At 65.8% G+C, this 88,576-nt stretch carries 77 protein-coding genes and 3 pseudogenes; 42 read left to right on the top strand and 38 right to left on the bottom strand.

What is annotated here, in order from left to right; genetic code table 11:
- Positions 1–1,193 (top strand): YadA family autotransporter adhesin (locus tag C167_RS0111730; protein WP_017518472.1); only part of this gene is annotated, 1,193 nt, incomplete at its 5' end.
- Positions 1,194–1,318: 125 nt separating this feature from the next.
- Here the strand turns inward: C167_RS0111730 and C167_RS0111725 are convergent.
- The 3 genes from C167_RS0111725 to C167_RS0111715 all read right to left on the bottom strand — a co-directional run bounded on the left by C167_RS0111725 (position 1,319) and on the right by C167_RS0111715 (position 7,846).
- Positions 1,319–1,810, bottom strand: coding sequence for a LasR-specific antiactivator QslA (locus tag C167_RS0111725; protein ID WP_017518471.1), 492 nt, complete (start codon positions 1,808–1,810; stop codon positions 1,319–1,321).
- A gap of 886 nt (positions 1,811–2,696) precedes the next feature.
- On the bottom strand, positions 2,697–6,665 hold the full coding sequence (locus C167_RS32470) for a response regulator (RefSeq protein ID WP_051167961.1): 3,969 nt from the start codon (positions 6,663–6,665) through the stop codon (positions 2,697–2,699).
- A gap of 38 nt (positions 6,666–6,703) precedes the next feature.
- Positions 6,704–7,846 carry an HD-GYP domain-containing protein gene (locus C167_RS0111715; RefSeq protein ID WP_017518469.1) on the bottom strand — a complete coding sequence of 381 codons (1,143 nt, stop codon included), beginning with the start codon at positions 7,844–7,846 and terminating at the stop codon, positions 6,704–6,706.
- 449 nt (positions 7,847–8,295) lie between these two features.
- Here C167_RS0111715 and C167_RS0111705 point away from each other — a divergent pair, with 449 nt between their 5' ends.
- Together C167_RS0111705 and C167_RS0111700 are read left to right on the top strand one after the other, a co-directional pair.
- Positions 8,296–8,727, top strand: a complete 432-nt coding sequence (locus C167_RS0111705; protein ID WP_017518467.1) for a DUF1090 domain-containing protein — start codon at positions 8,296–8,298, stop codon at positions 8,725–8,727.
- A gap of 75 nt (positions 8,728–8,802) precedes the next feature.
- Complete coding sequence (locus C167_RS0111700) at positions 8,803–11,166, top strand: fimbria/pilus outer membrane usher protein (protein ID WP_100227268.1); 2,364 nt, start codon at positions 8,803–8,805, stop codon at positions 11,164–11,166.
- Positions 11,167–11,175: 9 nt separating this feature from the next.
- Here C167_RS0111700 and cobF read toward each other — a convergent pair whose 3' ends face one another.
- The 3 genes from cobF to C167_RS0111685 all read right to left on the bottom strand — a co-directional run bounded on the left by cobF (position 11,176) and on the right by C167_RS0111685 (position 15,379).
- Positions 11,176–11,940, bottom strand: coding sequence for a precorrin-6A synthase (deacetylating) (gene cobF / locus C167_RS0111695; RefSeq protein WP_017518465.1), 765 nt, complete (start codon positions 11,938–11,940; stop codon positions 11,176–11,178).
- Between the two features lie 236 nt (positions 11,941–12,176).
- Complete coding sequence (gene metE, locus C167_RS0111690; RefSeq protein WP_017518464.1) at positions 12,177–14,474, bottom strand: 5-methyltetrahydropteroyltriglutamate--homocysteine S-methyltransferase; 2,298 nt, start codon at positions 14,472–14,474, stop codon at positions 12,177–12,179.
- 95 nt (positions 14,475–14,569) lie between these two features.
- On the bottom strand, positions 14,570–15,379 hold the full coding sequence (locus C167_RS0111685) for an AraC family transcriptional regulator (RefSeq protein WP_026078971.1): 810 nt from the start codon (positions 15,377–15,379) through the stop codon (positions 14,570–14,572).
- An 85-nt stretch (positions 15,380–15,464) separates the two neighbouring features.
- On the opposite strand from C167_RS0111685, the gene panB reads away from it, so the two are divergent.
- Positions 15,465–16,292, top strand: a complete 828-nt coding sequence (gene panB, locus C167_RS0111680) for a 3-methyl-2-oxobutanoate hydroxymethyltransferase (RefSeq protein ID WP_017518462.1) — start codon at positions 15,465–15,467, stop codon at positions 16,290–16,292.
- Positions 16,293–16,415: 123 nt separating this feature from the next.
- Here panB and C167_RS0111675 read toward each other — a convergent pair whose 3' ends face one another.
- Complete coding sequence (locus tag C167_RS0111675; protein ID WP_017518461.1) at positions 16,416–17,084, bottom strand: TIGR04211 family SH3 domain-containing protein; 669 nt, start codon at positions 17,082–17,084, stop codon at positions 16,416–16,418.
- Between the two features lie 300 nt (positions 17,085–17,384).
- Between C167_RS0111675 and C167_RS0111670 the strand changes: the two genes are divergently transcribed.
- The 7 genes and pseudogenes from C167_RS0111670 to C167_RS32465 all read left to right on the top strand — a co-directional run bounded on the left by C167_RS0111670 (position 17,385) and on the right by C167_RS32465 (position 23,307).
- Complete coding sequence (locus C167_RS0111670; RefSeq protein ID WP_017518460.1) at positions 17,385–17,720, top strand: co-regulatory protein PtrA N-terminal domain-containing protein; 336 nt, start codon at positions 17,385–17,387, stop codon at positions 17,718–17,720.
- 7 nt (positions 17,721–17,727) lie between these two features.
- Positions 17,728–18,129: pseudogene (locus tag C167_RS0111665) on the top strand (efflux RND transporter permease subunit); the annotation flags it as partial.
- A 122-nt stretch (positions 18,130–18,251) separates the two neighbouring features.
- Entirely contained in the window at positions 18,252–18,761 is a 510-nt protein-coding gene (locus C167_RS0111660; RefSeq protein WP_017518458.1) for a sigma-70 family RNA polymerase sigma factor, read from the top strand.
- Positions 18,758–19,753 (top strand): FecR domain-containing protein, encoded by a 996-nt coding sequence (locus C167_RS0111655; protein ID WP_017518457.1) that lies wholly within the window; start codon positions 18,758–18,760, stop codon positions 19,751–19,753. The genes C167_RS0111660 and C167_RS0111655 overlap by 4 nt, the downstream gene beginning before the upstream one ends.
- A 132-nt stretch (positions 19,754–19,885) precedes the next feature.
- Positions 19,886–22,384: a TonB-dependent siderophore receptor gene (locus C167_RS0111650; protein WP_017518456.1), complete on the top strand. Its 2,499-nt coding sequence runs from the start codon at positions 19,886–19,888 to the stop codon at positions 22,382–22,384.
- A gap of 199 nt (positions 22,385–22,583) precedes the next feature.
- Positions 22,584–23,069 carry a DUF2165 family protein gene (locus tag C167_RS0111645; protein ID WP_017518455.1) on the top strand — a complete coding sequence of 162 codons (486 nt, stop codon included), beginning with the start codon at positions 22,584–22,586 and terminating at the stop codon, positions 23,067–23,069.
- Positions 23,070–23,115: 46 nt separating this feature from the next.
- Positions 23,116–23,307: a hypothetical protein gene (locus C167_RS32465; protein WP_017518454.1), complete on the top strand. Its 192-nt coding sequence runs from the start codon at positions 23,116–23,118 to the stop codon at positions 23,305–23,307.
- Between the two features lie 302 nt (positions 23,308–23,609).
- Here C167_RS32465 and C167_RS0111630 read toward each other — a convergent pair.
- Positions 23,610–23,807, bottom strand: a pseudogene (locus C167_RS0111630) (OprD family outer membrane porin); the annotation flags it as partial.
- Positions 23,808–24,117: 310 nt separating this feature from the next.
- Here C167_RS0111630 and C167_RS0111625 point away from each other — a divergent pair.
- Positions 24,118–24,462, top strand: coding sequence for a cupin domain-containing protein (locus C167_RS0111625; RefSeq protein WP_017518452.1), 345 nt, complete (start codon positions 24,118–24,120; stop codon positions 24,460–24,462).
- A 55-nt stretch (positions 24,463–24,517) separates the two neighbouring features.
- On the opposite strand, the gene C167_RS0111620 is transcribed toward C167_RS0111625, so the two are convergent.
- Complete coding sequence (locus C167_RS0111620; protein ID WP_017518451.1) at positions 24,518–25,210, bottom strand: MgtC/SapB family protein; 693 nt, start codon at positions 25,208–25,210, stop codon at positions 24,518–24,520.
- 300 nt (positions 25,211–25,510) lie between these two features.
- On the opposite strand from C167_RS0111620, the gene C167_RS0111615 reads away from it, so the two are divergent.
- Positions 25,511–25,819, top strand: a complete 309-nt coding sequence (locus C167_RS0111615; RefSeq protein ID WP_017518450.1) for an NIPSNAP family protein — start codon at positions 25,511–25,513, stop codon at positions 25,817–25,819.
- Positions 25,820–25,912: 93 nt separating this feature from the next.
- Here the strand turns inward: C167_RS0111615 and C167_RS0111610 are convergent, their stop codons facing one another.
- Genes C167_RS0111610 through C167_RS0111600 form a run of 3 tightly spaced genes read right to left on the bottom strand, consistent with a single transcriptional unit; the run spans position 25,913 to position 31,632 of the window.
- The gene (locus tag C167_RS0111610) at positions 25,913–27,331 is read right to left on the bottom strand and encodes an efflux transporter outer membrane subunit (RefSeq protein WP_017518449.1); all 1,419 of its coding nucleotides are present in this window, start codon (positions 27,329–27,331) and stop codon (positions 25,913–25,915) included.
- Positions 27,328–30,459: an efflux RND transporter permease subunit gene (locus tag C167_RS0111605; protein ID WP_017518448.1), complete on the bottom strand. Its 3,132-nt coding sequence runs from the start codon at positions 30,457–30,459 to the stop codon at positions 27,328–27,330. The genes C167_RS0111610 and C167_RS0111605 overlap by 4 nt, the downstream gene beginning before the upstream one ends.
- Before the next feature lie 21 nt (positions 30,460–30,480).
- Entirely contained in the window at positions 30,481–31,632 is a 1,152-nt protein-coding gene (locus C167_RS0111600) for a MexC family multidrug efflux RND transporter periplasmic adaptor subunit (RefSeq protein WP_026078967.1), read from the bottom strand.
- Positions 31,633–31,804: 172 nt separating this feature from the next.
- On the opposite strand from C167_RS0111600, the gene C167_RS0111595 reads away from it, so the two are divergent.
- Both C167_RS0111595 and C167_RS0111590 read left to right on the top strand, forming a co-directional pair.
- The gene (locus C167_RS0111595) at positions 31,805–32,365 is read left to right on the top strand and encodes a TetR/AcrR family transcriptional regulator (protein WP_017518446.1); all 561 of its coding nucleotides are present in this window, start codon (positions 31,805–31,807) and stop codon (positions 32,363–32,365) included.
- Positions 32,366–32,455: 90 nt separating this feature from the next.
- The gene (locus C167_RS0111590; RefSeq protein WP_017518445.1) at positions 32,456–33,901 is read left to right on the top strand and encodes a SulP family inorganic anion transporter; all 1,446 of its coding nucleotides are present in this window, start codon (positions 32,456–32,458) and stop codon (positions 33,899–33,901) included.
- Between the two features lie 150 nt (positions 33,902–34,051).
- Here the strand turns inward: C167_RS0111590 and C167_RS0111585 are convergent, their stop codons facing one another.
- The 7 genes from C167_RS0111585 to C167_RS0111555 all read right to left on the bottom strand — a co-directional run bounded on the left by C167_RS0111585 (position 34,052) and on the right by C167_RS0111555 (position 43,553).
- Positions 34,052–34,252 (bottom strand): hypothetical protein, encoded by a 201-nt coding sequence (locus C167_RS0111585; RefSeq protein WP_017518444.1) that lies wholly within the window; start codon positions 34,250–34,252, stop codon positions 34,052–34,054.
- Between the two features lie 72 nt (positions 34,253–34,324).
- On the bottom strand, positions 34,325–38,881 hold the full coding sequence (locus C167_RS0111580) for an autotransporter outer membrane beta-barrel domain-containing protein (RefSeq protein WP_017518443.1): 4,557 nt from the start codon (positions 38,879–38,881) through the stop codon (positions 34,325–34,327).
- Positions 38,882–38,974: 93 nt separating this feature from the next.
- Positions 38,975–40,663: a response regulator gene (locus C167_RS33280; RefSeq protein ID WP_017518442.1), complete on the bottom strand. Its 1,689-nt coding sequence runs from the start codon at positions 40,661–40,663 to the stop codon at positions 38,975–38,977.
- 45 nt (positions 40,664–40,708) lie between these two features.
- On the bottom strand, positions 40,709–41,212 hold the full coding sequence (locus tag C167_RS0111570; RefSeq protein ID WP_017518441.1) for a DUF2938 domain-containing protein: 504 nt from the start codon (positions 41,210–41,212) through the stop codon (positions 40,709–40,711).
- A gap of 58 nt (positions 41,213–41,270) precedes the next feature.
- Positions 41,271–42,467, bottom strand: a complete 1,197-nt coding sequence (locus tag C167_RS0111565) for an MFS transporter (RefSeq protein WP_017518440.1) — start codon at positions 42,465–42,467, stop codon at positions 41,271–41,273.
- A 109-nt stretch (positions 42,468–42,576) separates the two neighbouring features.
- Positions 42,577–42,789, bottom strand: a complete 213-nt coding sequence (locus C167_RS0111560; protein WP_017518439.1) for a tautomerase family protein — start codon at positions 42,787–42,789, stop codon at positions 42,577–42,579.
- Positions 42,790–42,818: 29 nt separating this feature from the next.
- Positions 42,819–43,553: an SDR family NAD(P)-dependent oxidoreductase gene (locus C167_RS0111555; protein ID WP_017518438.1), complete on the bottom strand. Its 735-nt coding sequence runs from the start codon at positions 43,551–43,553 to the stop codon at positions 42,819–42,821.
- Between the two features lie 132 nt (positions 43,554–43,685).
- On the opposite strand from C167_RS0111555, the gene C167_RS0111550 reads away from it, so the two are divergent.
- Both C167_RS0111550 and C167_RS0111545 read left to right on the top strand, forming a co-directional pair.
- On the top strand, positions 43,686–44,594 hold the full coding sequence (locus tag C167_RS0111550) for a LysR family transcriptional regulator (RefSeq protein ID WP_017518437.1): 909 nt from the start codon (positions 43,686–43,688) through the stop codon (positions 44,592–44,594).
- 216 nt (positions 44,595–44,810) lie between these two features.
- Positions 44,811–47,213 carry a TonB-dependent siderophore receptor gene (locus C167_RS0111545; protein ID WP_026078966.1) on the top strand — a complete coding sequence of 801 codons (2,403 nt, stop codon included), beginning with the start codon at positions 44,811–44,813 and terminating at the stop codon, positions 47,211–47,213.
- Positions 47,214–47,494: 281 nt separating this feature from the next.
- Here the strand turns inward: C167_RS0111545 and C167_RS0111540 are convergent, their stop codons facing one another.
- The 3 genes from C167_RS0111540 to C167_RS0111530 form a co-directional block, all read right to left on the bottom strand.
- Complete coding sequence (locus C167_RS0111540; RefSeq protein ID WP_017518435.1) at positions 47,495–48,007, bottom strand: thioredoxin family protein; 513 nt, start codon at positions 48,005–48,007, stop codon at positions 47,495–47,497.
- Positions 48,008–48,065: 58 nt separating this feature from the next.
- Positions 48,066–48,509 (bottom strand): nuclear transport factor 2 family protein, encoded by a 444-nt coding sequence (locus tag C167_RS0111535; protein WP_017518434.1) that lies wholly within the window; start codon positions 48,507–48,509, stop codon positions 48,066–48,068.
- A 109-nt stretch (positions 48,510–48,618) separates the two neighbouring features.
- Positions 48,619–49,122, bottom strand: a complete 504-nt coding sequence (locus tag C167_RS0111530; RefSeq protein ID WP_017518433.1) for a GNAT family N-acetyltransferase — start codon at positions 49,120–49,122, stop codon at positions 48,619–48,621.
- 144 nt (positions 49,123–49,266) lie between these two features.
- Between C167_RS0111530 and C167_RS0111525 the strand changes: the two genes are divergently transcribed.
- The 4 genes from C167_RS0111525 (at position 49,267) to C167_RS0111510 (ending at position 51,447) form a co-directional block, all read left to right on the top strand.
- Positions 49,267–49,698 (top strand): Rrf2 family transcriptional regulator, encoded by a 432-nt coding sequence (locus C167_RS0111525; protein WP_017518432.1) that lies wholly within the window; start codon positions 49,267–49,269, stop codon positions 49,696–49,698.
- A gap of 115 nt (positions 49,699–49,813) precedes the next feature.
- On the top strand, positions 49,814–50,200 hold the full coding sequence (locus C167_RS0111520) for a hypothetical protein (protein WP_017518431.1): 387 nt from the start codon (positions 49,814–49,816) through the stop codon (positions 50,198–50,200).
- A 17-nt stretch (positions 50,201–50,217) separates the two neighbouring features.
- The gene (locus C167_RS0111515; protein ID WP_017518430.1) at positions 50,218–50,907 is read left to right on the top strand and encodes a class I SAM-dependent methyltransferase; all 690 of its coding nucleotides are present in this window, start codon (positions 50,218–50,220) and stop codon (positions 50,905–50,907) included.
- 48 nt (positions 50,908–50,955) lie between these two features.
- Positions 50,956–51,447 (top strand): HIT family protein, encoded by a 492-nt coding sequence (locus C167_RS0111510; protein ID WP_017518429.1) that lies wholly within the window; start codon positions 50,956–50,958, stop codon positions 51,445–51,447.
- Here the strand turns inward: C167_RS0111510 and C167_RS0111505 are convergent.
- Positions 51,418–52,332 (bottom strand): LysR substrate-binding domain-containing protein, encoded by a 915-nt coding sequence (locus C167_RS0111505; protein WP_026078965.1) that lies wholly within the window; start codon positions 52,330–52,332, stop codon positions 51,418–51,420. The two genes, C167_RS0111510 and C167_RS0111505, sit on opposite strands and share 30 nt — an antisense overlap.
- 136 nt (positions 52,333–52,468) lie before the next feature.
- Here C167_RS0111505 and C167_RS0111500 point away from each other — a divergent pair, with 136 nt between their 5' ends.
- The gene (locus C167_RS0111500) at positions 52,469–53,419 is read left to right on the top strand and encodes a DMT family transporter (RefSeq protein ID WP_017518427.1); all 951 of its coding nucleotides are present in this window, start codon (positions 52,469–52,471) and stop codon (positions 53,417–53,419) included.
- Between the two features lies 1 nt (position 53,420).
- Here C167_RS0111500 and C167_RS0111495 read toward each other — a convergent pair whose 3' ends face one another.
- Positions 53,421–54,119 carry an MOSC domain-containing protein gene (locus tag C167_RS0111495; protein WP_017518426.1) on the bottom strand — a complete coding sequence of 233 codons (699 nt, stop codon included), beginning with the start codon at positions 54,117–54,119 and terminating at the stop codon, positions 53,421–53,423.
- Between the two features lie 132 nt (positions 54,120–54,251).
- On the opposite strand from C167_RS0111495, the gene C167_RS0111490 reads away from it, so the two are divergent.
- The 4 genes from C167_RS0111490 to C167_RS0111475 all read left to right on the top strand — a co-directional run bounded on the left by C167_RS0111490 (position 54,252) and on the right by C167_RS0111475 (position 57,378).
- On the top strand, positions 54,252–54,491 hold the full coding sequence (locus C167_RS0111490) for a hypothetical protein (protein ID WP_017518425.1): 240 nt from the start codon (positions 54,252–54,254) through the stop codon (positions 54,489–54,491).
- Positions 54,492–54,946: 455 nt separating this feature from the next.
- Positions 54,947–55,276: a carboxymuconolactone decarboxylase family protein gene (locus C167_RS0111485; protein WP_017518424.1), complete on the top strand. Its 330-nt coding sequence runs from the start codon at positions 54,947–54,949 to the stop codon at positions 55,274–55,276.
- A 10-nt stretch (positions 55,277–55,286) separates the two neighbouring features.
- Positions 55,287–56,291 carry an aldo/keto reductase gene (locus C167_RS0111480; RefSeq protein WP_017518423.1) on the top strand — a complete coding sequence of 335 codons (1,005 nt, stop codon included), beginning with the start codon at positions 55,287–55,289 and terminating at the stop codon, positions 56,289–56,291.
- 46 nt (positions 56,292–56,337) lie between these two features.
- Positions 56,338–57,378, top strand: coding sequence for an NAD(P)-dependent alcohol dehydrogenase (locus C167_RS0111475; RefSeq protein ID WP_017518422.1), 1,041 nt, complete (start codon positions 56,338–56,340; stop codon positions 57,376–57,378).
- A gap of 23 nt (positions 57,379–57,401) precedes the next feature.
- Here C167_RS0111475 and C167_RS0111470 read toward each other — a convergent pair whose 3' ends face one another.
- Both C167_RS0111470 and C167_RS0111465 read right to left on the bottom strand, forming a co-directional pair.
- On the bottom strand, positions 57,402–58,295 hold the full coding sequence (locus C167_RS0111470; RefSeq protein WP_017518421.1) for a LysR family transcriptional regulator: 894 nt from the start codon (positions 58,293–58,295) through the stop codon (positions 57,402–57,404).
- A 58-nt stretch (positions 58,296–58,353) separates the two neighbouring features.
- Complete coding sequence (locus tag C167_RS0111465; protein ID WP_017518420.1) at positions 58,354–59,355, bottom strand: zinc-dependent alcohol dehydrogenase family protein; 1,002 nt, start codon at positions 59,353–59,355, stop codon at positions 58,354–58,356.
- Positions 59,356–59,460: 105 nt separating this feature from the next.
- Here C167_RS0111465 and C167_RS0111460 point away from each other — a divergent pair, with 105 nt between their 5' ends.
- Complete coding sequence (locus tag C167_RS0111460; protein WP_017518419.1) at positions 59,461–60,360, top strand: LysR substrate-binding domain-containing protein; 900 nt, start codon at positions 59,461–59,463, stop codon at positions 60,358–60,360.
- Between the two features lie 22 nt (positions 60,361–60,382).
- On the opposite strand, the gene C167_RS0111455 is transcribed toward C167_RS0111460, so the two are convergent.
- Together C167_RS0111455 and C167_RS0111450 are read right to left on the bottom strand one after the other, a co-directional pair.
- The gene (locus C167_RS0111455; RefSeq protein WP_017518418.1) at positions 60,383–61,255 is read right to left on the bottom strand and encodes a hypothetical protein; all 873 of its coding nucleotides are present in this window, start codon (positions 61,253–61,255) and stop codon (positions 60,383–60,385) included.
- A 358-nt stretch (positions 61,256–61,613) separates the two neighbouring features.
- Positions 61,614–62,840 carry an EAL domain-containing protein gene (locus C167_RS0111450; RefSeq protein WP_017518417.1) on the bottom strand — a complete coding sequence of 409 codons (1,227 nt, stop codon included), beginning with the start codon at positions 62,838–62,840 and terminating at the stop codon, positions 61,614–61,616.
- Between the two features lie 303 nt (positions 62,841–63,143).
- Here C167_RS0111450 and otsB point away from each other — a divergent pair, with 303 nt between their 5' ends.
- Genes otsB through otsA form a run of 3 tightly spaced genes read left to right on the top strand, consistent with a single transcriptional unit; the run spans position 63,144 to position 67,143 of the window.
- Complete coding sequence (otsB, locus tag C167_RS0111445; RefSeq protein WP_235154315.1) at positions 63,144–63,953, top strand: trehalose-phosphatase; 810 nt, start codon at positions 63,144–63,146, stop codon at positions 63,951–63,953.
- Positions 63,953–65,752, top strand: a complete 1,800-nt coding sequence (locus tag C167_RS0111440) for a glycoside hydrolase family 15 protein (protein WP_017518415.1) — start codon at positions 63,953–63,955, stop codon at positions 65,750–65,752. Before otsB ends, C167_RS0111440 begins: the two co-directional genes overlap by 1 nt.
- Complete coding sequence (gene otsA, locus C167_RS0111435) at positions 65,734–67,143, top strand: alpha,alpha-trehalose-phosphate synthase (UDP-forming) (protein ID WP_017518414.1); 1,410 nt, start codon at positions 65,734–65,736, stop codon at positions 67,141–67,143. The genes C167_RS0111440 and otsA overlap by 19 nt, the downstream gene beginning before the upstream one ends.
- Positions 67,144–67,296: 153 nt before the next feature.
- Here the strand turns inward: otsA and C167_RS34845 are convergent, their stop codons facing one another.
- Entirely contained in the window at positions 67,297–67,464 is a 168-nt protein-coding gene (locus C167_RS34845; RefSeq protein WP_017518413.1) for a hypothetical protein, read from the bottom strand.
- A gap of 290 nt (positions 67,465–67,754) precedes the next feature.
- Here C167_RS34845 and C167_RS0111420 point away from each other — a divergent pair, with 290 nt between their 5' ends.
- Complete coding sequence (locus tag C167_RS0111420) at positions 67,755–67,964, top strand: cold-shock protein (protein ID WP_017518411.1); 210 nt, start codon at positions 67,755–67,757, stop codon at positions 67,962–67,964.
- Between the two features lie 143 nt (positions 67,965–68,107).
- Here C167_RS0111420 and C167_RS0111415 read toward each other — a convergent pair whose 3' ends face one another.
- The 3 genes from C167_RS0111415 to C167_RS0111405 form a co-directional block, all read right to left on the bottom strand.
- Positions 68,108–69,385, bottom strand: coding sequence for an MFS transporter (locus tag C167_RS0111415; protein ID WP_017518410.1), 1,278 nt, complete (start codon positions 69,383–69,385; stop codon positions 68,108–68,110).
- A 114-nt stretch (positions 69,386–69,499) separates the two neighbouring features.
- Positions 69,500–70,654: an acyl-CoA dehydrogenase family protein gene (locus tag C167_RS0111410; protein WP_017518409.1), complete on the bottom strand. Its 1,155-nt coding sequence runs from the start codon at positions 70,652–70,654 to the stop codon at positions 69,500–69,502.
- 59 nt (positions 70,655–70,713) lie between these two features.
- Positions 70,714–71,580 (bottom strand): IclR family transcriptional regulator, encoded by an 867-nt coding sequence (locus C167_RS0111405; protein ID WP_017518408.1) that lies wholly within the window; start codon positions 71,578–71,580, stop codon positions 70,714–70,716.
- 242 nt (positions 71,581–71,822) lie between these two features.
- On the opposite strand from C167_RS0111405, the gene C167_RS0111400 reads away from it, so the two are divergent.
- The 6 genes from C167_RS0111400 to C167_RS0111370 all read left to right on the top strand — a co-directional run bounded on the left by C167_RS0111400 (position 71,823) and on the right by C167_RS0111370 (position 78,918).
- Entirely contained in the window at positions 71,823–72,599 is a 777-nt protein-coding gene (locus C167_RS0111400; RefSeq protein ID WP_017518407.1) for an enoyl-CoA hydratase, read from the top strand.
- Positions 72,596–74,146 carry a 3-hydroxyacyl-CoA dehydrogenase gene (locus C167_RS0111395; protein WP_017518406.1) on the top strand — a complete coding sequence of 517 codons (1,551 nt, stop codon included), beginning with the start codon at positions 72,596–72,598 and terminating at the stop codon, positions 74,144–74,146. The genes C167_RS0111400 and C167_RS0111395 overlap by 4 nt, the downstream gene beginning before the upstream one ends.
- A gap of 32 nt (positions 74,147–74,178) precedes the next feature.
- Positions 74,179–75,381: a 3-oxoadipyl-CoA thiolase gene (locus C167_RS0111390; RefSeq protein WP_017518405.1), complete on the top strand. Its 1,203-nt coding sequence runs from the start codon at positions 74,179–74,181 to the stop codon at positions 75,379–75,381.
- A gap of 22 nt (positions 75,382–75,403) precedes the next feature.
- The gene (locus tag C167_RS0111385) at positions 75,404–76,642 is read left to right on the top strand and encodes a CaiB/BaiF CoA transferase family protein (protein WP_017518404.1); all 1,239 of its coding nucleotides are present in this window, start codon (positions 75,404–75,406) and stop codon (positions 76,640–76,642) included.
- A gap of 336 nt (positions 76,643–76,978) precedes the next feature.
- Positions 76,979–78,229: an OprD family porin gene (locus C167_RS0111375; protein WP_026078963.1), complete on the top strand. Its 1,251-nt coding sequence runs from the start codon at positions 76,979–76,981 to the stop codon at positions 78,227–78,229.
- A gap of 284 nt (positions 78,230–78,513) precedes the next feature.
- The gene (locus tag C167_RS0111370) at positions 78,514–78,918 is read left to right on the top strand and encodes a hypothetical protein (protein ID WP_017518401.1); all 405 of its coding nucleotides are present in this window, start codon (positions 78,514–78,516) and stop codon (positions 78,916–78,918) included.
- Between the two features lie 77 nt (positions 78,919–78,995).
- Here C167_RS0111370 and C167_RS0111365 read toward each other — a convergent pair whose 3' ends face one another.
- Positions 78,996–79,220 carry a DUF2798 domain-containing protein gene (locus C167_RS0111365; protein ID WP_017518400.1) on the bottom strand — a complete coding sequence of 75 codons (225 nt, stop codon included), beginning with the start codon at positions 79,218–79,220 and terminating at the stop codon, positions 78,996–78,998.
- Positions 79,217–79,807, bottom strand: a complete 591-nt coding sequence (locus C167_RS0111360; protein WP_017518399.1) for a flavodoxin family protein — start codon at positions 79,805–79,807, stop codon at positions 79,217–79,219. The genes C167_RS0111365 and C167_RS0111360 overlap by 4 nt, the downstream gene beginning before the upstream one ends.
- A 111-nt stretch (positions 79,808–79,918) precedes the next feature.
- On the opposite strand from C167_RS0111360, the gene C167_RS0111355 reads away from it, so the two are divergent.
- Entirely contained in the window at positions 79,919–80,356 is a 438-nt protein-coding gene (locus C167_RS0111355; RefSeq protein ID WP_017518398.1) for a helix-turn-helix domain-containing protein, read from the top strand.
- A 271-nt stretch (positions 80,357–80,627) separates the two neighbouring features.
- Here the strand turns inward: C167_RS0111355 and C167_RS0111350 are convergent, their stop codons facing one another.
- Entirely contained in the window at positions 80,628–81,491 is an 864-nt protein-coding gene (locus tag C167_RS0111350; protein ID WP_017518397.1) for a LysR substrate-binding domain-containing protein, read from the bottom strand.
- Between the two features lie 133 nt (positions 81,492–81,624).
- On the opposite strand from C167_RS0111350, the gene C167_RS0111345 reads away from it, so the two are divergent.
- The 4 genes and pseudogenes from C167_RS0111345 (at position 81,625) to C167_RS0111330 (ending at position 85,796) form a co-directional block, all read left to right on the top strand.
- On the top strand, positions 81,625–82,680 hold the full coding sequence (locus C167_RS0111345; protein WP_017518396.1) for an agmatine deiminase family protein: 1,056 nt from the start codon (positions 81,625–81,627) through the stop codon (positions 82,678–82,680).
- Positions 82,680–83,582, top strand: a pseudogene (gene aguB / locus C167_RS32455) (N-carbamoylputrescine amidase). Before C167_RS0111345 ends, aguB begins: the two are co-directional and overlap by 1 nt.
- A gap of 2 nt (positions 83,583–83,584) precedes the next feature.
- On the top strand, positions 83,585–84,682 hold the full coding sequence (locus C167_RS0111335) for an extracellular solute-binding protein (RefSeq protein WP_017518394.1): 1,098 nt from the start codon (positions 83,585–83,587) through the stop codon (positions 84,680–84,682).
- Between the two features lie 10 nt (positions 84,683–84,692).
- Positions 84,693–85,796, top strand: coding sequence for an agmatine deiminase family protein (locus tag C167_RS0111330; RefSeq protein WP_026078962.1), 1,104 nt, complete (start codon positions 84,693–84,695; stop codon positions 85,794–85,796).
- Between the two features lie 210 nt (positions 85,797–86,006).
- Here the strand turns inward: C167_RS0111330 and C167_RS0111325 are convergent, their stop codons facing one another.
- The 3 genes from C167_RS0111325 to C167_RS32445 all read right to left on the bottom strand — a co-directional run.
- Complete coding sequence (locus C167_RS0111325) at positions 86,007–86,765, bottom strand: SIR2 family NAD-dependent protein deacylase (protein ID WP_017518392.1); 759 nt, start codon at positions 86,763–86,765, stop codon at positions 86,007–86,009.
- On the bottom strand, positions 86,762–88,285 hold the full coding sequence (locus C167_RS32450; RefSeq protein WP_017518391.1) for a sensor domain-containing diguanylate cyclase: 1,524 nt from the start codon (positions 88,283–88,285) through the stop codon (positions 86,762–86,764). Before C167_RS32450 ends, C167_RS0111325 begins: the two co-directional genes overlap by 4 nt.
- Before the next feature lie 89 nt (positions 88,286–88,374).
- On the bottom strand, positions 88,375–88,576 hold a 202-nt coding region (locus tag C167_RS32445; RefSeq protein ID WP_037006114.1), incomplete at its 5' end, for a diguanylate cyclase domain-containing protein.

Raw genomic sequence — 88,576 nt, 5'->3', positions numbered from 1 at the left:
CCAACCAGCAGGTGGCGCAGAACACCACCGATATCACCAACCTCGATGGCCGCGTAACCAACATCGAAGGCAGCGTGACCAACATCGTCAATGGCGGTGGCATCAAGTACTTCCACACCAGCTCCAACAAGGTGGACTCGGTCGCCAGCGGCGCTGATTCCATTGCCGTGGGTGGTGGTGCGGTCGCGTCTGGTGCCGGGGCCCTGGCCATGGGTGACAACGCCCAGGCGGCCGGCAAGGGCAACGTGGTGCTGGGCCAGAATGCCAGCGACACGACCGCTGATGGTCAAGGTACCCGTGGCGCCGAAGCACCGTATGTCGGCAAGTACTCCGGGGCGAACAACGACAATGTCGTGGGCACCGTCTCCGTGGGCAATGCGGCTACCGGCGAAACCCGCACCATCAGCAACGTGGCCGATGGCGTGCAGGCCAACGATGCAGTCAACGTTCGCCAGTTGGACGGTGCGGTGGCCCAGGCCAACTCCTATACCGACAGCAAGGTCCAGGATGCGGTTGGCCAGGTCGACAATTCGGTTACCGAGATCAAGTCCCGTGTGACCAATTCCGAAACCAACATCACCAACCTGCAGAACGGCACCGACGGCATGATCCAGGTGAACAACACCTCGAACCTGCCCAAGCCCAAGGCTACCGGTACGGACTCCATGGCGGCTGGCGCCGGCGCGGAATCCTCCGGCGCCAACAGCGTGGCCATGGGCACCAATGCCAAGGCCAAGGGCAAGAACTCGGTGGCCATTGGCGCCAACTCGGCGGCCGAGCGTGACAACAGCGTGGCAGTGGGCAGCGCTGGCAACGAGCGGCAGATCACCAGCGTCGCCGCTGGTACCGAGCGCACCGATGCGGTCAACCTGGGTCAGGTGAGTGATGCACTGAGCGATTTCGCCAGCCAGTCTGATTCGCGCTACAACGCTCTGCGCAAGGACCTGCACGAACAGGACGACCGCTTGAGCGCCGGTATCGCGGGTGCCATCGCCATCGCCAGTCTGCCTCAGCCGATGGTCAACGGCGGCAGCACCACGTCGGTGGGTATCGGTAACTTCAATGGCCAGTCGGCGGTGTCGGTGGGTGTCTCGCACACCACCAACGACGGCAAGTGGACCGCCAAGATCGGGGGCAGCGTCGATACGCAGAACTCGTTCTCTATCGGTGCAGGTGTCGGCTACAACTGGTAACACCCGGGCGGGCACACCATCGCAAGGTGGTGTGCCTGAATTGTCCTGAAAAAGCCCCGCCGTCGGTTTCGACGGCGGGGCTTTTTGCTTCGGATAATGACAATCAGGCGGGACTCTGCATTGCGTCAGGGTGAACGAGACGCCTTGGCGCGTTGCGCGCTGTACAGTCGTGCGGATTCGCTCAACGGGCGTTGCGCCGTGAATTCCTGGATCAATTGGTACAGGCGCATGATGAAGCCACATTCGTAGGCCTTGCGTGGCAGACCTTCGGCAACCTGGTTGCGGCCGTAGATCAGCACGTTCCAGGGTGGGCCACTCTCGCTGTCGGTCAGGCTGCGCTCGGCGGCCAACATGCCCAGGCGCAACTCTTCGATGTTCTTGCGTTGGTGCGGTCCGAGTATCAGTTCGCGGCAGTAGGGCGTCGCGGCGATCGACGTTCGGGTGATGCGTTGTCCGAGGCGAGCCTGCCAATAGGCCTGCTGCAGATGTTCGCGCAGTTGATCGATCCGTTCCGTCAGTGCCAGAGGCATGGGATGGGGCTGCATTTCGATCAACTGGTGCAGGCTGTGTAACGCCAGTTCATATTGCTCGTGGGCCAGATCCTTAATGGGGTTCATGCTGGCTGCCTCCCCCTGTGGCTGACGGTGTCGGCATTGGCTGTTCACCGGTGGGGCAGGTGTGCACGTTGAGTGAGGGCGGGGCCGACGTCCCGCCTCTGAGGGGGAGGGCGCGATGAAGGTGCAGCGGGTGGCGCACGAGAATGAAAGGGGGGTAATGCATTTGCTTTGCTCCTTTTCCATTGAAGGAGCCGCCACCCATCGTTGCGACGCGATATAGGGCGGCGGACCGTGCGAGGGTCGCAATCCGGTGGAAAAGGAGCAGTCACCGGCAAGGCACAGGCCTTCCCCGCACGGTCCGCCATGGACACGCCGAAGCCGCCGACAGGACAGGCAAGCCGGTGATCGGTGTGGTGGCGCTACGTGCGCTCCTGAATTCCAATCGGGTTGCGACACCCGGCCAGGGATCAACCATGGCGAGCGGAATCTAGCGATGGCGCACGTAGGACTACAAGGGTAAGAGAGTGTAGGAAAAATCGCATTCTTCCTTCAAGCAGAAGGCTGCGAATGATGTGGAAAGCACGAAGATGCTCTGGAAAATGTTCTCGGAGAGGTTGTTTCGCCAGGTTCTTTCGTACGTAGTCCGACTGATATAGAGGACGAAGGACGGGATTCTTGTTGCTGTTCTGATCGCCGCCCAACGACGTCGCCTCCAAACCGCCCGGCGTAACCTTGTTGAGGCCAGGTCATTGCTCAGGCGGGGGACACGTGGGCAGGAGGGCGCTCGCAATCCCATCGTGGGTTTCACGATGCTCTACCCGGTGTACGGGCTGCGTTCGCGGGCCGTGGCAGGCCTGGCGCCGGCCCAGTGAGTAGGCTGAACGCTACCTGGCGCCGGCGGCCTGGTGCGCGCGAGCGGCTCGCAGGATGCGTTGCGGCGGTGCCTTCAGGCATGCGGCTGCCGGGACTCGGCTGTGTTGCTCATCAAGCGTTGCAGTTGCACCAGGGCCCTGTCGTAGTCGAAGCCCTCGGTGGCTTCGGTTATTTCGCGCAGCAATCCGGCTCGGGGCGAATCCGCGAAGGCGCTGCTCAGCCGGGCAATCAGTTCGCCAGCGCTGGTGTCGCTGCGTTCCAGCAAGCCGTGCAGCTGCTGCAGGAGGGCGGTGGTCTGCGCTGCCGTCATGGCGAGCGCAGGCGGCTCTGTGGGCGGCGCTACGGCGAGATTCGCCAGGCTCGCCAGCACCGTCTCCAACTGCGCCTGCACATCCCGCAACAGACGCGAGGTGAGTTGTTCCGGGGAAGATTCCAGGCAGGCGTCTTCCAGTGCCATGGCGGCCTGTGCCAGCGCCAGGGCGCCGATGTTTGCGGCAGCACCGCGCAGCGTGTGGGCGGCGCGGCGACGGGCGGTCGGGTCGGCCGCCGAGTCGAGGGTGCGGAACTCGTCGATGAAGTCCCGGTAGCGGGTGCCAAAGCGCTGCAGCAGTCGTTCGTAGAGTGCGGTCTTGCCGGCGCAGGTGGCCAGCCCGGCGCGGCAGTCGATACCCGGCAGGTCCAAAGGGCTGGCGGGCGATGCGGTCGGCGCCGGCGGGCTCGCAGTGTCCGACGATTGCCGCGGCTCGATCCAGCGCGACAACGTGAGGAACATCGCGGGCGGGTCGATGGGCTTGGCGATGTGGTCGTTCATGCCCGCGGCCAGTGCCAGTTCACGGTCGCCAGCCATGTTGTTGGCGGTCATGGCGATGATCGGCAGTTGCGCCAGTTCCGGGCGCAGGCGCAACGCCCGGGTCGCCGCGTAACCGTCGAGCACGGGCATCTGGCAGTCCATCAGTACGCAATCGAAACGCCTGTCGATGGCCAGCCGGTCCAGCGCTTCCTGGCCGTTGCGGGCCAGTGTGACCGCGATGCCGGCATCGCCCAGCAGCTCCACCGCCAGCTCCTGGTTCAGCTCGTTGTCTTCCACCAGCAACACCCGGCTGCCGGCGATGCGGGCCATGGCCTCGTCGGTGGCGCTCTGGCGTTCGCGGCTACGCGGCTCGACGGCGCTCAGCTTGCCCAGGGCAATGTTGATCGACTCCAGCAGGGTGGAGGGCGTCACCGGTTTGGTCAGCACCGTGCCCAGTTCGACGCCGCGCTGCTGGGCGGCATCCAGCGCCTCTTCGCGTCCGAAGGCGGTAACCATGATTACCGCCGGAACGTCCTTGCAGTGGCCGTCGTGGAGCCGCGCGACTACCTCGATGCCGTTCATGCCCGGCATCTGCCAATCCACCAGCACCAACTGGTACGGCAACTGCCGCTGTTCGGCCTCGCTGATCCATTCAAGGGCTTGGTCGCCATTGCGCGCAACATCGACTTCCAGCCCGTAGCTCAGCGCCATGCCCGAGAGAATCTCGCGGGCCGAGGCGTTGTCGTCGACCACCAGGGCCCGCACCCCAAGCAGTTCGTCCGCCCGTAGCATGCGTCGGGGGGCAGCGGTGAGGGGAATGCCGAACCGAGCATGGAAATGGAAGACGGAGCCCTTGCCCGGTTCGCTGTCCACCCAGATATTTCCGCCCATAAGCTCCACCAGGCTCTTGGAGATCGACAGCCCCAGCCCCGTGCCGCCATAGCGGCGAGAGGTGGAGGAGTCGGCCTGGATGAATGACTGGAACATGCGTCCGCACTGCTCGGCGGTCATGCCGATGCCGGTGTCGCGCAGCCAGAAGTGCAGCTCCGCTTCCTGAGCGCCGAGCGTCACCGGCTCGATACCGAGAACGATGTCCCCGTGCTCGGTGAACTTCACCGCGTTGTTGCCCAGGTTCAGCAGGATCTGTCCCAGGCGCAGCGGGTCGCCGACCAGCGAGGTCGGTAGTTCCTGATGGAGCTGGAACAACAGCTCCAGGGACTTCTCCTCGGCCTTGAAGCCGACCAGCGCGGAGAACTGTTCGAGCACGTCTTCGAGGCGGAATTCGACGTGCTCCACACTCATCATCCCAGCCTCAATCTTCGAGAAGTCGAGTATGTCGTTGATGATGCCGAGCAGCCCCTCGGCTGAGCGATTCACCTTCTGCACGTAGTTGTGCTGGCGGGCATCAAGGCCGCTCTTCAGGGCGAGGCTGCTCATGCCGATGATGACGTTCATCGGCGTGCGGATCTCGTGGCTCATGTTGGCGAGGAACTCGCTCTTGGCGCGGGTCGCTTCCTCGGCCAGCTCCTTGGCGCGGCGCATTTCCTGCTCGACCAGCTTGCGCTCGGTGATGTCGTACAGCCAGGCAAGCATGGCGGGCTCGCCCTGGTGGGACATCGGCAGGTAGGTGGCGAGAATGTCGCGCACGTTGCCCTGGCTGTCATACAGGCGAACCTCGCGCTCGAGCATTCGAGCGCCGGCTGCCAGCTCGTTCCAGATGGTTTCGCGCTCCGTCTCGTCGACGTACAGCCCGGCAGCCTCGTCGCCGGCGCTGAGGCCGAAGCTGGTGGCGAACGCCGGATTGACCAGGTGCAGGTGACCGTGCGTGGAGATGGCGACGCTGACCGGACTGCAGTCGAGGATGTATTGCAGTTGCCTTTCACTTTCCAGCAGGGCGGTGGCCTGGCATTCCATCTGTTCGGCCTGCGTGCGGGTTTCCTTGAGCAGTTGTTCGGTGCGGGATGTGCGTTCGAGGATTTCCAGGTTCATCGCCAGCAGCGGTACGAACTCGTCGAGCAGGGCACGCTGGCTCGGGCTGAAATCCTGCAGGCTCTCCAGCGCCAGCACGCCGACCAGGCGGTCGCCATGGATCAGCGGCTGCAGGTCGAGCACCCGCGGTGGAGAGCATTCGCCTTCCACCTGGCGTTCGGGCTGGAGCAGGTGGATGGCCGCACGCTGTTTCGCGCATTGACCGATCAGCCCCTGGCCGATGGGCAGTCGCGCCGGTGAGTCCGGGCCCGGCGCGTAGTTGCCCAGCAACACCAGCTCGGCGCTCTTCTCATCGTGGACATGCAGGGTGGCGCGTCGCAGTGCCAAGGGCGGGGCGAGCGTCTCCAGGGTGCGGTCGCCCAGCTTGCTGGATCCAGCGACGGATTGCATGGCGGTGCTGAGTACTGCCACCTGCGTTTTTACCCAGCGCTGGTCCGCCATCTGGCGTGCTTCGGATTGCAGCGCGGTGATCGCGCGGGCCATCTCGCCGATTTCATTGGGGTAATCCTGGAAAGGCACCATCACGTCCAGCTCGCCCTTGCTCAGGGTATCGACCGAGTGCCTGAGTTTCTCGGCGGGGCGGCGAATGGACAGGCTGATGAGGATTCCGAAGAGGAACCCGCCGCCTACGCACAGCGCCAGCAGCCAGAAGGTCAGCTCGACACTGCGCAGAAAGTGCTCGGCAGCGCGATTGACCTCCAGGTCCGCCCCCGCGCGCTTGATTTGTCCCACCTCGGAGAGGGCCAGGTTGGCGACCTCGCCAGGGCGTTGAAGCTCAGTGGAGGACAACAGGGCAATCGCCGCCAGGTCCGAGGAGCGGCCCGCACTGGCGGGTTGATCGTTGAGTTGCAGCACCCGGTCGATCTGCCCCTGGTACTCCTCGTAGGCGACCTCGAAACGTATCAGCTCCTGCTGCGCGCGGGTGCGGTAGATGAGCGGGCGCGCCTGTTCGATCTCCTCGCGTAGAATCGCCTGGGTTTCCTTGAGCTGCGCCAACGCCTGTTCCCTGGCACCGGGCTCCGCCGCGAGGACCGCCTGGCGAACGCTCCTGCCGAGGCTGGCCAGCGCGACCCGGGCGGCATCGATATGGGCGAGGCCGAGCATCTCCTTTTCGTAGATCTGGGTGATCCGCCGCGTCTGCTCTCGCTGGACGTACAGGCTGTACAAGCCGATGAGCAGGGCAAACAGCAGAATGCCGCCAAACCCGAGCACCAACCGGGTCCTGAGCTTCAGTCGCTGTAGAAAGCCGAGCGGGGTCACCATCAAGCGGCCTCCAAACCTGCCTTGCTGCAGTGAGAGGTTTACGCCGTTCGGCCCGGCATGACGTCGGCGTCCACTGCTGCTTCCTTGTCAGCGAACTGCTCGGCAATGCGACGGAACTCGTCCTGCAAGGTGAGGAAGGCGTCCACCACGTCCGGATCGAAATGCAGGCCGCGCTGGCCGCGAATGTGCTCGACGGCGGCCTCGTGGGGCATGGCGTTCTTGTAGATACGCCGGCTGATCAGCGCGTCGTAGACATCGGCCACCGCCATCAGCCTCGCCGACACCGGTATTGCATCGCCCGTCAGGCCCAGCGGATAGCCCGAGCCGTCCCACTTCTCGTGGTGACCGTAAGCGATCTGCTTGGCCAGGCGCAGGAAGGGCACGTCCATGCCCAGGCGCTCTTCGGCCTTCTCCAGGGCGTCGAGCCCGAGCGTGGTGTGCGTCTTCATGACTTCGAATTCATCGGTGGTGAGCCGGCCTGGCTTGAGCAGGATATGGTCCGGGATACCGACCTTGCCGATGTCGTGCAGCGGGGCGGACTTGAACAGCAGTTGCCGGGTTTCCTCGTCAAGCTCGGCGGTGAAGCGAGGGTGCTGCTGCAGGTTGTCGGCGAGCGCGCGGACATAGTGCTGGGTCCGGCGAATATGGTTGCCGGTCTCGTTGTCGCGGGTTTCGGCCAGGGACGCCATGGCGATGATGGTGACGTCCTGTATGGCAGCCAGCTCGCGGGTGCGGCGCTGCACTTCCTGTTCGAGGAAGTCGTTCTGGTCGCGCAGGAAGTCGGCGGCGGCCTTGATGCGCAATTGGTTGTCCACACGCATCAGCACGGTCGGCGGGTTGATCGGCTTGGTCAGGTAGTCCACCGCGCCCAGCTCCAGGCCGCGAATCTCGTCGTCGGCCGCGCCCTGGGCGGTGACGAAGATCACCGGAATATGGCGCGTACGGGCCTCGCCGCGCAGGCGCCGGCAGACCTCGAAACCATTCATGCCGGGCATCATCACGTCCAGCAGGATGAGGTCCGGCGGATCGTCGGACTGGGCGATCTGCAACGCCTTTTCGCCCGTGCGTGCGGCCTTGACGCGGTACAGCAGCTTGAGCAGCTCCGAGAGGAGCGTCAGGTTTTCTGGAGCGTCGTCGACGATCAGGATCGTCGGACGGGTAACGGGACCAGGCGCATTCATTGACCATCCTCCGCTGAAAGGGGCGCGCCAGGCACTTCCTTCCCGCGCGCCGGGATCAGTATAGACCGCGCCAGGCGTGGCCCTCGGGCCGGTCGGGGCTCCGCCTGGCAGGTGAATCAGCTGTTGTGTTCCACCTCGACGAAGTGCCGTGTGCCGGCCTCGCCGTCATCGATGTAGTAGTTAATTGGTTGTTCTTCTGCCGGCGGCATGGCCAATGGCCTTTTATTTTGGGGGCAATTGGATAGAGGGTTTTACGTGAAGTTGCAAGGAGGGCGGATTGTTAGGTGCGGATTTGTAACAAGATAATATGGAGATATTTCCCACGGGTGCCATGGTTATTTCCATAGGGCATTTGGCTTTCGGGCGGTACCAATAAAATTCCAGAACCCTAACATGTTCGTGGGAGTGGCCACTTCCGCTCAATTAAGGATTGATAAAAGGAATTCATGATGAACAAGATTAAATTCGCTGCATTGCCGCTTGTGCTCGCCCTGGGCGCAGGTTTTACCACGGTGGCATCGGCCGATTGTTCAGCAAAACGCGCTTCTATCGAAAACCAGATCCAGCAAGCACAGAAGTATGGTAACGCCAACCAACTTGCTGGCCTGAAAAGAGCGCTCAGTGAAGTGAATGCTCACTGCACCGATGCCAGCGTTGCCAAGGACGCCGAGAAGAAGGTCTCCAAGCTCGAGAGCAAGCTGCGCGACAAGCAGGACGACGTTCGCGAAGTACAGGCTGACCTCCGTGAGGCCCAGGCCAAGGGCGACGCCAAGAAAGTCGCCAAGTACCAGAGCAAGCTGCAAGAGAAACAGGCTGAAGTGAAGGAAATCACCGCTGAGCTGCGTCAGGCCCAGGCGGAGTTGGCCGCACTGCGCGGTTAATCAGCCCTGCAATATAGAAGAAGGCGCTTCGGCGCCTTTTTCTTGCCTTGGACTTTGATGTGAAGTTGCTGGTGAATGAATTACTTCACGCGGTTATCGTTATTCTTTGTTTCATGCTTGGCCAGTTCGTGCTGGGGCGACGTGAAATCGATCCATGTGATGGTTAATGATACTTACAAGGGGCGTCTGGATATTGAGCTCGATAATGACCTGGATATCTGTGTTTCAATGGGTTTGTTGCAGCAGCTGAAGGTCAGACAGACAACCGCCAAAAGTTCAGAGTTGACCGAGGACGGCTGCCTGACGGCGTCGGCGTTGCAGCGGCGCAACATAAGGAAGTCCTACGATGAGAGTACGCAGTTATTGAGGATAATGCTGCCAGGTTCGCAGGTGGACGATGGGAATAATGAACCTGATACGCGCCGCTGGGACAACGGGGTCACCGCGGGGTTCATTGACTACCGCCTCAACTACGCCCGTTATGGCGGCAGCCAATACGCCGACGCGGATCGGCAGGCAAGTCTGTATGCCGACTTGAACACGGGGTTCAACCTGGACGCCTGGCGCATTCGCTATGAGCCAGTCTATCAGCAGGAAACCTGGGGCAAGGCGCAGTGGTACACCGAACGGGCGTTGGCGTACCGGGACATTCCCGACTGGCGCAGCCAGCTCTCGGTCGGCGACGGTGCGACGGCATCGACGCTGTTCAACAGTATCCGCTTTCGGGGTGCCAGCCTGGCTTCGGACGAGCGCATGCTGCCGAACAGGTTGCGCGGCACGTTCCCCTGGATCAGGGGGTACGCGCACAGCAATGCCGAAGTGAAGGTTCGCCAGAACGGCGAGGTGATCTATCAGACCTTCGTTTCACCGGGATCCTTTGTGCTCAAGGATGTCTACCCCCCCGATCCCAGCGGCGACATTGAAACCACGATCAAGGAAAGCGACGGCACCGAGAGCGTGCGCAGGGTGCCTTATTCGGTCATGCCGAACCTGGTGCACGACCGCCAATGGAAGTACGACGTGACGGCGGGGAAGGTTCGTCCTTACCACGGCATCGAGCAGGTGGAGCCGACCTTCTACCGGATCGGCGTGGGGTATGGCCTGCCGAGCAATCTCACGCTCTTTGGCGGCTTCCTGGCGGCGGACATCTACCGCAGCGCTGCGCTGGGCATTGGCAGGAGTTTGGGGGAGTGGGGCACGCTATCCGTGGACTACAGCCTCTCCAGCGCCGAGGACCCGCGACGAACCGAGAATGATCGTGGCGGCATGGCACGGCTGCGCTATGCCAAGGCATTCCCGGCCCTGGAATCCTCCCTGAATGTGCTGGCGCAGTATTACCCCGACCAGCGCTATCGCACCTTCGGCCAGACGGTGTCGCAACAGCAGACCTACTGGTGGGACTGGGAGGAGGGTGTCTTCGTCGGAGAGTTCGATGCAGAGAAGAAGTACCGACTGGAGGCCAGCTACAACCAGTACTTCTCGGAATCGGACAGCCTCTACCTGACGGTAGTGCGCGAGGCGATGCGAGGAAAGGACAAGGGTGAGACGTCCCTCGAGTTCGGTTACAGCGCAACCTGGGGTGACGTGGATGTTTCGCTTTATGCCGAATACACAGACAGCCTGTTCAACCAGGCACAGAGCCAGGTCGGCGTCTCCTTCAGCATTCCCCTGGGGGCGGTGGGCGTGCCGCGGATGAAGTTCAATCTCGACGAGACACTGGCACATAACGACTCCGGCAGCCGTCGCGCAGGCGTCAGCGGGACCCTGTTTTCCGACTTCAGCCTCAGCTATGACGCCAGTGCCAGCCAGAACCAGCGCTCAGGGGAGGGCCAGGACGTGAGCCTGGATTACCAATACAACGCTGGAGAACTGCGCGTCGGTTACTCGCGGGGTGACGGGTATCGCATGCAGACCGGTGAGCTTTCCGGGAGCGTCGTGGCGCATTCGGGCGGTATCACCCTGGGCCAGAGCCTGGGGGAGACAATGGCGATCGTCAACGTGGCGGACTCCCCAGGTATCGGGGTCGACAACCAGTACGGAGTCACCACCGACCGCTGGGGCAACGCCATCGTCACCACCCTCACGCCTTATCGTCCCAATCGGCTGACGCTGGGTACCTTCAGCCTGCCGGACGCTACGCACCTGGCCGAATCAGAGGCTGAAGTGGTGCCCACCGCCGGCGCCATCGTGTTCACTCGGTTTCCGGCGGCCCGTCGCGGCGACGGCATGCTGGCGACTACTGCGCCGGAAGTTGCGCGCCCGGCGGCGCCAGCTCCGCAGGCGTTGCCGCTGCCCGCAACCGACGGCTCTGCGGATAGCTCTGCGCGCACATCGATGGCCCAGTCGGATGCGGTGAAGGGCGACCTGGTATTCACTCGCTTTCCATCCCACCCCGTCAATGCCGCGACGGCCACCCGGCGCTTCTCCAGCTCGCGCTGAACAGCGCCATCAGTGCTCGGGGGTGGGGCGACGCAGCAGGTAGGTGTCCATGATCCAGCCGTTCGCCTCGCGGGCTGCCTGTCGGGTGCGCTGGATATCGTCGCCCACCTCGGTGAGCCGCCCACTGCGCAGGACCTCGTCCGGCGTGCCGACGTAGGCGCCCCAGTAGATTTCCAGCGCCGGGTCGTCCAGCTGGCGGTAGGTGTCCTCGGCGTCGAGCATCACCACGACGCTCTCGGCGTTATCCGGAAAACCTTCAGCCAGACGCCGACCGGTGGTGATCAGTACCGACTGGCCGATGGCGTTCAGCGGCACCCGATGGCGCGCGGCGAGGGCCTGCACGCTGGTGATGCCAGGGATCACCTGATGATCGAAGCTCACCCGGCCCTCGCGCAGGATGGCGTCGAGGATGCGCAGGGTGCTGTCGTAGAGCGACGGGTCGCCCCAGACGAGGAACGCGCCGCACTGGCCGTCCTGCAGTTCGTCGGCGATCAGGCGTTCGACCACCTGCTGCTTGGCCTGGTTGAGGTCACGCACCTGCCCGGCGTAGTCGCCTTTGCGGACGCGTTCGGGGCTGTCGGCCTCAACGATGCGGTAATCGTTACGGGTAACGTAGCGCTCGAGAATGTCCCGGCGCAGCTGGAGCAGCTTGTCCTTGCTCGCGCCCTTGTCCATGAGGAAGAACACATCCGCGCGGTTCATCGCGTTGATCGCCTGCACGGTGAGGTACTCGGGGTCGCCAGCGCCGATGCCAATGATGAGCAGTTGCTTCATGTCTGGTCCTGCATCCGGTTCGTTGGGCTTCAAGACTACGCCTGTGCGGCGACATGCTCATCTGCCGGATCGATGCGCCGTTGCGGGAGATTGGTCCGCTGCGGGCTGAGACCGATCGCGGACGGCGTCCGCTCCTACGCGCGAAATCGGATTCGCAGGAGCGGCCTCCGTCCGCGATTTTTCATCGCCGCAGCGAGGTTTTCATCGCAGATCTTCGGCGCGGCGTAACCCGCCGGTCAGCCCAGCAACGCCGCATCCTTGCGCAGCTCGCGGGCGGCCGCGACCATGTTTATCAGCGCTGCTTCGGTCTCCGGCCAGGCGCGGGTTTTCAAGCCACAGTCAGGGTTGACCCACAGGCGCTCGGCGGGAATGCGTTGCGCCGCCTTGCGCAGCAGCTTGACCATCTCGTCCTTGCCCGGCACACGCGGCGAGTGGATGTCATAGACGCCCGGGCCGATCTCGTTGGGGTACTCGAACTTCTCGAAGGCCTCCAGCAACTCCATGTCCGAGCGCGAGGTCTCGATGGTGATGACGTCGGCGTCCATCGCAGCGATGGATTCGATCACGTCGTTGAACTCGCTGTAGCACATGTGGGTATGAATCTGGGTTTCGTCGCGCACGCCGGAGGCGCACAGGCGGAAGGCCTCGGTGGCCCAGTCCAGGTAGCGGCCCCAGTCGCTGCGGCGCAGCGGCAGGCCCTCGCGGAAGGCGGCTTCGTCGATCTGCACGATGCGGATGCCGGCGGCTTCCAGGTCCACCACTTCGTCGCGGATCGCCAGGGCCAGTTGGCGTGCCTGCACCTCGCGGGAGACGTCCTCGCGCGGGAAGGACCACATCAGCATGGTCACCGGGCCGGTCAGCATGCCCTTCATCACCTTCGCGGTAAGGCTCTGGGCGTACCTGATCCAGTTCACGGTCATCGGTTGCGGACGGCTCAGGTCGCCAAAGATCACCGCTGGCTTCACACAGCGCGAGCCATAGCTTTGCACCCAGCCAAATCGGGTGAAGAGGTAGCCATCGAGCTGCTCGGCGAAGTACTCCACCATGTCGTTGCGCTCGGCCTCGCCGTGCACCAGTACGTCCAGGCCCAGATGCTCCTGGATCTTCACGGCGTGGCGGATTTCGCTGTGCATGGCCTCGGTGTAATCAGCGACGTTGAGCTTGCCCTGCTTGAACGCCTGCCGTGCGAGACGGATGGCGGAGGTCTGCGGGAAGGAGCCGATGGTGGTGGTGGGGAAGTCCGGCAGGTTCAGGCCGGCGCGCTGTTTGACAATACGTGCGGCAAAGGGCGAATGTCGCTGGCTGTCCTGCGCCTTGACGGCGGCCAGGCGGGCTTTCACCTCCGGTTTGTGAATACGCGGCGAGGCGGCGCGGCTGGTCTGCACGGCGCGGCTGCGCTCCAGGGCGGCCAGGACTTCCGGGGCTTCGGGCTGGTTGACGGCGCGGGTGAGCAGGGCTACTTCGGCGCACTTCTGCACGGCGAACGCGAGCCAGCTTTTCAACTCGGCATCCAACTGGTCCTCGCGCTCCAGGTCCACCGGGCTGTGCAGCAGCGAGCAGGACGGCGCGACCCACAGACGATCCCCCACGCGGTCATGGGCGTGGCGCAGCACTTCCAGGCTCTTCTCCAGGTCGCAGCGCCAGACGTTGCGGCCGTTGACCACGCCGAGGGAGAGAATCTTGTAGGCCGGCAGGCGGTCGAGGATGGTCGGGAACTGCTCCGGCGCGCGCACCAGATCGAGGTGCAGGCCGTCCACCGGCAGGCCGGCGGCAAGGCCCAGGTTGTCATCGAGGCCGCCGAAATAGGTGGCCACCAGCTTCTTCAGCGGCTCGCTCTGCAGCAGGTTGTAGGTGCGCTCGAAGGCGTTCTTCCAGTCCTGGGGCAGGTCGAGGGCAAGGATCGGCTCGTCGATCTGCACCCACTCCACACCCTGCGCGGCGAAGCGGCGGAATATCTGGCCGTATAACGGCAGCAGGCGTTCCACGAGGTCGAGCTTGTCGAAGTCGTTGCCCTTGGTCTTGCCCAGCCAGAGGTACGTCAGCGGGCCGATCACCACCGGTTTTACCGCGTGACCCAGCGCGCGCGCCTCTTCCACTTCCTCGAACAGTTGCTCCCAGCTCAGCTCGAACTGCTGGTCAGCGCTGAACTCGGGGACGAGGTAGTGGTAGTTGGTGTCGAACCACTTGGTCATCTCCTGGGCGTGAGCGCCGCAGCAACCCGCACTGACGCCGCGCGCCATGGCGAACAGGGTCTGCAGGGTTGGCTTCGCCTCGCCATGGGTGCGGAAGCGTTCCGGAATGACGCCGAAGGTCAGCGAGTGGGTCAGCACCTGGTCGTACCAGGCAAAGTCGCCCACCGGCAGCAACTCGATGCCGGCGTTCTTCTGCACCTGCCAATGGGCGGCACGCAGTTCGCGGCCGACGGCGCGCAGGCCGGCTTCGTCCAGCTCGCCCTTCCAGAAGGCCTCCTGGGCTTTCTTCAGCTCGCGGTCGCGGCCGATGCGGGGAAAGCCGAGGTTGTGTGCCAGTGCCATGTGAATCTCTCCAGTGAATCAGTGAATGGCGAGATTCTCCTGGCGGCCCATTCATGAGACAAACTCAATGTTCTCGCGATGAACATAAGAAATTCTCAAGTTGGACCGCAATGGCTCCCTGCCCGCATCTGCCGCGCCAGTGCGCCGGGCGAGGTGTGCAGCTGGCGCTGGAACAACTCGATGAACGCCGAGGTGGATTCATAACCCAGCTCGCCGGCGATCAGTGTCACCGACTCGCCGCGCTCCAGCCTTGGCAGTGCGGCCAGCAGGCGTACGCGTTCACGCCATTCGCGGAACGACAGCCCGGTTTCGTCGCGGAACAACCGCGCCAGGGTCCGCCGCGAGGCGCCGACGCGCTGCGCCCAATCCTCGATCCCCAGGCGCTCGCCGGGGTGCTCCTGCAGGTGATCGGTGACGCGCCGCAGACGGGCATCGCGGGGTAGCGGCAGGGCCAGGCCGGAGTCCGGCGCGCTATGCAGCTCGTCCACCAGCACCTGCATGAGCCGGGCTTCCGGCCCCTCGTCGGGGTAGTCGCGGGAAAACTCGCTGGCGCGCTGGATGAGGTTGTCCAGCAGCGGCGAGATTTCCAGCACGCGGCACGGGCCCAGGCCGACGGCCAGCTCCGGCGCCAGGTAGAAGCTGCGGTGTACCACCAGCGTGCGCGCCCGCGCGCTATGCCGCACGCCAGCCGGCAACCACATCGCACGGCGGGGCGGAATCACGCAGGCGTACTCCTCGGTCGTCGCCTCGAGCACGCCGCTGGCGGCATACATCAGTTGGCCCCAGGGATGGGAATGGGGCTCCACCCGGTGGCCGGCGGGCATGTCAAAGGCGCGCAGCCACACGGGACGGGGCAGCGAGGTGAAGCCGGGAAGCGCCAGAGAATCCTGTCCCGCTGACGGCATAGCGTGTCTCACTGTCGGAAGTGGGTCATGGAGGGCCGATGGTAGCGTCTTCCCCGGCCAATATCAGCCATCCGTGGAGAACGCCATGAGCAGCCATCGCCCGCAACAACGCCTGTCCATCCTGGACATCCGCCAACGTCGCGAACCCGGCAGTCTGGTCGTACTGACTGCCTATTCGACGCCCATGGCGCGCCTGCTCGACCCGCACGTCGATGTGCTGCTGGTCGGGGATTCGCTGGGCATGGTGCTCTACGGCATGCCGCACACCCTGGCTGTCAGCCTGGACACCATGATCGCCCACGGCGCTGCAGTGGTCCGCGGCTCGCAACGGGCCTGCGTGGTGGTGGACCTGCCCTTTGCCAGCTACCAGGCCTCGCCGCAGCAGGCCTTCTTCGCCGCCGCGCGGGTGCTCGCCGAAAGCGGCGCGCAGGCAGTGAAGCTGGAGGGTGGCGCGGAGATGGCCGAGACCATCGCCTTCCTGGTGGAGCGCGGTATACCGGTGATGGCGCATATCGGCCTGATGCCGCAGAAGGTCAATGCCCTCGGTGGCTTCAAGGTACAAGGCAAGGAGGAAGCCGGCGTTGCGCGGGTACTGCGCGACGCGGATGCCATCGCTGCCGCCGGGGCGTTCAGCGTGGTGCTCGAAGGCGTGCTGGAGCCGGTGGCGCGCCAGGTCTGCGAGCGGCTGGAGATCCCGGTGATCGGCATCGGCGCTTCACCCGCCTGCGCCGGGCAGGTGCTGGTGACCGAGGACATGCTCGGGCTTTCCGGCGAGCAGATCCCGCGATTCGCCGAGCAGTACGTGCGGTTGGACGAGCTGATCGGCGCGGCGGCCGGACGCTTTGCCAGCGAAGTGCGCGAACGCCGGTTCCCGCAGGCGCGGCATTGTTTCGGGATGGAATCGCCTCGGTGAGGTTGGAATGGCGGCGGGGCCATCTCGGACGGAGTCCGCTCCTACGTAAAGCGGATTCAGGCGTAGGAGCGGACTTTGTCCGCGAGCGGGTGGGGCGTTGCGCCGAGTCTCGTGTGTGACGCGTCAGACCCACTCGGTGCTGCGCTTGCGGCGCACACGCAACATGGTCGGCAGGATCAGTCCGGCGAGCAGGCCGGCGCCAGCGATGCTGCCGCCATAGGCCATGTAGCGCATCAGCACCTGCTTGTTCTCGTCGCCCAGCTGTGCCTGGGCGTCGCGCAGCTGCGAGCGCGCCTGGCTCAGCTCCGCGTCCAGCGCGCTGCGCGCGGCCTGTAGTTCATCGATGAGCTTCTTGCGCGCATCCAGGGTCTCCTGCATGCCCTGCACGCGGTTCTTCCAGGAATCGTCGATGGTCTGCAGCTGGGTGGTCAGCTCGGTGACCTTCTGCTCCAGCGCGGGCAGGCGCTCGGCCTGGCCGGGCTTGTCCTGCAGGTCCTTGCTGGCGATCCACACGGTGTTGCCGCTGTCGCTGCGCACCTGGCTGTAGTCGCCGGAGGTGCTGACCAGCTGGACCTTCTGCCCGGAGGTGAGGGTGCCGACGATGCGGTAGCCATCGGTCGGGCCGCTGCGCACGTAGGTGCTCAGACTGTCGTTCACCCAGCGCGCGTTGCTGGCGGGCTCCTCGGCCTGGGCCGGGGCGCCGGTGGCCAGCAGGCCGACGAACAGACAGGCACCGAGGGCGCGGGTCTGCAGGGAAGAAATTCGTGCGGGGAGGCGACGCGATAGGGACATGGGCAATCTTCACATGACTTGGAACGAAACCCGCCTTGCGGGAGCGAAAACGTCGGCCGGGTGACTTATTCGGAATTGTCCGGGTGGCCAATGGCCATGAATCCCACCCGGTGGGCCGACAGCACACAGACAGTTGTCAGATGCCGAGAGTTCACCTATGGGAAATTGCACGGATGAGTGGTGGAAACCTCTTTGTGCCGCCTCCGAACTCGATAACCGAATCGTCATCCCAGCCTCAGCTTCCCGTTAGCAGCGGCCGCTTAAGGTGAAGTCACCTTCAACCGCCACGAGGTGACTGCCATGAAACTTCCCCGCATCTTCCTGACTGCCGCCCTGCTGGGGGCGTCCTCCCTGGCCATGGCCGACGGGGGCGGCGACATCACCTTCGCCCGTATGGAACAGGCCCGCCAGCAGGTCATGCAGGCCCGCCAAAGTGTGCCCACGCCGACGCAGATCGCCGAGGCAAAGCAGTACACCTACGGGATGAACCTGGACATTGCCGAGGTCGTGGCGGTGACGCCGATGAGCGCCGACTGCGGTGTGGTGCCGGTGCAACTGCGCTACAAGAGTTCCTTCGGCGACGAGCAGGCCATCGAATACCGCACCGAGCGTGTCGCCTGCCGCACCACCCGCTGATCTTGAGCTGGACGGCGGCGTGGTGGCGCTGTGGCTGCGGGACATCCCGCTGTCGATCTCCGCTGGCGTCGGCTTCATCGCCTTGTCCGGTGTGGCGGTGCTCAACGGGCTGGTGATGATCTCCTTCATCCGCGGCCTGCGGGAGGAGGGACGCAGCCTCGACTCGGCGATCCGCGAGGGCGCGCTGACCCGCCTGCGCCCGGTGCTGATGACCGCGCTGGTGGCGTCCCTGGGCTTCGTGCCGATGGCCCTGGCCACCGGCACCGAGGTGCAGCGGCCACTGGCGACCGTGGTGATCGGCGGGATTCTGTCGTCCACCACGCTTACGCTGCTGGTGCTGCCGGCCTTGTATCGGTGGATGCATCGCAAGGATGAAGATGCCCAAGCAGCGGCCAAAGATCGCGCCTGACCGGAGCCCCAGGGCGCCGCAGTTCGCGGCGCCCTGGGCCGGTCGTTCGCCTCGATTGCGCAGAACCGGGGTAATCCAGTATTGTTGAGAACGATTATCATGTTTAACAAAACTGGAAGTCCATGGACAGCGAACGGGCATTCGAAAGGGATGTTGAGCGGCTTTACATTGCCCATCACGGCTGGCTGAAGGGCTGGCTGCGCCGCCGCCTGGGCGAGCACGGGGACGCCGAGGACCTGGCCCAGGACACCTTCGTGCGGGTGATGCACTCCCGCAGTTCCCTGGCCGACCTGCGCCAGCCGCTGGCCTACCTCGCGACCATCGCCAACAGCCTGCTGATCAACCGCTGGCGGCGCCAGGCGGTGGAACGCGCCTACCTGGAAGCACTGGCCGCGCGCCCCGAAGCCGTGGCGCCCTCCGAGGAAGAGCGCCTGCTGCTGATCGAGACGCTGGTGGAGATCGACCAACTGCTGCACGGCCTTGCCCCGCAGGTGCGGGAGATATTCCTGCTGTCGCAGCTGGACGGCCTGACCTACCCGCAGATAGCCCTGCACCTGGGACTGAGCGTCAACCAGGTGCAGAAGGCGATGGGCAAGGCCTTCGCCGCCTGCTACGCGAGCCGCTTCGAATGAGCGCCCTGTCCCGCGACGGTGATGGCCGCCCGATCCCGACGGACATCCGCGACCAGGCGATCGCCTGGTTCACCCTGGCCCAGTCGGGCTGCATGAGCGACGCCGAGCAGCGCCAGTTGCGGACCTGGCGCGAGGCCGACAGCGAGCATGAGCGCGCCTGGCAGCGACTGAGCCGTATCCCGCTCGACCTGCAGCGCCACGCCGGCCGGCTGGCCGACCCGTTGGCGCGGCAGCTGGCCGGGCGCCGCCATTACAGCGAGATGGACCGGCGCAAGGCGCTCAAGGTGCTGGTCAGCTTCGGTCTGCTCGGCGGCCTGGCCTGGCAGGGCCGTGACACTCCGTGGGTGCAGGGTGCCCTGGCGGACTACCGCACGAGCACCGGCGAGCGCTCGCAGCAGGTGCTTCCCGACGGCACCCGGCTGTGGCTCAACACCGCCACGGCGGTGGACCTGCGTTACACCGACAGCGCCCGGGAACTGCGCCTGCGCTACGGCGAAATCGAGATTCTCACGGCGCGCGATGCGGCGGGACGACCATTGCGGGTCATCAGCGAGGACGCCATCCTGCAGCCGATGGGTACGCGCTTCCGTGTGCGCCGCGAGAACGACAGGCGTGGCACCTTGCTCGCGGTCAGCCAGGGGCTCGTCGCCGCCCGCGCGATGACGGGCGGCGAGGGGCGGGTGGTCGAGGCGGGGTGGCAGGCGCATATCGGTGCGACGGGCGTCGCCGCGCCGCAGGTGCTCGAGGCCAGCGACGGCGCCTGGGTCGACGGCTACCTGGTGGCCGAGCGCATGCGCCTTGCGGATTTCCTCGCCGAACTGGACCGCTATCGTCCCGGCCTGCTGCGCTGCGATCCGGCGGTCGCGGAGATTCGCCTGAGCGGTTCCTACCCGCTGGGCGACACCGACCAGGTGCTGGCGATGTTGCAGGACAGCCTGCCGGTGACGGTCCAGCGCCGCACGCGCTACTGGGTGACGGTGGTTCCGCGTTGAGGCATCGAGCGCCACAAACGGGCCAATGAAAATAATTCTCGAAAAGTCGGCAGGTTTTCGTTTCTCGCTTGGCCTAGGGAGAAATCCCTGCTCGTCACCGCGAGCCCGCCACGAGAAACGGACCCTCTGCCCATGACGCTTCACCCCATCGCCCGCGCCCTGCGCCAGTCGCTCGGCTTCGCCCTGCTGTCCTGTTCCGCCCTCACCCTGCTGCCCGCTGCGGCGGTGCAGGCCGAAACCACCGCTACCCGCAGCCAGCACTACGCAATTCCCGCCGGCCCGCTGGACCAGGTGCTCGGCGAGTTCGGCCGGCGTGCCGGCATCCCGATCTCGGTGAACGCGGGACTGACCCAAGGCAAGCGCAGCGCTGGTCTGGATGGCGAGTACGGCATCGAGGATGGCTTTGCCCGCATCCTGTCCGGTACCCGCCTGACGGTGCGTCGCCTGGAGAACGGCGGTTACGGCCTCGTGCCCGCGCCCGCGGAGGCGGTGCTGGAAATGGACTCCACCACCGTTTCCAGCCAGCGGCTGGACCCCACCACCGAAGGCAGCAACTCCTATGGCGCACGGGCGGTGACCATCGGCAAGGGCGCACACTCCCTGCGCGAGACGCCGCAGTCGGTGACCGTGCTGACCCGCCGCTACCTGGATGACCAGAACATCACCACCATCGACCAGGCAATGGAGAAGACGCCGGGCATCACCGTCTACGAGTCGCCCATGGGCGGCAAGTACTTCTACTCCCGTGGCTTCATGATGCAGGGCCAGTACCAGTACGACGGCGTGCCGCTGGACGTCGGCGGCGAGTACGTCCAGGCCAACAGCTTTTCCGGCGACATGGCCTTCTATGACCGGGTCGAGGTGCTCAAGGGCGCGGCGGGCATGCTCAAGGGCTCGGGCAGCTCCACCGGTGGCGTCAACTTCGTGCGCAAGCGGGGCCAGAGCGTACCGGAGACCAAGCTGTCGCTTTCGGCGGGTTCCTGGGATAACTACCGCGGGCAGGTGGACGTGGGCGGGCCGCTGAACGAATCGGGCACGCTGCGCGGCCGCACGGTGGTGGCGCTGCAGGATCGCCAGTACTTCTACGACGTAGGCAAGCGCAACGACCAGATTCTCTATGGCGCGCTGGACTATGACCTGACTCCGGATACCACCCTCGGCCTCGGCGTCGCCTACGAGAAGCTCGATGCCACACCTTGCTGGCACGGCCTGCCGCGCTACAGCAACGGCAAGGACCTGAAGCTCAGCCGCTCGACCTGCCTGGGCGCGTCGTGGAACAGCTGGGAGAGCGAGCGCACTACGCTGTTCGCCGATCTCTCGCAGCAGTTGAACGAAGACTGGGCCTTCAAGTTCGCCGGTGTCTGGACCCACAACGACCAGGACATCAAGTACGCGCTGTCCGAGACGCCTGGTGGCGTGACGCCCGGCGCGACCTCGGCGCCTTCCTCGGTGTACTCCGGGCTGTTCGACTACGACCAGACCGACTACGGTTTCGATGCCTACCTGGATGGCAGGTTCGAGGCCTTCGGCCTGCAGCACGAACTGACCGTCGGCGCCAACGCCAGCCGTGCCAGGACCCACGACCACTATGCGCTGATCAACATGACCAGCCTGCTGGGTACCTCCCAGGACCCGTTCCATCCCGACTCGCACATTCCCGAGCCGGCGGATGATTTCTACGCGCGCAACTCCTACCGTGGCGGACCGGTGCCTACCGACTCGGATACCCGCCAGTTCGGCACCTATGCCACCTTGCGCCTGAAGCTGGCCGAGCCCTTGACCGCCGTCCTCGGTTCGCGCGTCAGCTGGTACCGCAACACCCGCGACTCCTACACCCAGTCCTGGGACTACTGGCAGCACGACCGCAGCCAGGAGAACGGCCAGGTCACGCCGTTCGCCGCGCTGATCTACGACCTCAACGACGAGTGGTCCGTCTACACCAGCTACGCGGATATCTTCCAGCCGCAGAGCACCTACACCGACGAGTCCGGCAGCCCGTTGCAGCCCAAGACCGGCGCCAGCTACGAGCTGGGCATCAAGGGCGAGCTGATGGATGGCCGCCTGAACACCGCCTTCAACCTGTTCCGTACGGTGGAAGAACACCGCGCGGAAGCGAACTACGACACCGTCTGTGCCGGCTCATCCGACGGCTACTGCTACACCGACGTGGGCAAGGTGCGCGCCCAGGGCTTCGAGGCGGAAGTCAGCGGCGAGGTCATCGACCGCCTGCAGCTGCTGGCCGGCTACACCTACACCCAGACCAAATACCTCAAGAGTGCCGAGGACAATCCCCAGGAGCCGAGCTTCACCACCACCTACTTCCCGCGCCACCTGTTCCGCGCCTGGGCCGACTATCAGTTGGCCGGCGACCTGGACCGCTGGAGCCTGGGAACGGGCGTGACGGCGCAGAGCGACGTCTCGGTGCGCAGCGGCAACGTCACCTCGGTGCAGTCGGACTACGCCATCTACAGTGGCCGCGTGGGCTATCGCATCGACGAGCACTGGACGGTGGCGCTCAACGGCAACAACCTGTTCGACAAGAAGTACTACCAGAGCGTCGGCACCGTCTCCTGGGGCAACTTCTATGGCGAGCCGCGCAACTTCATGGTGACGCTGCAGGGGTCGTTCTGACACCCGGCGCCCCGCGGTGCACGGGCCCGTTCAGGCACGCCCATTTCCTTGCTTGACCTCAACTGCGGTTGAGGTCTTAGAGTCCCGGCCGAACCTTCCCGGCAGCGCCCAGCGCCGGGCAATGGATGGCGGTACGCCCGGTGCGGGGAGGGTTTCCCGCTGCCGTGGCGGGCCTGGGCATGGCGAACAAGGACCTGGCATGGATACCCACCTTTCACTGACGATCTTCCTCGCGGTTCACACCCTGGGTTTCAGCCTCTGGCTGAGCATTGCGCTGATCAACAACCTGCATGCCTTTGCAAGTTCGGTGGGCGCCATCGGGGCCACGCTGTCGATGGCGCCGCTGCGCCAGGCGCCGGCCATCGATACGCCCCTGCTGGCGCGGGCGCTGGCCGATCCCAGGCTGGCGCGCCTGGCGCTGGCATTCATCGTGCTGCTGCAGGGGGTTGCTGCGGCGACGGCCTGGACCGGGTGCTACCACCTGCTGCTCGGTGAAGGCCTGGAGCCGGCGCGGGCCTGGCTGAACCTTGCGGCGAGCGCGGCCCTGGCCTTCCTCTTTGCGATGCTGCTGGGCGGCCTGTGGTTCGGCTACTGGATTCGCCAGGAGGGCTTGCAACTGACTCACCTGCTGCTGGTGGTCTGGGTGCTGGCCGGCTTTGTCGTCCTCAATGGCCGCTGGGTCTAGGGAGCCGTCATGAACATGCTGATCCTGGGGACTGGCCCGCCCGGAAATGGCTTTCGTCGTCTCCCAGTTCGCCCTCACAGGCAGCGCCGATGCACTGCGCGAAGGCTTCCGCGAGTGGAAACTGGCGATCACCCTGCACCAGCGCGGCGACCTGAATACCAAGGACCCGCTGTCCGTGCCCTTGGCGGAAGCTGCGCAGCGTGGCGCGGAGCATCAGGTGCCGGTCGGGATGTGGTGAGGATGGTCGATGCGCTGCTGCGACTTCCCTGTGCCTGGTTCATGCGCGAGCTGGTGCTCCCGGCGATCCGCGACCCAAGCTTCTGAGTCTGCGCAGGGCAAAAAAAGGCGCCCAGGCGGGCGCCGAGGGTTCCTCTTCCTCCAAAGGGGCACGTGGAGCGCCAGGAAGTGGAGCAGTCTTGCGGGGGAAATCATCACCGGTTGCCTTGGGGGCGGTGATGCCTTCCGTTATACGCAGAGGCGCCTGACGGGAGGCTGAGGCGCAGCTGACAATTCCGTCATCCTCCCGCCCGGCGCAGGCCGTCACAGAATCGCCAGGGGGTATTCGACGATCAGCCGCACTTCGTCCAGGTCCGATTCCAAGGCGGTGGCGCGGGTCGTTGCCTGCCGCACACGCAGGGAAAGGTCCTTGAGCTGGCCTTTCTGGAACACGTACCTGGCCTCGATATCGCGTTCCCAGCGCTTCTGGTCGGTGAGTGGATCGCCGTTGTCGTCGCGGCGCCAGCAGCGACGCCGCCAGCGGGAAGTTGCGTCGGTACTTTCGATCCGTGCGATACATGGATGTGCTCCCAAGGGCAGGACGGTTGGCTAGCGCCTGCTGTTGTTGTTTTTGCCCAGGCGTGGCGAGGGCCACGGGCATCGTGTGGGAGCACGGATAACGGGCAGGTGAGCTGTGGATGACAAATTTGTCAGGAGGGGCGAAAGAAGGGCGGGCAGCGCTGGCAGGCATACCGATGTCGAATCCAGGCAACCGCCAGCGGCGCTTCGTGGCTAGGGTGGCGAACCTTCACTGCAACGACCTGGAGCTGTCATGTCCGATTTCATCACCGTGCTGCGCGATACCTGCCCGACGCCCGTGCTGGACGCCACCAAATGGAAGCGCATTGGCGGTGACCCGCACACGGTCAACCTCAACGCCTACCTGTCGGCGGACGGCAGCAAGATCATGGGCACCTGGATCTGCACCCCCGGCAAGTTCGAGGTGAGCTACGAGAAGTGGGAGTACTGCCACTTCCTCGACGGCTACTGCGTGATCACCCCCGAGGGCGAGCAGCCGATCCACCTGCGTGCCGGCGACGTGTTCGTCATCGAGCCGGGCATGAAGGGCACCTGGGAAGTGGTGGAGACGGTGCGCAAGTACTTCGTTTTCGCCTGACCCTGGCGCCATGAAAAAAGGGAGCCGATGGGCTCCCTTTTTCATGTCATGAAGATCACTGCGGCCCGTCGCTGACCGACCAGCTGGCGGCCGACACATAGGGCGCCAATGCCAGCTCGCCGACCAGGGCTTCCAGCAGGCTGTCCTTGTCGCTGGGCGCGAGGACCAGCGCGGCCACTTCCACTTCGCCGCCGGTCTTGCGCGCGTGGCTTTCCAGGCTTTGCAGAGCCAGGCCGTTGGCGCTCAGGCGACGCAGCAGGGTTGAGCGCACCAAGGCTTCCTGGTGCGCCTCGGTGACGGCCTCGACCCTGTAGTAGCGCTCGCTGCTCGGTTCGATCGGCGCGTGACGCTGGATCCAGCGGGTCACCGAAGGCAGGGTCAGGTTGCACAGCACGATCAGCAGGGTGGCGACCAGCGCTGCCGCGAGGAAGCCACTGCCTGCCAGCACGCCCACCGCGCCAGTGCACCAGACCGTGGCTGCGGTGCTCAGGCCGCGCACGCTGAGGCCGTCGCGCATGATCACACCGGCGCCGAGGAAGCCGATGCCGGTGACCACCTGGGCCGACATGCGCACCACCTGGTCCTCCGCGCCTATGAGGAAGGGCAGGGTGGCGAAGGTGGCCGCACCGAGGGACACCAGACCATGGGTGGCCACGCCCGTGAAGCGTTGGCGCCATTGGCGCTCCATGCCGATCAGCGCGCCGAAGCAGAGCGCCGCGAAAAGGTCGAGAATGATGTCGAAGTACATGCCGTTGTGCTCGGCGCTGGCCTCGCGCCAGCGCTGGTGGATAGGGGCATCGTGCCCCTGGTGAATGGGGAGGTGCGTCCAGTCTAACGGGCTGGCGGGCGATACGGGCTGAGATGTCACAGGCGGGCTGTGACCTGTAGGAGCGAGCTTGCTCGCGAACCGCTTGACACGAGGTCGCCGGGAGGACTGTTCGCGAGCAAGCTCGCTCCTACGAAGACCATATGCCGGGGAGGCCGTTTAGGCGTTCCCGCGAGGACTAGGTAGAGTGGCCGTCCCATTCAACGTAAGAGAGTTGGCAAGATGGTCACCTGTTACCTGCGCTACGTGCTGGACCCCTACAAGCTCAAGGAATTCGAACACTACGGCCGGCTGTGGATTCCCCTGGTGGAGCGCTTCGGCGGCCAGCACCATGGGTACTTCCTGCCCTCCGAGGGCGCCAGCAACATTGCCCTGGCGATGTTCACCTTCCCCAGCCTTGCCGAGTACGAAACCTATCGGCAGCGGTCGATGGACGATCCCGATTGCCAGGCGGCGTTCCGTTATGCCGAAGAAACCCGCTGCATCCTCAGCTACGAGCGCAGCTTCTTCCGGCCGGTGTTCGATGCCTGAACAGCACCGTAGGGCGCATAACGCCTGAGGCGTTGCCCGCCATGGAGGCGGATAACCCGTTCCGGGTTATGCGCCCTACGTGGAGGTGCGCGGTCAGCGTTGCGCCGTCACCTTGCCGCTCCAGCCGCCGCCGAGGGCACGGAACAGGTCCACCAGGGCGATCTGCCGCTGTGTGCTGGTCTCGATGTAGGCCGACTCGTTGACGAAGTTGCTGCGCTGCGCGTCGAGGTAGCGCAGGTGACTGTCGACGCCGCCTTCGTAGCGCGCCTTGGCCAGCTTCAGCGTTTCGTTGGTGGTGTTGGCCAGGGCCCGGCGCGCGGCTTCCTCGCGGCGCAGGGTATCGGTCGCCGCAAGCGCGTCGGCCACTTCCCGGAACGCGGTCTGGATGGTGCCTTCGTAGGCGGCGACGGCCGAATCCTTGCGCACCTTGGCCAGGTCGAGGTTGGCGCTGTTGCGCCCGGCATCGAAGATCGGCAGCGACAAGGTCGGCACGAAGCTCCACGAACGCGAGCCGCCGCCGAACAGCCCGGACATTTCCGCACTGGACGTACCGAAACTGCCCGTCAGGCTGATGCGCGGGAAGAACGCCGCGCGGGCTGCGCCAATGTCGGCATTGCGTGCCTTGAGCACATGCTCGGCGGCGAGGATGTCCGGGCGCCGCTCGATCAGCTCAGACGGGGTGCCCGGTGCGATGTCCTGGATCAGCATGGGCTTGTCCTGCGGCACCTGCGGGATGCGCCTGGCTGCATCGGCAGTGCCGAGCAGCAGCACCAGGGCATTGAGCGCCTGTTGCTTCTGCCGTGCGTTGCTTTCCAGCTCGGCACGGGACTGTTCCACCAGTCCGAGCGCTTCCTGATAGTCCAGCGCCGTGGCCGCGCCGGCAGTGCGCCGCTGGCCGATCAGGCTGAGCGAATCCTCGCGGCTGGCCAGGGTCTGCTCGGTGAGCGAATGACGGCGCTGGGCGCCGTCGTAGGTGAGATAGGCCTGGCTGACCTCGGCGATCAGCGCGATGCGTGCACTGCGCGCGGCTTCCTCGGTGGAGAGGTATTGCTCCAGCGCGGCGTCGGTCAGGCTCTTCACCCGGCCGAACAGGTCCAGTTCGTAGTCGGGCAAGGCCAGGCCGACCTGATAGCTGCTGCTCACCGCCGAACCGCCGCTGCTGGACAGGTCCGCCGGCAGCCGCTGGCGATTGCCGCTGGCGGCGCCGCTCAGGCCGGGCGCGCGGTCGGCGCGCTGGATGCGGTACTGCGCGCGGGCCTGTTCGATGTCCAGCAGGGTCTGGCGCAGCGAGCGGTTGTTGTCCAGCGCGACGCTCACCAGCTCACGCAGTTCGCTGTCGACGATGAAGGTCTGCCAGTCCAGCTGGCTCGCCGCGGCGCCGGGCCGGGCGGCGGGGCCGCTCCAGCCCTGCGCCACGGGTGCTTCCGGGCGTTCGTAGGTGGGTGCCATGGAGCAACCACCCAGGGTCAGCGCCAGCAGCAGGGTGATGGCGGGTTGGTGCAGGGCGGTCATTGCGCGACCTCCGACGGTTGATGCGCAGGTTTGGGGTGGCGACGCAGCAGCGACAGCAGCCAGACGAAGCAGATGGGCACGAAGATCACCCCGAGCAGCGTGGCGCTGAGCATCCCGCCGATCACCCCGGTGCCGATGGCACGTTGGCTGGCAGCGCCGGCGCCGCTGGCGACCACCAGCGGCACCACGCCGAGGATGAAGGCCATGGACGTCATGATGATTGGCCGGAAGCGCAGGCGCGCGGCCTGGATCGCGGCGTCGCGCAGGCTGTGGCCCTGTTCCCAGAGCTCCTTGGCGAACTCGACGATGAGGATCGCGTTCTTCGCCGCCAGGCCGATGATGGTGATCAGGCCAACCTTGAAGTACACGTCGTTGGGCAGCCCGGTGATCGTCACCGCGAGCACCGCGCCCAATGCGCCGATGGGCACGATGAGCATCACCGACAGCGGGATCGCCCAGCTCTCGTAGAGCGCCACCAGCAGCAGGAACACCACCAGGATGGCGAGTGCGAACAGTTGGCTCGCCTGGCCGCTGGCGACCTTCTCCTGGTAGGAGAGGCCGGTCCATTCGTAGCCGATGCCGGCCGGCAGTTCGCTCACCAGACGCTGCATTTCAGCCATGGCCTCGCCGGTGCTGACGCCGGGGGCGGCGTCGCCGGAGATGCGGATCGACGGGTAGCCGTTGTAGCGCGCCAGCTGCACCGGGCCTTCTTCCCAGCGGGTGCTGACGAAGGCGGACAGCGGCACCAGCTCACCGGCGCTGTTGGGCACATAGAGCTTGAGCACGGCTTCCGGGGTCATCCGGTCGCCTTGTTCGGCCTGTACCACCACGCGTTGCTGGCGGCCGGCGTTGGCGAAGTCGTTGATCACCGAGGAGCCGAAGGCGGTGGACAGCGCACTGCTGATGGACTCGAAGCTGACGCCCAGGGTGCGCGCCTTCTCGCGGTCGATCTCCAGGCGCAGCTGGGGTGCCTCGGCGAGGCCCTCCATCATGGCGTAGAGGATCTTCGGATTGCCGTTGGCCTCACCGAGCAGTTGGTCGCGGGCCGCCAGCAGCGCCTCGCGGCCGAGGCCGGCGCGGTCCTGCAGGCGCAGCGAGAAGCCGCCGGAGTTGCCCAGGCCGTCGATGGGCGGCGGGGTCACGGCCATGATCGCGCCGTCGCTGATGCCGGCGAAGCGTTCGTTGATCGCCGCGGTTTCCGCTTCGGCCGACTGCGATTTGTCGCGCACGGACCAGTCCTTCAGGGTCGGGAAGGCCAGCGCGGCGTTCTCGCCCATGCCGGAGAAGCTGAAGCCCATCACCAGGAAGGACGAGGCCACGGCCTCGCGGGACTTGAGGAACCGCTCCAGCTCCTGGCCGGTGACGTCGGCTCGCGCACGGGTGGCGCCCGGCGGTAGCTGGATGTCGACGATCATGTAGCCCTGGTCTTCCACCGGCACGAAGGATTCCGGCAAGCGCAGGTAGCTGTAGCCGAGCAGGGCGACGATGCCGGCGTAGATCAGCATGTAGCGCCCGGCACGCTTGACCAGCGCCGTGTTGAGCAGGGTGTAGCGTTCGGTCAGGCGGTTGAAGCCCCGGTTGAAGGCGCCGAAGAAACCACGCTTCTCGTGGTGGCCTTCGGGGACCGGCTTGAGCAGGGTCGCGCACAGCGCCGGGGTGAAGGTCAGGGCGAGGAAACCGGAGAACAGGATCGACACCGCCAGCGACAGGGAGAATTGCTGGTAGATCACTCCCACCGAACCCGCCATGAACGCCAGCGGCATGAACACCGCCGAGAGCACCAGAGTGATGCCGATGATCGCGCCGGACACCTGGCCCATTGCCTTGACGGTGGCGGCAGGCGGGGACAGGCCTTCCTCGGCCATGATCCGCTCGACGTTCTCCACCACCACAATCGCGTCGTCCACCAGGATGCCGATGGCCAGCACCATGCCGAACATGGTCATCATGTTCACCGAGAAGCCCAGCAGGTACATCGCCGTCAGCGTGCCCAGCAGGCACACCGGCACCACGATGGCCGGGATCAGGGTGTAGCGCACGTTCTGCAGGAACAGGAACATCACCAGGAATACCAGCACCATGGCTTCGAGCAGGGTGTGGATGACCTTTTCGATGGCCACGTCGACGAAGCGCGAGGTGTCGTAGGGCACCGAGTACTCGACGTCGTCGGGGAAGTTCACCGACAGCTCGGCCAGGCGTTCCTTCACCAACGCGGCGGTCTGCAAGGCGTTGGCGCCGGGGGAAAGCTGGATGGCGCCGGCCACGGTGGGCTTGCCGTCCAGGCGCGCGGTGAAGTTGTAGCTCTCGCTGCCGACTTCCAGGCGTGCCACGTCGGCCAGCTTCACGGTGGAACCATCCGGATTGGCGCGCAGGACGATGCGGCCGAACTCCGCCGGGTCGTCCAGGGTGCCTTTTACGGCGAGGGTGGCAGTCAGCTCCTGCTCGGTGCTGCCGGGGGAGGCGCCGAAGCTGCCGGCCGGCACCTGCACGTTCTGCCCACGAATGGCATTGCCCACGTCATCGATGGACAAGCCATAGCCGACCAGCTTCTGCGGGTCGATCCACACCCGCATGGCCGCTTCGGAGGAGAAGAACTGCAGCTTGCCGACGCCTTGTACGCGGCGCAGCTCGTTGTTGATATTGCGCGCGGCGTAATCGCCCAGGGCAGTGGTATCGGTGCGCTGGGAGCCTTCCTTGTAGTTCAGCGCGTAGATCAGCAGGAAGCCGGCGCTGGTCTGCTCGACCTCCAGCCCCTGCGTGAGCACGGCCTGGGGCATGCGTGCCTCGGCCTTCTTCAGGCGGTTCTGTACGTCCACCTGGGCCAGCTCCGGGTTGGTTCCGGGCTGGAAAGTGACCACCACTTCGGCCATGCCGTTGGAGTTGCTGGTGGACTCGAAGTAGAGCAGGCCCTTGGCGCCGTTGAGCTCCTCCTCGATCACGCTGGTGACCGAGTCCACCAGCACCTGTGCAGACGCGCCGGGGTAGGTGGCAGTGACGGTGATCTGCGGCGGCGCCACGCTGGGGTATTGCGCTACCGGCAGCAGCGGAATCGCCAGCAGGCCGGCCAGGGAAATGAACAGCGCCACCACCCACGCGAAGTTGGGGCGCTTGATGAAGAACAGTGACATGGGGAATTCCTCGGCGCTGCCTTACTGGCGCGACGCCTGCTGTTGCTCAGGGGCGTGACGGGCCTCGACCTTGGCGCCGGGCTGCAGGCCGGTCAGGCCGCCGACTATCACCTGGTCGCCGCTGGCCAGGCCCTGGCTGATCTGCCAGCGCGCGCCCTGCATGGCGCCGGTCTGCACCTGGCGGGTCTCGACGCGGCTGTCGGCACCGATCACCAGCACGTGGGCGGTGCCATCGGTGGCGCGCTGCACGGCGCGCTGCGGCACGAGAATGGCCTTGGCGTCGGTACCCTGCGGGGCGGTGACGCGCACGTACATGCCGGGCAGCAGCAGGCCGTCGGCGTTGTCGAACCTGCCGCGCAGCGAGACCTGGCCGGTGCCGCGGTCCACCGAGATATCGGTAAACAGTAGTTCGCCTTTTCGCTCGTACTCGGTGCCTTCGACGCGCAGGGTCAGGGCCTGGCTCTGGCCGGCGGGGAGGTTGCCGCTCTTGAGCGCTTCACGCAGGCGCAGGGCGTCGGCCACCGGCTGGGTGAAGTCGGCATAGATCGGGTCGAGCTGCTGGATACGCGCCATCAGCGTGGCGTCGCCCTGGCCGACCAAGGCACCCTCGGTCACCAGCGCGCGGCCGATGCGCCCGGAAATCGGCGCCTTGACCGAGGCATAGCCCAGGTTCAGGCGTGCGGTTTCCAGGTCCGCCTGGGCGGAGCGTACCGACGCCTGGGCGCTGCGCAGGTCGGCGGTGGCGGTGTCGAAGTCCTGCTGGCTGACGGCTTCGATCTTCACCAGCGGCTCGTAGCGCTTGACCCGTGCCTGGGCTTCCTGCTGCGTCGCCTGGGCACGCGCCAGTTCGCCTTCGGCGCGGGACACGGCAGCCTTGAGCGGTGCCGGGTCGATCTGGAACAGCAGGTCGCCGGCCTTGACGTCGGCGCCTTCCTCGAAGCGCTTCTGCATCACGATGCCTGCTACCCGCGCACGGACTTCGGCGACGCGCATCGGCTCGATACGCCCCGGCAATTCCGAGGTCAGGGTGAGGGGTTCGGTTGCCACCGCTACCACGTCCACCGGGCGCGCCGCCTCCGCGGCCGCCTGGGGTTCGCCGGATTCTCCGCAACCCGCCAGCGCCAGCGCTGCCACCAGCGCACTGATTGTCCCTACTGCACGCAACCTGCCCATGTTTCACCCGGGGTCTGTCTATCTGGAAAGGAGCGTATGATCCTTTTAAATCCGAAATGAGTCAATAATGTCTCATTTGCTTCTTTGATGTATAAAATGTGTCATGAACTTTCAAAAGAGAGGCCTTTTTCTGCACAATGAGACGATCAGCCACCTGACACGAGGCCCCCGAATGACTCTATCCGCCCACGACGAACGCCTGCTCAAGGCGCTGGCCGTCGCCATCGTCGACCGCCCTCGGGCGACGCTGAAGGAGCTGGCGGAAGCGGCAGGGGTGAGCAAGGCGACGCTGCACCGCTTCTGCGGCACCCGCGACAACCTGGTGGAAATGCTCATGGGGTACGGCGAGCGGGTGCTCAACCAAGTGGTCAGCAATTGCGAGCTGGAGACCGCCGAGCCGCTGACCGCGCTGCGCAAGCTGATCCAGGAGCACCTGACGCATCGCGAGGTGCTGGTGTTCCTGATGTTCCAGTACAGTCCCGACAGCCTCGATCCGTGCGTCGACGCTCGCTGGCAGTCCTACAGCAACGCGCTGGATGCCTTCTTCCTACGCGGCCAGCAGTCCGGCGCGTTGCGCATCGATGTCACCGCCGCGGTGTTCACCGAACTCTTCCTCTCGATGATCTACGGCATGGTCGATGCCGAGCGGCGCGGGCGGGCGGCCAGTTCCAGCTCGGCGACCGTGCTCGAGCAACTGTTCCTCAACGGTGCAGCGGCGCCCGCCAAGGCCTGACCTGCCTCGAAACAGGATGGGCGGGTGGCCGGGCAGGGTGGATTTCCGTACCATTGCCGGCCCTTCGTGATCCCCGCTCCGAGTAGAAACATGAAACCCGCCCGCCTGCGTGCCGATGTCCTGGCCGGACTGACCACGTCCTTCGCGTTGGTGCCCGAGTGCATCGCCTTTGCCCTGGTCGCCCACCTCAATCCGCTGATGGGCCTGTATGGCGCCTTCTTCCTCTGCACCCTGACCGCGCTGTTCGGCGGCCGTCCCGGCATGGTGTCCGGCGCTGCTGGTTCGATGGCGGTGGTGATAGTCGCGCTGGTAGTGCAGCACGGCGTGCAGTACCTGCTGGCCACTGTGCTGCTGGGCGGGGTGGTGATGATCCTGTTCGGTCTATTGCGCCTGGGCAAGCTGGTGCGCATGGTGCCGCACCCGGTGATGCTGGGCTTCGTCAATGGCCTGGCCATCGTCATCGCACTGGCCCAACTCGAACACTTCAAGGATGGCGAACACTGGCTCAGCGGCAACCCGCTGTACGTGATGGTGGGCCTGGTGGCGCTGACCATGGCGGTGGTCTATGGGCTGCCGAAGCTGACCCGCGCGGTGCCGCCGGCGCTGGTGGCGATCCTCGGTGTCGGCCTGGCGGTGTACCTGCTCGGCCTGCCAACCCGCACCCTGGGCGACATGGCGCATATCGCCGGCGGCCTGCCGCCGTTCGCCCTGCCGGAAATCCCGTGGAACCTGGAAACCCTGCGGATCATCGCGCCCTACGCCTTCCTCATGGCGATGGTCGGCATCCTGGAAACCCTGTTGACGCTCAACCTCACCGACGAGATTACCGAGACCCGTGGCTTCCCGGACCGCGAGTGCGTGGCGCTGGGCGGCGCCAACATCGTTTCCGGGCTGTTCGGCGGCATGGGGGGGTGCGCAATGATCGGGCAGACGGTGATCAACCTCAGCTCCGGTGGTCGTGGCCGGCTGTCCGGCGTGGTGGCCGGGGTGATGATCCTGCTCTTCGTGCTGTTCCTCTCGCCGCTGATCGAGCGCATCCCGCTGGCGGCGCTGGTAGGGGTGATGTTCGTGGTGTCGCAGCAGACTTTCGCCTGGGCTTCGCTGCGGGTGCTGAACAAGGTGCCGCTGAGCGATGTGCTGGTGATAGTCGCGGTGACCGCCATCACGGTGGCGACGGACCTGGCCGTGGCGGTGTTCTGCGGCATCATCCTCGCGGCGCTGGACTTCGCCTGGAAGCATGCCCGCGAGCTGTACGCGGATATCCATGACGATACCGATGGCAGCAAGCTCTACCGCGTCCACGGCACGCTGTTCTTCGCGTCCACTACGCCGTTCCTCAACCAGTTCGACCCGGCAAATGACCCGCCACAGGTGACCCTGGATTGCGCGCACCTGAGCTTCGTCGATTACTCGGCCATTGCTGCCTTGATGACCCTGCGCGAGCGCTACAGCAAAGCCGGTAAGCATCTGCGCGTGGTGCATCTGTCCGAGCGCTGCAAGCAGTCGCTCAAGCGGGCCGGCGCGCAACACGCCTGAGCCTCGGCGCCCCCAGCGCAGCGTAGGGCGAATAACGCTGGTGCGTTATGCGCCCTACGGAGCTGACCCCGGCGCCTTGACCTGTCGGAGCGATGCCCGTCGTTTCATTGGCTGCGCTGACCGCATGGGAACCGCTTCGCTCCACCCCTCCTACTGAGCGTTCAGCTTTTTCCAGACGCCTTCCAGCGAATCGGCGTCCAGCAGCAGTTGCCGGGCGGCGCAGCGAATGCGTCGGGCCTGTTCGTCGGTGACGTTGCAGGAACCCAATTCGCGCAACAGTTCGGCGGCGACTTCGTTGTTGAACGAGGTGGTACGTACGGCGCGCAGGATTTGGGTGTCGTGGTGCAGCATGAGGCTCTCCAACGTGGGCATGACGAAAGCGGCGAGGCGCCTTGGGGCGCTTCGCCGGCGATAGGTTGAAGGTTAGAATTTCACCTTGATGCCAAGGATGCCTTCGTAGCTGCGGCCTTCACCATCGAACGATTTCTGATATCCCAGCGATCCGCTGACGCTGGTGCGTTCGTTGAGCTGGTAGTCCACGCCCAGGTTGAGTTCGCCCCAGGTGCCGTCCATGTCGGTGCCGAAGGGGATGTAGCCGTTGGCCGAGGAGAACTCGGTCTTGGCCTGGCCCTTGAACTCGTGCCAGACGCTGGGCCGTACCCAGGCGTTGGTGCGATGGATCTGCCCTTTGTCGTCCGTGCGGAACCAGTCCTTGTCGATCCGCACACCCAACCGGCCGGTCAGCGAATCGACGTCTTCGAAGCGGACATCGGCGGCATCGTCATGGGCGTCGTCGAGTTTCAGGCGGCTGGCGATCAGTTGGGCCTGCGGCTCCAGATGCAGGGTCTTGTCGCGGTTGAGTTTGAGCGGGTAGCCGGCCTCCAGCGAGGCGGTGATGCCGTGGCCTCGGGTTTTCAGCGAGCCGGCGTCGTTGGCGCGGGCCTGCATGTCGAAGCGGTTGTATTGCAGTACGCCATCGAGGTACCAGCCCTTGGGCCCGAAGTGCGTCCAGTAGCCGCCCAGGCCGTAGGAACGCAGGGTATCGTCGCCGGCGTCCTGGCCATCGGTGTGGTCCACGCTGCCCTTGATGCGGCCGGCCTGCAGCGAGAGGCCAGCCTGGTCGGTGCTGCCGTCGGTGTCCTCGTTGCGGTAGAGGTCGGCGCCGACCTGGAAGGCCTGGATGCGGTAGTCGTAGTCGGCGCCGCCGGGCAGGCTGTCCTTGCCCTTCTGGTGGATCAGCCGGCCCCAGCCCAGGGACGGGCCATAGGTGTCGGTTTCTTCACTGGGGAGAGGGTCGGTGGCGTTGCGCCGTTCCTCGCCCACGCGCTCGTGCAGGGTGTCGACCAGGGCGCGGCTGTAGCTCAGCGCCATGGCAGGGAGGGCGCTGTACAGCGAAGTTTCGGCCCGGTAGTTGGCCACCTGCGGTGTGGGCGCAGGCGTGTCGGGTGTGACCGGGTCAGTGGGCGGCACTGGCTCTACCGGCTCTACCGGGTCGACTGGATCGACTGGATCGATCGGGTCCACCGGATCGACTGGTTTGGCGTCCACCGTCGAGCGCAGATACCAGGCCTCGCCGTTGCTGTCGTCGAGGCTTGAGCGATGCAGCGTGTACTCATACGGGCCGGCCTTGACCCGGTTGAGCAGCCGGAAGGCCTCGGTCCCGGTGGTGCCGCCATTCACTGCATCCACGACCTTGATGCCATTACCTTCGGTCAGCGCGCCGGGGCCGCCGGCATTCTTGATGCGCAGGTTGCTCTCGCCAGTGGCCTGGCCTCCATCGATCACCAACTGGTCGGATGGTGAGTCGTCCTTGTACAGGTAGGTATTCAGGGCAAGGGTGCCGTTGGCGCCTTGGTAATCGTTGGCGGTGAGCCGCTTGTAGCCGCTATCGGAACTGAAGTCGATCAGGCTGGAGTCGTTGTGCAGGCGGCTGAGGTTGGAGTCGCCGGTGAGCTGCCAGAGGCTGGTGTCGCGCAGGGTGACGTCGGAGCGGGCGCCGCGGGCGGTTTTCGCCGTGCCGGTGACCACGGATGACGACAGATCCAGGCGCGCCTGACCGGCTGCGTCCTGGCGGGTGCCGATGCCTTGCCACTGGCCAGTGCCCATGTCCGGAATGCTGGTGCCATCGCTGGCCACCGAGCTATCCACGTTCAGCCATTGGCCACTGCCGCCAGCGAGGCTGTGGCTCAGGGCGATGTCCGCGACGCCGGCGGTGGCGATGGTGCCGCCGTCGCGGTTGCTCAGCGTGGCGTGGTCCATGCGCACCTGCCCGGGCAGCGTATCGGTGCCTTGCACGTAGAGCGCTGCCGATTGGCCGCCATGAGCGGCTACCACGACAGACTCGGCATCGACGCTACCGCCCTGGCGGGCCACCACGCCATGGCCGAAGTCGCCCCGGGTATTCACGCTCACGCTATCCAGGCGGGCGGTGGCGCTGTTGTTGGCGAACACACCCACAGCCTGTTCGCCCTGGGTGCTGACGGCGCTGTTGGTCGCACTCAGTGCGCCGCCGGACTCGGCGCGCAGGCCGTGTGAGGCGATGCCCTGGGTGGCGATACTGCTGTCGCTCAGGTCCAGTCGTGCGGTCTCGTCCTTGTGCTGGCGACTGACCAGGGCGCCGCTGGCATGGTCGCCCGTGGTCTGCACGGTGACGTGGCTGGCCGACAGGCCCACTGCACCGGGCTTGGCGGAGCCGATGCCGGCGTAGAGACCGACCGAGTATTCGCCCTCGGTCCGCACGCTCAGGTTATCGAGGAGCATGCTGCCACCGTCGTCCACGGCGGCGCCGTAGGCCTGCGAGCCTTGCGTCCGCACGCTGGTGCCGTCGGCCACCAGCAGGGCGCCGGGATTGCGCGCGGCCAGGGCGTGGGGAAAGGTCAGGTTGCCCGCGGTCGGCGAGCCGTTGCCGGTGGTGGTGACCGAGCCGCCGTGGACGACCACCCTGGCGCCCAGGTCGGCGACTATGCCCATGGCGTTGTCGTCGCCGTGGGTGGTGACGGTCAGGTTGCTGGCGGTGAGGGTCGAGCCCGGCGCGGCACTGGACGAGCTGCCGGCGGCCAGGGCGGTGGAGTAGTTGCCGTGGGTGGTGATGCTGCCGTTGGCCAGGCTGGCGTCGGCTCCTTCGCGCACCTGCACGCCGTAACTGGTCCTGGGCGAGGTGTGCACATTGCTGCCGGTCATCTGCAGGCTGGAACCTGCTCCGTCCACCAGCACCCCCGGCGACCAGGGGCCGACGGCGCCGGCCTGGGCTTCCACCGAGAAGCTGCTGGCATCCACCGTGGCGCTGGCGCCACCGCTGATATTGAGGCCGATGGAGCGGTTGCCGTCGACGCTGACCGTGGAGTGGCTGATGTCGCCGTGGGAGCCGGTGCCTTCGATAGAGACGCCGTGGCCATAGGTCAGGCCATGGACCTGCAGGGTGGCGTGGTCGAGCACCACACTGCCGCCGTCCACGGCGCGTGCGCCGGCGGCGGGATTCAGGACGCTGCCGGCACCGCTGACCGAGGCCTGGCTATGGCTCATCCGTACCTGGCTGCCGCTGCCCTCGGCGCGTGCGCCACCGACATTGGCGCCGGTCACGGCGAGGGAGGAGTTCGAAAGCTCGATCCGGCTGCCGGAGAGGGCATGCAGGGCGGCTGTCGTGGTGGTGCTGGTGGCGCCACCGCTGGCACTGATGTCGGCGGCATCCAGGCTGATCCGGGCGCCGTCCTCGCTGCGTGCAGCGCTGGCGCTGCCGGCGGCAATGTCGAGGGTCAGCCCTCGGGCATCGATGAGGGTGCCGCTGCCGCCGGCCAGCAGGCCGTGGCTCAGACTCAGGGGTTTCTCGCCATCCACCGGGCTGGCGGCGGAGACCGCTGCACCGCTGGTGTGAATAAGCGTGTCGCCGGCCAGGCTCACCTGTGCGCCATTGCGTGCCCAGACGCCGACCGAGCCCTTGCCGGAGGTGGTGATGCTGCCGCCGTGGAGGTCGACGGTCGCGCCATCGGCCAGCACGCCGTGGCCGTTTCCACCGGCGGTGCTCAGGTCGCTGTCCGCGAGTGCCGCCGTCGAGCCGCTGTCGATGCGCAGGGCGTAGGCCGAGCCACCGCTGGTATCCACGCGGATACCGTCGGCGGCCAGCGAACTGCCGCCGCCCAGCTGGATGCCGTGGGCGCCGCCGCTGGCGGTGCTGCGGGCGCCGGAGGTGCTGACGGATACGTCATCCAGTCGGGCCTGGGCGCCTTGCTCCAGGGCGATGCCGGTCGCTCCCCAGGACAGCGTGCTCACGGAGCCGCCGCTCATCTCCAACTGGCCCTGGCTGACGATGATTCCCCGGTTGTTGTTGCCCTTGGCGCCGCCGCCGATCTGCACCTGGGTATCGCTCAGGCGTGCCGTGCCATTGGCGTCCACGCGCAGGCCGGTGAGGTCGTTGGTGGTGATGGCGGCGCTGGTGGTGGTTTTCGGGTCGAGGACGATGCTGCTGCCGCTGAGGGTCAGTGTGTCGCCCGAGGAGACCCTGGCGCCGGTCTGGCCCTTGGCCGTTGCAGCGGTGATCGCGCTGGTCTCGATACGACCCTGGCTGAAGCTGACATCGCCGCTGGTCTTCACTCCTGTGGTGTCGCTGGCACCCAGCTTCACCGTGGTATCGGCGAGGACGCCGGTCGTGACGCCAACGCCGCCGGCCAGGTTGACGCTGATCGGCGGCGGGCTGCCGGGCAGGGCGCGGCTGGCGAAGCGCGCGGGAGCCTGGCGAGCGGCCTGCAGGGCGAGGTCAAGGTAGGATGAGGGGGCGGGCTGGAAAACCGTACCCGCCTCGGAGGGCAGGTTGAGGTCGTCGTGGTCGCTCTGGGTGACGCTGTCTTCGGCTTCGGCCTCGATCACCCGCAGGCTGAACAGGCTGGCCAGTACCAGGCTGATGGCCTGCGCCAGATGCGAGCGGCGCAGCCGGGTGAGGATGAAGTCCGCCGGGGTGGATGAGGTCGGGTATTTGGGGTTTTTCATGATGCAGCTCCATGGCAAAGGCTATGGAGCGAGCATCCGGCCGGCGCTCGGGGGCTCCCATCGTGGGGGCCTGATTGGGTTGTAGTGGGAGCACTAGTGGCGCGTGTTTCCTTTGGGAAGCTTGAGCTGGATCAAGGCGATGAGGTCCGGCTCGGTCTCGCTTCCGAGTTTCAGCTCGCCATGCAGCAGGCGGCACAGGCGTTGCGCCAATTGGATCCGTGCCTGGTCGGGCAGCGCCGCCAGTTGCGGTTGCACCGGCTCACCCCGCGCACTGCGAATGGTCAGTCGCCACTCGACTCCGGCCTGGGGTAACGCGCAGCCCTGGGCGCTGATCGCCAGAGCGGGCAATTGCGCCCTGTGCAGGCCGCGCAGCAGCACGACGAGCAAGCGCCGGTAGCGGCTCGGGTCGATCCAGGCCCAGCGATCCTCCGGGTCTGCTTGGAATAACGGTTGCGGATCGCAGGCGCCCAGGGCCTTGCGGGTCAGATGGTTGAGCTCGTCCGGCCGGGGCAGTGTCAGCGGGGTGCCCCTGTCCAGTTCGATCAGTTCCACCAGCACCTCGATCGTCTCGCGCATCTTCGTCAAGTGCAGGGGCAGCGCTTCCAAGCTGGCGTCGGCCGGGTACTTCGCCTGGAACCCGGCAAACAGGCGGGAGATGGCCTCCAGATCGCGCAGCAACTCATGCCCGGAGGCCAGCAGGTACGCCGCCCGGCTGGCGAACAGCGTCTCCAGGTAAACCTTGGCTTCCTGCAGGCGCTCGACGAAGTGTTCGTTATCGGTGATGTCTACGTAGTAGCAGAACACACCGACCATCGAGCCGTCGTCTTCATGGATCGGCAGCCCGATCAGGCGGTAGATTCGCGTTTCACCTTCGACCTTACCGGAGGCCACCAGGGAGAATGGCAATCCACTGGTGGCTCCTTCGAGATACTCTCGATGGCTGCGGGCGATCTGCTGCGGGTCCACCAGGCTCATCTGCGAAAACGGCAGGCCGACCAGCTCGGCCTGGCTGCGGCCATGCAGGTCGGCGTAGCGCTGATTGCAGGCCAGCAGGACGCCGTCGACGCTCCACAGGCTGGCCGCATTGGGCAGCAGCTGCAGCAGCTGTTCGATGTCCTGTGCCTTGGCGGTCGCCGGTGCGGACTGCCGTGTGAGGTATTGGACCTGCTGATCGCTGAGCAGGCCGCGCACTTGCGCGGCGGCGACAAGATCGATCAGTGAATCGGTCCGGGTCTTCTCCAGCAGGCGGGTCTTGTAGGTGCTCACCGTGCGGTCGCTGATCGCCAGTTCGTCGGCGATGTCCTTGATCCGGTAGCCCTGGGCCAGGTACTGCAGCACGGTCAGCTCGCGCGGGGTGATGGCTTCTCCGAGTGGAAGCCCCTCGCCGGCAACGCCGTTGTGTCCCGCGGGAAAGATCTTGCGGCCGCTGAGTACCAGCTTCACCGCCTCGTCCAGCTCCGTGGGCAGATCACCCTTGTGCACGTAGCCACAGGCACCGGCCTGCTGGCTCAGCTCGTGGTAGTGCGCGCCGGACAGTTGGGTGAATACCAGCGTCTTCAGCCGCGCTTTGTCGCTGCGCAGCCTGCGCAGGAGCTCCAGGCCTCCCAGGCGGGGCAGCTCCAGGTCGAGCAGCAGCAGGTCCGGATGCAGGCGTTGCACCAGGGCCAGCGCTTCGCGGCCGTCGCCGGTTTCGCCGACCACTTCGTGGCCGGCCTGCGCCAGGCGCTGGCGTAGCGCCTCGCGGATGAAGGGCTGTGGATCGGCGACGACGATGCGGCTCATCCCTGCGGTCCTATGTTCGTTTCCCGCAGAGAAGGGTAGCCCAGCTCAGGCCTCGCACAGGGCCGGGGCGAGCAGGCGGGCGGCGAGGTACAGGCCGATACCGAAGACCAGGTGGGTGAGCAGGCTTTGCAGCCTTGCCCTGGCAGGGGCGCCGGTCTTCGCGGCGGCGATGCCCAGGCCGAACGCCGGCTGCAGGATTAAGTACGGCATGGCCACGGTGGCCACGCCGAACAGCACAGCGGGTGCTGGCGAGGGTTGGCAGACCCAGTCGCGGTCAAGCGCGACCAGCGCCAGGGCGAAAGCGATGCCGGTGAGGTAATGGATGGTCCAGCCCAGCGGCCGTTCGCCGGCCACCGGCGCGGCCTTGCCGATGGCGGTATGGCGGAACCGACCGCGTGGCATGTGGCCGACCCAGCGGCCGACCAGGGCGTAATCCAGCGCGGGTAAGCCGAACAGCCGCTGGCGTAGCAGGGCCCAGCCGTCCATCAGCAGGGTGGCACCGATGCCGATGGCGGCGATGTGCAGCAGAAGCGTAAGCGAGTGGGGCATGGCTAATTCCTTCAGGTGAGTCGATGGAAGCAGCATCCCGGTTCAAGTGGACTTGAGGTCAAGCACCCCGCGCCTGCCTTTCGCTCAACGCTGAGCCGAGCACGTAGAACACCCCGCCGCCGATGATGAAGGCGCCGAGCATGACGAACACCCAGTGCGGCGCAAACAGGGCGAGGAAACCGCCCACCAGGATCGGCCCGAAGGCGCCGCCGAGGTTGGCCAGATTCTGTGTGCCGTAGTAGACGCCGCGCAGGTGGGGCGGGGCGATGCGGTCGATGAACATGTATTCGGCGGGAATCACGATGATCTCGCCCAGGGTGAACACCACCATCGCCAGGCCCCAGTGCCAGAGGCTGTGGGACAGGCCGAAACCGACGATGCCGAGCACGAACAGCCCCAGGCCGACGATCAGCCAGCGCTGCAGGTGCTCATTGCCGATACGCTTGCCGAGCAGGTACTGCAGGGCGATCACGGTCACCGCGTTGACCCCGAGCAGGGTCTGGATGACCTGGTAGGCGTATTCCGCAGTGCCGGTGGCCACCAGGTACTGCGAGAGATAGGCGGAAAACTGGCCGAACACCACGGCGGTGAGCACGCCGCCGAGGGTGAAGTACATCAGCCGGTGGTCCTTCGCCAGCACACCCATCACCGCGATGAACGAGGGCGGCGCCACGCCTTCGGCCGGGCGCATGCCGCGGTCGCCGTAGCGCGCAAAAACCAGCAGGAAGAGCGCGCCCAGGCCCGCCGAGAGCACGAAAGGCAGGTGCTGGCTCCAATGCGCCAGCGCAGCGCCGATGAAGGGGCCGATGGCATAGGCGAGGTTGATCAGCGTATAGCGGATGGAGAAGGCGCGGCCCTGTTCGCCGGCCGGCAGCAGGCGTCCGAAGATGGTCTTCACCACCACGTCGGTGACGGAATAGGCAAAGTTGAAGCCCAGCAGGAACAGGAAGAACAGCCATAGCTGCGTGCTCAGCAGCATGCCGGCGAAGGCGGCGACGAAGCAGGTGCCGAAGCCGAGGATCAGTCGGAAACCGGGCATCCGGTCGATCAGGAAACCGCCGTAGAGGCTCAGCAGCGAGCCTCCAAACAGCGCGCCGCCGAGGATCAGGCCGATGCGGCTGACGGGCAGGACGAACCGGGTCGAAAGGTAGATCACCAGGAAGGGCAGGGTGATGGCCCGGCCCAGGGTGAGCAGGAAGGTGCCGGCTAGCAGCAGGTTGACCTGTAGTGGATAACGCTTGAGCGCGGCGAGCATTCCATGCCTCGGCTGACGGTGGGAGCGGGAGGGCCCCGATCCTATCAGCACCAGCTTGGTGCATGGCAAGCGCCGGGAGCCCATGCGAACCCCCGGCGTGCCCGCTGCCTCAAGTCCTGGATTTTTCCCTGGCACGTAGCGCCTTGACTGTCTCGCCACCCACACCCCAGCTGTCGGTGGGGATTTCCTGGATCACCACGAAAGTGCTCGAGGGCGGTTTGCGCAGGACACGCTCCAGCAGTTCGGTGACACCTTCGATGAGCTGGCGGCGCTCGTCGGCGGTGACGCCTTCGTCGGTGACCTGGATGTTCACGTAGGGCATGGCGGTTCTCCGTTGGGGATTGAGCGGGGTTACCAGACGCCAGTGGTGGAACCGCCGTCGACGTTGAGGACGCTTCCGCTGACGAAGGTCGAGTCGGTCAGGTAGAGCACCGCGTCGACGATATCCTGCGGGTTGCCGATCCTGCCACTGGGGGACAGTCCGCGCAGGAAGGCGTGGGTGCCTTCGTCACTGGCGTGCAAAGGGGTTTCGATGATCCCCGGCGCCACGGCGTTGACCTGCACGTGGGAGGCTGCCAGCTCCAGGGCGAGTCCGCGCACGGCGCTGTTCAGGCCGCCCTTGATCAACACCGGCAGCAACGCCGGGACCTTCACGTTGGGTTGCATCGCGATGGATGCGGTAATGCTGATGATGTGCCCCGAGCCGTTGGCCGCCATGTGCCGGGCGGCTGCCTGCGACGGGTAGAAGAAGCCCATCAGGTTGGTAGCAACGATGGCATTGACTTCTTCCTCGGTGTAATCAGTGACGGGTTTGGGAATGAAGATGCCGGCATTGTTGATCAGGATGTCCACTCGGCCGAAGGCTTCGATGGCCTGGTCGAACAGGCGTCTGGCGGTGTCCGGTTTGGCGATGTCGCCGGCGACGGCGAGGAAGTTGGACGGATGGCCCAGCCGCGCGGCGGCTTCCTCCAGGCGGGCCTGGGTGCGTGCGTTGCCGACCACGTTGTAGCCGCGCTCCAGGTAGGCGCGGGCGATGGCGAAGCCGAGGCCACTGGAGGCGCCGGTAACGATGACGGTCTTGCTCATGGTGAGATCTCCGAGAGTGGGGCGGGGCGGTGTGCCCGCGTCTTGGAGGCCAATCTAGGTTGCAATCGGTAATTGAAAAATGAGGCTGATGGCATTTGAATTGATACTTCATGTAATTAATAGAGTCATGCCATGACGCGCCATTTCGACGATCTGCAACTGGGCAGCATCGAGTTGTTCTGCCTGGCTGCGGAGACCGGCAGCTTTACCGCCGCCGCCAACGAGGCGGGCATCACGCCGGCCGCGGTGAGTCGCTCGGTGGCGCGCCTGGAGGAGCGCCTGGGCGTGCGCCTGTTCGTCCGCACTACGCGGCAGATGCGCCTGACCGACGATGGCCGCAATTACTTCGAGCAATGCCGGCAGGCACTGACCCAACTGGTGGATGCCGAGCGCGCGGTCAGCGGCGGCCAGAGCATTGCCTCCGGGCGCCTGCGCATCAGCGTGCCGACGCCCTACGCGCATTACCGCTTGTTCCCGCGGCTGCCGGAGTTTCGCCGACGTTATCCGCAGGTGCAGGTGGAGGTGCATGTCAGCAACCGCAATATCGACTTCGCCAACGAGGGCTACGACCTCGCCATCCGTGGCCGCGACCCGGCGGATTCCAGCCTGGTGGCGCGGCGCCTCGAGGAGGCGGAGAACGTGGTCGTCGCCACGCCCGAATACCTGGCGCGTGCCGGCACGCCGCATACGCCGGACGATCTCGCCAGGCATGAATGTATCCAGTTCGAACTGCCCAGCACCGGGCGCCGCGTGCCCTGGACGTTCCAGGTCGACGGCAAGCCAGTGGAAATCGAGACGGCTGGCGGCTTCACCGTGCTGGAGGATTACCTCGCTACCGCGACCCTGGCCAAGTTCGGCGGCGGGCTGATGCAGGCCTATCGCTTCACTGTGCAGGAGGAACTGGAGCGGGGCGACTTGGTGGAAGTGCTCAAGGACTACGGCCGGACGACACGGCCATTCCTGCTGATCTACCCGCACGCGCGCCATGTGCCGTCGCGGGTGCGCGCCTTCATCGAGTTCATGCTGGAGACGCGCGCGTAGGAGCGGACCCGACTACGGTGCGACCTTTTGAGGAAAGGAGGCGGTGCGAATTCAAGGACAATAATAGGAGATAAGATACAAACACTTCGCATTTACAATTAATTTACATCTGCATACACTTTGGCTCCCCGCTGGCGTCCACCACGTCAGCATTCGCCAACCCGAGTCATTGCGCCGCCAGAGCGCAAAACCTCGCACCGAAGGATCCTTCTGCAGATGAAAGACGTAGCGTCGGGAGCGCTCCTGCTCAGTCTCTCCACTTTTGCTCTCCCCGCAGTGGCGGCCCCTGTGGCCATCGACCTGCCCAAGCAGCCCCTGGCCGCTTCCCTGGAGCAGTTGCAATCCGCAACCGGAATGCGGATTTCCTATGATCGTGCCCAGATCGCCAAGGTTGGCGCGCCGGCACTCAAGGGCAACATGGAGCCGAGCGAGGCACTCGATCGTCTGCTGGCGGACAGTGGCCTGCAGGGCACGGTCAACGGCAATAACGCGCAGGTCAGCGGTACCGCACGCGGCGCGTCGGGCAATGACAGCGTCGACCTGGGCGCCACCGACATCGTCGGCGCGGCCAGCGTGGCGCCGGGTACCACCGAAGGCACCGGTTCCTACACCACGGGCGTGATGCAGACCTCCACCAAGCTGAACATGACCGTCCGCGAGACGCCGCAGTCGGTCAGCGTGGTCACCCGCCAGCAGATGGACGACCAGAACATGCAGGACCTCGACGATGCGATCCGCGGCGTCACCGGCATGACCGTCCAGCAATATGGCCCCGCGCGGGTGAGCTACGCCGCGCGCGGTTTCGACGTCGACAACATCATGTACGACGGGCTCGCCACCAGCATTTCCACCTACACCCAGGACGTGATTTCCGCCGCGGACCTGGCGATGTTCGACCGCGTCGAAGTGGTGCGCGGCGCAACGGGGCTGATGCAGGGCGCCGGCAACCCGGCCGCCGCCGTCAACATGGTGCGCAAGCGCCCGACCCAGGACTTCCACCTGAGCCTGGAAGGCAGCGCCGGCACCTGGGACCGCTACCGCAGCCAGGTCGACGTCTCCGGCCCGCTGAACAGCGAAGGTACCCTGCGTGGTCGCGCGGTGGCCGCCTACGAGACCCGCGACAGCTTCCAGGACGTGGTCAGCGGCGAGCGCGGCGTGCTCTACGGTATCACCGAGGCCGACCTGAATCCGGATACCACCCTGACCCTGGGCGCGTCCTACCAGAACGACAACAAGAACGACAATTGGGTAGGCCTGCCGGCGCCGCTGGGCGGCCGCCACCTGGACCTCAAGCGCTCCGACTACTACGGCGCCGACTGGTCCTACTGGGATACCACCACCACCCACCTGTTTGGCGACGTGGTGCACCGCTTCGACAACGGCTGGCAGATGAAGGTCGCCGCCGACAAGCTGTGGGCGCGCATCGAGATGCTTGGCCTGTACAACAGCTGCTACTACACCGAAGGCTGTCCGACCATGATCCAGGGACCGGGCAAGTACTCCTACACCGACGACCACCAGAGCTACGACGCCTTCGCCAACGGGCCGTTCCAGGCCTTCGGCCGCGAGCACGAGCTGGTATTCGGCGGCAGCTACCGCGAAGAGCGCTTCGATGGCCACGGCGGCTGGGGCGACCTGTACTACAAGGACGGCTCGCCGGTCACCCCGTTCGACCCGACCAAATGGGACCCGTCCTCGGTGGCCAAGCCCGACATCGACATGAACCTGTGGGGCATGAAGCTCGACCAGGAGCAGAAGGGCGCCTACGTCACCACCCGCCTGAACATCGCCGACCCGCTCAAGGTGATTCTCGGCGGCCGCCTGGACTGGTACGAGGCCGACCCGCACAACGAGACCGGCACCCAGAAGGTCACCCGCAACGTCACCCGCTACGCCGGCGTGGTCTATGACCTGAACGATGTGTATTCGGTCTATGCCAGCTACACCGACATCTTCAAGCCGCAGAGCAACTTCGACTCCAGCGGCAGCCTGCTCGATCCGATCACCGGCAAGAACTACGAGATCGGCCTGAAGGGCGAGCACTTCGGCGGCACGCTGAACACCCAGGTCGCGCTGTTCCAGATCGACCAGGAAAACCGCGCCACCGACGACACCAGCGGCCCCTCGCCGTGCCCCAGTTCGCCGACCTCCATGTACTGCTCCCGTGCCTCGGGCAAGGTCCGCAGCCAGGGCGTGGACATGGAAGTGAGCGGCGCGCTGACCGAGAACTGGCAAGCCATGGCGGGATACACCTACGTCGACGCCAAATACAAGCACGACAGCAACGAAGACAACGTCGGCAAGCCCTTCGACCCGACCAAGCCGCGCCACCTGTTCAAGCTCGCCACCAGCTACAACCTGCCGGGCGAACTGCACAAATGGCGCGTTGGCGGCAACCTCGTGACCCAGAGCCAGACCGAGGACACCAGCACCGGCTTCCAGCAGGGTGGCTACACGGTGACCAACGCCATGCTCGGCTACAAGGTCAACGAGAACATCGACACCCGGGTGAACTTCAACAACATCTTCGACAAGTACTATTACAGCGGCATCAGCTTCGGCAACCTGAACTACGGCGAGCCGCGCAACCTGATGTTCACGGTGAAGTACTCGATGTGATCCGCCTGGCCTGAACGAAAAAAAGCCCCGCATCGTGGGGCTTTTTTGCTGTTTGTAGGAGCGAGCTTGCTCGCGAACAATCTGCCGGCGACTGCGGTATGGGGCAGTTCGCGAGCAAGCTCGCTCCTACAGGTTCAGCCCGTAGGGCGTATAACGCGCCAGCGTTATCCGCCGCGAAGTGCCGGCGGATAACCTGTTCCAGGTTATCCGCCCTGCGTATCTGACGTTGGGCGGTTCGCGAGCAAGCTCGCTCCTACAGGTTCAGATCACCACCTTGCTCCTCAGGCGCGGCCTTCGGCTCTCTCGAACAGATCGAGCAGATCGAGCAGTGTGCTCTCCAGATACTCGCCAGCACGGTAGGCGGGCTTGAGCGCATCACCACCCGCCACCACGTCCTGCGGTCGTTCGATGAAACGCCCCACCGGCTGGAAGTCGCCATCGAGCACCAGCGCCACCGGGATCAGGATGCGATCCAGTTCCATGCGCTCGCGCAGGTCATCCTCGGCACGGCCCTTGGTGATCACCGCCAGTTCCACGCGCGGTTGCAGGCGTTGCAGGTGGTCCATCACGGTAACGTTGATCTGGCAGTCCGGGCACCACATCTCGCCGGCGATCAGCAGGCGGTAGCGGCCCTCGACGGCCTGGATGCGGCGCAGGGTATCGGCGCTGATCGTGCCGGGCTCGGCCAGCAACTGCTGGACCGTGCGCACGCCGGCGATCTCGCCGGGCAGGCCGTGGGCGACGAAGGCGTCGAAGCCTTCGCCGATGGAGAAGAGTTCCTCATAGGAGGCCATGGGGATTTCCTTGAAACGGGTGATGGCTCATCCCAGCAGAAATCCCCGTGGCGGGCAATCAGCTCTTGGCGGTCTGCGCCTTGGCGGCCGCGAGGTAGGGCGCCAGGCGCCGGCCCATTTCCTCGCCCAGCGCCTGCAGGCCGCTGAGCGGGCGGACCATCACTTCGAACTCGACGATCTTGCCGTCTTCGTCGAAGCGGATCATGTCGATGCCCTTGAGGTCCTTGCCGTTCACCGTGGCGCTGAACTCCAGCACCACGGTCAGGCCGTCGCCGGTGGCCAGTTCGCGGTGGTAGGTGAAGTTATCGAACACTTGCAGCACGGTGTTGAGGATGGTCGAGACCACCGGGGCGCCGGGGTAGGGCGAGTGCGCCATGGGCGAGCGGAACACCGCGTTGGGTGCCAGCAGTTGCGGCAGGTTGGACAGATTCCTGGCGGCCACCATCTGGTGCCAGCTGGCCTGCGAAGCGGCGGCCTGGGGGTGCAGGTTCAATGCGGTCACGGGAATACCTCTTGAGAGTTCTTGTTGTTCACTCAGGACGATACGGCCGGTCCGGCAGCGCGCTCAATGATCGGAAATGACAGAAGACTGATCCTGGCGTACAGGGTTTTCAGTGCGTGGCCGGGCTGATCAGGTAGCTCACCAGCTGTGGATCGTCGCCTGGCTCGACACTCTGCACCGGGCGCGGCAGGTCGGCGAACACCGCTTTCCAGAAGGCCGCCGCCACCTCGTCCTGAGCGTAGAAACGCACCAGCCAGGGGCCGGGATTGCCCAGCAGCACCTGGTTGGCCAGGGCACGGCCAATCCCTCTGCGACGGTACTTCTTCAGCACGAAAAGGTCCGACAGCTCCAACGCGTCGATACCCGGCAGTTCGCTGCCCTCCACCAACAGGAAGCCGGCGATGAAACCGTCGGCGAGGATCAGGTTGGCGCTCCACTCCGGCTCGCTCCAGTAGCGCGCCAGGTGCTCCTCGTGGATGTAGAAGCGGCCGTCGACCTCCACGTCCTCGTCCTCCCAGTCCGACGACTCGTAGGCGTAGTACTGGTAGAGGTTGCGGATCAGGTCCTGGTGTTCAGGGCCGGTCTGCACCAGTTGGATGGACAGGTCGTTCATGGTCGGGAGGCTCGCGGCGAGGCGGAAGAGGGTGGATGACCGCCATTGTCGCCCATTCCCGTGGCAATGCCAGTGGCAGGCGGGTTTGAACCGCGCCTGGGCCGGGTGCGATGATGCAGGCGCCTCCACCTTCGAGACCCCGCCGTGCGAACCGACAGCCGCCTCTCGCGCATGCTCCACGTGCTGCTGCACATGGCCCGCGACGACCAGCCCGTGACCTCCGAGCGCATCGCCCAGATGCTCGGCACCAACCCGGCCGTGGTGCGGCGGACCATGGGCGGCCTGCGCGAGGCCGGCTACGTGCGCTCTGAGAAGGGCCATGGCGGCGGATGGACGCTGGACTGCGACCTGGCCCAGGTCACGCTGCTGGATGTCTACCGCGCGGTGGGCAGCGAGCGCCTGTTCGCGATGGGCTTCGACAACGTGCATCCGGACTGCCTGGTGGAAAAGGTGGTCAATGATGCGCTGCAGGACGCCATGGAACAGGCCACCGCCATCCTCCTGGAGCGACTGGGTGCCGTGTCCCTGGCCGATCTCGCCGAACGCTTCACCGCGCTCTACCCGAAAAACCACTGATGGTTGCTGGCTGAAATGCCGGTCGATGACTGGCGTTGACCCTGTGTGTTTAATCAAGTTACTTTAAAAGTAGCGAGATATTCAAAGCTTTTTCGCAATCCTCAGGAGCCCACCCATGATCGATCTCTTGAACTCGCCGCTGGCCGGCGCGCTGTGGATCTGCCTTGCGCTGGCGATTGCCGCCTCCGCCCTGTCCATGACCGTCACCCAGACCGAACTGTTCGCGCCGTTGCGCGCGCTGGCCTGGAAAGTCCACCCGCAGGTCGGCCACCTCTTCCAATGCTTCTATTGCTTCAGCCACTGGGTGGTGATCGCCGGCACCCTGGTCTACCGTCCGGTAGTGATCGCCAGTGGCTGGGCGCCGGTGGACTGGCTGGTGGCGACCTTCTTCACCATCGCCCTGACCGCGATGTTCTGCGGGCTGCTGTTCAAGGTGTTCCTCACCGCCATGGCCAAGGCCGTGAGCGAGCGGGAGCTGAAGAAGCTGTTCGCTGGCGAGTGAAACGCAAGGGAATCTGCATGAACCACTCCGAACTGATGGCCCCTTTCCACGACCCCGACGCCGCCGCGCGCTACGCGGAAAACCCGCCGCGATTCGTGCCCGGCCTGTTCGATCTGCACCGCATGGCGGCGATCCTGCTGGCCGAGCAGGCCCCGCACGACGGCCATTTGCTGGTGCTTGGCGCGGGCGGCGGTATGGAGTTGCGAGCCTTCGCCGAGGCCCAGCCAGCCTGGCGCTTCACTGGCGTCGACCCTTCCGCCGAGATGCTCGCGGTGGCGGCTCAGATGCTTGGGCCGGACACCCAGCGTGCCGACCTGCTGCAGGGCTATATTGAAGACGCGCCAGAGGGCCCGTTCGACGGCGGTGCCTGCCTGCTGACCTTGCACTTCCTGCCCGAGCCGGAGCGCCTGCGGGTGCTGCGGGAGATCCACTCCCGGCTCAGGCCAGGCTCTGCCTTCGTCATGGCACATCTTTGCGTACCGCAAGGCGCTGGCGGGCGGGCGCGCTGGCTGTCGCGCTATGCCGAGTTCGCTGTCAGCGCCGGCATGGAACCCGCCCATGCGCAGCAGGCTCGCGGTGCCGTGGATGCGCACCTGAACATCCTCACACCCGAGCAGGACGAAGCGCTGCTCTGGGAGGCCGGCTTCAGCCGCATCGAGGCCTTCTATGTCGGCTTCGCCTTCCGCGGTTGGGTCGCGCTTGCCTGAGGTTTCGGTCTGCTAGGCTGGCGTCCCGTTTGTGCTGGACGACAGTCAATGCAGATTCCTGCCACCCGCATCATCCACCAGACCGAGCACTGGCTGCTCAACCACCATCTGGCGTCCGCCTTGCCGGGCTACCTGATGCTCGGCTCGAAGCAGCCGGTGGAGTCCCTGGCCGACCTGCCGGAATCCGCACTGGCGGAAATGGGCGTGTTGATGGCGAAAGTCCAATGCATCCTCGAAGAGACACTGCAACCCAAATGGCTGTACATCGGCCGCTTCGGGCATTCGCCAGGCTTCCCCATCCACTTCCATTTCATCCCGGTATACGCCTGGGTAGAGGAATTGTTCTGGGCCGATGCGCGCTATCGCTCGCTGACTCGGTTCGCTCATGTCGAAGACGCCGCCACCCAGACCGACGGCGCCGAACTGACCCTGTTCGTCTGGCGCGAATTCGGCGAAGCGCCCGTGCCGCCCGCCGTGCAGGGGCCATCGGTCGAGCAGGTGATCGACTGGTTACGCGGTCGTTTCGCCCAGCCCCAGTGATTCCAGCAGCCAGTCATGGAACAGCTTCGCCGCCGGTGACAGCTGGCGGTGGCGCAGGGACACCAGGTATTCGCCACGCTCGGTGACCATGGCCAGATCGGTCACCCGTTGCATCTCGCCATTGGCCACGGCTTCGTCGGCCATGAAACCCCAGGCCAGGCCGATGCCCATGCCCTGCTGCACGGCGCGGTAGGCGAGGGTGAGCTGGTTGAACACCGGGTCGCTCTCCGCCGGCTGATAGTCCTTGCCGAAGTGGCCGAACCAGTCGTGCCAGTCCAGGCAGCTCCAGGCCGAGGTATCCAGCTGCACCAGCGGGGCAGCGGCGAGCTGGTCCAGGGTGGTGATGCGGGAGGCATCGAAGTCCGGCCGGGCAACGGGGTAGACCACTTCCGGCAGCACGAAGCGGCTGTCCAGCGTGGTCCAGTCGCCCGCGCCGTAGAGGATGCCCAGGTCGAAATCCACCAGGCTCGCCTCGTCCATCTCGTTGATTGCGTGAACGTGCACCGCAATGCCCGGATGCGCCTTGTTGAACTCGATCAGCTTGGGGAACAGCCAGAACTGCGCCATGGCATGGGTCGCCAGTACCGACACGGCGTTGCTCTGGTGCACGTTGCGGATGCGCCGCACGCTGTGCTGCAGGCGGTCGAGGAGCATGTCAACGGTGCCCAGCAGCTCGACACCGGCGGCGGTGAGGGTGACGCCGCGGGGTTTGCGCTCGAATAGCGGCACCTTGAGGCTGTCTTCCAGGGCGCGCATCTGCTTGCTCACCGCACTCTGGGTGAGGAACAGCTCGGTAGCGGCCTGGGTGAAGCTGCCATAGCGGCCGACGGCCTCGAAGGCGATGAGGGTTTCCAGGGGCGGCAGGGTGCGCAGGTAACGGCTGATGACGGCTCTCCGGTGAAGGTCCGAGGCATTCCTGCAGGGAATGTCCTGGTGCGGATTTATCCTTGGTCAGAACCTATCACAACGGCTACCGTGGCGGCTCTTTATGGGCATTCACCGAAGTATCGAGGTTGCTGGAATGAAACGCGGGGTGGTCTACGCAGGCATGGCAGGGGCAATCTGGGGTGGGGTGATCCTCGCGCCGTCGCTGGTGCCGGAATTCAACCCGCTGCTGATCAGTTCCGTGCGCTTTGCGCTGTATGGCGCCATCTCGCTGCTGATTGCCTTGCCGGTGGCACTGGGCCTGCTGCGCCGGGTCAGCCGTGAGGACCTGTCGATGCTTATCCGCCTGTCCCTGGCAGGCAACCTGCTGTATTTCGCGCTGCTCTCGGCCGCGGTGCAGTTCGCCGGGGTGGCGGCGGCCTCGCTGATCAATGGCATCATGCCGCTGGCGATCAGCTACCGCAGCCGTTCGGAGCACGACTCGCTGCCGCTGTCGCGGATGAAGATGCCGCTGGCGCTGGTCGCGCTGGGCATTCTCTGCATCAACCTCGATCCGTCGGCGCTGATGGCCGCCGGCAGCACGGCGGGCGAGCGCCTCCTCGGCATCGTGTGTGGCTTTTCGGCGGTGCTGTGCTGGTCCTGGTATGCCACCGCCAATGCGCGTTACCTCAAGGCCAGCCACTTCAACAGCCACGAGTGGTCGACCCTGATCGGCGTGGTGACAGGGGTGATGGCCCTGGTGCTGGCGGGCGTGGGTGTGCTGATCGCGCCGCAGGCGGTGCCGACCGGCATCTCCGCGGAGCGCTGGATGGTGTTCCTCTGGGTCTCGCTGTTCCTTGCCATCTTCGGCTCGTGGGTCGCCAATGGACTGTGGAACGCGGCGACGCGCCGCCTGCCGATGAGCCTCGGCGGCCAACTGATCGTCTTCGAAACACTGTTCGCCTGCGCCTACGCCTACCTCAACGAGCAGCGGCTGCCCGGCCCGGTGGAGGCGCTGGCCATCGCTCTGCTGACCGTCGGCGTGCTCTGGGCCATCGGTCTGCACCGTGCGCCGGCAGAGGTTCCGGCGCGCGCCGTGGAGTCCTGAGTCAGGCCTTCGGGCTGCCTTCCAGGCGCGGGCTCCAGTCTTCCACCGCGCCGTTCTCCAGGCGACGCGACAGGGTGCGGCGCCAGTTCGGCGGCAACGGCAGTTCCAGGCATTCGCGCAGGACGTCGACGTCCACGCGCTTGTCGAACAGCACGGCGGATAGCCGCTGCAGCGACCACTCGGCATGGGGGCGCTCGACCAGTTCCAGTATCGCTCCGGCGGCCACCATGCCTTCCTCCAGCACGCGGTAATACCAGCCGGTGCGCCCCGATTCCTGCACCCGCAGGGCCATTTGCGCTACGTCGAAACGGTCGTTGAGCTTCCAGCAGGGCATGCGCCCCTGGGACACCTCCAGCAAGGCCGTGCCGGCGCGGATGCGGTCGCCCAGGCAGAGGTCCGCTTCGGTCCAGCCGGTGGTGCTGAAGTTCTCGCCGAACGCGCCGGGCTGGCACAGCAGGGGGTGTTCGCCGAGTTCGGCGACCCAGGCGGCGTAGTGCTCGCGGGGGTAGTGGTGGATGGCCTTTTCGATGCCGCCGTGCACGCGCAGGTCGCCTTGCTCGTCGCTCTCCAGTCCCAGCGTGGTCACCGCCAGATGGGCCTCTCGCGCTTGCTTGGCGATGGCGCTGCGCGAGCCCGGGCGAGTGAAGGGCACGGCTTTGCCGGTGAGGAGGGCGTCGAGGGAAACGGCGGGCAGGCTCATGACGGGACTCTCGGTGTGGAAATGGTATCGACCAAAAACTACCTGGACAAAATCCGTCAGGACGGTAGGCTCTGTCAAGGTTTCGATTCGATACAAAGTAAGTTTCCCCTTTTGATTTCGCGAGAGTCCGCCATGCACAAGTACCGCCTGACTATCCAGCGCCACGGCCAGTTGCTCGGCCATTTCGATTCCGATCTGCCCTGGGCGAAGGAGGCCGTGGCCAGCATCGCCTGTTGCCTGGGAGAGCTGGGTTACGGCCTGGAGCTGATGGTGGCCGACAGTGAGCGTCGCCTGCTGGAGAGCTCTCCTGCAGGCATCAAGGTGCTGGCCAGCGAGCCGCTGTTTCGACCGCTGGCGCTGAGCGACCTTTAGGTGTGCGGATAGACGGAGTCCGCTCCTGCGGGGCTCTCCAGGCGGCCCCGTCAGCGGCCCGGTGCCGAAGAAGGTCACGCCGCTGTCGAAGGCCCTGCGTAAACGGATGCCATCCTGGCGGTCGACCACCGGCCCGTGGCCATAGCCCAGGCCCAGGCAGCCCAGGCCCAGCGTCGATACCTGCAGGCCATTACGGCCCAGTGCGCTGGTCCATTGGGGTCTCTATTGAAGAGGGAAGGGCAGGATTGCCCGGTGAAACGTCCGGGATGGACTTTACTCAAGGACTTTCGTGGTGATTAGACGGGCAAAAGCGCAGTCGCCTATGAGCCTGGCTCTTGGGTTATGGCGGGGCATTCATGAGGTTGCCTCATAGGTCCAAGCGCGTTTCGCCGCTTAATCACCGGCCTGGCACGGCCTAGCATGGCCCCCAGTTCATCAGCGAAGCGGAGCACACCATGAGCGAACCAGCCTCCACCGCCCACAAGGCTTTCGGCGACATCGCCCCGGCGCTGGCCGACTACACCGACCAGGTGCTGTTCGGCGATGTCTGGGAGCGCCCCGGCCTCTCGCCACGTGACCGTAGCCTGGTCACGGTTTCCAGCCTGGTGGCGCGCTACCAGGCCAACGAGCTCCATTTCCACCTGGGCCGGGCGCTGGACAACGGCCTGACCCGCGAGGAGCTGATCGAGGCCATCACCCACCTGGCTTTCTATTCCGGCTGGCCCACGGCTTCCACCGCGCTGGGCGTCGCCCGCCGTGTGTTCGCCGAGCGCGACGCGGCCTGAGGAGTACTGCATGCAATACCGTTACCTGGGCCGCAGCGCCCTGAAAGTCTCGCCCCTGTGCCTGGGCGCCATGATGTTCGGCGGCGAGACCGATGAGCCGACTTCGCGGCGCATCATCGACAAGGCGTTCGAGCAGGGCGTCAATTTCCTCGACACCGCGGATGTCTATCACAAGGGACGCTCCGAAGAGGTGGCGGGCCGCGCGGTGGCCGCCCGCCGCGATGACTGGGTGATCGCCAGCAAGTTCGGCAATGCCCTGGGCGATGGCCCGAACCACCGCGGCCAGTCGCGCAAGTGGATCTACCAGTCGGTGGAGGACAGCCTGCGCCGACTGGACACCGACTACCTGGACATCCTCTATTTCCACCGCACCGACGTCGATGCGCCGCTGGAAGAAGGGCTGCGCGCAGTGGGCGAGCTCATCCGCCAGGGCAAGGTCCGCTATTACGGCCTGTCCAATTTTCGCGGCTGGCGTATCGCCGAGGTGGTGCGCCTGGCCGACCAGCTGGGCATGGACCGACCGATCTGCAGCGAGCCGCTGTACAACCTGGTGGACCGTACCGCCGAGGTCGAGCAACTGCCGGTCGCCGGGCACTACGGCATTGGCGTGGTGCCCTACAGCCCGCTGGCCCGCGGTGTGCTCACCGGCAAGTACCGGCCCGGTGCCGAGCCGCCAGCGGATTCCCGCGTCGGCCGTGGCGACAAGCGCATCCAGCAGACCGAATGGCGGCCCGAATCCCTGCAGATCGCCCAGCGCATCGCCGGGCACGCCGTCGCCCGTGGCACCACGCCGGCGGCATTCGCCCTGGCCTGGGTGCTGAACAATCCGCTGGTCAGCTCGCTCATCGCCGGCCCGCGCACGGAGGAGCACTGGGATGGCTACCTGCCGGCGCTGGACCTGCAACTGACCGCCGAGGATGAAGCCTTCGTGGACAGCCTGGTGCCGCCCGGCCATGCCTCCACGCCCGGCTACAGCGATCCTGCCTATCCCGTCGAAGGCCGTCCGGCCCGTTGAGCACTGTCTTTTAACCGACCCATCCGAAGCGTCAGGAGCACTATCGATGAAGACCCTTGGATATGCCGCGCAGAACCCGCAGGACCCGCTCGCGCCCTTCACCTTCGAGCGTCGTGCATTGCGCGACAACGACGTGGCGATGGACGTCCTCTACTGCGGCGTCTGCCACTCCGACCTGCACCAGGCCCGCAACGACTGGGGCTTCAGCCGCTACCCGATGGTGCCGGGCCATGAGATCGTCGGCCGGGTCACTGCGGTCGGCTCGAAGGTCAGCCGCTACCAGGTCGGCGACGCCGTGGCGGTGGGCTGCATGGTAGATTCCTGCCAGGTGTGCGATCAGTGCCGCAAGGGCGAGGAGCAGCTGTGCCGTGAAGGCAATACCCAGACCTACAACGGCGTGGACCGCCTCACCCGCGAAGCGACCCAGGGTGGTTACTCCAAACAACTGGTGGTGCGTGAAGAGTTCGTCCTGCGTGTGCCGGATGGGTTGGACCTGAGCAAGGCCGCGCCGCTGTTGTGCGCGGGCATCACCACCTATTCGCCGCTGCGTACCTGGAATGTCGGGCCGGGCAGCCGCGTGGGCGTGATCGGTCTCGGCGGCCTGGGACACATGGCGGTGAAGCTGGCGGTCGGCCTGGGCGCCACCGTCACTGTGCTCAGCCGCACGGCGGACAAGCGCAACGACGCGCTGGGGCTGGGCGCCGATGCCCTGCTGGTGTCGTCCGACGCCCAGGCGATGAAGGCGGCGGCGAACAGCTTCGACCTGATCATCGACACCGTGCCGGTGAAGCATGACCTGAAGCCCTATATGCCGCTGCTGGACATCGACGGCACGCTGGTCATGGTCGGGCAGGTCGGCCCCATCGATGACATCAGCAGCATCCCGTTGCTGCTGGGACGCCGACGCATCGCCGGCTCGCCCATTGGCGGCATCGCCGAGACCCAGGAGATGCTCGATTTCTGCGGCAAGAAGAACATCCTGCCGGAGTGCGAGATGATCCGCATGGACGAGATCAACCATGCCTTCGAGCGCATGGAGCGCTCCGACGTGCGCTATCGCTTCGTCATCGACCTGGCCACGCTCTGACGGGTGCATGATGCGCCCGGCTTTCATTCCTGGTGGCGCAGCGCGTCCACCAGCACCGAGAAGGCGCGGGATTTCTGCCGCCGGCTCGGGTAGTAGAGGTGGTAGCCGGGGAAGGTCGGGCACCAGTCCTCCAGCACTTTTTCCAGGCGCCCGACGGTGACGTATTCGGTGGCCATGTCGGCGGGCAGGTAGGCGAGGCCGAAGCCATCCAGCGCCGCTCGAAGGATGTGCGGGCTGCTGTTGAAGGTCAGTTGGCCTTCGACTCGCGCCTTCACTTCGTGACCGTCCCTGGCGAACTCCCAGGCCATCAGCCCGCCGTAGGTCGGCAGGCGCAGGTTCAGGCAGTCGTGGCCCGCCAGTGCAGGGACATCCAGCGGGCGGCCCTTGCGGGCGAGATAGCTCGGGCTGGCGACTACTGCCATGCGCAGGTCCGGGGCGATACGGACGGCGATCATGTCCTTGGCTACCTGATCGCCCAGGCGCACGCCAGCGTCGAAGCGTTCGGCGGCGATATCGGTCAGTCCGTAGTCGATGCTCACCTCGACCTTGATATCCGGGTAATCCGGCAACACGGCCGCCAGCTTCGGCCAGAGCACGGTGCTGGCCGCGTGTTCGGCGGCGGTGATGCGCAGGGTGCCGACCGGCTTGTCGCGAAGGTCACTGAGGGCCGCCAGCTCGGCTTCGATCTCCTCGAAGCGCGGCGCCAGCGTCTGCAGCAAGCGCTCGCCCGCTTCCGTGGGGGAAACGCTGCGAGTGGTGCGGCTGAGCAGGCGCAGGCCGAGGCGGGTTTCCAGCGCGCGGATGGTGTGGCTCAGCGCCGACTGGGAGACGCCCAGTTGCGCCGCTGCCTTGGTGAAGCTGCCTTCGCGCGCGACGGTGACGAAGGCAATCAGGTCATTGAAATTTTCCCTTGGCATTTCGGCTCCGCTGCATCCCGCGCGGCGGGGAGCCGCGCCGGGGCAGTGTATCCGATGGCTACAGGGTGACCACGACTTTGCCGAACTGCTGGTTGGATTCCAGATAGCGGTAGGCCTGGACGATCTCGTCGAAGGCGAAGGTGCGGGCAATCACCGGGCGTAGCGAGCCATCCGCCAGGCCGGTGTAGATGAAGTCGGCGGCTTCGCGCAGGCGCACCGGGTCTTGCAGCACTTCGTGGATCCGATAGCCCCGCAGCACCAGCGAGCGGCTCAGTACCTCGAACAGCGGGAAGGGCGTGGGCTCGGGGCTCAGGCCGCCATACTCGATGAGGATGCCGCCCTCGGCCATGGCAGCCGTCAGCGGCTCGAAGATCGGCCCGCCCACCGGGTCGAAGACCACCCGTGCGCCGGTCTTGCCGGTGATCTCGAACAGGCGCGAGCGCAAGTTCTCTTCTTCGCTGGCGATGACCCCGGCGGCGCCCGCCTGCAGCAGCGCTTCGCGTTTGGCCGAAGTGCGCGTCACGGCGATGGGCACCGCGCCCATGCGCCGGGCAATCTGGATGGCGGCGAGGCCAACGCTGCTGGACGCGGCGGTGATGACGACGAAATCGCCCTCGCGCAGGCCGGCTGCCTGAACCAGCGCGCCATAGGCGGTGAGGTACTGCATCCAGGTGGCGGCGGCGTCGGTCCAGGCTTGCCCCGGCGGGTTCTTCACCAGGCGGGACTGCGCAACGACCAGGTATTCGGCGTGGGTCGGTTCCTGCTTCATCGAAGTCGGCGGCAGGACGCTCACCGCATCTCCCACGGCAAACCTGCGCACCTGACTGCCCACGGCCTCGACCACGCCGGTGGCCTCCAGGCCCAGGCCAGAGGGAAACTGCGGGCTTTCGATGTAGCGGTCGGTCCGCAACAGGACCTCTGCGCGGTTCAGTCCCAACGCCTTGACCCGGATGCTGACATCGTCCGGCCCAGGCTGGCGAATCGCGACCGGCTCTATGCCCAGAACTTCGGGGCCACCGATCCGATGAAAGCGAATGGCCCGTGCCTTGAGTCTTTCCATGTGATGCTCCAATACGAAAGTGATCTGACGTAAAGGAACTATCTGTGAAGGTTGTCAGCGGATAAATGGCGTATAAATGCGGTTAGTCGAAATCAGGAGTTTCGAATGGATCGTCTGACCAGCATGGAAGTCTTCGTTCGTGCGGTGGACCTCGGTTCCTTTGCGGCGGCCGCCGAGGCCCTGGAGATGTCCGCGCCGATGGTGGGCAAGCACGTGCGCTTCCTCGAGGAGCGCCTGGGCGTGCAGTTGCTGATGCGCAGCACGCGCCGGCAGAGCCTGACCGAGGCAGGGCGGATCTACTGTGAGCGCTGTCGCGCGCTGCTGGCCGATGTCGAGACGGCGGACATCCTTGCCAGCGGCGAGGTAGCCGAGCCTCGCGGCAGGCTGCGGGTGGCCCTGCCGGTGCACTTTGGCCGGCGTTGCGTGGCGCCGGTCCTGCTGGAGCTGGCGCAACGCTACCCGCAGCTGGAGCTGGACCTGCGCTTCAGCGACCGCCTGACGGACCTGGCCGAGGAGCAGATCGACCTGGCCATCCGCACCGGCGCACCCCAACCCAGGGACGGAGTCATTGCACGCTGCATCGGCCGCCAGCGCATGGTGGTGTGCGCTGCGCCGGCCTACCTGGATGTGCAGGGGCGGCCGCAGAGCATCGAGGAGCTGGCCGCGCACCGGTTGCTGGTCTACCACCGCTCCGGACGGATAAATCCCTGGTTGTTCCCCCGAGAAGGGCAGTTGCCCGAAGCCTTCGCGCCGCACTCGCGGCTACGTTTCGATGACCTGGCTGCCATCTCCGACGCGGCGATTGGCGGTATGGGCCTGACGTGGCTGCCCTACTGGCTGGTGCGCGAAGCCATTCTTGCGGGCGAACTGGAGGAGTTGCTGCCGCAGCAGCCCGGCTACCTCTACGACGTCCACGCGACCTGGCTGCAGACCGCGCAATTGCCACGCAAGGTGCGACTGGCCATCGATGCCCTGGCCGAGGCGATGCCTCGGCTGGTGGAGTAGGGCGGCGCGCTGCCGCCCGTAGTCAACGGCTGGGGGTGAGCTGCAGCACGCGGTCGCGGCCGCCTTCGGCGAGCAGGTAGCCGCCCTTGCCATCGGGCACGATGGACTGCGGCGCCTTGAGGAACGAGAGGATGGTGCGTGGTTCGCCCTTGCCGTCCCAGAGCAGCAGGCGCGCGCGGTGGGTGGCGTCTTCGCTGATCCACAGGCCATGCTCGTCACACATCAGGAAGGTGGGCTTGTTCAGCCCGGACAGCAGTACCGGGTCCTTGCCGTCTTCGCTGAACCGGTGCACGAGACCCTTTTCCTTTTCGGAGTAGAGCAGGCTGCCATCGGTGCAGCGGGTGATGGACTCGGTTTCCTGCAGGTGCTGGCGCAGCACCGTCAGCTCGCCGTCGCTCCAGCGATAGCGCAGCAGGCGGCCGTTGTCGTGGCTGTCTTCGATGGCATACAGGTAGTCGCCGTCATTCCACAGGCCCTGCACGGAATTGCCCAGGAACAGGTCGCTGACCTTGCCATCCTTGAGCAGTTGCACGGGGCGGTGATCGATTTCCTGGCTGAACACCCAGCCGCCCTGTGCGGCGATCATGCCGTCGGGCTTGGACAGGCCATCGATCATGACCCGTCGTTTGCCGTCGACGGCGATATGCAGGATGTTGCCCTTGCCATTCTTGAGCTCCTGGCTGACCAGCAGGCCGCCATCGGGGAGTGGCACCAGCGAGGCGGCCTTCTGCACGTCTTCGTGCAGCACCTCGTAGAACCAGCCGTCGGCGCTCTGCACCGGATAGAAGCCCTGCCAGATGAAGAAGCCGACGGCACAGGCGACGAGCAGGCTGGCTGAGGTCAGGGCGGCGCGGAGGACGGAACGGCCGGGCGAGCGGGCGGAAGACTGGGACATGGATCGATCGCCAAAACAGAAGGAGGGGACGCTGGCATCCAGCATGGGATCGGCGAGTTAACCAGACAGTTCAGCGTGGGGCCAGCGCTCGAACGGGTGATTGAGGTCACGTTCCTGCAGCGCCACGCGCTGGAGCGACGGGCGAACGCCAAAACCTGCCATGGGAAAGCCGCGAACCGGGCCAATCACCGGGCGAACGCACAAGGCTTCGCTGCGTTTACAAACAATCCTGTATGCGGGAGAAATGGGAAGAATCGCTGATGGCAATTGGCCTACAATTCCTCAGTCCTTTGCTGAGGACAATCCAGGCGGCTGTTGCGGACAGGAAGTCCGCAACAGCCGTTTTCTTTTCTGCCTTTCACTGCGCCGGGCGTATCGCCTGCACCGCTTCCAGCCTCTGCAGGCGTGGGCGCGCGCCGCGCAGGTAGGTGCTGACCTGGCTGGCCTCCATCGGCTTGCCAAACAGGTACCCCTGCGCGCAATCGCACTCCAGCTGCTGCAACTGACGGAGCTGCGCGGCGTTCTCCACGCCCTCGGCAATGACCTTGAGGCCCAGTTCGCGGCCTAGCGCCAGGGCATTGCGCAGCACGATGAGGCGGCGCGGATCACCGTTGTTCACGTCAGCCAACAGGTGGCGGTCGAGCTTCATCTCGGTGAACGGCAGTTCCATCAGGCGCTGCAGGGTGGAGTGGCCACAGCCGAAATCGTCGATGGCCAGGCCGCACCCCAGCAGTCGCAGGCGCAGTACGTTTTCCAGGCTCAATGGTGGTGCGTGCAGCGGCGAGCTCTCGGTCAGCTCGAAGGTGATTCGCCGGGGATCGAAGTCCAGGGCTCGCAGGTTGCGGTCTACAGCGGCAGCAAAGTCGGTCTGGGCGATCTGCTCGGCTTCCAGGTTGAAGGACAGCTTCAGCTCGTTGTTCCCCAGGCATCGCAGGGCATCGAAGGCCTGGGTCATCAGTTCGAAGAGCATGCGGTCGAGCTTGCCGGCACGCCGCAGCCCTGGTAGGAACTCGCTGGGGAGCAGGACGCTTCCGTCCTCCAGTTGCCAGCGCGCCAGTACCTCGAATCCATAAACCTGCGTGGTGGCCACGGATACCTTGGGCTGCAGGTGGGCGCGCAGACGCCCATGGGAGGGCAGATGGGCGGCTTCGTCTTCGTCGTCCCCAGTGGTCTCGTTCAGGGGCAGGCCAAGCTGCTCCTCCCGGGGGTGGAAATCGGCGAGCAGGGCGCGCAGACGCTCCAGCGTCGCCGCCTCGTTGCCCAGCCAGAACACCTTCATGCCCTGCAGTTGCAGCAGGTGGGAGAGGGCGCTCCACGTGCCTGGCGCCATTTCGCCGCTGACCACTACTCCATGGGCGAGCCGCTCGCGGGCCACCGTCTGGAGAAATTCCAGGCGGACCACCGGGTCGATGCGCACGTCGCAGATCAGCAAATGCACGCCGCCCTGGCTGCGCAGCCGGTCCAGAGCGAACGCGTTGCTCGAGACCTCGGACAGGAGGCTGTAGCCCAGGTGGTGCAGCGCCGTGACGGCGGTGGAACGATGCAGACCGGAAGCCTGTAGCACCAGCGCGGAAAGCGGGGACATGGGGTTTTCTCATGGAGGATTGGCCTGGTGCATTCTGGAAAACGGCGTCCTTCTTGTGAGGCAGAGGATTCCAGTTCGTCTGTCAGGGAAATCCCATGGAGATGCGCAGCGGATACCTTGCGCTGATCCGTCAGTCTGTCGCTCTGCGTCTGTGGCTCTGGCCTGCGCCTTCCAGTCCGACACACAGGTGAAACCCGAGGTCGACCCTCGTGGTCCCACATGTTAGGGTCCTTGGACTCCCTTTCTCGTCCGCGCCGGCTACCCACGGCCGCGCGGCACGCCCTGAACATGGAGAAATGGCTCATGTCACGTCCCGAACCCAGGGGACCCGTCGACACGGCCATGGTCCCGCATAGCGAGGCCTCAGCCACTGCGCTGCTGAACCTCTGGCTCAGCCGACCTCAGCAGACCGCACTGTTCCTGGATGTCGACGGAACCCTCCTGGACATCGCCGAATCACCCGACGCGGTCGTCGTACCGCCCGGGCTGCTCGATGCGCTCACACGCCTGCATCGCGGACTCGACGGTGCCCTGGCCCTGATCAGTGGCCGCCCGGTCGAAGAACTCGACCGGCTCTTGCAACCCGTGCGCCTCCCCGCCAGCGGAGGCCATGGCGCCCATTGGCGCGAGACCGCCGACAGCCCCGTGCGCCGCACGGCCAAGGACCTGCCCGCCTGCGTGCGGGTGCAGTTGAGCGCCCTGGCGAACCGGCATCCCGGCGTATTGGCCGAGGACAAGGGCAGCAGCTACGCGCTGCACTACCGCGCCGCACCTGCGCTCGCTGCAGAACTGCGCGTCGAGCTGCAGGCACTGCTGCGCGCGCCGGAGGGCGCTGGGCTGCGGTTGCTCAACGGCAAACAGGTCTACGAAGTCGTTTGCCAAGGCGTCGACAAGGCCCAGGCGATCCAGCGCCTGCTGGGCACGCCGGGCTTTGCCGGGCGCCTGCCGCTGTACATCGGCGACGACGTCACCGACGAACCCGCCATCGCACTGATGCCGACCCTGGGCGGCCTCGGCCTCTCGGTTGGGCGCGCGTTGCCCGGTGCCTGCGCGGTGTTCAGCGACGCGGAGCAGGTCCGTGCAGCACTGATACAAGCAGGAGGAAATCACTGATGACGAACCGGCACGAAGGTGCATTGGAACTGGGCCTGATCGGCAACTGCCGGGTGGCTGCACTGGTGAATCCACAGGCACGACTGGTCTGGTGGTGCTACCCGAACTTCGACAGCGACCCGGCTTTTTCCCGGCTGCTGGCGGGCGATGACGAAAAGGGCTTTGCCGACGTGGTGCTGGAAAACCAGGTCAGCAGTACCTCCGACTACCAGCGCAACACGGCGATCATCACCACTGTGCTGCGCGACGACAACGGCGGCGCGGTGCGCATCACCGACTTCGCCCCGCGTTTCCTCGAACACGGTCACATCTACCGCCCGGCACAGCTGTGCCGACTGATCGAGCCCATGGAGGGCGTGCCGAAGATCACGCTGCGTGTCCGTCCCACCCATGGCTATGGCAAGCCCAGCAAGGGCGCTGCCGGCTCCAGCCATATCCGCTACCTGGAAGGCGAGGAGCCTCTGCGCCTGACCACCGACGCCCCGCTGGCCTACATACAGCACGAAACGCCGTTCGCCCTGCGCCACCCGGTGAGCCTGGTGATCGGCCTCGACGAGCCGCTGGGCAATGCCCCGGGCGAAGTGGTCCGCGACTACCTCAAGCGCACGCAGAACCACTGGCACGACTGGGTACGCGGTCTGGCCATCTGCTTCGAATGGCAGCCCGTGGTGATCCGCTCGGCCATTACCCTCAAACTGTGCAACTTCGAGGACACCGGGGCGATCATTGCCGCCGCCACCACCTCGGTGCCGGAGGCGCCGGATTCGCAGCGCAACTGGGACTACCGCTACTGCTGGCTGCGCGATGCCTACTTCGTGATCCTCGCGCTGAACCGCCTGGGTGCCACACGGACGATGGAGGGCTACATCGATTTCATCACCACGGTCGCCAGCGGCGACGCGGTGCTCAAGCCGCTGTACGGGATCATTCCCAACCAGGACCTCACCGAACGCGTCGAGCCTGACCTGGCGGGCTTCCTCAATCATGCACCGGTGCGCGTCGGCAACCAGGCCGTGGAGCAGAACCAGCACGACGTGTTCGGCTCGGTGGCCCTGGCGGTGCTGCAGAGCTTCGTCGACGAGCGCCTGCCCAACCCCAGCAGCGAAGGCATGCTGCAACTGCTGGAAAACCTCGCCGCCAAGGCCGTGCATGCCGCTTTCGAGCCGGATGCAGGCATCTGGGAGTACCGCGGCCGCCAGCGCATCCACACCCATTCGGCGTTGCTCTGCTGGGTCGCCTGCGACCGCGTGGCGCGCATCGCCCGGCGCCTGGGACGTAGCGACGAGGCGGGCAGCTGGATGGACAAGGCCGCCAACCTGCGCGAACGCATCCTCGCCCAGGCGTGGAGCGAGAAGAAGCAGTGCTTCACCGGCGCTTTCGGCCATGACGACCTCGACGCCAGCGTGCTGCTGATGAACGAGCTGGGCATCATCGAGGCCGACGACCCCCGCTTCATTGCCACCGTCGAGTGCATCGGCCGCGAGCTCAACGTCAACGGTCAGATGCTGCGCTACGCCGCGGCGGACGATTTCGGCGTGCCCGAAACGGCCTTCCTGGTGGTCAAGTTCTGGTACCTCGATGCGCTGGCCGCCATCGGCCGCACCGACGAGGCGCGCCAGCTGTTCGAGCAACTGATCGCTGCGCGCAACCGCTACGGGCTGCTCTCGGAGGATTTGCATCCGCACACCGGGGAGTTGTGGGGAAATATTCCACAGACCTATTCCATGGCCGGGCTGATCAACTCCGCCATGCGCCTTTCCATCGGTTGGGAGGAAGGTCTATGCCGCGCCTCGTGGTGATCTCCAACCGGGTCGCGATACCCGATGAGAACGGTCCGGCGCCCGGCGGGCTGGCCGTGGCGGTCGAGGCTGCCATGCGCAACCGCCAGGGCATCTGGTTCGGCTGGAGCGGCGAGAAGGCCGAGGAACCCGGGCCGCCGAACATGGTCCAGCGCGACAATCTGCAGTACATCCTCACCGACCTGCACCCGCAGGACTTCGACGAGTACTACAACGGCTTCGCCAACCGCGTGCTCTGGCCCATCCTGCATTACCGGGTGGACCTGGCCGAGTTCAATGAGGCCGAGTTCGGCGGCTACCAGCGGGTCAACGAGTTCTTCGCCGAGCGCCTGAGCCCGCTGCTGGAAGAGGACGACGTCCTCTGGGTCCATGACTACCACCTGATTCCCCTGGCCTCGGCCCTGAGGCAGCGCGGCCACGCCAACCGCATCGGCTTCTTCCTGCACATCCCGATGCCACCGGCGGACCTGATCACCGCGCTGCCGCACCACGACGAACTGTTCCGTGCGCTGACGCAATACAACCTGATCGGCTTCCAGACCGAGAACGACGCCAGCAACTTCGCCCGCTACCTGACCCGTGTGGTCGGCGCGGCGACGCCCGATGGCCGGCGTTATCACCTGGAGGACCAGCATTTTCGCGTCGGCGTGTTCCCGGTGGGCGTGGACGCCGCCGGTTTCCGCCGGCTGGCCGAGGAAGCCTCGCAGGGCCAGGCAGCGCAGGACCTGCGTGACAGCCTCGGAGAGCGCGCCCTGATGGTGGGAGTGGACCGGCTCGACTATTCCAAGGGCATCGTCAATCGCCTCGACGGCTACGAGCGTTTCCTGGAGCGCAACCCTGACTGGCACAACCGCGTGACCTGCCTGCAGATATCACCGGGCAGCCGCCAGGACATCCCCGAATATGCCGACATCGACGCCGCCGTGAGCGCGCGGGTGGGGCACGTCAATGGCCGCTTCGGCGCCGTGTCCTGGGTGCCGCTGCGTTACGTGGCGCGCAATCACCAGCGTTCGGATATCGCCATGGTGCTGCGCCATGCGCGGATCGGCCTGGTGACGCCGCTGCGCGATGGCATGAACCTGGTGGCCAAGGAGTTCGTTGCCGCCCAGGACCCGGACGACCCCGGCGTGCTGATCCTCTCCCAATTCGCCGGCGCCGCCGCCGAGCTGGGCGGTGCGCTGATCATCAATCCCCATGACCGCGATGCGCTGGCCGACGCCATGTTGCAGGCGCTGCGCATGCCGCTCAGGGAGCGCCAGGCACGCCACCGTGACATGTACGCCGTGCTGGAGGCCAACGACATCCGCTTCTGGGGGCCGAGCTTCATCGATGCACTGACGCGGCCGGGCAGGGCGCTGAACTGGCTGTCGAACCATTACCTAGGCCATTGAGGCGCGCATCTGACACTGTTCGCGAGCTGGCTCGCGAACGCGTCGGGCGTGATCGCGGATAGGGCCCGTTCCTACAGGGGCATCGGTGCCCGCCGTCCTGCCCGTGAAACGAAAAACCCCGCCTGGGCGGGGTTTTCTCTGAGTCTTCGAAGGCTAGGGGGCAGGTTTCTTGCCGTCGGATTTGGCCCACTGCGACTTCCGCTCGACCTTGACTGCCAGTTGGCCAACGGGGATTTCCTGGATTTCGCCACCCTGGGAGAGGAAAGCGGCAATCTTTTCATCGAGCTCCGAACGTTCGCGATCCAGCTGTGAATCAGTCATGAAGTCACCTGTGCGATGGGCGCCAAACCGGCCCGGTAAGCCTACACGGGTTTCCCAAATTGCGCCCGAATTGCTCGACCATTTGTCAAAATCGCCACGGGTCGTGAAAAAAAGCTATGAATCGTCGCCAGACCCTGTATTCTGCATGGGCTGCCTGCCCAGTAACGAGTTCCGCGACTTGATGTTCTTCTACAAGATGCTCCATCTCCTCGGCACCTCTTCACTACGCATTCAGCTCATCGCCGGTCGGCATTCGGCCGGCCTTTAGCATTCTTTTAGGAGACAACATCATGTCCGATCGTCAAAACGGCATCGTCAAGTGGTTCAACGCTGAGAAGGGCTTCGGCTTCATCACCCCGGAAAGCGGCCCGGACGTATTCGTTCACTTCCGTCAGATCGAAGGCAACGGCTACAAGTCCCTCGACGAAGGCCAGAAGGTCAGCTTCGTTGTGACTGCCGGCCAGAAAGGCCCGCAAGCTGAACAAGTTCGCGCTGTCTAATCGACATCGCTGACGAGAAAGCCCCGCTTAGGCGGGGCTTTTTTTTGCCTGCGATTTGCCCTGGCGCCCTTTCGCAGGCACAAACAAAAACGCCCGGTGCACTGCATCGGGCGTTTGTCGGAGCTGGGCGCTGAGCGCTCAGGTCACTCCTGCTGGGGGTCGAATTGCTTGTCGCGGATCAGCAGGGCAGGGATCACGCCGCAGATGAAGTACGCCGCACCCATCACCAGGAAGCCCACGCCGATGGACATCTGCGTGGCGAGGAAGCCGATCACCGCCGGGGCGATGGCCGCGCCGATGCGCCCGATGTTGTATGCACCGCCCACTGCCGTGCCTCGGAAGGCGGCGGCGAAGCTCTCGGTCATGTAGGTCGCGTTCACGCCGTACGGGATGCCGTAGAGGAAGCCGAACACCACCAGCATCCAGAGAATGTTCTCCGGGCTGTGGAACAGCACGATCACCGGCAGGAACACCGCGGTGCCCAGGGCGCCGAAGGAGAACACGGTGCGGCGGCCGAACCAGTCGGCGGCGACGCCGGCCAGTACCTTGCCGAGGATCATCGCGGCGTAGGTGCCGACCAGGTAGGCGGTCATTGCCTTGAAGTTCATGCCCATCTCGGTTTCCAGGTACGACGGCATCCAGTTGTTCACGCCGTAGTAGCCGAACTGCAGGAAGCCGGCGGTCAGCGCCCAGAACAGGAACATGCGGCTGGCCCGCGGGTCGCTGAATATCTGCCGGAAGGCGTTCTGCCGAGGCGCGGCGGGCTGGCTCGACGGGCCGGCGGCCTTGCGCTGCTGGCGTTCGGCCTGCGCCTGGACCCAGGCGGCGGGCTCGGGGATCAGCTTGCGCATGGCCACGGCCAGCACCACCGGGATGATGGCGATGTAGAACAGGTAGCGCCAACCGTGGTCCGGCAGGATCCAGCCGGCCAGCAGGGTAGCGACGATGTAGCCCACCGACCAGCCGGCTTGCAGGGTGCCCAGCACCGTGGTGCGGTACTTGGTGGGCACGTATTCGGCCATCAGCGTGTTGCAGGCGACGTAAAGGGCGCCCAGGCCGAGGGAGGCAACGAAGCGTGCGGCGGCGAACTGCCAATAGTTGTGGGTCAGGCCGAGCACGGCGGTGCCGACGGAGAACAGTACGATGGTCCAGACCACGGTTCTGACCCGGCCGAAGCGATCGCAGGCCCAGCCGCCGTAGATGCCGCCGAAGGCCATGCCGGCCAGGGTGACGCTGCCCAGGCTGCCGGCCTGGAGGTTGCTCAGGCCGAACTCGGCCTTGAGGCTGGTGAGGCTGTAGGAGAGCAGCATGAGGTCCGCGCCGTCGATCAGCAGACCAAGGAAGCAGAAGGCGAAGACCAGTATCCAGGTCTTGCTCTGTGTGGCGGTTGTCGCCGCCGTGGCGGAAGCAGTGTTTTCCATGAACGAGTTACCTGTTGTAGTTGTTGGCGGGCCGGTAGACCGGCCCTCGGTAAGCGTGCGTACGAATCCTGCTGGCGGGCGTGGGAGAGTGGCCCCGCACCCGCCCCGTGGGGGTCAGGACTGGGCTTCGCGAATCATGTTGCGAGCGATGATCACCTGCTGGATCTGCGTGGTGCCCTCGTAGAGCCGGAACAGGCGCACGTCGCGGTAGAAGCGCTCGATGGCGTACTCGCTGACGTAGCCGGCGCCGCCGTGGATCTGCACGCAGCGGTCGGCGACGCGGCCGCACATCTCAGTGGCGAACATCTTCGCGCAGGAGGCTTCGGTGCTGACGTTGCGGCCCTCGTCGCGCTTGCGCGCGGCGTCCAGCACCATGCAGCGGGCGGCGTAGATCTCGGCCTTGCTGTCGGCGAGCATTGCCTGGATCAGCTGGAATTCGGCAATCGGCTGGCCGAACTGCTTGCGCTCCAGGGCGTACTGCAGTGCGTCGGCGAGCATGCGCTCGGCGGCGCCGACGCTCAGCGCGGCGATGTGCAGGCGGCCCTTGTCGAGTACTTTCATGGCGGTCTTGAAGCCTACGCCCTCGAGGCCGCCGATCAGCTGGCTGGCGGGGATGCGCACGTTGTCGAAGATCACGTCGCTGGTGTGGGCGCCTTTCTGGCCCATCTTGTGGTCCGGCTTGCCCAGGGAAATACCCGGCGTGCCGCGCTCGACGATGAATGCACTGATGCCGCCGGAGCCCTTGATCGCCGGATTGGTGCGCGCCATCACGGTGTAGATGCCGGCATGCGGGGCGTTGGTGATGAAGCGCTTGGTGCCGTTGAGCACGTAGAAGTCGCCGTCACGCACGGCGCTGGTCTTCAGCGAGGCGGCGTCGGAGCCCGAGTCCGGCTCGGTCAGGCAGAAGGCGCCGAGCAGTTCGCCGCTGGCGAGTTTGGGCAGGTAGTGGGCTTTCTGCGCCGGCGTGCCGTCGATGAGGATGCCGATGGAACCGATGCCGTTGTTGGTGCCGATGTAGGAGCGGAAGGCGGGGGAGGTGCGGCCGAGTTCGAAGGTGATGTTCACCTCTTCTTCCATGGTCACGCCCAGGCCGCCGAACTCTTCGGGGATGGTCAGGCCGAACAGGCCCATCTCGCGCATCTGCTCGATGATGTCCTGCGGGATGGCGTCGGTCTCGGCGACCTCGTTCTCCCGCGGGATCAGCACTTCGCCGACGAACTGGTGGATGGAATCCAGAAGTATCTGCAGCGTTTCTGGGTCTCGGATCATGTGCACTCCTCAAAAGGCCCGCGAGCGGGCCAGTCTGGCGAGGCACCGTCACCCGAGATTCAGCGAGCGGCGGCACCTATGTTGTTGACCATGTTGATCAGGCGGGGCCCGATGTCGTCCTCGAGCTTCTCGCGGGTCAGCTGGAAGCTCGGGCCGCCGCAGTTGAAGGCCAGCAGCCCGTACTGCGGGTGTACCAAGGGCACGGCGACGGAGTTGACGTCACGGTGCCATTCGCCGATCGACAGGCAGTAGCCGTAATCGGTGAAGTCCCTGAAGGCACGGTCCAGACCCTTGCGGATGGCCGGCCAGTTTTCCGGTTCGCGTTCGCGAATGTGGTCGAGCAGGAATTCCCGCTCGTTCTCCGGCATCGCCGCGAGGCACGCGCGGCCCACCGAGCTCGCCGCCAGCGGCAGGTAACTGCCGATCTGCCGGCGCATCGTCATGTTTCCCTGCCCCTGCACGACGTCCAGGTAGACCATCTGCAGGCGGTCGCGGGCAGCCATGGCCACCGCCGCCTGGGCGTGGTTGGCCAGTTCTTCCATCAGTGGGTGGGCCACCGCGCGGATCGACAGGTTCGACAGCATCGCGTAGCCGAATCCGAGCACGCCGACGTCCAGCTGGTACTTGCCCGAGTGCACCTCGCGCTTGAGGCAACCCAGGCGCATCAGCGTGTTGGTCAGGCGTGTCACGGTCGGCTTGGGCAGGTCGGTCTTGCGGGCCAGGTCCTGGTTGCTCAGCACGTTTTCCCGTGGCGTGAAGCAACGCAGGATCTCCAGGCCACGGGCCAGGGCCGTCACGAACTGGCCGCTGTTTTCCTCTTCGCTCAACGCGGTGGCCGGGTCATACAGGCCCCGTTCCAGCAGGCCGATCTCGCCTTCGTTTTTTGTCGGCGCAGCCGAATCCATCTCCGTCTTGTTGCGGCGCATGGTAGAACCCCTATTCACGGAAAATCAATAAAATAAAATGCAGTTTCGCCAGACGAAATTATAGTGGGTCTGGTTTGGTTAGTACAGGCGTGCTGGTAAAAATATCAAGAACCCACATTTTACGGGTCTTTCAGGAGATGTTGGATCATCACCGTTTACAGCCTTGATTCCGTATCACTATGATTGAATCGAAATACGGAATGTAGTTTCGTCAGACGAAACAATAAGAGGTCTTCGCTGTCATGAGTACCAACGTGGTTCATCTCGATATCCGCGCCGATGGCGTGGCGGTTGTCCGCATCGATCGTCCGGAAGCCAGGAATGCTTTGAACGCCGCCGTGCGCCAGGAACTGGCCGCGCATTTCCGCGCCCTGAGCGACAACCGCGAGGTTCGCGCGGTGGTGCTGACGGGGGGTGAAGAGTGCTTCGTCGCCGGCGCCGACATTCGCGAGTTCGCCCAGGCCAGTCCCATCGAGATGTACCGCCGGCACACCGAACTGCTGTGGGAAGCCATTTCCCGCTGCCCGAAACCGGTGATCGCCGCGGTCAACGGTTTCGCCCTGGGCGGCGGCTGCGAGCTGGCGATGCACTGCGACATCATCGTCGCCGGTGAGTCGGCGCGTTTCGGCCAGCCGGAAGTGAAGCTCGGCCTGATGCCCGGCGCCGGTGGTACCCAGCGACTGATCCGCGCTGTCGGCAAGTTCCAGGCGATGCGCATTGCGCTGACCGGCTGCCTGATCAAGGCGCCTGAGGCCCTGGCCATCGGCATGCTCAGCGAAGTGGTGGAAGACTCGCGCACGCTGCCCCGCGCGTTGGAGCTTGCCGCCGAGATCGCCGCGCTGCCGCCCTTGGCGGTGGCGCAGATCAAGGAAGTGATGCTCGCCGGCGCCGACCTGCCGCTGGACAGCGCCCTGACCCTGGAACGCAAGGCCTTCCAGCTGCTGTTCGATTCGAAGGACCAGAAGGAGGGCGCCGCCGCCTTCCTGGAAAAACGCCAAGCCAGCTTCCTGGGAGAATGAACATGACTCTTTCGTTTGGCAGCGAGCGCATCCAGCGCATCGCCATCGTCGGCACCGGCGTCATGGGCAGCGGCATTGCCCAGATCGCCGCCCAGGCCGGCATCCAGGTGAAACTCTTCGACGCCCGTGATGGCGCTGCACAAGCGGCTCGCGACAACCTCGGGCGGACCCTCGCCAAGCTGGCGGAGAAGGGCAAGATCACTGCTGCAGAGGCCGATGCGACCCTGGGCCGCCTGTTGGTCGCCGGGGCCCTGAGCGAGCTGGCAGATTCCGATCTGGTGGTCGAGGCGATCATCGAGCGGCTGGACGCCAAGCAGGCGCTGCTGGCCGAGCTGGAGGCAGTGGTCAGCGCCGACTGCATTCTCGCCACCAATACCTCGTCGCTGTCGGTCACCAGCATCGCCCGTGGCTGCCAGCGCCCGCAGCGGGTGGCGGGTTTCCATTTCTTCAACCCGGTGCCGCTGATGAAGGTGGTCGAGGTCATCGACGGCCTGGCCGGCGATCCGCAGGTCGGCGATTGCCTGATAGCGCTGGCCACGCGCATGGGCCATCGCGGCATCCGCGCCAAGGACACCCCCGGCTTCATCATCAACCACGCCGGCCGTGCCTACAGCACCGAAGCACTGCAGATGCTCAAGGAAGGCATCGCCGAGCCGGCCGACATCGACCGCATCCTGCGCGAGGGCCTGGGCTTCCGCATGGGCCCGCTGGAGCTGTTCGACCTTACCGCGCTGGATGTTTCGCACCCGGTGATCGAATCCATCTACAACCAGTTCTACCAGGAGCCGCGCTATCGCCCGGCGGCGCTGACCCGGCAGATGCTCGAGGCCGGCTTCGTCGGGCGCAAGGCCGGCCGTGGTTTCTATCGATACGCCGACGGCAAGATGATCGACCCGCCCGCGCCCCAGTCGGTGCCGGGCGTGACGGCGTTGCCGCCGGTGTGGATCGGCGCGGAGAACGACCCGGATCGCCAACGCCTCGGCGAATTGCTGAAGAGCCTGGGCGCGAATCTGGAGCAGGGCGCCGAGCCGAGCAGCGAGGCGCTGTGCCTGCTCGCGCCCTATGGCGTGGATGCGACCACTGCCTGCCAGCACTACGGCACCGACCCGGCGCGCACCCTGTGCATCGACCTGTTGCTGGACCTGCAGCGCCACCGCTGCCTGATGCAGAACCCGGCGACCTGCAGCGCCATGCGCGATGCGGCGCACGCGCTGCTCGCCTCTGACGGCGTCGGCGTCACGGTCATCAACGACAGCGTCGGCTTCGTTGCCCAGCGCGTCCTGGCGCTGATCGTCAACCTGGCCGGCGACATCGTCCAGCAGCGCATCGCCAGCGTCGATGACCTCGACGAAGGCGTGCGCCGCGGACTGGGCTACCCGCAGGGCCCGTTGGCCTGGGGCGACAGCGTCGGCCCGGCGCGCCTGCTGCGCATTCTCGAACGCATGACCGACCTGACCGGCGATGCCCGCTACCGCCCCGGCCCCTGGCTACGCCGCCGCGCCGCGCTGGGGCTGTCGCTGCGCCACGCCGAGCCCGCGCTGGGCTGAGGCCCGGCGTCACCGTTTTCAAGGAGACTTCCATGCTCAACGCCTATATCTACGCTGGCCTGCGCACCCCCTTCGGTCGTCACGCCGGTGCCCTTGCGCCGGTGCGTCCGGACGACCTGGTCGCCCAGGTGATTCGCGAGCTGCTGGCCCGCACCCATGTGCCCGGCGACGCCATCGAGGACGTGATCCTCGGCAACACCAACCAGGCCGGTGAAGACAGCCGCAACATCGCCCGCCATGCCGCGCTGCTCGCCGGCCTGCCGGTCACCGTGCCCGGGCAGACAGTCAACCGCCTGTGCGCCAGCGGTTTGGCCGCCGTCATCGACGCGGCGCGTGCCGTGACCTGTGGCGAAGGCGAGCTGTTCGTCGCCGGTGGCGTGGAGAGCATGTCCCGCGCGCCCTTCGTCATGGCCAAGGCCGAGGCCGCGTACAGCCGTGACCTGACCGTGTTCGACAGCACCATCGGCGCGCGTTTCCCCAACCCGAAGATCGTCGCCGGGTTCGGCAACGACAGCATGCCGGAGACCGGCGACAACGTGGCCCGCGAATTCGGCATCAGCCGCGAGCAGGCCGACCGATTCGCCGCCCGTTCGCAGGCCAACTACGAGGCTGCGCGCCAGGCCGGCTTCTTCGCCGAGGAAATTCTCCCGGTCAGCGTGCCCACCGGGCGCAAGACGCCGCCGACCCTGGTCGAGCGGGACGAGCATCCGCGCCCGTCGTCCGACGAGGCCGCGCTGGCCCGCCTGAAGCCGTTGTTCGATGGCGGCGTGGTCACTGCCGGCAATGCCTCCGGCGTCAACGATGGCGCCGCCGCGCTGCTGATCGGCTCTGCGGCCGCCGGTGAGCGCCATGGCCTCAAGCCACTGGCGCGGATTCTCTCGGCAGCGGCGATTGGCGTCGAGCCGCGCATCATGGGCGTCGGCCCGGTGGAGGCGATCAACAAGGCGCTTGCGCGTGCCGAACTGACCCTGGCCGACATGGACATCATCGAGATCAACGAAGCCTTCGCCTCCCAGGTGCTCGGTTGCCTGCACGGTCTGGGTGTCGATTTCGACGATGCGCGGGTCAACCCCAATGGTGGCGCCATCGCCGTCGGCCACCCGCTGGGCGCTTCCGGCGCGCGGCTGGCGCTGAGCGTGGCGCGACAACTGCAGCGCAGCGGTCAACGTTATGCGGTGATCAGCTTGTGCATCGGCGTGGGCCAGGGGCTCGCCATGGTTATCGAGCGCGCCTGAGCGCGCCAGTGAGGATGTGAAGATGGGTGCTTTGAGCGGATACCGCGTACTCGACCTCAGCCGTGTACTGGCCGGACCCTGGTGCGGCCAGGTGCTGGCCGACCTGGGCGCGGAGGTGATCAAGATCGAACGGCCCGGCGTGGGTGACGACACCCGCGGCTGGGGCCCGCCCTACATGAAAGCCGCCGATGGCTCGGACAGCTCCGAGGCGGCGTACTACCAGTCCACCAACCGCAACAAGCTGTCGGTGGCGCTGAACCTGGCGAGCGAAGAAGGGCAGGCGCTGGTACGCGCGCTGGCCTGCGAGTGCGATGTGCTGATCGAGAACTACAAGGCCGGTTCGCTGGCCAAGTACGGGCTGGACTACGACAGTCTGTCGAAGGTCAATCCGCGCCTGGTGTACTGCTCGATCACTGGCTTCGGCCAGACCGGCCCGCGTGCCGAGGAGCCCGGCTACGACTTCATCATCCAGGGCATGGGCGGGCTGATGAGCATTACCGGCGAAAAGGACGGTGTGCCCGGCGCCGGCCCGCAGAAAGTCGGTGTCGCCGTCTCCGACGTGATGACCGGCCTGTACTCGGTAGTCGCCATCCAGGCTGCGCTGCTGGCGCGGGAGAAGACCGGACGTGGCCAGCACTGCGACATGGCGCTGCTCGACGTGCAGGTCGCCATGCTCGGCAACCAGAGCCAGAACTACCTCGCCACTGGCCGCTCGCCGGGCCGCCAGGGCAATGCCCACGTCAACATCGTGCCGTACCAGGTGTTCAGCGCGCAGGACATGGATTTCATCATCGCCTGCGGTAACGACAGCCAGTTCGTCTCGCTGTGCGACGCCATCGGCCTGCCGGAATTGCCCAAGGACCCGCGCTTCACCCGCAATGCTGACCGTGTGCGCAACCGCGACATCATCGTCGGCAAACTCGCCGAGCACTTCCAGGGCGACACCGCCGACAACTGGGTGAAGCGCATCCACGCGATGAAGGTGCCGGTCGGTGTGATCAACGACATCGGCCGCGCGCTGGATGAGCCGCAGGTGGTCGCCCGCGACATGCTGGTGGAGATACCCCACGCGCAGAACCCGGCATTCCGCATGGTCGGCAGCCCGCTGAAGCTCTCCGACACCCCCGTGGAGTACCAGCGCCCGGCGCCCATGCTCGGCGAACATACCGACGAGGTGCTCAAGCGCCGTCTGGGGATCGATGACGCGCGCCTGGCGCAGTTGAAGGACGAGGGAGTTATCGAGCAACTGGACCGGGTCTGACGCCGCTCGCGAAAGAGCAGGGCGAAGGCGGCGGATCACCGCAAGCGCTCAGGCGCCCCACGTTCGTTGAGCCCGTGGGCGAGCAAGCCCTGCAAAGCGCACCCCGGCGCAAGCCTCGATCCGTAGGAGCGAGTTTGCTCGTGAACCCTCTGCCCTCCGGCACCGACGCCGAAGGGCGCCACTCACAGGAAAACCGAATGAACGTGCTGGTCGCCGACCTCTTCGAAGCCGCACCGGAGCTGGAAAAGGTCGTCTGAGCCCGCGCATTCCCGTGCCGGGCCAGCCGACATCGGCCCGGCGTTTTGCCAACACCTCATGTAGATAGAAACAAGAACAATGAATACTCGTCGACTCCCTGTGCTGGTCTCCGGACTGGCGCTGCTGCCCCCGTTCGCCCTCGCCGATTTTCTCGCCGACAGCAAGGCCAGCATCGAAACGCGCAACTTCTACTTCAATCGCGACTACCGCCAGAGCGGCGCCGCTCAGTCGAAAGCCGAGGAATGGGCGCAGGGCTTCCTGCTGCGCTACGAATCGGGCTACACCGACGGCACCGTTGGCGTCGGCGTCGATGCCCTCGGCCTGCTGGGCCTGAAGCTCGACTCCAGCCCTGACCGCTCCGGCTCCGGCCTGCTGCCGTACTCGGCCAGCGACAAGCGCGCCGCCGACGACTACAGCGACCTCGGCCTGACCGCCAAGCTGCGCGTATCCAGGAGCACCCTGAAGGTCGGCACGCTGCTGCCCAAGCTGCCGGTGGTGCAGTACAATGACACCCGCCTGCTGCCGCAGACCTTCCAGGGCGCGCTGGTGGAGTCGAAGGAGCTCGACGACCTCGACCTGCAGCTCGGCCAGCTGCGCGAAGTGAAGCAGCGCGACTCCTCGAACAACGAGGATCTGTCGATGACCCGCGGCAACAAGCGCAACATCGTCACCGGCAGCCACCTCACCAGCGACCGCTTCAACCTCGCCGGCGGCACCTATCGCTGGAGCAGTCAGCTCAGCACCAGCTACCACTATGCCAACCTCGAAGACCTCTACCGCCAGCACTACGTGAGCCTGGTGCACACGTTGCCGATTGCCGAGGGCCAGTCGCTGAAGTCCGACATCCGCTGGGCGCGCTCCACCGACGATGGCGGCAGCAATGTCGACAACCGTGCGCTCAACGCCATGTTCACCTACAAGTTGGGCAACCAGGCGTTCGGCCTCGGCCTGCAGCGCATGTCCGGCGACACCGGCTTCGCCTACCTGTCCGGCACCGACCCGTACCTGGTCAACTACGTGCAGATCGGCGACTTCGCCAACAAGGACGAACGCTCCTGGCAGCTGCGCTACGACTTCAACTTCGCCACCTACGGGTTGCCCGGGCTGAGCCTGATGACGCGCTACCTGCGCGGCGACCACATCGACCTGCTGAACGGGCAGGGCAACGGCAAGGAGTGGGAGCGCGATACCGACATCGGCTACGTGGTGCAGAGCGGAGCGCTGAAGAACGTCGGCTTCAAGCTGCGCAACAGCACATTCCGCAGCAGCTTCGGCAACGACATGGACGAAACCCGCTTCATCGTCAGCTACACCCTGCCGATCTGGTAATGGGGCAAGCCCCTGGTCCTGGCGATCGGGAGGCTTCGCTCCACGAGTGTCCGGGCGCTGCGCAGGCAGGCCCGGAGCACACTGCACGGATACGCCAGGACGAACGGTGTGAACGCCCGTGCTTGAGCGAGTGAGGGGATATTTCCTACGTGCGGGTTGTCTCACTGGACGAGGAAAAGTCTGGCCAGGGCCCGTCCCCTCGGCTTATAAAACCCCTTCGCCGCTGCAGACCCGCAGGGATGGCGGCCCCACGAGATCAAGGAACGATGATGCGACGAGCCACGATGATTCTGCTCGCTGCCGCCCTGTTGCAGGGCTGCGCGCACCGTAATACCGGCAACCAGTGCGAAGACAACTTCAGCACCTCGGGTGGTTTCATTGCCGGCAAGACCTACAACTCCAGCGTCGTATTCGAGCACCTGGCCCCCGAAAAGGCCTTCCACAACGCGCAGAAGACGCTGCTGAAGGAAGGCTTCTCCATCGATACCGCAGACGACGAGCGCGGCATCATCTACGCCCACCAGGGGGTCATCCTGAGCAACCGCACGGCGCCCATGAGCATCGTCGTGGAGGAGGCCGGGAAGGGCAGCAAGGTCAGCTACATCTTCACCACCGCAGGTGGCATGTACACGACCGACGGCTTGGTGCGCGAGGGCTTCTGCCGTCTGGCGGACGGAATGCGCGAGTAGATCGATGGGTATCGCTGCGCTTCACGCCATCCTACAGACGAGTTACCTGTAGACGTCCTCGCGGACGCAGTCCGCTCCTACGCTCGGGTCAGCCTCTCCACGAGGCGGCGTGTCAGTGGGGCGATGACCAGCACCAGCGGGAAGGCGATGCTCCAGCTGGTGAGCCAGGCGCCCAGCCAGAGCTGGGCGAAGGCCGGGGCCAGGCCGACGGCGCGCCAGGTGGCGAGGCCAGAGACCAGCACGGTCATCACGCAGGACAGGATCAGCGCGAACAGCAGCGGGGCGTAGCGGCGGGCGATCATGCGCGGGCCTCCTGCGTGGGCTCGAACTGTGGCTGCTGAAGGCGGCTGAGGGTTTCGGCGAAATGCTGGCCGAACAGGCTCGCAGTCTTCAGGTCGCCGGGGCAGAAGTCCGGGGCGGTCTTGTCGGCCTGGGCCATCAGCCCGGACCAGGAGCCGAGGCGGTTGGCGGCTTCCTCGGCGGGCACGCCCAGGTGCTGTTCGGGAAGGATCGGGTTGCCGGCCCAGAGCATCCCGTGCTGCATGCAGAAAGTGAACAGCGAGATCAGCGTCGACTGCTTGTCGCCGGCCGGCAGCGCCGAGACGGTGAAGCCGGCGGCAAGGCGCCCGCGCAACTTCTGCTGTCGCCAGAGCGGCCCGGTGGCATCCATCAGGGCTTTCAGCGGTGCCGAGACGCCGCCCAGGTAAGTCGGCGAGCCGAGGATCAGGCCGTGGTAGGCGAGCAGCGCTTGTGGCCGTTCGATCAGCTCGTTGGCCTGGAGCAACTGCACTTCGCAGCCGGGCACCCGGCGAGCGCCACTGGCGATGGTCCGGGCGATGCGCTCGGTACGGCCGTTGGCGCTGTGGTAGACGATGGCGATGGTTTTCATGGCTTCTCCGTAGGTTGCACGCAAAGGGGGGAAGGCCGTGTGTGGATTGACCTCGACGGCCTTTGGCGTGAACCTACAAGTTCAAGCGAACTTTAGGTCAAGAGGTGTTCCATGGATATCGCTGACGTGGCCAGGCGCTCCGGCGTGCCGGCATCGACCCTGCGTTTCTACGAGGAGAAGGGACTGATCGCTTCGCTGGCCAAGCCCGGTGCGCGCCGCCAGTTCGCACCGCAGATTCTCGACCAGTTGGCGTTGATCACCCTGGGGCAGTCGGCGGGATTCAGCCTCGAGGAGATCCGCTCGATGTTTTCTGCCGGCGGCGGGGCCAACATCGACCGGGCAATGCTGGCGGCCAAGGCGGACGAGCTGGATGCCACGATCAAGCGCTTGCGTGCGATGAGCCGGGGGTTGCGCCATGCGGCGGCGTGCCCGGCGCCCAGCCACGCGGAGTGTCCGACTTTCCAGCGATTGGTAAAGGCGGCGGCGCAGAGCGCGCTGGAGGGAAAGAAGGAGCGGGGGCGGTTGAAAAAGGGGAAAGGTGCTGTCTGAGGGATATTTGTGGCGATTGCCCTCTCCCTAACCCTCTCCCTGAAGGGCGAGGGGACTGTCCTCAGCGCTGCACCAGCTGTGTTCTGCCGGATGACGTCGATGTCGCCTTGTGCTCAGTACCAGCGCCCCCTCCCTGAAGGGAGAGGGCCTACCGGCGGGCCCAGATCCCGAATGTGCGCGAGGTTCCCAATGCCGGCCCTGCCGGCGGTTCGCGGGCATGGCCCGCTCCTGCAATTTCGTAGGGCGAATAACCCCATAGGCGTTATGCGCCCTACCGCGCGACACCCAGCGCGTCGGATAGCCACTCGCAGAAGCCCATCGCCTGCGCATTGCGTTCGCTCTGCTGGTGCACCAGCAGGGACCAGTTCGGTCCGCGCACGGTCTGCTCGTTGAGTGGGGTGAGCACGCCCTTGCTACGGGCATCACCGGCCAGCAACTGGCTTACCAGTGCAATGCCCAGGCCCTGGCTGGCAGCGTCGAGCAACAATCCTGGATCGGAGAAATTCAGCCCATCGCTGCGTTGGCCCACATCTGCACCACCCTGTACCTGCCAGTGCGCCCAGTCCATTTCCCGTTCGCCGTGCAGCGTGGTGCGCGCAGGCTCCGGCTGTGTCAGCAGAGATGGGTGGCAAGCCGGATAGAGACGATCCTCCAGCAGCACGCGGAAGCGGCACTCGGCCTGGGCAGTGAGATCGTCGCGCACAGCGATGTCGATGGTCTGGCTGGCCATGTCCGGAGTGTCGTCGGTGGTCAGCAGCCAGAGGTCGATCTGCGGGTGGCGGGCGTGGAAGTCGCCCAGCCGCGGCACCAGCCAGTGCCGCGCGAAAGCCGGGGTGGTGTTGACCACCAGTTGATTGGGCTTGCGGTACTGGTCCAGGCGACGGATGCCCACGGCCAGTTGCTGCAGCATCGATTGTGTGGTGCTGAGCAGGTCGGCGCCGGCGTCGGTGAGCGCGACCCTGCGCCCGGAGCGGTAGAACAGCGGCTGCTCGACGAAGCTTTCGAGGCTGCGGATCTGCTGGCTGATGGCCGACTGGGTGAGGTGCAACTCCTCGGCTGCCTTGTGGAAGCTGCCCAGGCGCGCGGCGGCTTCGAAACCGCGCAGGGCATTCAGGGGTGGCCAGTGTTTGAGCATGTTCGATAAGTTCGCCTAATCAGATTTACGCAAAATCTATCGTTTGTTGTGACGTTTTTACAGGCCTAGCATTGTCCCCAGGCGCCGCTTAACCCTTTCCTTCCGATAAAAATTCCTTACCTAAGGTTCGAATATGCATCGCAATGACGATAGGCAGAACGGCTGGCGCATGCCTGCCGAATGGGTCAACCACGCGGCGACCTGGATGGCGTTCCCGCATAACCGTCCGCTCTGGGAGGGTGGCTGGCGCGTCACCCTGGAGCAGGTGCAGGACGACTTCGCCCGTGTCGCCAATGCCATTGCCCGCTTCGAGCCGGTGAAGCTGGTGGTGGACCCGTCCGCCGTCGCCCGCGCCGCCGAACTCTGCGGGCCGAATGTCGAACTGGTGCCGCTGCCCATCGACGACAGCTGGTGCCGTGATTCCGGGCCGACCTTCGTCTGCCATCCGCAGCAGGGCGTGGCCGGCGTGAGCTGGCGCTTCAATGCCTGGGGCGGCAAGTCCGGGCACACCCTGGACGAGGGCCTGGGGCGGCGCATCCTGAATAACCTCGGGCTCGACTGCTTCGGTACGCCGCTGGCCAACGAGGGCGGGGCGATCCACGTGGACGGCGAGGGCACGCTGATCACCACCGAGTCGGTGCTGCTCAACCCCAATCGCAACCCTGGCGTGAGCAAGCGCGAAATGGAGGAAATCTTCGCCCGCGTGCTGGGCGTAACCAAGACCATCTGGCTGCCGGGCGACCCGCAGTACGTCACCGGTGACATGACCGACGGCCACGTCGATGGCGTGTGCGCCTTCGCCCGTCCTGGCGTGCTGCTGGTGGACGCGACCCACGACAGCTCCAGCGTGTACGCCCAGGTCGCGAAGGAAAACCGTCGCGCGCTGGAATTGGCCACCGATGCCCAGGGTCGCTCCTTCGAGCTGATCGAACTGTTCGAAGCCAGCGCGGCGGTGGACCCGGAGGCGGAAGTGTTCTGCGCCTCCTACACCAACTTCTACCTGGCCAACGGTGCGGTGATCATGCCGGCCTACGGTATTGCCGCCGACGACGAAGCCGCTGCGGTGCTGGCCCGGGCCTTCCCCGGCCGCGAAGTGGTGCCGGTACGCATCAACAACCTGGCCCACGGTGGTGGTGGCGTGCATTGCATCACCCAGCAGCAGCCGGCCTGGCCGCTCGGAGGCCTGTGATGAGCAAGCTGAGCGTCGCTGTCCTGCAGTTTTCCTGCAGTTGGGACCTGCCGCGCAACCTTGCCGAAGCCGAGCGCCAGGTACGCGCGGCGGCGGCCGAGGGCGCCAGGCTGATCCTGCTGCCCGAACTGTTCGCCACGCCGTACTTCTGCATCGAGCAGGACCATCGCCACCTGGAACTGGCGCAACCTTATGAGGACAGCCCCATCCTGCAGCGCTTCGCCAGTCTGGCGGCGGAGCTGCATGTGGTGCTGCCGATCAGCTGGTTCGAGCGCGCGGGCAACGCCTACTTCAATTCGCTGACCGTGGCCGATGCCGACGGCAGCCTGCTCGGCGTGTACCGCAAGACGCACATCCCCAACGCCATCGGCTACCAGGAGAAGGAGTATTTCAGCCCCGGCGATACCGGTTTCCGCGTCTGGGACACCGCCGTCGGCCGCCTCGGCGTGGGCATCTGCTGGGACCAGTGGTTCCCCGAAACGGCCCGCTGCCTGGCGCTGCAAGGCGCGGAGATGCTGCTGTTCCCCACGGCCATCGGCTCCGAACCGGGCGCCGGGCAGCTCGACTCCCGCGACCACTGGCAGACCGCCCAGCGCGGACACGCCGCCGCCAACCTGCTGCCGGTGCTGGCGGCCAACCGCATCGGCGAGGAAGTGGCGCCCAGCGATGACGCGCTGCGCATGCGCTTCTACGGCTCGTCCTTCATCACCGACCACAAGGGTGCGTTGCTGGCCGAGGCCGGGCGCAACGAGGCCGCCGTGCTGGTGCGCGAGCTGGACCTCGACCTGGCCCGCGAGGAGCGCCTGACCTGGGGCGTCTAGCGCGACCGCCGCCCGGAAATGTACGGCCCGCTGCTCGGCCTCGACGGCCGCCACCTGCACCCGCGCTGGCAAGGAGTCTGACCATGCACAAGCACCTGCTGATCGGCGCGCTGGGGTTGTCCCTGGCGTGCACCCTGCAACCGGCCACGGCCGAAGAAAAGGTTCTGCGCCTGTTCAACTGGGCGGATTATTTCGCCCCCGACACGCTGGCGGACTTCACCCAGGAAACCGGCATCCGCGTCATCTACGACGTGATGGACAGCAGCGAAACACTGGAAGCCAAGATGATGGCCGGTCACAGCGGCTACGACCTGATCTTCCCCGGTGATACCGTTGCCGAGCGCCTGATGCGTGCTGGCGCCTTGCAGAAGCTCGACGAGAGCCAGTTGGAGCACCTGGGCGATATCGAGCCGGGCCTGCAGAGCCTGCAGACCAAGTACCCTTACTCGCGTCACGCCGTGGTGCCCTACACCTGGGGCAGCATCGGCCTGACCTTCAATCAGCAGAAGATCGAGCAGCGCATGCCCGGCGCGCCGGTGAACAGCCTCGACCTGATGTTCAAGCCGGAACTGGCCAGGCAGTTCGCCGACTGCGGCATCTCGATGATCGACTCGCCGGACGAGGTGCTTGCCGTGGTGCTCAACTACCTCGGCCGCGACCCGCGCAGCGGCAAGCCGCAGGACCTGGCTGAAGCCCTGACGGTGCTCAACGGTATCCGCCCGTATATCCGCAAGTTCCAGTCGCAGCCCGTCACTCAGCTGGTCAACGGCGACCTGTGCCTGTCGCTGGGCTACAGCGGTGACGTGATCCAGTCGCAACGCGCTGCCGATGAGGCTAAGAAGCCCGAGCGCTTCGAATACCGCGTGCCGCGCGAAGGCACGTCGGTCTGGATGGACACCATGGCCATTCCCGCGGACGCGCCGCACCCGGAGTATGCCTACGCGCTGATCAACTACCTGATGCGTCCGGAGGTGATGGCCGCGATCAGCAACGCCACCGGCTACCCGACGTCCAACGCCAAGGCGCGGCCGATGGTCGAGGCGCGCATGCGCGACAACCCGGACATCTATCTTGATGAGAAGGCGTACGCGCGACTGTTCCCCGGCAAGGACATCCCGCAGCGCGACATGCGGGCGCGGATGCGCACCTGGACCCGCTTCAAGACCGGCAGCGGTGGCTGAGGGGGCGAAGATGATGACACGCAGGAACCTGCTCGGCGCCGGCATGACGCTGGCGACGGGCCTCGGGCTCGGCCTGGGCCGCATCGCCCTGGCGTCAAAACCCTGGTACATGCCCGACGAGCACCGCAAGCAGGAGCGCGTGTTCGTCGCCTATGCGGCGAGCCCTGACGTCTGGGAAGACATCGCCCCGGACGTCAACGCCACGGTGGCGCAGCTGGCCCGTGCCATCGCCGAGTTCCAACCGGTGACGGTGCTCTGCCGGCCGGAACAACAGGCCGAAGCCAGGCGCGCGTGCGGCGGCCGGAACGTCGACTTCCTGCCGGTGCCGGTAGATGACATCTGGGTGCGCGACTACGGCGGCGTCTTCCTGGTCAACGATGCGCCGGGCGGCCTGGCGCTGGCCGACTTCAACTTCAACGGCTGGGGTGGCAAGCAGCACGCCGAGCGCGACCGCGAAGTGTCGGCGGCGCTGGCTGAGGACGTGGAGGCACAAGCCATTGTCAGCGAGCTGTGCGGGGAGGGCGGCGGTATCGAGGTGGATGGCCACGGCACGGCGATTTTTACCGAGAGCTGCTGGCTCAACGACAACCGTAATCCGGGCTGGACGCGCCCGCGTATCGAGGCCGAGCTCAAGCACATGCTGGGGCTGCGCAAGGTGATCTGGCTGCCGGGCATCCGCGGCAAGGACATCACCGATGCGCACGTGGATTTCTATGCGCGCTTCGTCGCGCCGGGTGTAGTGGTGGTCAACCTGGACAACGACAAGCGCTCCTACGACTACGAGGTCACTCGCCGGCACCTGGAGATTCTGAAGAGCGCCACCGACGCCGATGGGCGCAAGCTTGAACTGCACAGCCTGCCGCCGCCGATGAACCCCAGGGTGAACGCCTACAACCGTGACAACCCGGACTTCGCTGCCGGTTACATCAACTACCTGCCGGTGAACGGCGGGGTGATCGCGCCGAAGTTCGGCGATGCGGCGGCCGATGAGCATTGTCACGCCTTGCTCAGCGCCCTGTACCCGGACCGGGAGATCGTGCAGCTGAACATCGACCCGATTGCGGCAGGAGGCGGCGGCATCCACTGCGTGACGTTGCAGATGCCTGCGGTGTAGATGGGGCTCTGCGTAGGAACGAGGGGGACGCCCAGTCCTTGCTCGCGAACAGGATTTCCCGGCGGCACGGAGCTGGGCGGGTTCGCGAGCAAGCTCGCTCCTACAGGTATGCCAACGCCGGCGCACCATGGGGTGCCGGTGAACTCTGCGTAGGACGGGTATCGCTGCGCTCCACGCCATTCTACGTTGAGCCGTCCTGGCAGAATCGTGTCAGGGAAAAGCCGCGGCGAGCAGGGCGGGGAGGGCCTCGCCGGCGGCGTTGGGCAGGGCGAAGTCGCGTTCGCCGTGCAGCGGGCCGGGGGCGGGATTGATGTGGAGGACGGTCGCGCGAAGGCGCCAGGCGATCTCGGGAATTTCCGCTGCCGGGTAGACCACGCCGGATGTGCCGATGGAGATCAGCAGGTCGCACTGTTCGGCGGCCTGGAAGGCGTGGGTGAGGGCATCCAACGGCAGGCTTTCGCCGAACCACACCACGCCGGGACGCAGCGGGCCGCCGCAATGGGCGCAGGCCGGCGGTTGCACGCGGCGGCCGGTCGCGGGTTCGTCCGGTACCGGTAAGGGCGCGTCCGGCTCGCGCTGGCAGTGGAAGCAGCGCGGGCGTTCCAGCTGGCCATGCAGGTGAGTGACGTCCTGGCTGCCGGCGCGCTCGTGGAGGTCGTCGACGTTCTGGGTGACCAGCGTGAGCTTGGGCACCTTGCTCGCCAGAGCGGCGATGGCCAGGTGCGCGGGGTTGGGCTGTGCGCGCTGGACGACGCTGCGTCGCCATTCATACCAGCCCCAGACCAGCGACGGGTCGGCGCGAAAGGCTTCGGTAGTCGCCAGGGAGGCGGCGTCGAAGCGCTCCCATAATCCTGTAAGGCGGTCGCGGAAGGTGGGAATGCCGCTCTCGGCGGAAACGCCGGCGCCGGTGAACACGACGACGCGACGCGCTTGGCGCAGGGCATCGAGCAGCGCGGAGTCGAAGATCATTGCGGCGTTTCCTGCGGCGTTGGCGCGCTTTCCAGTCGATTGCGCCCGGCGGCCTTGGCGCGGTACAGCGCGCGGTCCGCGACTTCGATGAGAGCCTGCGGGCTGCTGTCGCTGCCGTCGGGCAGGGTAGCAATGCCGATGCTTGCGGTGATGCGGCCCAGCGGGCTGCCAGCGTGGGTGAGGTTGGCCTGCTCAAGGCGCTGCATGAACTGCTGGGCCACTGCCAGGGCGCCGTCCGCACCGGTGTTGGGCAGGATCACCGCCAGCTCCTCGCCGCCGTAGCGTGCGGCGAGGTCGGCAGGACGGCGGACGCTGTCGGCGAGGATGCGCCCGATACGCCGCAGGCAGTCATCGCCGGCGGGGTGGCCGTAGGTGTCGTTGAAGCGCTTGAAGTGATCGACGTCGATCAGCAGCAACCCCAGCGGCGTATGGTCGCGGTGGGCGCGGCGCAGTTCGGCGATCAGGTGGTCGTCGAAGCTGCGGCGGTTCTCGAGGCCCGTGAGCGGGTCGCGGGAGGCGAGCACTTCCAGCTGGCGGTTGGCCTTGAGCAGGTCTTCGCGGGCATCGCGCAGCAAGCGCTCGGTGCCGATGCGGCGCTGGATGGCGAGGATCAGCAGGCTGCCGATGACCACGATGACCATCAGCAGGCAGAAGGCGATGGCGACCGTGCGCCGTGCATCGGTGCGCCATGCGGCCAGGGCCTCGTCCTTGCCCAGGGCGACCGAGGTCACCAGGGGGTAGCGCTCGTTCTTGCGGAAGGCATAGATGCGTTCGGTGCCATCCAGCGAGGAGGCGAAGGTCGCGCTGCCGACCGTGGCGTTTTCCAGGTACCGGGTGAAGATCGGGGAGCGCGAGAGTACCCGGCCCATGTCGCTCTCGCGGAAGGGGTAACGCACCAGTACCTGGCCATTGCTGGTGGCCACGCCAATGGCGCCGGTCCTGCCGATGTCGATCTTGCCGAACAGGCGCAGGAAGTCCTGCACGCCCAGGGCGGCGACTATCACCCCGGCGAAGTTGCCCTGGGCGTCGTTGTAGCGCCGGCTGACGGTGATCACCCAGACGCCGGTGGCGCGGCTGTGGATCGGCTCGCCGATGTACGCCTCCAGCGAGGGATTATCGCGGTGGTGGATGAAGTAGGCCCGGTCGGCGCTGTTGGAACCACGGGGGAAGGGGCCGTTGGAGGTCATCAGCCAGTTGCCCTGGGCGTCGTAGATGCCGACGCCGTTGAGCTGGGCAAGCAGGTGCTGCTGGCGCTGCACCAGCTCGTTCAACCGTTGCAGCTGCGGGGCGTCGCGCCCTTCGTGCTCCAGGCGCTCGGCCAGGCCGAGCAGGAGCATGGAACTCTGGGTGACGATGCCCTCGACGTAGGTGTCCAGCGCCTGGGTGAGGTTGAGGTTGTGGGTGGTGGCTTCCGCCAGCGTGCGTTCGCGCGCCGACCACAGCTCCCAGGCGGTGGCGGCGGCCACGGCAAGGCTGATGATCGACAGCAGGAGAACGGCTAGGCGGATGTCGCGTTTCACTCTGGCCTCATGGGTTGGTGCCGGGAGCGTCGTCACCGGCGGGAAAGCAGGAAGACGTCGGCCGCGCATGGCGGGTTACGTGTCGTTCGTCAGACGCCGGGCATGCCGCTGAGTTGCACGCGGTTGCGGCCTTTCTGCTTGGCGACGTACAGGTGCTGGTCGCAGCGCGCGAGCAATTCGCGCGGTTCCCGCAGCCCAGGCTCGTCGGCCATCGCCGCGCCCAGGCTGATGGTCAGGTAGCGCAGGCTGTCGGGTCGGTAAAGAGGCTCTTCGCATTTAAGGGTGTAGAAA

It is taken from the genome of Pseudomonas nitroreducens TX1, assembly GCF_000313755.1.
In the GTDB taxonomy this organism is placed as follows: domain Bacteria; phylum Pseudomonadota; class Gammaproteobacteria; order Pseudomonadales; family Pseudomonadaceae; genus Pseudomonas; species Pseudomonas nitroreducens_A.
Note: the sequence above shows the minus strand (reverse complement) of the source record. Positions and strands in the feature narration are given on the sequence as shown.

Coding starts and splice junctions, on each gene's coding strand:
- C167_RS0111725 (WP_017518471.1), bottom strand. CDS start 1,810: ATGAACCCCATTAAGGATCTGGCCCACGAGCAATATGAACTGGCGTTA.
- C167_RS32470 (WP_051167961.1), bottom strand. CDS start 6,665: ATGGTGACCCCGCTCGGCTTTCTACAGCGACTGAAGCTCAGGACCCGG.
- C167_RS0111715 (WP_017518469.1), bottom strand. CDS start 7,846: ATGAATGCGCCTGGTCCCGTTACCCGTCCGACGATCCTGATCGTCGAC.
- C167_RS0111705 (WP_017518467.1), top strand. CDS start 8,296: ATGAACAAGATTAAATTCGCTGCATTGCCGCTTGTGCTCGCCCTGGGC.
- C167_RS0111700 (WP_100227268.1), top strand. CDS start 8,803: ATGAATTACTTCACGCGGTTATCGTTATTCTTTGTTTCATGCTTGGCC.
- cobF (WP_017518465.1), bottom strand. CDS start 11,940: ATGAAGCAACTGCTCATCATTGGCATCGGCGCTGGCGACCCCGAGTAC.
- metE (WP_017518464.1), bottom strand. CDS start 14,474: ATGGCACTGGCACACAACCTCGGCTTTCCCCGCATCGGCCGCGACCGC.
- C167_RS0111685 (WP_026078971.1), bottom strand. CDS start 15,379: ATGCCGTCAGCGGGACAGGATTCTCTGGCGCTTCCCGGCTTCACCTCG.
- panB (WP_017518462.1), top strand. CDS start 15,465: ATGAGCAGCCATCGCCCGCAACAACGCCTGTCCATCCTGGACATCCGC.
- C167_RS0111675 (WP_017518461.1), bottom strand. CDS start 17,084: ATGTCCCTATCGCGTCGCCTCCCCGCACGAATTTCTTCCCTGCAGACC.
- C167_RS0111670 (WP_017518460.1), top strand. CDS start 17,385: ATGAAACTTCCCCGCATCTTCCTGACTGCCGCCCTGCTGGGGGCGTCC.
- C167_RS0111660 (WP_017518458.1), top strand. CDS start 18,252: ATGGACAGCGAACGGGCATTCGAAAGGGATGTTGAGCGGCTTTACATT.
- C167_RS0111655 (WP_017518457.1), top strand. CDS start 18,758: ATGAGCGCCCTGTCCCGCGACGGTGATGGCCGCCCGATCCCGACGGAC.
- C167_RS0111650 (WP_017518456.1), top strand. CDS start 19,886: ATGACGCTTCACCCCATCGCCCGCGCCCTGCGCCAGTCGCTCGGCTTC.
- C167_RS0111645 (WP_017518455.1), top strand. CDS start 22,584: ATGGATACCCACCTTTCACTGACGATCTTCCTCGCGGTTCACACCCTG.
- C167_RS32465 (WP_017518454.1), top strand. CDS start 23,116: ATGGCTTTCGTCGTCTCCCAGTTCGCCCTCACAGGCAGCGCCGATGCA.
- C167_RS0111625 (WP_017518452.1), top strand. CDS start 24,118: ATGTCCGATTTCATCACCGTGCTGCGCGATACCTGCCCGACGCCCGTG.
- C167_RS0111620 (WP_017518451.1), bottom strand. CDS start 25,210: ATGTACTTCGACATCATTCTCGACCTTTTCGCGGCGCTCTGCTTCGGC.
- C167_RS0111615 (WP_017518450.1), top strand. CDS start 25,511: ATGGTCACCTGTTACCTGCGCTACGTGCTGGACCCCTACAAGCTCAAG.
- C167_RS0111610 (WP_017518449.1), bottom strand. CDS start 27,331: ATGACCGCCCTGCACCAACCCGCCATCACCCTGCTGCTGGCGCTGACC.
- C167_RS0111605 (WP_017518448.1), bottom strand. CDS start 30,459: ATGTCACTGTTCTTCATCAAGCGCCCCAACTTCGCGTGGGTGGTGGCG.
- C167_RS0111600 (WP_026078967.1), bottom strand. CDS start 31,632: ATGGGCAGGTTGCGTGCAGTAGGGACAATCAGTGCGCTGGTGGCAGCG.
- C167_RS0111595 (WP_017518446.1), top strand. CDS start 31,805: ATGACTCTATCCGCCCACGACGAACGCCTGCTCAAGGCGCTGGCCGTC.
- C167_RS0111590 (WP_017518445.1), top strand. CDS start 32,456: ATGAAACCCGCCCGCCTGCGTGCCGATGTCCTGGCCGGACTGACCACG.
- C167_RS0111585 (WP_017518444.1), bottom strand. CDS start 34,252: ATGCTGCACCACGACACCCAAATCCTGCGCGCCGTACGTACCACCTCG.
- C167_RS0111580 (WP_017518443.1), bottom strand. CDS start 38,881: ATGAAAAACCCCAAATACCCGACCTCATCCACCCCGGCGGACTTCATC.
- C167_RS33280 (WP_017518442.1), bottom strand. CDS start 40,663: ATGAGCCGCATCGTCGTCGCCGATCCACAGCCCTTCATCCGCGAGGCG.
- C167_RS0111570 (WP_017518441.1), bottom strand. CDS start 41,212: ATGCCCCACTCGCTTACGCTTCTGCTGCACATCGCCGCCATCGGCATC.
- C167_RS0111565 (WP_017518440.1), bottom strand. CDS start 42,467: ATGCTCGCCGCGCTCAAGCGTTATCCACTACAGGTCAACCTGCTGCTA.
- C167_RS0111560 (WP_017518439.1), bottom strand. CDS start 42,789: ATGCCCTACGTGAACATCCAGGTCACCGACGAAGGCGTCACCGCCGAC.
- C167_RS0111555 (WP_017518438.1), bottom strand. CDS start 43,553: ATGAGCAAGACCGTCATCGTTACCGGCGCCTCCAGTGGCCTCGGCTTC.
- C167_RS0111550 (WP_017518437.1), top strand. CDS start 43,686: ATGACGCGCCATTTCGACGATCTGCAACTGGGCAGCATCGAGTTGTTC.
- C167_RS0111545 (WP_026078966.1), top strand. CDS start 44,811: ATGAAAGACGTAGCGTCGGGAGCGCTCCTGCTCAGTCTCTCCACTTTT.
- C167_RS0111540 (WP_017518435.1), bottom strand. CDS start 48,007: ATGGCCTCCTATGAGGAACTCTTCTCCATCGGCGAAGGCTTCGACGCC.
- C167_RS0111530 (WP_017518433.1), bottom strand. CDS start 49,122: ATGAACGACCTGTCCATCCAACTGGTGCAGACCGGCCCTGAACACCAG.
- C167_RS0111520 (WP_017518431.1), top strand. CDS start 49,814: ATGATCGATCTCTTGAACTCGCCGCTGGCCGGCGCGCTGTGGATCTGC.
- C167_RS0111515 (WP_017518430.1), top strand. CDS start 50,218: ATGAACCACTCCGAACTGATGGCCCCTTTCCACGACCCCGACGCCGCC.
- C167_RS0111510 (WP_017518429.1), top strand. CDS start 50,956: ATGCAGATTCCTGCCACCCGCATCATCCACCAGACCGAGCACTGGCTG.
- C167_RS0111500 (WP_017518427.1), top strand. CDS start 52,469: ATGAAACGCGGGGTGGTCTACGCAGGCATGGCAGGGGCAATCTGGGGT.
- C167_RS0111495 (WP_017518426.1), bottom strand. CDS start 54,119: ATGAGCCTGCCCGCCGTTTCCCTCGACGCCCTCCTCACCGGCAAAGCC.
- C167_RS0111490 (WP_017518425.1), top strand. CDS start 54,252: ATGCACAAGTACCGCCTGACTATCCAGCGCCACGGCCAGTTGCTCGGC.
- C167_RS0111485 (WP_017518424.1), top strand. CDS start 54,947: ATGAGCGAACCAGCCTCCACCGCCCACAAGGCTTTCGGCGACATCGCC.
- C167_RS0111480 (WP_017518423.1), top strand. CDS start 55,287: ATGCAATACCGTTACCTGGGCCGCAGCGCCCTGAAAGTCTCGCCCCTG.
- C167_RS0111475 (WP_017518422.1), top strand. CDS start 56,338: ATGAAGACCCTTGGATATGCCGCGCAGAACCCGCAGGACCCGCTCGCG.
- C167_RS0111470 (WP_017518421.1), bottom strand. CDS start 58,295: ATGCCAAGGGAAAATTTCAATGACCTGATTGCCTTCGTCACCGTCGCG.
- C167_RS0111465 (WP_017518420.1), bottom strand. CDS start 59,355: ATGGAAAGACTCAAGGCACGGGCCATTCGCTTTCATCGGATCGGTGGC.
- C167_RS0111460 (WP_017518419.1), top strand. CDS start 59,461: ATGGATCGTCTGACCAGCATGGAAGTCTTCGTTCGTGCGGTGGACCTC.
- C167_RS0111455 (WP_017518418.1), bottom strand. CDS start 61,255: ATGTCCCAGTCTTCCGCCCGCTCGCCCGGCCGTTCCGTCCTCCGCGCC.
- C167_RS0111450 (WP_017518417.1), bottom strand. CDS start 62,840: ATGTCCCCGCTTTCCGCGCTGGTGCTACAGGCTTCCGGTCTGCATCGT.
- otsB (WP_235154315.1), top strand. CDS start 63,144: ATGTCACGTCCCGAACCCAGGGGACCCGTCGACACGGCCATGGTCCCG.
- C167_RS0111440 (WP_017518415.1), top strand. CDS start 63,953: ATGACGAACCGGCACGAAGGTGCATTGGAACTGGGCCTGATCGGCAAC.
- otsA (WP_017518414.1), top strand. CDS start 65,734: ATGCCGCGCCTCGTGGTGATCTCCAACCGGGTCGCGATACCCGATGAG.
- C167_RS34845 (WP_017518413.1), bottom strand. CDS start 67,464: ATGACTGATTCACAGCTGGATCGCGAACGTTCGGAGCTCGATGAAAAG.
- C167_RS0111420 (WP_017518411.1), top strand. CDS start 67,755: ATGTCCGATCGTCAAAACGGCATCGTCAAGTGGTTCAACGCTGAGAAG.
- C167_RS0111415 (WP_017518410.1), bottom strand. CDS start 69,385: ATGGAAAACACTGCTTCCGCCACGGCGGCGACAACCGCCACACAGAGC.
- C167_RS0111410 (WP_017518409.1), bottom strand. CDS start 70,654: ATGATCCGAGACCCAGAAACGCTGCAGATACTTCTGGATTCCATCCAC.
- C167_RS0111405 (WP_017518408.1), bottom strand. CDS start 71,580: ATGCGCCGCAACAAGACGGAGATGGATTCGGCTGCGCCGACAAAAAAC.
- C167_RS0111400 (WP_017518407.1), top strand. CDS start 71,823: ATGAGTACCAACGTGGTTCATCTCGATATCCGCGCCGATGGCGTGGCG.
- C167_RS0111395 (WP_017518406.1), top strand. CDS start 72,596: ATGAACATGACTCTTTCGTTTGGCAGCGAGCGCATCCAGCGCATCGCC.
- C167_RS0111390 (WP_017518405.1), top strand. CDS start 74,179: ATGCTCAACGCCTATATCTACGCTGGCCTGCGCACCCCCTTCGGTCGT.
- C167_RS0111385 (WP_017518404.1), top strand. CDS start 75,404: ATGGGTGCTTTGAGCGGATACCGCGTACTCGACCTCAGCCGTGTACTG.
- C167_RS0111375 (WP_026078963.1), top strand. CDS start 76,979: ATGAATACTCGTCGACTCCCTGTGCTGGTCTCCGGACTGGCGCTGCTG.
- C167_RS0111370 (WP_017518401.1), top strand. CDS start 78,514: ATGATTCTGCTCGCTGCCGCCCTGTTGCAGGGCTGCGCGCACCGTAAT.
- C167_RS0111365 (WP_017518400.1), bottom strand. CDS start 79,220: ATGATCGCCCGCCGCTACGCCCCGCTGCTGTTCGCGCTGATCCTGTCC.
- C167_RS0111360 (WP_017518399.1), bottom strand. CDS start 79,807: ATGAAAACCATCGCCATCGTCTACCACAGCGCCAACGGCCGTACCGAG.
- C167_RS0111355 (WP_017518398.1), top strand. CDS start 79,919: ATGGATATCGCTGACGTGGCCAGGCGCTCCGGCGTGCCGGCATCGACC.
- C167_RS0111350 (WP_017518397.1), bottom strand. CDS start 81,491: ATGCTCAAACACTGGCCACCCCTGAATGCCCTGCGCGGTTTCGAAGCC.
- C167_RS0111345 (WP_017518396.1), top strand. CDS start 81,625: ATGCATCGCAATGACGATAGGCAGAACGGCTGGCGCATGCCTGCCGAA.
- C167_RS0111335 (WP_017518394.1), top strand. CDS start 83,585: ATGCACAAGCACCTGCTGATCGGCGCGCTGGGGTTGTCCCTGGCGTGC.
- C167_RS0111330 (WP_026078962.1), top strand. CDS start 84,693: ATGATGACACGCAGGAACCTGCTCGGCGCCGGCATGACGCTGGCGACG.
- C167_RS0111325 (WP_017518392.1), bottom strand. CDS start 86,765: ATGATCTTCGACTCCGCGCTGCTCGATGCCCTGCGCCAAGCGCGTCGC.